This is a genomic window from Nonomuraea longispora (assembly GCF_004348345.1).
Lineage (GTDB): Bacteria > Actinomycetota > Actinomycetes > Streptosporangiales > Streptosporangiaceae > Nonomuraea > Nonomuraea longispora.
Genome location: NZ_SMJZ01000007.1, coordinates 1 through 87,857, shown reverse-complemented (window position 1 = coordinate 87,857; position 87,857 = coordinate 1). Strand labels below are relative to the sequence as shown.

Annotated in this window: 83 protein-coding genes and 1 pseudogene; 46 read left to right on the top strand and 38 right to left on the bottom strand. The window is 71.1% G+C overall.

All coding sequences use genetic code 11. The features are described from left to right. Positions 1 to 108: 108 nt before the first annotated feature. Complete coding sequence (locus E1267_RS45505) at positions 109 to 471, bottom strand: tyrosine-type recombinase/integrase (RefSeq protein ID WP_246063425.1); 363 nt, start codon at positions 469 to 471, stop codon at positions 109 to 111. Positions 472 to 1,065: 594 nt separating this feature from the next. After that, the gene (locus E1267_RS03805; protein ID WP_132329787.1) at positions 1,066 to 1,446 is read right to left on the bottom strand and encodes a hypothetical protein; all 381 of its coding nucleotides are present in this window, start codon (positions 1,444 to 1,446) and stop codon (positions 1,066 to 1,068) included. Between the two features lie 58 nt (positions 1,447 to 1,504). Between E1267_RS03805 and E1267_RS03800 the strand changes: the two genes are divergently transcribed. After that, complete coding sequence (locus E1267_RS03800; protein ID WP_165959441.1) at positions 1,505 to 2,254, top strand: hypothetical protein; 750 nt, start codon at positions 1,505 to 1,507, stop codon at positions 2,252 to 2,254. A 215-nt stretch (positions 2,255 to 2,469) separates the two neighbouring features. Here E1267_RS03800 and E1267_RS03795 read toward each other — a convergent pair whose 3' ends face one another. Continuing rightward, positions 2,470 to 2,670 (bottom strand): site-specific integrase, encoded by a 201-nt coding sequence (locus E1267_RS03795; protein ID WP_246063424.1) that lies wholly within the window; start codon positions 2,668 to 2,670, stop codon positions 2,470 to 2,472. Between the two features lie 167 nt (positions 2,671 to 2,837). Between E1267_RS03795 and E1267_RS03790 the strand changes: the two genes are divergently transcribed. Then, complete coding sequence (locus E1267_RS03790) at positions 2,838 to 3,350, top strand: response regulator (RefSeq protein WP_281283583.1); 513 nt, start codon at positions 2,838 to 2,840, stop codon at positions 3,348 to 3,350. A gap of 97 nt (positions 3,351 to 3,447) precedes the next feature. On the opposite strand, the gene E1267_RS03785 is transcribed toward E1267_RS03790, so the two are convergent. Then, on the bottom strand, positions 3,448 to 4,080 hold the full coding sequence (locus E1267_RS03785; protein WP_132329785.1) for a TetR/AcrR family transcriptional regulator: 633 nt from the start codon (positions 4,078 to 4,080) through the stop codon (positions 3,448 to 3,450). 58 nt (positions 4,081 to 4,138) lie between these two features. Next, on the bottom strand, positions 4,139 to 4,798 hold the full coding sequence (locus E1267_RS03780; protein WP_246063422.1) for a DUF998 domain-containing protein: 660 nt from the start codon (positions 4,796 to 4,798) through the stop codon (positions 4,139 to 4,141). Between the two features lie 102 nt (positions 4,799 to 4,900). Between E1267_RS03780 and E1267_RS03775 the strand changes: the two genes are divergently transcribed. After that, positions 4,901 to 5,350 (top strand): YdeI/OmpD-associated family protein, encoded by a 450-nt coding sequence (locus tag E1267_RS03775; protein WP_132329783.1) that lies wholly within the window; start codon positions 4,901 to 4,903, stop codon positions 5,348 to 5,350. Positions 5,351 to 5,480: 130 nt separating this feature from the next. On the opposite strand, the gene E1267_RS03770 is transcribed toward E1267_RS03775, so the two are convergent. Beyond that, positions 5,481 to 5,939 carry a GNAT family N-acetyltransferase gene (locus E1267_RS03770; protein WP_132329781.1) on the bottom strand — a complete coding sequence of 153 codons (459 nt, stop codon included), beginning with the start codon at positions 5,937 to 5,939 and terminating at the stop codon, positions 5,481 to 5,483. A gap of 78 nt (positions 5,940 to 6,017) precedes the next feature. Here E1267_RS03770 and E1267_RS47795 point away from each other — a divergent pair. From E1267_RS47795 to E1267_RS03755, 3 genes and pseudogenes are all read left to right on the top strand, one after another. Beyond that, positions 6,018 to 6,308: pseudogene (locus E1267_RS47795) on the top strand (hypothetical protein); the annotation flags it as partial. A 197-nt stretch (positions 6,309 to 6,505) separates the two neighbouring features. Beyond that, entirely contained in the window at positions 6,506 to 6,727 is a 222-nt protein-coding gene (locus tag E1267_RS46155; protein WP_181957739.1) for a hypothetical protein, read from the top strand. Continuing rightward, positions 6,724 to 7,137 carry a RidA family protein gene (locus E1267_RS03755; RefSeq protein WP_342774767.1) on the top strand — a complete coding sequence of 138 codons (414 nt, stop codon included), beginning with the start codon at positions 6,724 to 6,726 and terminating at the stop codon, positions 7,135 to 7,137. The genes E1267_RS46155 and E1267_RS03755 overlap by 4 nt, the downstream gene beginning before the upstream one ends. A gap of 286 nt (positions 7,138 to 7,423) precedes the next feature. Here E1267_RS03755 and E1267_RS03750 read toward each other — a convergent pair whose 3' ends face one another. Both E1267_RS03750 and E1267_RS03745 read right to left on the bottom strand, forming a co-directional pair. After that, entirely contained in the window at positions 7,424 to 8,818 is a 1,395-nt protein-coding gene (locus E1267_RS03750) for a cytochrome b (RefSeq protein ID WP_132329777.1), read from the bottom strand. 207 nt (positions 8,819 to 9,025) lie between these two features. Continuing rightward, positions 9,026 to 10,183: an acyltransferase family protein gene (locus E1267_RS03745; protein ID WP_132329775.1), complete on the bottom strand. Its 1,158-nt coding sequence runs from the start codon at positions 10,181 to 10,183 to the stop codon at positions 9,026 to 9,028. A gap of 187 nt (positions 10,184 to 10,370) precedes the next feature. Here E1267_RS03745 and E1267_RS03740 point away from each other — a divergent pair, with 187 nt between their 5' ends. Together E1267_RS03740 and E1267_RS03735 are read left to right on the top strand one after the other, a co-directional pair. Then, a complete protein-coding gene (locus E1267_RS03740; RefSeq protein ID WP_132329773.1) occupies positions 10,371 to 10,760 on the top strand; it encodes a GntR family transcriptional regulator in 390 nt (129 codons plus the stop codon). Continuing rightward, on the top strand, positions 10,757 to 11,875 hold the full coding sequence (locus E1267_RS03735) for a DUF1648 domain-containing protein (RefSeq protein ID WP_132329771.1): 1,119 nt from the start codon (positions 10,757 to 10,759) through the stop codon (positions 11,873 to 11,875). The genes E1267_RS03740 and E1267_RS03735 overlap by 4 nt, the downstream gene beginning before the upstream one ends. A gap of 85 nt (positions 11,876 to 11,960) precedes the next feature. Here the strand turns inward: E1267_RS03735 and E1267_RS03730 are convergent, their stop codons facing one another. Together E1267_RS03730 and E1267_RS03725 are read right to left on the bottom strand one after the other, a co-directional pair. Beyond that, a complete protein-coding gene (locus E1267_RS03730) occupies positions 11,961 to 13,250 on the bottom strand; it encodes an erythromycin esterase family protein (RefSeq protein ID WP_132329769.1) in 1,290 nt (429 codons plus the stop codon). A 263-nt stretch (positions 13,251 to 13,513) separates the two neighbouring features. Further along, positions 13,514 to 14,668 (bottom strand): hypothetical protein, encoded by a 1,155-nt coding sequence (locus tag E1267_RS03725; protein ID WP_132329767.1) that lies wholly within the window; start codon positions 14,666 to 14,668, stop codon positions 13,514 to 13,516. Positions 14,669 to 14,875: 207 nt separating this feature from the next. Here E1267_RS03725 and E1267_RS03720 point away from each other — a divergent pair, with 207 nt between their 5' ends. Next, positions 14,876 to 16,342: a flavin monoamine oxidase family protein gene (locus E1267_RS03720; RefSeq protein ID WP_132329765.1), complete on the top strand. Its 1,467-nt coding sequence runs from the start codon at positions 14,876 to 14,878 to the stop codon at positions 16,340 to 16,342. Positions 16,343 to 16,361: 19 nt separating this feature from the next. Here E1267_RS03720 and E1267_RS03715 read toward each other — a convergent pair whose 3' ends face one another. The 4 genes from E1267_RS03715 to E1267_RS03700 are packed head-to-tail and all read right to left on the bottom strand — an operon-like array spanning position 16,362 to position 21,782. Then, positions 16,362 to 16,604 carry a hypothetical protein gene (locus E1267_RS03715; protein WP_132329763.1) on the bottom strand — a complete coding sequence of 81 codons (243 nt, stop codon included), beginning with the start codon at positions 16,602 to 16,604 and terminating at the stop codon, positions 16,362 to 16,364. Positions 16,605 to 16,621: 17 nt separating this feature from the next. Beyond that, complete coding sequence (locus tag E1267_RS03710) at positions 16,622 to 18,877, bottom strand: hypothetical protein (RefSeq protein ID WP_246063417.1); 2,256 nt, start codon at positions 18,875 to 18,877, stop codon at positions 16,622 to 16,624. Beyond that, the gene (locus E1267_RS03705; RefSeq protein ID WP_132329761.1) at positions 18,874 to 20,478 is read right to left on the bottom strand and encodes a peroxidase family protein; all 1,605 of its coding nucleotides are present in this window, start codon (positions 20,476 to 20,478) and stop codon (positions 18,874 to 18,876) included. Before E1267_RS03705 ends, E1267_RS03710 begins: the two co-directional genes overlap by 4 nt. 2 nt (positions 20,479 to 20,480) lie before the next feature. Beyond that, the gene (locus E1267_RS03700) at positions 20,481 to 21,782 is read right to left on the bottom strand and encodes a cytochrome P450 (RefSeq protein ID WP_132329759.1); all 1,302 of its coding nucleotides are present in this window, start codon (positions 21,780 to 21,782) and stop codon (positions 20,481 to 20,483) included. A 205-nt stretch (positions 21,783 to 21,987) separates the two neighbouring features. On the opposite strand from E1267_RS03700, the gene E1267_RS03695 reads away from it, so the two are divergent. Then, positions 21,988 to 22,968 (top strand): acyl-CoA desaturase, encoded by a 981-nt coding sequence (locus E1267_RS03695; RefSeq protein ID WP_246063416.1) that lies wholly within the window; start codon positions 21,988 to 21,990, stop codon positions 22,966 to 22,968. 31 nt (positions 22,969 to 22,999) lie between these two features. Here the strand turns inward: E1267_RS03695 and purU are convergent, their stop codons facing one another. Together purU and E1267_RS03685 are read right to left on the bottom strand one after the other, a co-directional pair. Next, positions 23,000 to 23,881: a formyltetrahydrofolate deformylase gene (purU, locus tag E1267_RS03690; RefSeq protein WP_132329755.1), complete on the bottom strand. Its 882-nt coding sequence runs from the start codon at positions 23,879 to 23,881 to the stop codon at positions 23,000 to 23,002. Positions 23,882 to 23,939: 58 nt separating this feature from the next. Further along, positions 23,940 to 24,821 carry a methylenetetrahydrofolate reductase gene (locus tag E1267_RS03685; protein WP_220449326.1) on the bottom strand — a complete coding sequence of 294 codons (882 nt, stop codon included), beginning with the start codon at positions 24,819 to 24,821 and terminating at the stop codon, positions 23,940 to 23,942. 490 nt (positions 24,822 to 25,311) lie between these two features. Between E1267_RS03685 and E1267_RS03680 the strand changes: the two genes are divergently transcribed. From E1267_RS03680 to E1267_RS03655, 6 genes are all read left to right on the top strand, one after another. Continuing rightward, the gene (locus E1267_RS03680; protein ID WP_220449325.1) at positions 25,312 to 27,111 is read left to right on the top strand and encodes an ATP-binding protein; all 1,800 of its coding nucleotides are present in this window, start codon (positions 25,312 to 25,314) and stop codon (positions 27,109 to 27,111) included. Then, entirely contained in the window at positions 27,108 to 27,785 is a 678-nt protein-coding gene (locus E1267_RS03675) for a response regulator (RefSeq protein ID WP_132329753.1), read from the top strand. Before E1267_RS03680 ends, E1267_RS03675 begins: the two co-directional genes overlap by 4 nt. A gap of 275 nt (positions 27,786 to 28,060) precedes the next feature. After that, the gene (gene desA, locus E1267_RS03670; RefSeq protein ID WP_132329751.1) at positions 28,061 to 29,461 is read left to right on the top strand and encodes a syringate O-demethylase; all 1,401 of its coding nucleotides are present in this window, start codon (positions 28,061 to 28,063) and stop codon (positions 29,459 to 29,461) included. A gap of 95 nt (positions 29,462 to 29,556) precedes the next feature. Beyond that, positions 29,557 to 29,904, top strand: a complete 348-nt coding sequence (locus E1267_RS03665) for an extradiol ring-cleavage dioxygenase (RefSeq protein ID WP_132329749.1) — start codon at positions 29,557 to 29,559, stop codon at positions 29,902 to 29,904. A gap of 3 nt (positions 29,905 to 29,907) precedes the next feature. Beyond that, positions 29,908 to 30,750 (top strand): class III extradiol dioxygenase family protein, encoded by an 843-nt coding sequence (locus tag E1267_RS03660; RefSeq protein ID WP_132329747.1) that lies wholly within the window; start codon positions 29,908 to 29,910, stop codon positions 30,748 to 30,750. A gap of 125 nt (positions 30,751 to 30,875) precedes the next feature. Beyond that, on the top strand, positions 30,876 to 31,583 hold the full coding sequence (locus E1267_RS03655) for an alpha/beta fold hydrolase (protein WP_132329745.1): 708 nt from the start codon (positions 30,876 to 30,878) through the stop codon (positions 31,581 to 31,583). A gap of 11 nt (positions 31,584 to 31,594) precedes the next feature. Here E1267_RS03655 and E1267_RS03650 read toward each other — a convergent pair whose 3' ends face one another. Next, positions 31,595 to 32,368 carry an IclR family transcriptional regulator gene (locus E1267_RS03650; RefSeq protein WP_132329743.1) on the bottom strand — a complete coding sequence of 258 codons (774 nt, stop codon included), beginning with the start codon at positions 32,366 to 32,368 and terminating at the stop codon, positions 31,595 to 31,597. 148 nt (positions 32,369 to 32,516) lie between these two features. On the opposite strand from E1267_RS03650, the gene E1267_RS03645 reads away from it, so the two are divergent. From E1267_RS03645 to E1267_RS03635, 3 genes are read left to right on the top strand one after another with little or no spacing between them, the layout of a single operon-like run. Beyond that, positions 32,517 to 33,056: a UGSC family (seleno)protein gene (locus E1267_RS03645; RefSeq protein ID WP_132329741.1), complete on the top strand. Its 540-nt coding sequence runs from the start codon at positions 32,517 to 32,519 to the stop codon at positions 33,054 to 33,056. Positions 33,057 to 33,065: 9 nt separating this feature from the next. Continuing rightward, complete coding sequence (locus E1267_RS03640; RefSeq protein WP_132329739.1) at positions 33,066 to 34,175, top strand: hypothetical protein; 1,110 nt, start codon at positions 33,066 to 33,068, stop codon at positions 34,173 to 34,175. Continuing rightward, positions 34,168 to 34,422: a hypothetical protein gene (locus E1267_RS03635; RefSeq protein ID WP_220449324.1), complete on the top strand. Its 255-nt coding sequence runs from the start codon at positions 34,168 to 34,170 to the stop codon at positions 34,420 to 34,422. The genes E1267_RS03640 and E1267_RS03635 overlap by 8 nt, the downstream gene beginning before the upstream one ends. A gap of 38 nt (positions 34,423 to 34,460) precedes the next feature. Here the strand turns inward: E1267_RS03635 and E1267_RS03630 are convergent, their stop codons facing one another. Beyond that, positions 34,461 to 35,312 (bottom strand): DUF72 domain-containing protein, encoded by an 852-nt coding sequence (locus E1267_RS03630; RefSeq protein ID WP_132329737.1) that lies wholly within the window; start codon positions 35,310 to 35,312, stop codon positions 34,461 to 34,463. Positions 35,313 to 35,375: 63 nt separating this feature from the next. Here E1267_RS03630 and E1267_RS03625 point away from each other — a divergent pair, with 63 nt between their 5' ends. Next, entirely contained in the window at positions 35,376 to 36,551 is a 1,176-nt protein-coding gene (locus E1267_RS03625; protein ID WP_132329735.1) for an L-talarate/galactarate dehydratase, read from the top strand. Positions 36,552 to 36,561: 10 nt separating this feature from the next. Beyond that, a complete protein-coding gene (locus E1267_RS03620) occupies positions 36,562 to 37,278 on the top strand; it encodes a FadR/GntR family transcriptional regulator (RefSeq protein WP_132329733.1) in 717 nt (238 codons plus the stop codon). On the opposite strand, the gene E1267_RS03615 is transcribed toward E1267_RS03620, so the two are convergent. The 4 genes from E1267_RS03615 to E1267_RS03600 are packed head-to-tail and all read right to left on the bottom strand — an operon-like array spanning position 37,279 to position 41,726. Next, complete coding sequence (locus E1267_RS03615) at positions 37,279 to 38,583, bottom strand: enolase C-terminal domain-like protein (protein WP_246063414.1); 1,305 nt, start codon at positions 38,581 to 38,583, stop codon at positions 37,279 to 37,281. It lies immediately after the preceding gene. Further along, a complete protein-coding gene (locus tag E1267_RS03610) occupies positions 38,580 to 40,115 on the bottom strand; it encodes a tripartite tricarboxylate transporter permease (RefSeq protein ID WP_132329731.1) in 1,536 nt (511 codons plus the stop codon). The genes E1267_RS03615 and E1267_RS03610 overlap by 4 nt, the downstream gene beginning before the upstream one ends. A 9-nt stretch (positions 40,116 to 40,124) precedes the next feature. After that, on the bottom strand, positions 40,125 to 40,661 hold the full coding sequence (locus tag E1267_RS03605; protein ID WP_132329729.1) for a tripartite tricarboxylate transporter TctB family protein: 537 nt from the start codon (positions 40,659 to 40,661) through the stop codon (positions 40,125 to 40,127). Between the two features lie 57 nt (positions 40,662 to 40,718). Next, a complete protein-coding gene (locus E1267_RS03600) occupies positions 40,719 to 41,726 on the bottom strand; it encodes a Bug family tripartite tricarboxylate transporter substrate binding protein (RefSeq protein WP_132329727.1) in 1,008 nt (335 codons plus the stop codon). A gap of 180 nt (positions 41,727 to 41,906) precedes the next feature. On the opposite strand from E1267_RS03600, the gene E1267_RS03595 reads away from it, so the two are divergent. The 4 genes from E1267_RS03595 to E1267_RS03580 all read left to right on the top strand — a co-directional run bounded on the left by E1267_RS03595 (position 41,907) and on the right by E1267_RS03580 (position 46,107). Further along, complete coding sequence (locus E1267_RS03595; RefSeq protein ID WP_132329725.1) at positions 41,907 to 42,848, top strand: LysR family transcriptional regulator; 942 nt, start codon at positions 41,907 to 41,909, stop codon at positions 42,846 to 42,848. A gap of 123 nt (positions 42,849 to 42,971) precedes the next feature. Beyond that, on the top strand, positions 42,972 to 43,886 hold the full coding sequence (kdgD, locus tag E1267_RS03590) for a 5-dehydro-4-deoxyglucarate dehydratase (RefSeq protein WP_132329723.1): 915 nt from the start codon (positions 42,972 to 42,974) through the stop codon (positions 43,884 to 43,886). A gap of 14 nt (positions 43,887 to 43,900) precedes the next feature. After that, on the top strand, positions 43,901 to 45,235 hold the full coding sequence (locus E1267_RS03585) for an enolase C-terminal domain-like protein (protein ID WP_246063412.1): 1,335 nt from the start codon (positions 43,901 to 43,903) through the stop codon (positions 45,233 to 45,235). A 14-nt stretch (positions 45,236 to 45,249) separates the two neighbouring features. Further along, positions 45,250 to 46,107: an NAD(+)/NADH kinase gene (locus E1267_RS03580; RefSeq protein WP_132329721.1), complete on the top strand. Its 858-nt coding sequence runs from the start codon at positions 45,250 to 45,252 to the stop codon at positions 46,105 to 46,107. A 70-nt stretch (positions 46,108 to 46,177) separates the two neighbouring features. On the opposite strand, the gene E1267_RS03575 is transcribed toward E1267_RS03580, so the two are convergent. Then, positions 46,178 to 47,581 (bottom strand): YibE/F family protein, encoded by a 1,404-nt coding sequence (locus E1267_RS03575; protein ID WP_132329719.1) that lies wholly within the window; start codon positions 47,579 to 47,581, stop codon positions 46,178 to 46,180. Positions 47,582 to 47,668: 87 nt separating this feature from the next. On the opposite strand from E1267_RS03575, the gene E1267_RS03570 reads away from it, so the two are divergent. Together E1267_RS03570 and E1267_RS03565 are read left to right on the top strand one after the other, a co-directional pair. Continuing rightward, entirely contained in the window at positions 47,669 to 48,376 is a 708-nt protein-coding gene (locus E1267_RS03570) for a DUF72 domain-containing protein (protein WP_132329717.1), read from the top strand. Positions 48,377 to 48,447: 71 nt separating this feature from the next. Further along, entirely contained in the window at positions 48,448 to 49,344 is an 897-nt protein-coding gene (locus E1267_RS03565) for a magnesium transporter CorA family protein (protein ID WP_246063409.1), read from the top strand. On the opposite strand, the gene E1267_RS03560 is transcribed toward E1267_RS03565, so the two are convergent. From E1267_RS03560 to thrS, 4 genes are all read right to left on the bottom strand, one after another. Continuing rightward, positions 49,322 to 49,792 (bottom strand): DUF1850 domain-containing protein, encoded by a 471-nt coding sequence (locus E1267_RS03560; RefSeq protein WP_165959439.1) that lies wholly within the window; start codon positions 49,790 to 49,792, stop codon positions 49,322 to 49,324. The two genes, E1267_RS03565 and E1267_RS03560, sit on opposite strands and share 23 nt — an antisense overlap. Before the next feature lie 26 nt (positions 49,793 to 49,818). Beyond that, complete coding sequence (locus E1267_RS03555; RefSeq protein ID WP_132329712.1) at positions 49,819 to 50,766, bottom strand: TAXI family TRAP transporter solute-binding subunit; 948 nt, start codon at positions 50,764 to 50,766, stop codon at positions 49,819 to 49,821. Then, positions 50,763 to 52,883, bottom strand: coding sequence for a TRAP transporter permease (locus E1267_RS03550; RefSeq protein WP_220449323.1), 2,121 nt, complete (start codon positions 52,881 to 52,883; stop codon positions 50,763 to 50,765). Before E1267_RS03550 ends, E1267_RS03555 begins: the two co-directional genes overlap by 4 nt. An 88-nt stretch (positions 52,884 to 52,971) precedes the next feature. After that, entirely contained in the window at positions 52,972 to 54,207 is a 1,236-nt protein-coding gene (thrS, locus tag E1267_RS03545) for a threonine--tRNA ligase (protein WP_132329711.1), read from the bottom strand. A 136-nt stretch (positions 54,208 to 54,343) separates the two neighbouring features. Between thrS and E1267_RS03540 the strand changes: the two genes are divergently transcribed. Both E1267_RS03540 and E1267_RS03535 read left to right on the top strand, forming a co-directional pair. Beyond that, positions 54,344 to 55,333, top strand: a complete 990-nt coding sequence (locus tag E1267_RS03540) for a helix-turn-helix transcriptional regulator (protein ID WP_132329709.1) — start codon at positions 54,344 to 54,346, stop codon at positions 55,331 to 55,333. A 41-nt stretch (positions 55,334 to 55,374) separates the two neighbouring features. Next, positions 55,375 to 56,181, top strand: coding sequence for a class I SAM-dependent methyltransferase (locus E1267_RS03535; RefSeq protein ID WP_132329707.1), 807 nt, complete (start codon positions 55,375 to 55,377; stop codon positions 56,179 to 56,181). Between the two features lie 22 nt (positions 56,182 to 56,203). On the opposite strand, the gene E1267_RS03530 is transcribed toward E1267_RS03535, so the two are convergent. Further along, positions 56,204 to 56,665, bottom strand: a complete 462-nt coding sequence (locus E1267_RS03530; protein ID WP_132329705.1) for an ATP-binding protein — start codon at positions 56,663 to 56,665, stop codon at positions 56,204 to 56,206. A gap of 183 nt (positions 56,666 to 56,848) precedes the next feature. Here E1267_RS03530 and E1267_RS03525 point away from each other — a divergent pair, with 183 nt between their 5' ends. The 3 genes from E1267_RS03525 to E1267_RS03515 all read left to right on the top strand — a co-directional run bounded on the left by E1267_RS03525 (position 56,849) and on the right by E1267_RS03515 (position 58,904). After that, positions 56,849 to 57,316: an adenylyltransferase/cytidyltransferase family protein gene (locus tag E1267_RS03525; protein ID WP_132329703.1), complete on the top strand. Its 468-nt coding sequence runs from the start codon at positions 56,849 to 56,851 to the stop codon at positions 57,314 to 57,316. Between the two features lie 193 nt (positions 57,317 to 57,509). After that, positions 57,510 to 58,109 (top strand): hypothetical protein, encoded by a 600-nt coding sequence (locus E1267_RS03520; RefSeq protein ID WP_132329701.1) that lies wholly within the window; start codon positions 57,510 to 57,512, stop codon positions 58,107 to 58,109. A gap of 51 nt (positions 58,110 to 58,160) precedes the next feature. Beyond that, a complete protein-coding gene (locus tag E1267_RS03515; protein WP_132329699.1) occupies positions 58,161 to 58,904 on the top strand; it encodes a DUF427 domain-containing protein in 744 nt (247 codons plus the stop codon). A 53-nt stretch (positions 58,905 to 58,957) separates the two neighbouring features. Here E1267_RS03515 and E1267_RS03510 read toward each other — a convergent pair whose 3' ends face one another. The 5 genes from E1267_RS03510 to E1267_RS03490 all read right to left on the bottom strand — a co-directional run bounded on the left by E1267_RS03510 (position 58,958) and on the right by E1267_RS03490 (position 65,847). Continuing rightward, entirely contained in the window at positions 58,958 to 60,220 is a 1,263-nt protein-coding gene (locus tag E1267_RS03510) for a M20/M25/M40 family metallo-hydrolase (protein ID WP_132329697.1), read from the bottom strand. Next, on the bottom strand, positions 60,217 to 62,073 hold the full coding sequence (locus E1267_RS03505) for a dipeptidyl-peptidase 5 (RefSeq protein ID WP_132329695.1): 1,857 nt from the start codon (positions 62,071 to 62,073) through the stop codon (positions 60,217 to 60,219). The genes E1267_RS03510 and E1267_RS03505 overlap by 4 nt, the downstream gene beginning before the upstream one ends. A gap of 4 nt (positions 62,074 to 62,077) precedes the next feature. Continuing rightward, a complete protein-coding gene (locus E1267_RS03500) occupies positions 62,078 to 63,127 on the bottom strand; it encodes a C39 family peptidase (RefSeq protein ID WP_246063405.1) in 1,050 nt (349 codons plus the stop codon). A gap of 132 nt (positions 63,128 to 63,259) precedes the next feature. After that, positions 63,260 to 64,369 (bottom strand): DUF5925 domain-containing protein, encoded by a 1,110-nt coding sequence (locus E1267_RS03495; protein ID WP_132329693.1) that lies wholly within the window; start codon positions 64,367 to 64,369, stop codon positions 63,260 to 63,262. Between the two features lie 59 nt (positions 64,370 to 64,428). Then, entirely contained in the window at positions 64,429 to 65,847 is a 1,419-nt protein-coding gene (locus E1267_RS03490) for a serine/threonine-protein kinase (protein WP_132329691.1), read from the bottom strand. Between the two features lie 121 nt (positions 65,848 to 65,968). Between E1267_RS03490 and E1267_RS03485 the strand changes: the two genes are divergently transcribed. The 5 genes from E1267_RS03485 to scpA all read left to right on the top strand — a co-directional run bounded on the left by E1267_RS03485 (position 65,969) and on the right by scpA (position 74,794). Next, positions 65,969 to 67,834 carry a CASTOR/POLLUX-related putative ion channel gene (locus E1267_RS03485; protein ID WP_132329689.1) on the top strand — a complete coding sequence of 622 codons (1,866 nt, stop codon included), beginning with the start codon at positions 65,969 to 65,971 and terminating at the stop codon, positions 67,832 to 67,834. A gap of 31 nt (positions 67,835 to 67,865) precedes the next feature. Beyond that, the gene (gene mtnA / locus E1267_RS03480; protein ID WP_132329687.1) at positions 67,866 to 68,804 is read left to right on the top strand and encodes an S-methyl-5-thioribose-1-phosphate isomerase; all 939 of its coding nucleotides are present in this window, start codon (positions 67,866 to 67,868) and stop codon (positions 68,802 to 68,804) included. Between the two features lie 82 nt (positions 68,805 to 68,886). Continuing rightward, positions 68,887 to 70,716 (top strand): peptidoglycan-binding protein, encoded by a 1,830-nt coding sequence (locus E1267_RS46150; protein ID WP_246063402.1) that lies wholly within the window; start codon positions 68,887 to 68,889, stop codon positions 70,714 to 70,716. A gap of 185 nt (positions 70,717 to 70,901) precedes the next feature. Then, complete coding sequence (locus tag E1267_RS03465) at positions 70,902 to 72,650, top strand: methylmalonyl-CoA mutase family protein (RefSeq protein WP_132329685.1); 1,749 nt, start codon at positions 70,902 to 70,904, stop codon at positions 72,648 to 72,650. Continuing rightward, positions 72,647 to 74,794 (top strand): methylmalonyl-CoA mutase, encoded by a 2,148-nt coding sequence (scpA, locus tag E1267_RS03460; protein WP_132329683.1) that lies wholly within the window; start codon positions 72,647 to 72,649, stop codon positions 74,792 to 74,794. Before E1267_RS03465 ends, scpA begins: the two co-directional genes overlap by 4 nt. A gap of 84 nt (positions 74,795 to 74,878) precedes the next feature. Here the strand turns inward: scpA and E1267_RS03455 are convergent, their stop codons facing one another. Continuing rightward, on the bottom strand, positions 74,879 to 77,206 hold the full coding sequence (locus E1267_RS03455; protein WP_132329681.1) for a serine/threonine-protein kinase: 2,328 nt from the start codon (positions 77,204 to 77,206) through the stop codon (positions 74,879 to 74,881). 111 nt (positions 77,207 to 77,317) lie between these two features. Here E1267_RS03455 and meaB point away from each other — a divergent pair, with 111 nt between their 5' ends. From meaB to E1267_RS03440, 4 genes are all read left to right on the top strand, one after another. Continuing rightward, entirely contained in the window at positions 77,318 to 78,277 is a 960-nt protein-coding gene (gene meaB / locus E1267_RS03450; RefSeq protein WP_132329679.1) for a methylmalonyl Co-A mutase-associated GTPase MeaB, read from the top strand. After that, positions 78,274 to 78,438: a hypothetical protein gene (locus E1267_RS44040; RefSeq protein ID WP_165959437.1), complete on the top strand. Its 165-nt coding sequence runs from the start codon at positions 78,274 to 78,276 to the stop codon at positions 78,436 to 78,438. Before meaB ends, E1267_RS44040 begins: the two co-directional genes overlap by 4 nt. 183 nt (positions 78,439 to 78,621) lie before the next feature. Next, positions 78,622 to 78,951, top strand: coding sequence for a hypothetical protein (locus E1267_RS03445; protein ID WP_132329677.1), 330 nt, complete (start codon positions 78,622 to 78,624; stop codon positions 78,949 to 78,951). Positions 78,952 to 79,036: 85 nt separating this feature from the next. Continuing rightward, the gene (locus tag E1267_RS03440; protein ID WP_132329675.1) at positions 79,037 to 79,624 is read left to right on the top strand and encodes a hypothetical protein; all 588 of its coding nucleotides are present in this window, start codon (positions 79,037 to 79,039) and stop codon (positions 79,622 to 79,624) included. A 20-nt stretch (positions 79,625 to 79,644) separates the two neighbouring features. Here the strand turns inward: E1267_RS03440 and E1267_RS03435 are convergent, their stop codons facing one another. Continuing rightward, positions 79,645 to 80,085 (bottom strand): YbaB/EbfC family nucleoid-associated protein, encoded by a 441-nt coding sequence (locus tag E1267_RS03435; protein WP_165959436.1) that lies wholly within the window; start codon positions 80,083 to 80,085, stop codon positions 79,645 to 79,647. 113 nt (positions 80,086 to 80,198) lie between these two features. Here E1267_RS03435 and E1267_RS03430 point away from each other — a divergent pair, with 113 nt between their 5' ends. Both E1267_RS03430 and E1267_RS03425 read left to right on the top strand, forming a co-directional pair. Beyond that, entirely contained in the window at positions 80,199 to 80,819 is a 621-nt protein-coding gene (locus tag E1267_RS03430; RefSeq protein ID WP_132329671.1) for a TetR/AcrR family transcriptional regulator, read from the top strand. Then, positions 80,816 to 81,904 carry an acyltransferase family protein gene (locus E1267_RS03425; protein ID WP_246063400.1) on the top strand — a complete coding sequence of 363 codons (1,089 nt, stop codon included), beginning with the start codon at positions 80,816 to 80,818 and terminating at the stop codon, positions 81,902 to 81,904. The genes E1267_RS03430 and E1267_RS03425 overlap by 4 nt, the downstream gene beginning before the upstream one ends. Here E1267_RS03425 and E1267_RS03420 read toward each other — a convergent pair. The 3 genes from E1267_RS03420 to E1267_RS44035 are packed head-to-tail and all read right to left on the bottom strand — an operon-like array spanning position 81,888 to position 84,285. Next, entirely contained in the window at positions 81,888 to 82,283 is a 396-nt protein-coding gene (locus E1267_RS03420) for an acyl-CoA thioesterase (RefSeq protein WP_132329667.1), read from the bottom strand. The two genes, E1267_RS03425 and E1267_RS03420, sit on opposite strands and share 17 nt — an antisense overlap. Next, positions 82,280 to 84,061, bottom strand: a complete 1,782-nt coding sequence (locus E1267_RS03415) for an AMP-dependent synthetase/ligase (RefSeq protein WP_132329665.1) — start codon at positions 84,059 to 84,061, stop codon at positions 82,280 to 82,282. Before E1267_RS03415 ends, E1267_RS03420 begins: the two co-directional genes overlap by 4 nt. A gap of 50 nt (positions 84,062 to 84,111) precedes the next feature. After that, positions 84,112 to 84,285, bottom strand: a complete 174-nt coding sequence (locus E1267_RS44035; protein WP_161715026.1) for a hypothetical protein — start codon at positions 84,283 to 84,285, stop codon at positions 84,112 to 84,114. 25 nt (positions 84,286 to 84,310) lie between these two features. Between E1267_RS44035 and E1267_RS03410 the strand changes: the two genes are divergently transcribed. The 3 genes from E1267_RS03410 to E1267_RS03400 all read left to right on the top strand — a co-directional run bounded on the left by E1267_RS03410 (position 84,311) and on the right by E1267_RS03400 (position 87,741). After that, complete coding sequence (locus tag E1267_RS03410; protein ID WP_132329663.1) at positions 84,311 to 84,832, top strand: CGNR zinc finger domain-containing protein; 522 nt, start codon at positions 84,311 to 84,313, stop codon at positions 84,830 to 84,832. A gap of 241 nt (positions 84,833 to 85,073) precedes the next feature. Next, complete coding sequence (locus E1267_RS03405) at positions 85,074 to 86,723, top strand: ABC-F family ATP-binding cassette domain-containing protein (protein ID WP_132329661.1); 1,650 nt, start codon at positions 85,074 to 85,076, stop codon at positions 86,721 to 86,723. Positions 86,724 to 86,796: 73 nt separating this feature from the next. After that, positions 86,797 to 87,741: a hypothetical protein gene (locus tag E1267_RS03400; RefSeq protein ID WP_132329659.1), complete on the top strand. Its 945-nt coding sequence runs from the start codon at positions 86,797 to 86,799 to the stop codon at positions 87,739 to 87,741. The last annotated feature ends 116 nt before the right edge of the window (positions 87,742 to 87,857 follow it).

Genomic DNA, 87,857 nt, shown 5'->3' with positions numbered 1-87,857 from the left:
CTGGGGGTCAAGGGGTCGCAGGTTCAAATCCTGTCGTCCCGACCAGATTCTCGCTGGTCGAGCAGGGTGTCACTCAACAGGGTGGCACCCTTTCGCATTGGTGAGTGACTAACGGGCGAAGAGATCATCCATTGCCGCAGCTCCTTGCAGGAGTACGGGGCGGATCCGCTTGCGGTAGACGGTTTCGGTGACCGCCGTCCCGCTGTGGCCGACCAGGCGGGCGATGTCCTCCAGGGGGACGCCGGAGTCGGAGAGCAGCGAGACGAAGCTGTGCCGCATCTCTCGGGGCGTCCAGTAGTAGGCAGGCATCCCGGCATTCTTGACGATCTTCCGGAACGCGCGTCGGACGTTGTGGGCGTCGAGCGGTGTGCCGACGAGGGAAGCGAAGACGAGCCCGTGATCCTGCCACTTCTCGCCCGCCGCCTTCCTGTCGCTCCGCTGCTGCTCGCGGTGCGCCTTGAGCGCTTCCACGCAGCGCTTGGGCAGTGCCAGGGAACGCCTGAGCGCTTGGTCTTGGTATCGCCTCCCTCGCGTACCGAGCGCCACACGGCGATCCATGGCGGGATGTCCTTGTCCGGGTCGCCGACGAGATCGACCTCCTTCCAGGTGAGCGCCCGCAGCTCCTCCGTACGGGCACCGATCAGCAGCGAGAGGACGACGTAGGCGTACAGGCGCGTCCCCTCGGCCGCGTCGAGGAGCGCTGTCGCCTGGTCAAGGGTGAGGGACTTGGACGGACGGCCTTCCTTGCCCTCCGGGATCTCGCACAGACCCACGACGTTGCGCTTCACCTTGTCGCGGGCCTGGGCGAACTTCACCGCACGATTCAGGCACGAGTGGAGCAGCCGCACCGTGCGGGCGCTGAGCACCCTGGCCTTGCCAAGCCCAGCAGCCCGGCTCCTCCGCATCAAGCCCGGCCCTGATCGCAGGACAACACATGACCGAGGAACGACGACCGGCGGACGTACACGCGAAGCCGGGTTTGACGCTCCGTCCCCCGCCCGCTGCCGCTACGCGGTGAGTCGACGGCGTACGAGGTGGCAGGCAGGGGGCTGGGCCGCAACATGGTCATCGTGGCGGGAGGAGAGGCATGGCAGGCGGCATGCCTTCCTCTGCTCCAGGTTCGACCCGTCGGACGCAGGCCGGGCAGGCCCACGCGGCAGTGGGCAGGAAAGGCAGGCACCACCCCAGCGTCTGCAACGGGCGCACCGTCTCCCCGCACAGGCTCACCTTCTGGTTGGCCTGTACCGCATGCTGTACTGCTGCTTCTTGCTGACCGGACAGGCCGAGGCGGTAGCCGTCAGATCGCGTGATGGGTTGTACCTCGTCATCGTGGATCAGCAGGTCATCCCAGTGGATCGGCCAGCGCTTCACCCCTCCGGGCATCTCGTGCGCATCTCCGTCCAGCGCGAGCAAGGCCAGAGTGCCGTTACGCAGCACCGCTTTCACGGTCCCGTGGCGTCGGAGGAGGAAGGAAGCCCACGCTCGTGTTGATGTCGGGCTGTGCATGCTGAACGCCCAGGTTACGAACCAGAACTTGGCCGACCGATGTGGTGTGGACGTCAAGACGGTGGAACGCTGGCTGCAAGACGAAACGCGCGTTCCGCACATGCGACACCAATGGGCCGCCGCGGAGGCACTAGGAGTTGAGATCGCCGTGCTATGGCCAGAAGCAATCCGCAATACGGTGAAAACTGGGCCGGACAAGGAAGTCTTGACCGTTTATCCCTATCGCTCTGCATGTCCGAAATCGATCTGGCGCAATCTCATCAATTCGGCGCGCAACGAAATCGTATTCGCCGGTTACACGAACTACTTCCTGTGGCTGGAACACCCCAACCTCGCGAAGGTGCTCAAACGGAAGGCCCAGCAGGGCTGCAAGATCCGATTCCTCGTCGGCGATCCGGAGAGCGAGGTCACCCGGCGACGTGAGGAGGTGGAGAACGTTCCGCTGACCGTCTCCACACGCATCCGTATCACGTTGTCGGAGGCTGAGCAGCTACGAGACGTTCCCGGCGTCGAAGCCCGGTTCGGTGACGAGCACATCGCCATGAGCGTGTTCCGGTTCGACTCGGAAATGCTCGTCACGCCCCACTTGGCCAGGCTGGTCGGGCACGACTCGCCTATGCTGCACTTGCGGCGGTATCAGGATGACGGCCTGTTCGACCGGTTCGCCTACCATGCCTCTGAGCTGTGGAGCAACGGCCGAGACGTGTGGCAGCAGGCCCAGTCCACGGGCCAGATTCTGGGTGACTAACTGAGTGACAACCGGCCCGGACGACCATGGATCTGAGGGGATCGTACGGGACGGTAATAGCAGCTGGGGGCGGGTATCGATCGTGATCCCGCCCCCACCTGATGTGCCTGGGGGTCAAGGGGTCGCAGGTTCAAATCCTGTCGTCCCGACCAGATTCTCGCTGGTCGAGCAGGGTGTCACTCAACAGGGTGGCACCCTTTCGCATTGGTGAGTGACTAACGGGCGAAGAGATCATCCATTGCCGCAGCTCCTTGCAGGAGTACGGGGCGGATCCGCTTGCGGTAGACGGCTTCGGTGACCGCCGTCCCGCTGTGGCCGACCAGGCGGGCGATGTCCTCCAGGGGGACACCGGAGTCGGAGAGCAGCGAGACGAAGCTGTGCCGCATCTCTCGGGGCGTCCAGTAGTAGGCAGGCATCCCGGCGTCCTTGATGATCTTCTAGCATGCCCTGCGTACGTTGTGCGCGTCGAGGGGTGTGCCGACGAGGGATGCAAAGACCAGGTCATAGTCTTTCCACTCGTCGCCTGCCTTCTTCTCGGCCTTCCGCTGTCGCTGTTTGTGGGCCTTGAGCGCTTAAGCGCGACGTGCGAAGTTCGTTCCGCCTGGTCATCGACTCCCAGCCCGACATGCACGTTGTCGGAGAGGCCACGACCGGGCCGCCGGCCCTCCAGACCGTGCGTCACCCCATCCCCGACGTGGTTCTCATGGACATCCGGATGCCGGAACTGGACGGTCTCGAAGTCACTCGCCAGCTGATGGACGATCCGCGAACCTCTCACTGCAAGGTGATCGTGGTGACGACCTTCGACCTCGACGAGTACGTCTCCGCTGCCCTCGCGCTCCGGGTGTGCGGGTTCTTGCTGAAGCGGTCCGGGCCGGCACTGCTCACTGAGGCGGTCCGGGCAGCAGTCAACGGCGACATGCTCGCGAGTCCACAGATCACCGTTCGTGTGCTTCGACACGCGCACGGCACGCTCGGCCGGGATTCGGAAACGGGGGCACCGGGACTGAGCACCAGGGGGAAGGTCCGCAATCGGGTGGGGATCGCGGCGTGGGCCTGGGAGCACGGGATCGCGCAGCCGTCGGAGTACAACTGAGCAGGCACCTACACCAGCAAGCGCTCACTCTGGATTTCCGGGCCTTTTCGCAGTTTCGGTGGCGCGGGCCCGGGGTCTACTGTCCGTTGGTGCGAGACTACGATCTGCTGCGGGTCGCGGCGAGGAAGGCCTGCACTGCCGCGTCGGCGTGTGCTTCGAGCTCGGTTGTCGTGTAGGGCCGGTCCTCGCCCATGAACATGGCTTTGTTCAGGGGGATCCAGAGGAGCATGCCGACGAAGTGGTCGGCGGCGCGTTCTGGTTCCCGCGCATCCATCAGCCCTTGCTCCCCGAGTCGGGTGAAGCTGTCCGTGAGGCTCGCGAGCACGCGCTCGAAGCCCCGTTGGTACCAGGCGCGGCCCAGCTCGGGGAACTGACCGGCGCTGGCGATGATCAACCGGCGGAGTCGCAGGAGCTGGGGGTCCATGAGGGTGAGGAGAAGGCGGCGGGCCAGGGTCGTGAGGTCGCGCTCGACGTGGTCGGTACGGGACAGGGTCTCGGCAATCAGCTGCACCATGCCGTCGACCTGATCGGTGGTGCCGAGCACGATCTCGGTGAAGAGGGAACGCTTGTCAGCGAAGTGCTTGTAGACAGTCTGCTTGCCGACAGCGGCGCGGGCAGCGACCTCGTCCATACTGGCCCCCGCGTATCCTCTGTCGAGGAATATCTCGGTTGCCGCCCGCAGGATCGCGCGGTGCTTGTCAGCAGATTGAGTGCCCTCGCGAAGGTCCACATCCTCCTCCGATCGCCCGTCTTCACTTCTAACTATGCCGGTCGAGCGGGCTCACCGCCTACCGGACGAGACGAGCTGCCGACACGCCCACCCACAGCCAGGCGATGATGACTCCGACGAACATGGCGAGTGGTCCGCCGACGACGCCGGAGTTCGCGGCGGCGAAGCCGATCGCGAGCAGCACTCCGCTCGTGCGCCCGGCGATGGCCCAGCCGCGCCAGCTCATCCCGGAGAACCGGCTCGCCAGCACGAAGCACGCGGCGATGAGCGCGATGAACGCGATGCCGGCGCACGCGAGGTGGAGCATTCCCGTCACGCTGAACGCGGCCTCCGAGCCGGTGTCGGGAGGAAAACCGTTGCCGGGGTCGGCCGGCAGTAAGGCGGCGGCCACGAAGCCCACCCCCATGGCCGCGATGAGAATCGGCGCCCACTGTCCGCCGCGCCCCCCGCGCAGGACACGTCGCAGACCGATCGCACAGGCGAGCATCAGCAGCCCGGTGACGGCGAAGTTCGCGACCTGAATCCAGCCGCCTTCGCCGAGCGAGAGCTGGCTCACCGCGTGACGCAGCGGATCGAATCCCTCACGCAGCACCGCCTGGGCCAGTGCAACGATCGCGAAGAGTGGCCCCGCCACCGTTCCGGCGGAAAGGAACAGCCGGGTACTGCCGCTCGGGGTCTTGGGTTGCACGGCACTCGCTTGAGTCACCGGTCCGTTCATGGGTCTTTCCTTTCGGTAAAACTAGACGGTACAGTATTGAGGCGAAATGATCGTGTCAAGCACGCTGCTGTCGTCAGCGAACCGATCGAGAAGGAGATCACCATGCCAACGTTCCGCACCACTCTCTGGCCCGGCGGCGGCAACAACGTCGGCATCGTCGTGCCCGAGGAGGTCGTCCTCTCGTTTGAGCGAGGAAAGCGTGTGCCCGTGACCGTGACGATCGACGGCGGATACACCTACCGCAACACGATCAGCTCCATGGGCGGCCAGTACATGATCTCGTTCAACTCCGAGACCAGAGCGGCTACCGGGCGAGGTGCGGGCGACGAAGTCGAGGTGACCCTGGAACTCGACGACGCGCCGCGCACGGTCGAGGTTCCCGATGTGCTCGCGCACGTGTTGGCGACCGACACGGTAGCCGCCGAAGCGTGGCGGCGGCTTTCCTACAGCAAGCAGAAGGCGCACGCGCAGTCGATCGACGGTGCCAAGACCGAGGAGACCCGCGCCCGCCGACTCGACAAAGTACTCGCCGAACTCCGCGGCAAGAGCTGACCGACGTCAGCCCATGCACGCTGACCGAGACGGCGGTACGGGACAGTGTTCTCGTCGCGCGGGGCGTCCAGTAGTACGCGCGCATCCCGGCCCTGGTCGCGGTCGCAGGGGTTCCCAGCGGGATGCGGCTTCAGCGCGGGTGATAGTCGAGCGTTCCGAGGGGCCACTGCGTGGACAGCCAGGCTGTCACGGCTCCGTACAAGGGCACGTCCAGTTCGGCTCGGTCGGCCCGGACCCAGGAGGACACGTCGGCGTCGTGGTCGTCGCTGCGGGAGGGGTAGATGTAGACGCATCCGATCACCTCGCCGCTTGCCGGGTCCAGGACGGTGTAGGTGAACCCTCGGCGCTGAGCGAAGTCGTTCGCGTGGCGTCGCAGGTCGGCGAGGTTGGCCTCCAGGGTCATGCCGGCCACGGGAGGCCAGTTTCCGTCCGGGAAGCCCGGGGTCGCGCGGATGTGCGCGATGCTGCTGGTCCAGGCGGCGTGGTCGGCGGCGTTGTGCTGGGGTCCCAAGGGTTCCAGACGGAACTGTGGGTGGCTCAGGGTCAGGGGGACGACGAAGTCGTCCGGGACGAAGGCATGGTCGTTCATGTGGCGAGGCTATGAGGCTGCGCTCACCGGTCGCATCCGGATTATTGAGGGAAACGATGGCGCGACGCCGGCCCATCGGTGCAAGCCGGCATCCCGATTACCCGTGAGATCCCCGGGCGCGGGGACCGGGTCACCGGGCGGTCGGCGGGCCGGTGCCCTTCGGGGTGCCTTCTGTCTGGGCAGATACCGAGAGGACCGCGATGTCTACCGCTCGGAAGCGTTCACCCGTCCCGAGCAGAAGGGCACGCCCGGACCGTACACCTGGGAGTGGACCTGTTCGTCCCCGCGGGCGAACCTGTGTTCGCGCCGCTGGACGGTACCGTGCATGGTGTCGCGTACCGCCCCGACCCCTACGGCTACGGCGGTGTCGTGCTCCTCGAGCACGACACCGACGACGGCGAGCCGTTCTGGCTGTTGATCGGCCATCTCGGTCAAGAGATCGAGTCCAGCCTGACGCCGTGCGCGTGTGCGAACTACCCGACCCCTACCGTGGCCCCTCAAGGACAATACGGCGACGACGGCCCGCGCTACGCGACCGACGTCGGGGGCGCGGCTTGTTCCTCGGAGTGGATCTGGTCGAAGACCGGGCCACCAAGCGTCCTGCGGCTGAAGCGGCAGCGCGCGTCGTGGAGCTGGCCCGCGAGGATGGGGTGCTGCTGTCCCGGGACGGCCCTCACGACAACGTGTTGAAGATCAAACCGCCTTTGGTGCTCAACCGCGCGGAGGCCGAAACCGCCCTGGCGATCTTGGACCGAGCGCTCACGCGCACAAGCGGAGTCACCACATGAAAGGCCCGACAATGACGGCAGATCGAGTCGTTTTCACACCCATTCAGCCACCTGACGCCCCTCCTTCGCTCGGGGGATACGTCCAAGCGCTGACCGTGACCGGCGCCTCCCGGCTGGTTTTCGTCAGCGGACAGATTCCCGAGTCCCCCGACGGCCACGTACCTGATGACTTCGAGACGCAATGCCGGACCGTGTGGAACAACATCCTGGCGTGTCTGGCCGGCGCAGGTCTTGACGCATCCAGCCTGGTGAAGGTCACCACGTTTCTCTCGAAGCGCGAGTACGCCGACGCCAACTCGGCGATACGCCGCGAGATCCTCGGCGATCACCACCCGGCACTGACGGTGATCATCTCGGAAATCTTCGACGAGCGATGGCTGCTCGAGATCGAAGCCATCGCGGCCGGCTGATGGCGATCAAGCGGCTGGGCCGACGTCGGCGAAGTCGACCTCCTTCAGCAGGGGATCGAACGGGTCGGGCTGGCGGTGTAGGTCGTCGGTGGCGTAGGCACCGAAGCGGCCGATGTGGGCACGTAGGCAGGGCGAGATCTGGCCGAGCTGGTCGGCGGTGATTTGCCAGCCCTCGGCAGCGGGGATGCCGAGGTCGACTGTGGGGTTGCGCGTTCTTCCGCTTGCCCGTCGCCGCCTGGACGCGCCGCAGCACCGCCCGCATCACGGCGGTGTCGCCGCCCCCTGCCTATGCTGACCGGCTCAACTCCCGGTGACGGTCGCGCTCTTGCCGCGCCGGCGCCATCCGCTCGTGGAATCCGCCCTGCGCGGATCGGATGATGATGCCCGTCTCCAGGCCGTGCTCGGCCACGTCGCGGTCCGACTGCTGAAGCGCGAGGCAGATCCACCGGGTGACGGCGAAGGCGACGACGGGCCCGATGACCACGGCGTATCGGAAGAAGATCGTCACGGCGTTGAGAGTGAGCTGGAACTGGTGGGCGAGCTGATCGTTGGCCGCGGCTGCCCACAGCAGACCGTAGAACGTGATCCCGGCGGCGGCGATCGCCGTCTTCACGGGCGTGTCGCGCGACCGGTCGAGCAGGTTCCGCGCGGGTGTCTCACGGGCTGTGCGGCGTGCGCTCTCGGGCCGGCCCAGCGCGTCACGGCGGCCGCGTCGCACCAGGAGGAAGCGCTCGGCAAGCGGATACGTGGCCAGCGCGGTGAAGAAGACCCCGGGTACCACCACCGTGGGAACGAGCACCGCGAGACTGAGCGTGTACGCCCCGAGGGTGAGCTCCCACGCGGGCATGATCCGAAGGGCGCCGTCAAGGAACCCCATGTACCAGTCGGGCACCGAGCCCGCCGAGATCTGCGTCGGCTTGGCCGGACCGTACAGCCAGATCGGGGCGATCTGGAACCCGAACCCGAGGATGATCAGCATGCCGAACGTCGCGGCCGCCATCAGCGGGCGGGCGCTTCGCCGCGCCGGCAGCGAGGCGACGAACCGCGAGTGGCCGTGGCGCCGCACCAGCAGTTCACGGGCGATCAGCAGCACGGCCATGACGGCCGCGAGCAGCAGGTGCCCGACGTACATGACCGGGATGACCGTGTCGCCGGGGAAGCCCGAGCCGAACAGCAGCGACATCACCCACGTGCCCACCACCGGGATGGACTGCACGACCGACATGATCAGCCACAGGCTCCCACCCGACAGCATGTCGTCGGGCAGGGCGTTGCCGCTCTCGCCCGCGAACATGCCCAGCGCCAGCAGCGCCACCCAGATCAGCCACTGCTGGATACGCGGGCGGCGGAACGCGCCGGTGAGGAACATGCGCAGCAACTGCAACACGACGGCCGCCACGAAGACGAGCGCCGACCAGTGGTGCATCTGGCGGATGAGCAGCCCGCCGCGCACCTCCAGGCTCAGATGCATGGTCGAGTCGAACGCCCGGCTGACGAGGAGCCCGCGCAGCGGGCCGTAGGAACCGTCATAGGTCACCTGGGACATGCCGGGGTCGTAGAACAGCATCAGTATCGCTCCGGTCACCAGCAGAACGACGAACGACCACACGGCGATCTCCGCGAACATGAACGTCCAGTGGGAGAACTGGAACGAGCGGCGTACGGTCGGCAACGAACGCATCTTGAGCCCCCTGACCTTGTCTACACACAAGACGCGATCGGGCCGGCAGGTGTGACGTCGGCAAGGGCCCGGGTGACCGTGAGCTCCGTCACCGCGGAGGGCCAGAACAAGGGACACCGCCGGTCCAGCGCCGTTGCGGGCGGGTGACGCGGCGGGGTGAGGGGTGGGGCGATGGCCTGTCGCCGGCCGTCGCCCCTTCTTACGGGTCTACAGCACCTTCTTGGCGCCCGGCAGGGCGCGCACCACGTACGCGGTCGCCCAGCACAGTGCCAGTCCGATGGTGGAGAGCAGCGCGGCCTTGGCGATCGCGGGCGCTTCCACCCCGCTCAGGGCGTAGCCCAGGGCGACCAGGACGGGCGGGTGGATGACGTAGACGGTGAAGGCGTGCGCCGACAGGAACCTGCGCAGGCGTCCCTGGCGGCTGAGGCGCTGCCTGAACAGCATCACGAGGCCGAGAATGATGCCGACGGCGAGCACCGATTCGGACAGGGCCGTCAGCAGGGACGGCAGGGTTCCGTGGCCGAAGCTCACCTCTCTGTAGGAGCTCACGACCCAGACGAGTGTGACCGTGGCCAAAGCCGCGGCGGCGAAACCGGCCCGGCCGGCCGCCTTGGGCAGGCTCTGCAGCCAGCCGCGCCGGGCCGCGACCAGCCCGACGACGAACAGCGCCGCGTACTGCGGCAGGTAACCGGGCGAGGGCAGTCCCAGCACCGTGACGCCCATCGGCACGATGATGCGCCACAGGTACGTCACCAGAGACAGCCCGGCGACGAACCCGGCGATCGCGGCGACGCCGGGCGCCCGGCCGGTGGCCGGGGTGGTTTCAGGCGTGCGCCGGCCCTGGCCGGTCAGCAGCCGCCACAGGACGTAGAGCGCGCTGAACACGAGCAGCACCTCGACGAACCACATCGGGCCCGGTGTGTACGCCGACAGGTAGTACTTCCAGTAGGGCAGTTCGGCTCCCTGCCGGGCGGCGGCCTCGCTGGCGGTGGTGTACCTGCCCATGGTCACCAGGGGACGGATCAGCAGCAGCCACAGCAGCAGCGGCACGCCCAGGCGCAGCAGCCGCTCGCGCAGGAACTGCCCGGCCCCCTTGCGGTCGTAGGAGCGCGGCACGAACAGGCCGGAGATGAGGAAGAAGGCCCCCATGAAGAACGCCTGGTTGAACAGCAGCAGCAGGTCCAGCAGCGCTCGCGAGGAGTCGGCCCCCGGTTCCGTGTAGTACCAGTCCGGGATGTCGCTGTAGGCGATCACGGAATGATGGACCACCACGAGCGCCATCAACGCGGTGCGCAGGTTGTCGACATGAAGGAGCCGCGAAGCGGTGGCGGGCGGCGCTGCCTGCTGGTTGACGGGCTGGGTCATCGGTTCGCCGTCCCTTCGGGGGATGCGGCCCGAGCGGTGTGCACGGGCGGGCCGGCCTTCCTCGTGGATAATCCGGTCCACGAAGTGAAGGGGAGGGTCGGTGTTGTCCGGTGGTTCTCTGCTTGCCGCATGAGGTTCCCCCTGAAGCAATGTGTGTTACTTGTTGTATAGCAGATAGAGTTACGACGTGCAGCTGACCCTTGACCTTGACAGCGAGGTTCCGATCTACCAGCAGATCCGGGACCGGATCGTGGAGGGGATCGCCAGACAGCAGGCGCGCGAAGGCGATCCGCTGCCTTCCACGCGGCAACTGGCCGCCGATTTCGGCATCAACTTCCACACCGTGAACAAGGCCTACGACCTGCTGCGACAGCAGGGCATCATCCGGATCAACCGCAAAAGCGGCGCGGTCGTACGGCGTGACGCCACGACCGGACCGCCCGAGGCGGCCTTCATCGACGACTGGGAGGAACGCGTGCGCGTGCTGCTGGCGGAGGCTACCGTCCAGGGCATGGACCGGCAGGACGTGCTGCGCCGGTGTGAGGCGCTGCTGATGAATTTCGAGGAGCACACGTGATCGTGATCCTCTGCGCCGGCCTGATCGCCATCGCGCTGGCCACAGCCCTGGCGGTGGCATTTCCCGCGCTGGCCAGGCCCACCCTGGCGTTCGGAGTGCGCGTGAGCGAGGAACGGGTGGACGATCCGGCCGTCATCGCCGCGCGTCGCTCCTACGCACGCTCGACCGTGGCGGCGGGCGCGCTCGTCGCCGTGGTCACGGTCCCGGTGCTGCTGGTCACGCGGTCCGCCGACGCGATCGGCGTCACCACGTCGGTGCTGGCGGTCCTGGACGTGCTGCTGTTCCACCGCGCCCATCGCATGATCCGCACCGCCAAGCTCACCGGAGGGTGGGCCGCCGAGCGACGTCAGGGCGTCGCCGTGGACACCACCTTCCGTACCGACCCGGTTCGGGTGCCCTGGCCGTGGGCCCTTCCCGCCCTGGCCGTCGTCCTGCTCACCGTGGGCGTCGGCTGGGCGCGTTACGGCACACTGCCGGCCACGCTGCCACCGCTGCTAGGGTACGCCGCCGAACCCGCGCGGCGTGAGCCCACGACCGTGCTGAGCGCGTTCCTGCCGGTGATCTTCCAGCTCGCGCTCATCCTGATCGCCGTCGCCTTGGTCCTGGTCGTGCTGCGGGCCCGCCCCGAGCTGGACGCCGCCCGGCCGAGGGGATCGGCCCGCCGCTACCGCGTCTACCTGCGCGGCACGGCGGTGATGGTGCTCCTGACCGCGGCCTGCCTCGACCTGAGCCTGCTGTTGGCGGCCCTGCGCTTGTGGGAGATCGTCACCCCTTCGGCCCTCTGGCAGGTTATCGTCTACGCCCCGCTCTTCCTGCCGGTGGGAGGCTGGCTGGTGTGGGAGGTCAAGGTGGGCCAGGCCGGGCACCGGCTGCCCGCTCTGCCGGGGGAGGAGCAGGAGGACTCAGGGCTCGGGCAGCGCGACGACGATCAGTACTGGTATCTGGCCGGCTCGATCTACGTCAACCGCCGCGACCCCGCCCTGCTCGTTCACGACCGTCTCGTCTCCTGGTCATGGACCCTCAACCTGGGCCATCCCGTCGCGTGGATCCTGCTCGGTGCCCTCGCCGTCGGCCTGGTCGTCCTGCTGGTGCTGGTGCTGCCTGGCGCCGACTGATCCGTCCTGGGCGACGCCGCGGCGTGCGGGCGACGGTCCGCACGCCGCGGTCGTCCGTACGGTGTCCAGGACCTTCGTACGGTGTCTAGGCCGTGAAGGTGGCGGTGTCGTCGGTCGTCGCCGTAGGGGTGCACAGGACCGCGTCGAACGACCGGGCGACGGGTGTGTCCATGGTGGCGCTCTGCGATCGCATGCTCCGCAGCGACGTGACCGCCGGGTCCGCCGAGCGCAGGTCGGTCAAGGTGATGTCGGTGGCCAGTCCGGCGTCGGCGAGGGCCCTCTCCAAGCTGCCCGGAGGCGGGCTGTCGAGAGGGACGGACGCGACGGCGAACCCGACCGGTGAGTCCTCCGCGGGCCAGACCATGTCGGGCACCTCGCCGGCGGTGTGGGTCAAGCCCACGGCGCGGTAGTGCCCGCCGAGGCCGCGGGCGAGGTGATGGCCCATCGGCAGGGCGGTCGGATAGCCGTCATAGGTGACCAGGGTTTTCTGGATGTGGTTGTTGTGCGCGACCATGACGACGCGTGTGTCGGGGTCGAGGCGGTCGAGATGCCACTGCAGGCAGGTGGCCATGTAGTGGTCGCGGACCGAGGTGTCGTCGGGCAGGCCCGTTCCGGAGAACAGGGTGTTCATGGCGCGCAGCATGTAGTCGGTGTGGCAGGCCGCCTCCAGGTGGCGTCGCGCGACGTCGTAGCTGTGCTGGTCGCTGCGGGCCACGTACAGGGGTTCGAGCGCGCGCATCCGCAGCGACAACCGGGCCAGTCCGGCCGTCAGGGACTCCTGGCCGGCGGCGTCGAGGTCCGCCCAGCGCGGGGCGGACGCGGCGGCCGAAGCGCCGGTGATCGCGCCGGCCGTACGCAGGACGCCGGCCACCATGCCGGAGATCCCCTCGTCGACCACGCGCAGGTAGTCGGCCACCGGGTCGAGGTCGGGCCGCAGGGTCAGGGTGTTGGGCAGGTCGATCCCGACGATCTCGACAGGACGGGACCCGCCGCGGTTGTAGCGGCGCAGCCATCGCAGCAGTTCCCCGAACAGGTTGATCGTGTGCAGGCCGGCCACCCCGGACAGGTCGCCCTCGTCGCCTTCGCCGGCCAGCCAGGGATTGACGGCCGCGGCCTCACCCGCGCCCATCTCGACCGCCACGGTCGTGAAACCGCAGCGTTCGAGCAGGTAGCGGAGCAGTCGCGCGCGGGCGAGGGCGAACTCCCGTACGAAATGCGCGCCCTCGCCGATCGCCACGACGCGGGCGCCTTCCACGACGGCGCGCAGGGGGTCGAGATCGTCCAGGCGCGGCTCGTCGGGGTCGAGGGTGTTCAGGACGGACACGTGCTGGGCCAGCGGATGGGCCGGACGCCCGGTGGAGGAGTGGGAAGACATGGTGGTAGTGCTCGTTTCTCTGCCGACATGATCATGGCCAAGAGCGCGCGGCAACACGCCGGAACGCCGTCTCAGTCGTGTGCGTCCGGGTGCCGCTGTTCGCGGGCTCGGTCAGAGAAACAAGCTGCCTGTGGGCATGTCGCCGATCTTATCAAGGGGCGGAACGGTCCCCGTCCGCGCCCGAAACCGGGGTCGCCAAGGCGCCGCGTGCTGCTCCGGCCGTCCCTCGGGCTCGGCCGGAGCAGGTGAACGTCAGGGACCGATCAGCTGGTGACGGGGCGTTCGGTCTGGCGGCGGCCCATGAAGAAGTAGACGCCGCGGTCGGTCTGCAGGGCGGTGTGGAACTTCGCGGCCTTGGGCTTGGCCGACGAGTTGGCGGTGACGATCGTGATGACCAGGTGCTTGACGTACGCGCCGGTGTAGATCTTGCCGTACGAGTAGCTCCTGTGAGCGCTGCTCCTGCGCCAGGCCACGTTCTTGTCGGCGGTGTTCTTCAGCTGCTTCGCCGCGTTCTTGGTGTCGCCGCTGGAGGGGAACGCCAGGATGATCTGCACCGCCTTGAGGTTCCCGCCGTAGGCGGTGTAGGCGAGCTGGACGGCGTTCTCGCAGTTGTTGTCGGCCATCACGCCTTCGGCGTCCACCGGGTCGCACGAGTCGTACGTCCAGCCGCCGACCTTGCGGGCGGCGTACTTCTCGCCTTTGAGGGAGAAGTTCCAGTCGCCGAACTCCGAGTGTTCCAGCGGCTCGTCCGCACTGCCGCTGGGCGTGCTGGACGGCTCCGGGGAATCGCTCGGCGTCGCCGACGGTGGCGCGGACGGTGGCGCGGACGACGGCGGGGCCGAGGTGGGCGGCGCGGACGGTGACGTGGTCGGCTGGGCGATGAGGGTGGGCGCCGGGCCAGGGGCGCCCAAGAAGGCGTAGGCGCCGTACGCGCCGCCGCCGATGAGGAGCCCCGACAAGACGACGATCACGCTGATCAGCACGGCTTTGTTGTTCCGGTCGCCCGGCGGCGGGGAACCGTAGGACGGGGCTCCCATCTGGTTGCCGTAGCCGTACTGTCCCTGGTTCTGCCCGTACGGCGGCTGACCCTGTCCGTACGGACCCGCGCCCTGGTCGTAGCCCTGTCCGTAGGGGCCTGCCCCCTGGCCGTACGGCGGTTGACCTTGCCCGTACGGGCCTGCGCCCGGTCCGTACGGTGGCTGACCCTGTCCGTACGGGCTCGCGCCCTGGCCGTACGGCGGTTGACCTTGTCCGTAGGGGGCCGCGCCCTGGCCGTGCGGCGGCGGTCCCTGGGCGTGCGGGGGACCGTGACCGGGCGGTGGGGCGCTCTGACCGGGTGGCGGCCCGTACCCCTGCTGCCCCTGGTGCCCCCAGGACCCATGGGGATCGGGTTGCTGGGGATGCGAAGGGTGTGCCATCAATCCATTGTGGGGCACATCCAGCCTTGCATGCTGCAATCGCCCCATTTTGGTGTCAATGGTGGGGTCGAAGTCCTGATCCACCGTGCGACCCCCAGCCGGAGCCACTCCATGGAGCACTTCTCTGCGGGTAGCATGGCTTTGCGTGACCATGGATGTGCTTTGCGTGACCGTGAAGGAGAGTGGATCCTGAAAGAGACAGCGCCCATGCCGCCGGAGCCGCTCGCAGCGGGAGCGCCGCGGCCGAGCCACGACCTGAGGGTGCCGGCCGAGGTGGTGGCCACGGCCGAGCAGGGGCTCGCCGGCGGAGGCCGGCCCCGCAAGCGCGTGCTCGTCATCGGGGCCGGGATGGCCGGGCTGGTCGCCGCCTACGAGCTGATGCGCCAGGGGCACGAGCCCGTCGTCCTGGAGGCCCAGCAGCGGGTGGGCGGTCGCGTGCTCACCCTGCGCGGCTTCGCCCCGGGCCTGTACGCCGAGGCGGGCGCGATGCGGATCCCCCGCGTGCACGACCTCACGCTCGCCTACTGCGCGAAGTTCGGCCTGACCCTGCGCCCGTTCGTCATGGGCAACCCCCGAGCCCTCGCCTACCTCCAGGGGGTCAGGACCACGCTGGGGCAGCTCAACGCCGATCCCGGGCTGGTCGACTTCGACCTGGCAGAGCACGAACGCGGCCGCACCTACGAGGATCTGTGGCGCACCGCGACGCAGGAGATCCACGACCTGTACGCGCAGGAGGGCGAGGACGCGCTCGACCGCATCTGCGCCGAGTACGACCGCTACTCCATCCGCAGTTTCCTGCGCGAGCGCGGGTTCTCCGAGGGCGCCATCGAGCTCTACGGCGTGATGAGCTTCAGGGAGTCCAACCTCAACGCGGCGGTGATCGAGCAGTTCCGCGAGATCGTCGGGCGCGCGTTCGAGGACATGCAGGAGATCGAGGGCGGCGCCGACCTGCTGCCGGCCGCCTTCTACGCGGAGCTCAAGGGGCACATCAGGTTCGGCCACGAGGTCACCGCCATCGAGCAGGACGATCACGCGGTCACCCTGCACGTCAGGACGGGCGCGGGTCGCACGTCGCTCACCGGTGACCACGCCGTCTGCACGATCCCGTTCTCGGTGCTGCGCGACATCGAGACCAGGCCCGCCTTCTCCCGCCGCAAGCAGCGCGCCATCCGCGAGCTCAACTACAACGCCTCCACCAAGATCCTCTTCCAGGTGCGTCGGGCGTTCTGGGAGCAGACCGACGGCATCGTCGGCGGCACCACGGTGACCGACCTGCCGATCCGGCGCATCTGCTATCCCTCGCACCCGGCTCCCGGCGAGGAGCGCTCGGTCCTGCTGGCCAGCTACACCTGGGGCCAGGACGCGCTGCGGTGGGGCGCGATGCCGCCGCACAAGCGCATCGACCAGGCCGTGGAAGACGTCGCCAAGATCCATCCGGAGATCCACGACCACTTCGAGTTCGGGGTCACGCACGCCTGGTACAACGACCCGTACGCGGCAGGCGCCTTCGCCCTCTTCGAGCCGCACCAGCAGAGCAGCCTGCACGACGCGATCGTCGCGCCCGAAGGTCGCGTGCACTTCGCCGGCGAGCACTGCTCGTTGTGGCACGCGTGGATCGAAGGCGCCCTGGAGTCGGGCCTGAGCGCCGCCCGCGCCGTCCACGAGGCCGGCTGAGCGCGGGGCCGCCCATGGGTCAGTGGCGCGCCCGGTCGGCGTAGCGCCGTAGGCAGGTCGCCGCCGCGGTCAGGTCCGCGGCGGCGGTGGCGCAGGCCGCGAGGTGGGCGTCGACCGCCTCACGCAGCCACCGAGGCGCGAAGCCGTCGGCCTCCAGCCTCGCCCCGATCGTCCGCAGGCGTTCGGCGCAGTCGGTGAGCGCGCGGGCGTCGGACTGCAGGATCTGGGCGTGGGCGGCGATCGCCGTGGCATCGGCCGGCATGGCTCCTCCGTACGGGGTCAAGGGGCGGGCAGGGGTACGGCGGCGTACTGAAGCATCTGGCGCGTGCCCGCCGACAGGCACAGCAGCGGGCGGGCGCCGTGGAGGCCCAGCTCGCGAAGCCGGTGAGCCAGCGGGTGCGCCGACCCCGGCCCCACGGCCAGCCGCAGGCGGGGGAGGGGGTGCAGCCGGCCAGGCCCGCGGCTGCGTACGCAGGAACGCAGCGTCTCGCCCGCCGCCCCCGGCGCGTAGCCGACCAGGTCGAGGGCGGGCGCTGGCAGGCCGGGGCCGAGCCGGCCGTGCAGGGTGAGCAGCCGGTTGCCGGGAGCGCCGGCGGCGACGCGCACGCTCCCGGAAATGAGCCCGAACTCCAGCGGGGCCAGCCACGGCTCGCCGCCCCACAATCGCGCACCCACGGCGTGGACGGCGGCGGCGTCGACCACCGAGCCAGCCAGGAAGGAGCCGGAACACCGCCGGTCGGCCCTCCGCAGCAGGTCCGGGCCCAGGAGCGGGCCCAGGAGCGGGCCCAGAAGCGGGCGCGGGCGGGCTGACGGGGGACCCCACGGGTCCGGTACGGCGATCCCGACGTGCAGCTCGCGGTAGCCGCCCGCGCTGGTGTGCCGGTTCCAGGCGGTGTGCACGGTGACGAGCGCGCGGCCCGCGACCCCGGCGGCCGGGCCGAAACCGCTCCCGTGCAGCAGGCGGGCGGCCGCGGCGGCGTCCACGGCGAAGTACGACGTCAGAGCGCCGCCGTCCAGGCACCTGATCGGCAGCTCCACCGGCCCGGCGGGGCCGTCCACGGCGTGGGCCGGCACGGAGAGGAAGGGAAAGCCGTCGGGGCGGGGCGCGTGGTCGAACAGCCGGTACGCCTGCGAGCGCACCACCGGCCCCCGGTACGCCGCGAGCCTCGCCTCCATCTCGTCACGGGCCTCGGGCAGGTCGTCGGCGAGGTTGGCGAGGTAGCGCTCGATGCCGTGGCAGAGCGGGAACAGGTGCGTGGCGTCGGAGTAGTCCACCACGTACCAGCCGGGGTGGGGGTCGACGCAGGCTCCGGCGCCCTGCCCGTCGAGCGTGGGGACGATGTCGTGCTGGTTGGTGACGCTGGCCACCCAAGTGCGGGGGTCGGCGGGCCGTTTGAAGTCGACGGGCGCGCCGACGGCGACGGCGTGGGTGACGGTGTGGCGGGCGCAGAACTCGGCGTCCTGGGCCAGGTTCATGATGGCCGCGCCGCCCGCGCTGTGCCCGACGAGGGCCACCTCGGCGCCCGGCGGCAGGCCGTAGTCGCGGACGGCGGCGGCCAGCGCGCGGCTGTACGGGTTGCTGTCAAGCACGGTGCTGCTGAAGGCGCCGAGCAGGTCCTGTGGTGAGTCGTGGTCGGGCCGCCCGGCCCGCATGCCGGGCGCCTGGACGACGTGCCGCACGACCCCGTCGGGGCCTTCGACGCTCTGGACGAGCACCCGGCCCGTCGTGCCGATCAGGCTGATGTTGCGCAGGAAGCCGAGCAGGGACGCCTCGGAGCCGAGCCGGGCGCTCTCGGCCGCGGTCAGGTCGGTGCGCCGCGCCGCGCCCGCCCCCGTGTCGAGCGCGGCGACGGCCCGGTTGCTGATGCCGGTGATCGGGTCAGCGGTGGCGCGGCCCTCGCCGGTCGCGATCAGCCAGGCGGTGCGGTCGTTCAGCGGGTTCTCGTCGAGGAGCGCCCGCAACGCGAGGACCTCGCCGAGGATCGGGGCGATCAGGCTGAGCGCGCGTACCGCGCCACGGTCCTTGAACAGGGAGCGCAGCGCGCGTACGGACTCCAGATCGCGGTCGGCGGCGGCCGCCTCGACGAGCCGCGCGATGAGCGGGTCGCGGGCCAGCTCGGGATGGTCGGTGGCGACGGCGGCGATCCGCAGCCGCAAGGACGTGGCCAGCACCCGGACGGCCAGGCTCTCCTGACCGGCGAGAGAGCCCAGCCGCGCCGCCAGGGTGCCCAGCCGGCCACCGTCGGGCGCGAACCCGAGCCCTGCGCCGTCGGTGAGGGCGCGCAGCAGGGCGCGGTGAGCCGGCAGGGCGGCCGCGGGGGCGTGGGGCAGGGCCGTGAGCAGGGCGCCGTCGGTCAGGGCGGCCGTGGCGTGGACCCCGGCCTGCCTGATGGCGACGGCGATGCCGACGAGCTCGCGCGCCGCCTCCCGCAACGACGCCCCGGCGGCTCCCGTCCGCCCGCTCGGCGTTGCGGAAGCCCCGCCCGCCGGCTCGTCCGCCGTCCTGCCCGGCGGCCCGTCCTTGGCCACGCTCACCGGTCAGGCCGCCGGGTCATGCTGATGAAACGGGGGCGCGGGTCCTCGGGGATGTTGCGGTGCAGGACGTCGGACAACGTTCGCGTGGCCGCGATGATCCGCAGGCCCTCGGGGGAGAAGGTCGCGGCGTTGAACACCCTCGGCGCCAGCAGGGGGTTGGTCAGCGCCTGGGAGAACGCGTCGATCGCGATGATCTTTGTGAGCAGTGGCGGGAGGATGGCGTCGGGGGAGCCGGGCTCCTCGGCGAACAGGCCGACGTACAGGTCGAGGTCGTCGACACCGCGGTAGAGCTCGCGCAGCGCGCCGCTGACCCGCTCGTCACCTGAGACCTGCTCGAACCGGCGTACGCGGGGGAAGCGGCAGTGCCGCCGGTAGCTGTTGTACGGCGCCAGGCCGAGCGCCCGCGAGTCGGCGATGCTCGCCACGTCGACCTCCCTCAGGTGGGGATCGGTGTTGAACAGGCCGATGCGCCCGGCGCGCTGGCGGGAGGCGTCCTCGAAGAGACGGCCGAGCCCGGGCCCGGGAATCAGCGCGCCGCCGGCCAGGGTCTGCGCCATCGGCAGCTCGCGACCGCCCACCTCCAGCCGGGAGGGGATCAGGCTGTGCCAGCGGTAGACCAGGTTGAACTCCACCGACGCCCAGTTCTCGCGGTGCCAGGGCGCGCGGGCCAGCATCGCCGTCAGCCGTGGATCCAGCGTGAACCGGAAGTGGTAGGGGGTGATGTGGTTGATGTACTCCTCGACCACCAGCTTGATCAGCAGCACGATGAGGACGTTACGGGCCGTCTGGAACAGGCGCTCGTCGTCCCAGCGCGGATGGCGTACGGAGAGCAGCCGTGCCACCCTGTTGTGCTCGCGCAGGAACAACACCGTGAGCATGGTGAACCCGACCTGGATGTTGCCCCGGTCGCTCCCGGTCGCGAACAGGGTGTCACGCTGCGCGTCGGTGAGCTCGTCGAAGCGGATCACGCTCAGCGGGGCGAACTCCGGCTTGGTCTTGCCGTTCTCGCACAGGAAGGGAGGGAACTCCCCGCCGTTGATGGTCTGGCTCTTGAGCAGGCCCCCGTCGAACGTGCGCAGCGCCGCCGCGGCCGTCTCGTCCAGGCCGTAGAGCTGGTTCAGGTCGATGTGATGGTTGGAGGTGTTCTTGCGGGGATCACGCGGGACGTTGGTGTCGCCGCGCAGGAAACCGTCGGTGAACCACTGGGCGAAGTAGGCGAACAACACCGTGGAACGCGGGCAGGGGATCATGGTCTCGCCGCGGGCGAACAGGTCGGCGGCCCGCTCGGGGGACGGCCGGTTCGCCTCGGGCACGGGGAGCGGGGGCAGGTGCCTGCCGCTGTAGGTGCGGTCGGTCAGCGAGAGCCACGAGGTGTAGCCGGCCATCGTGCTGAGCGGCTCGGGCCGGGGCGGCATCTCGCGAATCGCGCTGTCGATCAGCGCCGCGTTGAGGCGCCGCCGCAGCGACGGCACGGACTGCACGGCGTCCCAGAACGGCCTGCCGCCGGTCAGCGCCAGGAACCTGAGCCGGTTGACGACCCCGTCGGTGGCGGCGCTGCGCGCCCTGCTCGTCGTCCTGCCCGTCGTTCTGCCCGTCGTCATCGTCACCCTTCCTGGCCCGCGGGGCCGAACGCGAGAACGTACCGGTCGGGGAAGATCCCGGCCGATCTGGTGAGGACGCCCTCCGGCGGCGGGACAGGGCGTACGCCGGGGCGCAGCAGCAGGCGGCGTACGACCTCGCAGACCACCACGGCCGCGAGGTGCACGCCCAGGCAGGAGTGGTGGCCGTGGCCGAAGAACAGCCGGTGGTGGCGCGGCCGGTCGATGCGGAATTCGCCGGGCTCGGGCACCACGTCCGCGTCGAACATGGCCGAGGCCGGCGCGGCGAGCACGAACGTGCCCGCGGGGATGAGCGTGCTGCGCGGGGTGCCGGCGGCCAGGACGTGGTCCCGCTCGCACATGCGGGGCAGCAGCTTGAAGAACGGGTTGAACCGCAGCGCCTCCCACACGTAGGGGTCGAAGCGGGCGGGGTCGTCGGCGGCCTCGACGGCCCGCGCCAGCACCTGCGGGCGCAGAAGCAACTGCTCGACCGCCTCGGCCATGGCTCCAGGCCCGCTCTCGACGAAGCCGAGCGGCAGGCCGGCCATGTTGACGACGATGCGCTCGTCGTCGAGGCCGAGCCCGGGAGGCAGGCTCGTGCGGGTGAGCCGGGTGAAGACGTCGTCGGGCAGGTCGTGCCCGGCCCGCAGCGCCGCCCGGAGCCCGGCGAGCCGGTCGCGCAGGTAGGCCGTCAGCTCCGCGCCCGCGCGCACCGACTCCTCCTGGATCGCGGGGTCGCCCGCGTAGTTGGCGAAGCCGTCGGTGACGATCGCACGCGTCCACCGCGACAGGGTGCCGGGACCGGGGCCGGGCAGGCCGAAGTAGTGCGCGCACACGCCGAGGGCGACGTGGCGGAACAGCGCGTGAACGGCTTCGATCCGGCCGTCCGGCAGCGCGGCGTCGAGGGCCTCGTCGGCCAGCCGCCCCGCGAGAGCGCGCACGCGCACGGCGTCGCCCGGGTCGAGCATGACCCGCATCAGGCCCTTCTCCCGCCAGTTCATCGGGGTGGCGTCCCTGCCCAGCATGTAGGGGCCGTTGAGGGCGGCGTCGAGGCGCGGCCCGAAGGCGCGTACGGAGAACACCGACTCGTGGGAGAGCACCTCGCTCACGTCGGCGAAGCGCGTCACGACCGTGAAGGCGGGCGTGACGAAGATCGGCCGCCGCTCGCGCAGCTCGGCGAACATGCTGCGCCACTCGGTGCGCATCCACTGCTGGACGAGCCCGAACGCCGCCATCGGATCGCGGGCCAGCGCCTCGTCGTATCTCTCCAGATGGCCGCTCGTCGTCGCCTGATCGGCAGCACCCATGCCGTTTGCCCACCTTCCGCTGAAGCCGGAACGAACAGAGATCATCACGTTGTGTAGCCACAATCTAGACAGGATGTGGCTGCTACCGTCCGGAGTGTTTTGACTCCACTTGGTGATGTGCTCGTCACTCCCAGGCCATAGCCGCAGGCCCGCGGCCCGGTCATCAATGGGGAGGCCTGTCGTCCTCACCGATCACGGAGGCACTGTGAACGCGTCACCCACCCCGCGGTCTGGCTCGGGCACGGCGGAGACGGTGACGCTCACCACCGGCCGCCGCGCGGCCTACCTGGTCGTCCTCGTGGTGATCCCCATCCTGCTCCTGCTCCTCGCCGTGCCCGCCGTGTGGGGATGGGGCATCGGCCCGCGCGACCTGGTCATCGCCGTCGTGATGTACCTCGTGAGCATCTTCGGCATCGCCATCGGCTACCACCGGCTGTTCACCCATCGCGCCTTCAGGTGCCGCAGGCCGCTGCGGATCGCGCTGATGCTGGCCGGCGGCATGGCGGTCGAGGGCCCCGTCTCCCTGTGGGCGGCCGAGCACCGGCGCCACCACAAGTACGCCGACCGCGAGGGCGACCCCCACTCCCCGTGGCGCCACGGCGACGACGGCTGGGCCCTGCTGCGCGGCATGGCGCACGCCCACGTGGGCTGGCTCTGCACCGCGCGCCTGCGCTCCAGCCGGCGCCACTGGGTGCCGGACCTGCTGGCCGATCCGGACGTTCGGCGCTTCGACGCCGCCTACCCGGCCGTCGTCGTTCTGTCGTTCGCGCTGCCCGCCGCGGCGGGCGGGTTGTGGTCCATGTCGTGGGAGGGCGCCTGGTCGGCGTTGTTCTGGGGCGGACTGGTCCGCTACGCCGTGGTCCACCACGTCACGTGGTCGGTCAACTCGATCGCGCACACGTTCGGCGAGCGGCCGTTCCTCACCAGGGACCGCTCGTCGAACGTGTGGTGGGTGGCGATGCTGACGCTGGGCGAGGGCTGGCACAACTGGCACCACGTCGAGCCGGCCTGCGCCCGGCACGGGGTGCTCAAGGGCCAGCTCGACCCGAGCGCGCGGCTGATCCGCTGGTTCGAGCGCGCCGGCTGGGCGTACGCCGTGCGCTGGCCCGACCCCGCCCGCCTGAACGCCCGCCTGAACGCCCGCCTGAACGCCCACCTGGACGCGCGCCGCGCCGACCCCCGCTGAGCAGCGGGAGACGCGAAGGCGCCGGCGCCGGTCAGTGCAGGACCACGGTCTTGTGGCCGTTGAGCGCCACCCGGTTCTCGGTGTGCCAGCGCACCGCCCTGGCCAGCGCCCGGCACTCCACCTCCCGCCCCAACGCGACGAACTCGCCGGCGCTGAGCGAGTGGTCCACGCGCGTGATCTGCTGGTCGATGATCGGCCCCTCGTCGAGGTCGGGCGTGACATAGTGCGCGGTGGCGCCGACGAGCTTGACGCCGCGCTCGTACGCCTGCTGGTAGGGACGCGCGCCCTTGAAGCTGGGCAACATCGAGTGGTGGATGTTGATGGCCCTGCCCTCAAGGTGCTTGCACAGCTCGGGGGAGAGGATCTGCATGTAGCGGGCCAGCACGACCAGGTCGACGCGTTCCTTCTGGACGAGCTCCAGCAGCCGGGCCTCGGCTTCCGGCTTGGTCGCGGGCGTGACCGGGAGGTGATGGAACGGCACGTTGTAGTTGTCGGCCAGCGGCGCGAGGTCGGGATGGTTGGAGACGACGGCGGCGACGTCCAGGTTGAGCTCTCCGACGGAGGTGCGGTAGAGCAGGTCGTTGAGGCAGTGCCCGAACCTGCTCACCATGATCAGCACCCGCTGCCTCTCGTCGGCGTCCTCCAGGCGCCAGGTCATCCCGAAGCGCGACGCGACGTGCGCGAAGTCGCGCCGCAGGCCGGGCACCGGCAGGGTGAGACCGTCGGTGTGGGCGAACTGCACGCGCATGAAGAAGGTGTGGCTGTCCGGATCGTGGAACTGCCGGCTCTGCACGATGGTGCACTGCCGGTCGAAGAGGAACCCGGCGACGGCGTACACGATGCCCGGCGTGTCCGGGCAGGACAACATGAGGACGCACTGCCCGGCGGAGCGGGCTGCGGCTGCGGCGGTCATGGTCGGGCTCGGCTCCTCACTGGTGGGTCGGTGTCGTCGGCGCGGTGCCAGCGGGTGGTCATGTGAGGTACCCGGCCCTGAGCAGCATGCCGCGCCGCCACGACTCGGTCTTCTCGAGCTCGTTGAACGTGAAGAGGTGGAAGCCCGCGAGGTTGCCCTCCGGGTCGCAGACGCGGGGGGCGAGCCGCTCGACCAGCCGGTCCGGGCTGTACCCGCCGGGCAGGAAGAAGCGCCACAACAGGCTCTGCTGCTTGTTCAGGAAACGGGCCGACTGCCCGAGCCCGAGGCCGGCGGAGATGCGGATGAGCTTCTGCCGGCTGACGGCCCCGGGCAGGCCGACGTGGATCGGCAGTCCGACGCCGCGTTCCTTGAGCCGCCGGGCCCAGGCGGAGATGGTCGCCGCGTCGAAGCACAGCTGGGTGATGACGTGGGTGGCGTACCTGGCCTTCAGCTCGATGGCGCGGTCGATGAGTTCCTGGCGGATGCTGCCGTGGCCCTCGGGGTAGCCGCCGATCCCGATCCGCCGGAAGTGATGGCCGTTCGCGTCGAGCGCCTCCAGGAGGGAGAGAGCGTCGGGGAAGCCGCCCGCGGGCCGGGCGACGTCACCCGCGATCACGAAGATGCCGTCGATCCCCGCCTCACGCAGCTCGGTGACGAGGTCGGTCAGCTGCCGCCCGTCCCTCACCTGGCGGGCGGCCAGGTGGGGGGCGACCGAGTAGCCGTGCCCGGCCAGCCGCCTGGCCAGGTCGACGGTGGCCGCCAGGCCCTTGGCCTCGGTCGTGGTGACGGTCACCGGGATGGTACGCGGCACGTACGCGAGCACCGCGTCCTCGGTGCCGCGGAACGGCATGACCTCGTAGCTGACGGTGTTCAGCGCCTGGGCGAGCGCCTGCCGGTGCGCGGGCGCCGGGCCGGGGCCGCCGACCCGCAGGCTGCTCATCGTGCCCGGCTCTTCTCACGCGCGGCCCGCGCCGTGGAGGAGCCGGCAGCGGGGGCCGGAGGTGCAGGAGGCATGGTGAGGGGACCTTTCGTCAGGGCAGGCCGGCCGAACGGGAAGCGCGATCGTGCGCGTGCCCGGCCGCCGTACGCGGACGCCGGGAGGGACACCGGACACCGGCATCCGCAACCGACAGTAGATTCCGGCGCGGCCCAGGGAATGACGCGGATGACGGCACTTGCGCCTGCGGTCGTCCTAGCCGGAACGCGACAAGTGACGTAGGGCGGATGACCGGCGGAAGGCGCGTGCGGCACGCGGCGTCCCCGGAGCGGGGCGAGGGTGCTTCGCGCTGTGTCGGCCGCTGTGTCGGCCGCTGTGTCGACTGCTGTGTCGACTGCTGTGTCTGACTGCGGTGCCGGCGTCTACGTCAAATGGTGTATCCCCGCAGGCCGTACCGGTGGAAATAGTGCCGTTGCCCTGGAACGGGGGCATCATGGGGATCGGTGACGTGGCGTACCAGGACCGGCCGGAGCCAGCGAGGAGGGCGCCCGCGATGGTGGACGACGTCAGGTCCGGGCGGCCCGCCGGGCCGGCGCCGCGCGGGCGCCGGCCGCTCTGCCCGGAGGCGCTGCTGGAACAGATGCCCGACGGTCTCGCGGTGATCGACGCGGACGGGCGGTTCGTGCAGGCCAACCCGGCGGCGCTGTCGCTCTGCGGGCTCGACGCGGCGGACGTCGCCGGCGCCGCGTCCCCGTTCCCGCCGCGGCACGCGGACGAGGACGGCGAGGACCCCGGGGCCGAGACGGTCACCGTGTGGGAGACGGAACCGGGGCCCCGCCGCGAGTTCGCGTACCGGATGAGCCGGCTGCCCGGCCGCGACGAGCGCATCGTCGCGTTCCGCGACGTGACGGAGAGCCGGCGGCACCAGCGCAGGCTCGCCGCGATCGCCAGCGCGGCCAGCCGGGTGGCCGCCAAACGCTCGCTCGGCAGCACGCTGGAGGCCCTGGCGAAGGAGGTGCTGGAGGCCGACGCCCTGGCAGGGGTGCAGATCCTGACGGTCAACGCCACCAGGGAACGTTTCCAGGTCATGGGCACCGCCGGGTTCAGCCAGGCGGACAACTTCTTCGACATGCTGCTCGAATGCCGGGAGTCCGGCGCGGACCTGCGCATGATCGACGCGTTCACCTCGCGGCAGCCGGTCGTCGTGCCCAACCGGTACGCCACGATCATGTCGGACCCCGCGTGGCGGGCGCTGAAGGACTACATGCGCTCGCCGGAGTGGGACTGGTTCGCCAGCGTGCCGCTTATGGTACGCGGCGAGCCCGTCGGCATCCTCAACGCTTTCTTCGCCCCTGACCAGGAGATCGGCAGGACCGCCCTCGACTTCCTGCTGGCCATGGCCGAGCAGGCGGCGCAGGCCGTCGACTACGCCGCCCTGCTGGAGCGCGAGCGGGAGGTCGCGCGGCGCGAGGAACGCCACCGCCTGGCCCGCGACCTGCACGACTCCGTGGTGCAGCAGGTCTTCTCGATGGGCATGCAGGCGGAGTCGCTCAGCATGCTCTCCGGGCGTGACACGGTCGTCGACTCGGCGTACGTGATGCGCGTGGCGGGGGAGCTCAGGCACGTCTCCAAGGCGGTGCTGAGCGATCTGCGGGCCATGGTGACCGACCTGCACCCCATGCCGCTCGCCGATCAGGGGCTGTCGGCGGCCCTCGACGCGCTCGCCGAGTCGACGATGGGCAGGACCGGCCTCGACGTGCGGGTCACCATCGCCGACCTGCAGCATGAGCTCGACGACCTGGAGGCCGAGCTCCGCGAGGACGTCTACCGCATGATCGCCGAGGCGCTGCACAACAGTGTCAAGCACGCGCAGGGCTCCCTCGTCACGATCAGCCTGGGGGTGACCGGGCGCCGCTCCCAGCGGTGGCTGAAGGGCGAGATCGCCGACGACGGGTGCGGTCTGCCGGCGCAGAACGCGGACCTGCCGGGGGAGGAGGGCGGCTTCGGCATGACGGCGATGAAGGAGCGCGCCGGCCGGTGGGCCGGGCACCTGTCCATCCTGTCCAGCCGGGACGAGGGGACCACTGTGCGCTTCGTGCTCCCGCTGCCGCCCTCGCTGCCGACGGGGCTGCACCGGGACGTGTTCGTCCCAGCCAAGGCCGCAGCCGAGAACGCAGCCGAGAACACAGCCGGGGACGTCTCCCAGGACGCCGCCGACGTGCCCGCCGACGACCCCGGGGTCGAGCTGCGCCCGTTCACGATGCCGCTCATGAGAACCGCTGAGGAGCCATGACATCCCCCTCGGAGAACAGCACCATCGGAGTCCTGGTGGTGGACGACCACGCCGTGGTCCGGCGCGGCGTCGTCGCCTATCTCGACGCTCTGGAGAACGTCGAGGTCGCCGGTGAGGCGGCCAACGGCCGCGAGGCGGTCGACCTGCTGGAGTCGCTCAAGGTGAGGCAGCAGCCGCTGCCCCGGGTGGCGCTGATGGACCTCATGATGCCGAAGATGGACGGCGTCGAGGCGACCGCCGAGATCGTCAAGCGGTTCCCCGCCGTCCGCGTGGTCATCCTGACCAGCTTCGGGGAGGTCGAGCGCATCCACGCCGCGCTGGCCAACGGCGCCGCCGGCTACCTGCTCAAGGACGCGGGTCCGTCCGAGGTCGCCGCCGCGATCCACGCCGCGGCCAACGGCGACGTCTATCTGGACGCCGCCGTGGCGCGGCGGCTGGCCCAGAAGATGCGCGCCCCGCACAGCGGCGTCGCGGGACTGACCAGCCGGGAGCGCGACGTGCTCGTCCTCATCGCGGAGGGCCGCTCCAACCGTGAGATCGCCGCCAAGCTGGTGATCAGCGAACGGACGGCGCGTACCCATGTGAGCAACCTGCTGGGCAAGCTGGGGCTGCACTCGCGGACGCAGGCGGTGCTCGTCGCCATGCGTGAAGGGCTGGTCGACCCCCCGCGCTGAGCGTCGTGTCCCTCCCGTCGGGGACGGGCGGGTCACGCCTGGCCGCGGACTACGTCACTTGTCGTAGGAGGCCTAGGACCGGCACCCCCTCAAGAGCCGTCAATTGCGCAATCCGTGCCCCGGCAGGCGCTGCGTAACATCCAGGTCAGGCCGCCATGACCAGGCCCCCAGCGAACGCCCACGTGCACGGAGCTCAGCGCACGCGCGTCGCCCCGCGCGCCTCTTCCCGGGCGCGGAGACGCCTCGCGAGCAGCCCCCAGTTAAGGAGACACCCCATGTCCGGCAAGAGCCTCCAAGACATCCTCAACGGCGTTTCGACCAACGTGGCGGATCATCTGCGCAACCTCCCGGCCGGGCCGAACGTCTATCCCGGGGTTCCGCCGGAGTACACGAACTGGCGTGACGAGCAACTGGCCTGGCAGCAGACGTGCGTGCTGTTCAACCAGTCGTTCCACATGGCCGAGCTGCTGGTCGAGGGGCCCGACGCGCTGAAGCTGCTGTCCTACCTGGGGGTCAACAGCTTCGCGAGGTTCCCCGTCGACACCGCCAAGCAGTTCGTGCCGTGCACCCCCGACGGCTACGTCATCGGCGACGGCATCCTCTTCCACCTGGCGGAGAACACCTTCAACCTGGTCGGACGCATCCCCGCACTCAACTGGGTGCGCTACCACGCCGAGACCGGCGGCCATGACGTCACGGTCACGCTCGACGAGCGCTCGGCGGCCCGCCCCGACCCGTTCAACCGCACCCACTACCGGTACCAGATCCAGGGGCCGAACGCGGTCAAGGTGATCGAGAAGGCGACCGGCGGGCCCGCGCCCGAGCTGAAGTTCTTCCACATGACGACGATGACCATCGCGGGCCGGCAGGTCCGCGCGCTGCGTCACGGCATGGCGGGGCAGCCCGGGTACGAACTGTTCGGGCCGTGGGCGGAGGGCGAGGAGGTGCACCAGGCGCTGGTCGAGGCCGGCGAGGAGTACGGCATGCGGCTGGTCGGCGGGCGCGCCTACTCCACCAACACGCTGGAGTCCGGCTGGATCCCGTCGCCCCTGCCGGCGATCTACACCGGTGAGGCGCTCAAGGCGTACCGCCAGTGGCTGCCGGGCACCTCCTACGAGGCCGCGGCCTCCATCGGCGGCAGCTTCGTCTCGGACGACATCGAGGACTACTACCTGACGCCGTGGGACCTCGGTTACGGCTCGTTCGTGAAGTACGACCACGACTTCGTCGGGCGTGGGGCGCTGGAGGCCAAGGCGGCCGGCCCGCACCGCAAGAAGGTCACCCTGGCGCTGGACAACGCCGACTTCCTCAAGGCCGTCAACACCCAGCTCGAACGCGGGCTGCCGGCGAAGTGGTTCGAGTTCCCCTCCGCGGTGTACTCGATGCACCCGTACGACCTGGTGAAGGCGCACGGCGAGCCGGGAGGGATCTCGACGTGGATCGGCTACAGCGCCAACGAGCGCAAGATGCTGACCCTGGCGATGCTCGACGAGGAGCACGCCGAGCCCGGCGCCCAGGTGTCGCTGGTGTGGGGCGAGCCCGACGGCGGCTCGAACAAGCTCACCGTCGAGGGTCACGGCCAGGTCGAGATCAGCGCCACCGTGAGCCCCGTCCCGTACGCGGAGGTCGCCCGGAAGATCTACGCGGACGGCGGCTGGCGGGCGGCCTCGGCCTGAGCCGTGCTGAGCCGACGTGCCGAGCCGGCACTGTCAAGTCGGCGCTGTGAAGACGGCGCTGTGAAGACGGCGCTGTCAAGACAAGGGAGAAGCCCATGGGCGGGGAACCGGACCGGATACCTGACACGCCCCTCCTCGACCGCGAACGGCAGCTTCGCGGTTACCGGATGAACAAGATGGCCATGGGACTGGGCGACCCGGCCAACCGCGCGGCGTTCAAGGCCGACGAGCCGGCCTACCTGGACCGGTTCGGCCTGAACGAGGAGGAGAAGGCCGCGGTCTTGTCGCGCGACTGGAAGGAGATGGTGCGCCTCGGCGGCAATCTGTTCTTCATCCTGAAGATCTCTGCGGTCGATCCCGTGCGGATCACCGAGATCGGCGCCCACCAGGCCGGCATGGACCACGAGTCGTTCCTGCGGGACAGGCTCGGGAAGAAGGTGTGAGTCGTGGCAAGAATCGTCGGGGGGCTGGGAACCTCGCACGTTCCCTCGATCGGGGCGGCGCTGGACAAGGGCCTGCGCGACACGCCCGAGTGGAAACCGTTCTTCGACGGTTACGTGCCCGCCCAGGAGTGGGTGCGCGAGCAGCGGCCGGACGTCGCGGTCGTCGTCTTCAACGACCACTTCAACGCCCTGTTCCTGGATCGGGTGCCCACGTTCGCGGTCGGCTGCGCCGCCGAGTACCACCCGGTGGACGAGGGTTGGGGGCCGCGGGCCATCCCTCCGTTCGAGGGGGCGGCCGACTTCGCCTGGCACCTGGTCGACACCCTGGTGGACAACCACTTCGACCCGGAGATCATTCAGGAGATCAAGGTCGACCACGGCCTGCAGGTGCCCATGGAGCTCTTCTGGGGGAGGCCGCCGGAGGCGTGGCCGGTGAAGGTCGTGCCGATCTTCGTCAACGTGCTGCAGTACCCGATCCCGCGGCCGGACCGCCTCTACGCGCTCGGCGAGGTGCTGGGCCGGGCGATCGCGGACTACGACAGCGACGAGAGATTCGTGGTGCTCGGCACCGGCGGCCTGTCCCACCAGCTGCAGGGCGCCCGTGCCGGGTTCGTCAACCCGGATGCCGACCGGCGTTTCCTCCAGGACATCGCCCACGACCCCGGCAAGCTCGCCGGCTGGAGCAGGGAGCAGTACGTCGAGACCTTCGGCGGGGAGGGGGCCGAGCTGATCATGTGGCTGGTCATGCGGGGCGCGCTCGACCCGGAGGTCGTCGTCAGGCACCGGCACTACTTCGTACCCGCCTCGATGACCGGAGCCGGGATGATCGTCTTGGAGAACGCATGACCAGGCCGGCCGCACAGTCGACACCCGCAGTCACACCGTTCGGCGCGCCCGCGGGCAGGCACGTGATGGGGGCATACTGCACAACAGCCTCCTCGCTGCTAGCCCGGTGAGAGGATGGTGCACCAGTGAGCACCTTCGTGCTGGTCCACGGGGCCTGGCACGGCGGCTGGGCGTGGCAGCGGGTGGCCCCGCTGCTGCGCGCCGCCGGCCACGACGTCCACACCCCCACCCTGACCGGCCTCAGCGACCGCGCGCACGTGCTGCACCCGCAGGTCGGGCTCGCCACCCACGTCCAGGACGTCGTGGCGCTCATCGAGGCGTACGACGCCCGCGACGTGGTGCTCGTCGGCCACAGCTACGCCGGGCAGGTCGTCTCGGGCGTGGCCGACCGCGTCGGTGAGCGCCTGGCCAGGCGCGTGCACCTCGACGCCTTCGTGGGCGAGGACGGCGAGGCAGCGATCGACCTGCTGCCCGCCACCGTTGCCGGGCACTACCGGGAGTCGGTGGCCGGGCCGGGGTTCGGCTGGCTGATCCCCGTGCGCTCGCTGAGCGTCCTGGGCGTCACCGAGCAGGCCGATCTCGACTGGCTCACCCCGCGGCTCACCCCGCACCCGTGGCTCACCTACACCGAGCCGCTGCGGTTGAGCGGCAAGGGGGAGCAGGTCCCGGCGGCGTTCGTCGAGTGCACCGACTGGATGCGGGTGTTCACGCCGCAGGCCGAGCGGGCCGCCGCCCGCGGCTGGCCGGTCCACGAGATCGCCACCGGCCACGAGGCGATGGTGACCGCGCCGGGTGAGCTGGCGGAGCTGCTGCTGCGGGTCGCCGCCGCGTGACGCGGGCGGGCCTATTTCCGCACGCCGGCGGAGGAACAGGAGCGGGCCTGCGGGGCGCCCAGTGCCCGCGAGACGCCCCTGGCCGTGCCCTGTAGGTGGGCGAGTCGCGGTCCGTACGACTCCGTCAGCGGGAGGATCAGCGACAACGCGGCCACCACCGTGCCGCCGGAGCCGTGGATGGGCGCGGCCACGGACCGGTGCTCCTGGCGGATCGGGGTGGTCGCGTAACCCGTACGGCGGATGCCGGCCAGGGTCCGGCGAAGCTCGTGCTCGGTGATCGGGGAGCTCCAGCCCGGCATCGTCAGCGGCCCGGTCACGATCTCCTCCTGCAACTCCCGCGGCGCGTGGGCGAGCAGGACCAGCCCGATCGCGGTGGAGTGCAGCTCGTAGCGCCCGCCCACCCAGGTGCGGTCGGTGGCCGTCTCGGAGCTCAGGAACCGCTCGACGAACACGACCTGGTCCTTCTCCCTGACCGCCAGGTGCACGCCGCGGTGGGTCGTCTCGAACAGGTCCAGCATGAACGGCAGGGCGACTCGCTGCAGCCCCACCGACCGGGGGGTGCCCGCCGCCACCTCCCACAGCCGCAGCCCGATCCGGTAGCCGCCGGCGTCGTCGCGTTCGAGCGCGCCCCACTCGTGCAGCTCGGCGACGATCCGGTGCGTGGTGGTGAGCGGCACGCCGGAACGGCGGCTGATGCCGGACAGGCTGAGACCGCCTCCCGCGTCCCTCACCGTCTCGAGGACGCGCAGCGCGCGCCGGAGGACCGAACGCCGCTCGTCCGCCATGTCGCCGCTCCTCCCGATCCGGGCTTCCGGTATGCGGAAAGGTAGCTGGCCTCCGGCGGCGGGTCGAGCGAGGTTTCATGCGACGGGAGTCGTGTTCACGGGGACACGGCGACGCGCACCGACCGTACGACCTGGAGGCGTCGGGGACATGACAGGACCGGAGAAGCTGCTCGACCCCACGGGCCTTGACGACAGGGCCGCCGACGACACGCTGGCGCCACGGCCGCCGGGCCTGCGCGGGCTGACCGTCGGCCTGCTGGACAACACCAAGCCGAACGCCGTGCCGCTGCTGCGGGAGATCCACGCCGAGCTGCGCGGCCGCGCGGGCGCGGGCACGTCCATCCTGTACACCAAGGACTACTTCGGCATGCCGGCCGCGGACGACCTGCTCAAGCGGATCGCCGGCGAATGCGACGTGGTGGTGACGGCCGTCGGTGACTGCGGATCGTGCAGCGCGGCGACCGTCGCGGACGGGATCCTGCTGGAACGGCTGGGGACGCCCGCCGTGAGCGTCGTCTCGGACTCGTTCCTGGTGTCCGGCGGCGCCATGGCCAAGGTCCAGGGCTTCCCCGGGTACGCGTTCGCCGCCGCCCGGCACCCCGTGGCCAGCCTTGACGAGAAGCAGATCCGTGAGCGCGCGCGGGCCGTGATGCCCGAGGTGCTGCGCATCCTCGGCGTGGACTCCTGAGAGGCGGCGATGAGCACACAGAGCACGACGGCCGGCGCTCCGCGGGCCGACGCCGCGGAGATCCGCTCGGCCATGGAGTACTACGCCCGGCAGGAGTGGACGGACGGCCTGCCGGTGGTCCCGGTGACCGAGTCCTACCTCGCCGAGTTCCTGGCGAGCACCGCCGCCGACCCCGACGAGGTGCTCCTCACCATGCCGCACCTGAACCGCCGGCTCACCGTCCGGCTCGCCGCCATCAACGCGGCCATGGCCGGCTGCCTGCCGGAATACTTCCCCGTGGTGCTGGCCGCGTGGGAGGCCGTCGCCAAGGAGCCGTACCCGAAGAGGGGGATCTGGCAGAGCACCACGGGCACAGCCCCCTTGCTGATCGTCAACGGGCCCGTGCGCGAGCGGATCGCTCTCAACAGCAGGGGCAACGTCTTCGGCTCGGGTTTCCGCGCCAACGCGACCATCGGCCGCGCCGTCCGGCTGACCGCCATCAACGCCTTCGGCCTGCGCCCGCACCAGCTCGACCAGGCCACGCAGGCCACACTCGGCAAGTACTCCGCCTGCATCGGGGAGAACGAGGAGGAGAGCCCGTGGGAGCCCCTGCACGCCGAGCACGGCTTCGACCCGTCCTCCAGTGCCGTGACCGCGATGGTCTTCAGGTCGTGCATGCACATCGAGGCCCGCCATACCGGCCGGCCCGAGCAGCTCGGCCTGGACCTGGCGAACTCGATCCGCAGGACCGGCTCCCTGATCCACGAGACCAGCAGCGCCCTCGTCGTTCTCGGCCCCGAGCACGCGGCCCTGTTCGGCGGGGCGGGCTGGAGCAAGGACGACGTGCGCCGGCACATCTTCGACAACGCCGTCAACTCCCGGGCCGAGCTCGCCGCGGTCGGCAAGGACGCGCTGTCGCGGCACACCCGCTGGAGGCTACCGGCCGGTCACCCGGACGCCGTTCCCGACCAGGCGAGCGCCTCGGACACCCCGGACAGGGTGCCCGCGCTGAAGACGCCGTCCTCGATCGTGGTGATGGTCGCCGGGGCCGGCAACGCGGGCGTCTCCACCGTCATCGAGACGTTCGGCATGCGCGGGGACACCCCGTCGATCGCCCAGGTCAAGGACCTCGATGTCTAGCCCGGCGGAGGAGGGCGCGGTCCTGGACCGCGCGTTCGAGAAGTTCCGCGAGCTGATGGCGTCCGACGGCTACGCGCTGAGCTGGACGCTGACCGGCGGGAACCGGGTGGTGGTCGAGATCGTGGCGGGCGCGGACGCCTGCGCCGACTGTCTCGTCCCGCTGCCGGTGATGGAGGCGATCATGTCCGACGCGCTGGAGCCGACGCCGTACACGCTGGACCGCGTCGTGCTGCCGGGCGGGACGTAGCGCGCCCGCGTCCGCCCGCGTCCATTCGGCCATCCGGGTCAGAAGAGGGTCAGCGGTTCGCTGGGCATCGGCTCGGGCAGGGGCTCCAGCTCGGGCACGCGGGCGCGTACGTCGTCATGAAAGCGGCGGGCGAGCACCGGCGCGTCCGCGTTGTCCGGCGTGTGGACGAACACGGTCGGCGAGCGGCCCTCGCGCAGCCAGTCCGCCACGGTGTCGGCCCACGGACGCCAGCCGCCGATCGTGCGCGCCTCGTCGTCCCTGCCGAGGTAGCGCACGATCGGGCGGTCGGTGAGGGCGTGCGTGCGGCGCGGCAGGCGCGGCTTCTTCGTCCACGCGTCCCGTTCGGCGTCACTTGTCGGCGGGCTCTCGAAGAGCACGGTGGTGTCGAAGGGCACCCACTCGGCGTCGAAGCCTGTGAGGAGCCGTTCGAGGACGCCTCGTGACCGCTCGTCCTCGAAGAACGCGCGGTGCCGCACCTCGACGGCGTACCTGTGCGAGCGGGGCAGCCGGTGCAGGAAGGCCGCGAGGGCGCCGAGGTCGGCAGGCGAGAACGAGCCGGGCAACTGCAGCCAGAGGGCGTGGATCCGCGACTCCAGCGGCTCCATCGCCTCCAGGAACGTGCGCAGGTCGTCGCCGGCGCCGGTGAGGCGGCGCTCGTGGGTGATCGTCTTGGGCAGCTTGACAACGAAGCGGAAGCCGGGGCCGGTCTGCCTGGCCCACGACTCGACGGTGCTCCTCGACGGCGTGGCGTAGAAGGTCGTGTTGCCCTCCACCGCCTCGCACCAGGTCGCGTACGCGCGCAGCCGCTCGCCGGGAGGGAGCCCGGCGGGCAGGAGGCGTCCCTGCCAGCGCGCGTGGGTCCACATCGCGCATCCCACATGAAGCCGCATGAACGCGACGCTACCGAAGACCGGCGGGAACCGGAGAAGTTGTCATACGACTTAAGTACTCATATGATGACGGCGACCTCCAGCACGCCGACCCTTGGGACCGCCATGGCCGCCGACCGCATCCGCCACGTCACGCTCTCCTCCGTCACGCTCCCGCTCGACGTGCCTGTCAGCGACGCCAAGGTCCTCACCGGCCGGCAGAAGCCGATGACCGAGATCGTGTTCCTGTTCGCCGAGATCACGACGGACGAGGGCCGCCACGGCACCGGTTTCAGCTACTCCAAGCGGGCGGGCGGCCCCGCGCAGTACGCCCACGCCAAGGAGGTCGCGCAGAACCTGCTCGGTCAGGATCCGTCCGACATCGGCAGGGTCTACGACATGTTGTTGTGGGCGGGGGCGTCGGTCGGGCGTTCCGGTGTGGCGACGCAGGCGCTTGCCGCGGTGGATGTCGCGCTGTGGGATCTGAAGGCGAGGCGGGCGGGGTTGCCGCTGGCGAAGTTGCTGGGTTCGTATCGTGACGCGGTGCGGACGTACAACACCTCCGGCGGTTTTCTGCACGCTCCGGTCGAGGAGGTGAAGGCGCGGGCTGCGGAGTCGCTCGCGAGCGGGATCGGGGGGATCAAGATCAAGGTGGGTCAGCCGGACATGAGGGAGGATCTGCGCAGGCTGGCGGCGGTGCGTGAGCATCTGGGGGAGGATGTGCCGCTCATGGTGGATGCCAATCAGCAGTGGGACCGGCATTCGGCGTTGAGGTTCGGGCGGGCGGTGGAGGAGGTGGGGTTGGTGTGGATCGAGGAGCCGCTCGACGCGTACGACGCCGAGGGCCACGCCCGTCTGGCCGACGCTCTGGACACCCCGATCGCCACCGGCGAGATGCTCTCCAGCGTTCGCGACCTGATACGCCTGATCGACCTGCGCGCCTGCGACGTCCTGCAGCCCGACGTGCCCCGAGCCGGCGGCATCACCCCCTACCTCAAGGTCGCCGCGCTGGCCGACCACGCCGGCCTCCAGGTCGCGCCGCACTTCGTGATGGAGATCCACGTGCACCTGGCCGCCGCGCACCCGCGCGAGTCCTGGGTCGAGCACATCGAGTGGCTGTCACCGCTGTTCGACGAGCGCCTCACGATCGAGGACGGCCGCATGCGGGTGCCCGAGCGGCCCGGCCTCGGGCTCAGCGTCGCGGACGAGGCCGCCGCCTGGTGCCTCGACGCCGTCGAGTTCCGCGCGCCGGGCGGGTAGATTGTCACCCGTGCCGCCGGACAGGAAACTCGATCGCGACACCGGGCGTGGCCTCGCCCACGAGCTGGTCGAGCGGCTCAAATCCCGCATCCTGGCCGGCGAGATCGCCCCCGGCCAGAAGCTGCCGACCGAGTCCTCGCTGGCCGAGGAGTTCGGCGTGAGCCGCACGGTGGTCCGCGAGGCCATCTCGCGGCTGCAGGCGGCGGGGCTCGTCGAGACCTTCCAGGGCCGTGGCTCGTTCGTGCTCGACGTGCCCGCTCCCGCGCCGTTCTCCGTGGAGGCCTCGCGGGTCCGCACGCACCGCGACGTCCTCGACATGATCGACTTCCGCATCGGGGTCGAGTCGGAGTCGGCGGGGCTGGCCGCGCAGCGCCGTACCGACCTGCAGCTCAAGGCCATCGAACGTGCCCTCGTCGACCTCGGGAGCTCCGCTGAGCATCCCGGCCACGCCGTCGAGGCCGACTTCCGCTTCCACCTCAAGGTCGCGCTGGCCTCCGGCAACCGCTTCTACTCCGACCTGCTCGCCTCGATCGGCCCCATGATGATCATGTTGCCGCGCACGCGGCTGGCGCACGGCTACACGGTCTCCGACGCCACCCACCTCACCCGGGTGACGCTCGAACACGAGAACGTCTACCGCGCCGTCGCCGACCAGGACGCGGCGGCGGCGCGGGCCGCGATGCGGCTGCACCTGTCCAACTCGCGCGCCCGGCTGCAGGCGCCCTGACTACCAGCGGGCCGTGTTGGGCGTGAAGCCCGGCACGACCGTGCGCATGTACGCGGTGTCCTCGCGACCGCGCTGCCCGCACGTGACGTACTGCTCGTGCAGGGCCGCGAGCGCGTCCTCGTCCAGCTCCACGCCGAGGCCGGGCCCGGCCGGCACGGCCACGCTCCCGTCGCGGAACTCCAGCACCCCCGGCCTGACGACGTCCTCCGACTTCCACGGATAGTGCGTGTCGCAGGCGTAGGTGAGGTTGGGGGTCGCCGCCGCCAGGTGCGTCATCGCCGCCAGGCTCACGCCGAGATGTGAGTTGGAGTGCATCGACAGCCCCATGCCGAACGTCTCGCAGATGCCGCCGAGCAGGGCCGAGCGCCGCAGGCCGCCCCACAGGTGGTGGTCCGACAACACGACCTGCACGGCGTCGGCGGCGACGGCGGGCTTGAGATGCTCGAAGGCGATGACGCACATGTTGGTCGCCAGTGGCAGGACGCTCCGCCCGGCGACGGCGGCCATGCCGTCGATGCCGGGTGTGGGGTCCTCAAGATATTCGAGCACGCCGGAGAGCCGGTCCGCAACCTCGACCGACGTCTCGACGGTCCAGGCGCCGTTGGGGTCGATGCGCAGCGCGTGCCCGGGAAAGGCCGCGGCCAGCGCCTCGACGGTCTCGACCTCGTGGCGGGGCTCGTACACGCCGCCCTTGAGCTTGATCGCGCCGAAGCCGTACTCGTCGACCATGCGCCGCGCCTGGGCGACCATCTGCTCGGGCGTGCGGCCCTCGCCCCACGTGTCGTCGTCCTGGCCCGGGCGAGCGGCCCACTTGTAGAACAGGTACGCCGAGTACGGCACACGCTCGCGTACGGCGCCGCCGAGCAGGTCGCTGACCGGCCGGCCGAGCGCCCTGCCCTGCAGGTCGAGCAGCGCCACCTCGAACGGCGCCGCCACGGTGTCGACCGCGCTCGACAGGTCGAGCATGCCGCCGAAGCTGGCTCCCGCGCCGCCGGTGGACGCGCCCAGCGCCGTCACGACCACGCGGCGCAGCCCGTTCAGGTCGAACGCGTCGAGGCCGGGCAGGGCGGCGGCGACGGCTTCGAGGCGCTGGAGGTGGGCCTGGTCGGCGTACGTCTCCCCGAGCCCGACCAGCCCGGCGTCCGTGTGCACCTGGACGATGGCGCGCAGCACGTACGGCTGGTGCACGCCGACGACGTTGAGCAGGGGCGGGTCGCGGAAGGCGACGGGGGTGACGGACACCCGGCTGACCCGGCCGCCCGCCTGCGATTCAGGCGTGGGCCGGTGTCCGGCGCGCATGGTCATGGCGTGTTCTCCTCGACGGGTTCGTCCGCGCGCCCGGCCGGTTCCTCGGCGGGCCTGCGGCGGCGCAGGGCCTTGCGGATGAGGGGCAGGACGGCGACCAGCAGGACCAGCGCGAGCACCGTGCCGGAGATCGGGCGGGTGAAGAAGCCGGTCGGGTCGCCGCCGAAGATGAGCAGCGACTGCCGCGAGGAGTTCTCGATCATCGAGCCGAGCACGAACGCCAGCACGAGCGGCCCCGGCTCGAAGCCGAGCTTCTTCATCAGGTAGCCGAGCAGGCCGAAGGCGATCACCAGGAAGATGTCGTAAACCTGGTTGTTCACCGTGTACGCGCCGAGCAGCGTGATGAGCACCGTGATCGGCGCCAGGATGGCCGGCCGCACGCGCAGGATCCGCACGAAGACGCCGACCATCGGGATGCTCATGATGAGCAGCAGGATATTGCCGATGTACATCGAGTTGATGACGCCCCAGAAGACGTCGGGGTGCTGGGCGACGAGCTGCGGGCCCGGCTGGATGCCCTGGATGAGCAGCGCGCCGAAGATGAGGGCCATCGTGGCGTTGGCCGGGATGCCGAGCGTCAGCAGCGGGATGAACGACGAGGTGGCGGCCGCGTTGTTGGCGGTCTCCGGCGCGGCCACGCCCTCGACGGCGCCCCGGCCGAACCGTTCCGGCTGCTTCGCGCGCCGCTTCTCGAACGCGTACGCGGCCAGGGAGGACAACGTGGCCCCGCCGCCCGGCAGCACGCCGAGGAAGAACCCGATGAGCGAGCCCCGCCCGATCGCGCCTTTCGACCGGCCGAGGTCCTTGCGGGACGGCCACACGTTGCCGACCTTGGCGGGGGAGTGGACCTGGTTGTGGCGTTCCTCGATGTTGTAGAGGATCTCGCTGAGCCCGAACAGGCCCATGGCGAGCGGCACGAAGTCGATGCCCTCGGCCAGGTTGAGGCTGTCGAAGGTGAAGCGCTCCGCGCCCGTGAAGGTGTCGCGGCCCACGGTCGCGAGCAGCAGGCCGACGCAGGCGGCGATGATGGCCTTGAGCTTGTGGCCGTTGCCCACCGACGAGATCAGCAGCACGCCGAGCACGCCCAGCGCCGCGTACTCGGGAGGCCCGAAGTCGAGCGCGAAGCCGGCGACGATCGGGGCCAGCAGCGTCAGGCCGAGGATCGAGACGGTGCCCCCGATGAAGGAGCCGATGGCCGCGATGCCGAGCGCGGTGCCCGCCCTGCCCTGCTTGGCCAGCGCGAAGCCGTCGAAGACGGTCACCACCGAGGACGCCTCGCCCGGCAGGCGCAGCAGCACGGAGGTGATGGTCCCGCCGTACTGGGCGCCGTAGAAGATCCCCGCCAGCATGATGATCGCCGGAACGGGCCCGACGCCGTACGTGAGGGGCAGCAGGATGGCGATCGTCGCGCCGGGGCCGAGCCCGGGGAGCACACCGATGAGCATGCCGATGATGACGCCGACGAGGCAGTAGAGCAGGTTGTCCGGCTCCAGGACGACGCCGAAGCCGTTGATGATCGGGGAGATGTCCATGTGACTTTCTCAGATGAGGCGCGGGAGCGGGACCTGCAGCAGCAGGACGAAGATCACGTAGAACGCGGCCACGGTGCAGACGCTGATCACGATGGACGATCGCCACGACTCCTTGCCCAGCCAGCGCAGCCAGACGAACACCAGCAGCAGCGACGGGATCTCGAAGCCGATCAGGGGGAGGAGCACGGCGAGCAGCACGAGCGTCACCAGCGCGACCAGGGTGAGCAGGCTGGCCTTGGAGAAACGTTCGGCGTCCTCCAGCAGGCGGCCCGTGACGACGAGCGCAGCCGACAGCGCGACGATGACGACGCTGATGGCGAACGGCCACAGGCCGGGGCCCGGCTGGGTGAGGCTGCCGAGTCCGAGCGCGTACGATCCGACCGCCCCGAAGATCCCGGCGGCGAGCCCGGCCAGGGCCGCCGCGACCTGCGAGAGGGGGCCCGCGTGCGGCGGCCGTGACTCGTCCAGCTCGGCCTGGAGCCGCTCGGCCTCGGCGGCGACGTCGTCGAGCGGTTCTGGCGACCTTGCGGGGTCGGACATGGACATGCTCACTCCTTGGTGGCGGGCGGACGAGCGGGAGGGGGTGGCCTGCCGGATCCTCGGTCAGCCGGCCAGGCTGATCCCGAACTCGTCGAGCTGCTTCTTGTAGGTGGCGGTGTCGCTCTGCAGGGAGCTGAGGACCTCGTCGGGCGTGACCTCCATCGGGGTGAGCGAGTTCTGCTCGTTGAACTTCTTGTACTCCGGCGTGGCGAACGTCTTCTTGGCCGCTTCCAGCAGCCTGGTCTTGACGTCCTGCGGCGTGCCCTTGGGCGCGGTGAGGAAGCGGTACTGCGTCACCTGCACGTCGAAGCCCTGCTCCGTGGCCGTCGGCACGTCCGGCAGGTAGGGGATGCGCTCCTTGGAGAAGACCGCGAGCGGCACGAGCCTGCCGGCCTTGACGTTCTCGATGGCCTCGCCGATCTGCATGGTGGAGACGTCGACCTGGTTACCGAGCAGCGCGGTCAGCGCGGGGGAGCCGCCGTCGAAGGGCACGGCCGTGGCCTCGATGCCGGCCGTCTTGAAGGTCAGCGCTGAGGCCAGCTGCGCGCCCGTGCCGACGCCGGTCGTGCCGTACCGGATCGGCTTGCCGGCCTCCTTCATGTCCTTGATCGACTTGTAGCCGGATTTGGGGTTGGTCGCCATGACGTAGTCGTCGCGCGAGACGCCGGTGATGACGTCGAAGGAGTCGATCTTCGTGGCCTCGGCGGGCGACACCGTGAGCGGCGTGATGGTGAACAGGGAGGCGTTCTGGACGGCGAGCTTGTAGCCGTCGGGGGCCGCCGACTGCAGCTCCTTGGCGTTGAGCGCGCCGTTGGCACCCGGTTTGTTGAGCACCGGCGCGGAGACGCCGAGCTCCTTGGCCATGCCCTGGGCCAGCGCCCGGGTGATGAGGTCGGTCGAGCCGCCGGGCGAGGCGCCGACGCTGAACTCGATGTTGCCCGACGGATATTCGCCGCCGTCGCCGCCGGTGGACGTCGTCTTGACCCCGCCGCATGCGGTCAGCGCGATGGCGGCGACGGTGCCGAGGACTCCCGCGAGAACGCGGCGGGGGGCTGTCCGGGATGCCGGCATGGACTTCTCCTTCGTGCGGGCGGTGCCCCTCGGTGGGGTGCGCGTGGTGTGCGTGCTGCGGAGTTTCGGACGGACGTCAAGGGCGGTTTTCATCCGTTTTCTGTAGTCTCCGGAGAGTAGGGACCTGCTGCGATGCCTGTCCAGGCTCATTTCGGTATCAAGTGATACTATTTCCGCATCATGCTAACACTTGATCAGATCCGGGCATTCGTCGCAGTTGCCGAGGAACTCCACTTCGGCCGGGCCGCTGATCGGCTGCGCATGACCCAGCCCCCGCTCAGCCGGCACATCCAGAAGCTGGAGCGGGTGGTCGGCGTGACCCTGCTGGAACGCGACAACCGGCGCGTGGTCCTCACCGACGCCGGCCGCGCCTTCCTGGACGACGCCCGGCGCATGCTCACGCTCGTCGACACCGCGGGCGACCGTGCGCGCAGGATCGCCAGCGGCGCCGCCGGGACCGTACGGCTCGGCTTCACGGCCGTCTCCGCCATCAGCATGCTGGGCGCGCTGCTGCGCAGGTTGTCGGAACAACTGCCGGAGATCGACGTCATCCTGCACGAACGGGTCACCGCCGGGCAGGTCGACGGCCTGCTCCGCGGCGAGCTCGACGTGGGGCTCGCGCGCCCGCCGTTCGACATCGCCACGCTCGACTCGCGGGTCGTCTTCCGCGAGCCGCTGTGCGCGGTCGTGCCCCTCGGGCATCCGCTCGCCGGTCTCGGCCGGCCGCTCGTGCCCGACGACTTCGACGGACTGCCGGTGATCAGCTACAACCCCGTGCAGTCGCGGTACTTCCACGAACTGACCGTGCACTTCCTCACCAACGCCCACCCCCGGATCGAGCAGCAGGTGCACCAGATCCTCACCGCGGTGCTGCTCGTGGCGGCCGGGCGGGGCGTCGCGCTGGCGCCCGCCAGCGCCCGCTCGCTCGGCATCGACGGCGTCACCTTCTGTGAGCTGGCCCGCGGCGGCGGCGATCCGCTGGAGAGCGAGGAGAACGCCACCGGAGAGCCGGTCGAGCTGCACGTGATCTGGGACCGCGGCTCCACCAACCCCGCGCTCCGGCGGGTGCTCGACCTGCTTCCCGACCTCGAGGCACCCCCGCCGTCGCTGATGATGCCCTGACAGCATCGCCGGATACGAAAATGCACTTGGACAGGAATCGCCCCAGCTCCCTAGCCTGGCGGCATCAGACCTGACCTGCGGCGCACGGGGGACCCCACTGCCGCATGTAAGCAAAGGACCGCCATGCCCAGCTTCTCCCCGCACGAGCTCGCGACCCAGCTCAAGAGCGGCCTGCTGTCCTTCCCCGTCACCCACTTCACCGAGGACCTCCGCTTCGACGAGGCGCGCTACCGCGAGCACCTCGCCTGGCTGAGCAGCTTTCCCGTGGCAGGCCTGTTCACCGCCGGGGGCACGGGCGAGGGCTTCTCACTGACCTCCGCCGAGATCGACCAGGTGGTCCGCGCGGCGGTCGACCAGGTCGGCGGCAGGCTGCCGGTCGTGGCGCCCGCCACCGGTGGCACCGCCAACGCCGTCGCGCAGGCCCAGGCCGCCGAGGCCGCGGGCGCCGACGGGCTGCTCCTCATGCCGCCCTACCTCACCGAGGCCGGTCAGGCGGGTCTGATCGAGCACGTCAGCGCGGTCTGCCGCGGCACGGGGCTCGGCGTGGTCGTCTACAGCCGCGCCAACGCCGTCCTCACCGACCGCTCCGTCGAGATCCTGGCCGACAGGAACGCGAACCTCGTCGGCTTCAAGGACGGCGTCGGCAACATCGAGAACCTCGCCCGCATCTACGCCGGCGTCGGCGACCGCCTGGCCTACATCGGCGGCCTCCCCACTGCGGAGACCTTCGCGCTGCCGCTGCTCCAGCTCGGCATGAGCACGTACTCGTCGGCCATCTTCAACTTCGTCCCGCAGTTCGCGCTCGACTTCTACGCCGACGTCCGCGCCCAGGACCGGGAGGCGGTCTACCGTCGCATCAGGGAGTTCGTGGTCCCCTACCTGGACATCCGCGACCGCGAGAAGGGGTACGCCGTGTCCGTCATCAAGGCCGGGCTGACCGCTGCCGGACGTCACGGCGGGCCCGTGCGCCCGCCGCTGCAGAATCTCACCGAGGACGAGCTCGCCGAGCTGACCGCCCTCGTCAACAAGATCAGCTGAGAGGGTCCCCGCCCGTGTCTCCCACCATCCAGCGCGTCGAGGTCGTCCCCGTGGCCGGGTACGACAGCATGCTGCTCAACCTCAGCGGCGCCCACGGGCCGTTCTTCACCCGCAACGTCGTCGTCACCACCGACTCCGACGGGCGTACGGGCCTCGGCGAGGTGCCGGGTGGCGAGGCGATCCGGCGTACCGTCGAGGAGGCCGCGACGCTGCTGACCGGCGAGCCCGTGGCACGCCACCGCAGCCTGCTGCGCTCGGTGGCGGCCCGGTTCGCCGACCGGGACGCCGCCGGGCGGGGCGCGCAGACCTTCGACCTGCGCACCACGGTGCACGCGGTCACCGGGCTGGAGTCCAGCCTGCTCGACCTGCACGGCCGGTACCTCGGCGTCCCAGTGGCGGAGCTGCTCGGCGACGGGCAGCAGCGCGACCGGGTGCCGATGCTGGGCTACCTGTTCTACATCGGCGACCCGGGCAAGACGGACCTGCCCTACCGGGTCGACGACGGCGGCGAGGAAGGCGGCGGCGACCGCTGGTCGCGGCTGCGCCGCCGCGAGGCCCTGACCCCGGACGCGGTGGTCGCGCTGGCCGAGGCCGCCCAGGAGCGGTACGGGTTCGCCGACTTCAAGCTCAAGGGCGGGGTGCTGCCCGGCGAGCAGGAGATCGAGACGGTCAGGGCGCTGGCCGGCAGGTTCCCCGGCGCGCGCATCACCGTCGACCCCAACGGCGGCTGGCTGCTGGCCGACGCCGTCCGGCTGTGCGCGGGGCTCGGCGACGTGCTCGCCTACGCCGAGGACCCGTGCGGGGCCGAGGGCCGCTTCTCCGGCCGGGAGACGATGGCGGAGTTCCGGCGCGCGACCGGCCTGCGCACCGCCACCAACATGATCGCTACCGACTGGCGGGAGATGGCGCACGCCGTACGCGCGAACGCCGTCGACATCCCGCTCGCCGACCCGCACTTCTGGACCATGTCCGGCTCCGTCAGGGTCGCCCAGCTCTGCCACGACTTCGGCCTGACCTGGGGTTCCCACTCCAACAACCACTTCGACATCTCGCTGGCGATGTTCACGCACGTCGGGGCCGCCGCCCCTGGTGAGATCACCGCCCTGGACACGCACTGGATCTGGCAGGACGGCCAGGCCCTCACCACCAGGCCGCCGCGGATCACGGACGGCGCCGTCGACGTGCCCACCGCACCCGGGCTCGGCGTCGAGCTCGACCGCGCGGCCCTGGACGAGGCCCACGAGCTCTACCTCCGCCAGGGGCTCGGCGCCCGCGACGACGCCGTGGCCATGCGCTATCTCGTGAAGGACTGGGTGTTCGACCCGAAACGCCCCTGCCTCGACCGCTGACCTAAGGTTGGCGCATGGGCATGGTCGGGACGGTCGGGCTGGTGCTGCACCCCCAGCGCGACTCCAGGAAGGCGATCGACACCATCCTGCGCTGGGCGGCCTGCAACGACGTCACCGTGCTCGGCCTGCCCGAGGAGGTGGGCCGCATCGACTGCAGCGCCGTGCCCGTAGACACCGACACGCTCGTCGAACGGTCCGACCTGCTGGTCGGGCTCGGCGGCGACGGGACGATGCTGCGCACGATGCGGCTGCTCGCCGGGCGGCGCACGCCCATCCTCGGCGTCAACCTGGGGCGGCTCGGGTTCCTCGCGGAGATCGACGTGGACGACCTGGCCGGCACGCTCTCCGCGATCGACGAGCACCGCTACACGATCGAGCCGCGGATGGCGATCCAGGCCGAGGTCCAGGGCGCGGACGTGACCGCGTTCAACGACATCGCCCTCGTACGGATCCCCGGAGAGGGGCTGGCGGGCGTCGCGGTGAGCGCGGCGGGCAGCGACTTCGTCCGCTTCGCCGCCGACGCCGTGATCGTGTCGACCTCCACCGGATCCACGGCCTACAGCTTCTCCGCCGGCGGGCCCATCGTGTCGCCCCGGGTCGAGGCCGTGCTGGTCGTGCCCGCCGCCGCCCACTCGGCCTTCAACCGGGCCCTGGTGCTGCCCGCCGACGAGGAGGTGACGCTCCAGGTGCTGCCCACCAGCGGGCGGCTCGCGGTCGAGGTCGACGGGGCCGTGCTCGGCCACCTGTGCCCCGGTGACAGCATCACGGTCACCGCCTGGCCGGGGGCGGCTCAGGTGGTGCGGCTCGGCACCACCTTCTACGACCGGGCCCGGCGCAAGCTGCGCGTGGACGGCAGCGCCGAGGCCTACTGACCGCCGCGCGGCCTGACGGCCGTCGTCGGCGAGAGACCGCATGCCCCCGCGTACCGGCCGGGGAGCGGCGTCAGGTGCTCGCGCGGCGGCGGTGGCGGGCCGGGCGATCAGGCGCCCGGCGGGGCCCCGGCTCCTCGCCGGGGGACACGTCGCGGTCCTGGGACGGGTGCGGGGCGAAGAAGTCCTCCCCCGCGCGGCTCACCCGACGACGTGAAGCGGGCGGCTCGGGCTCCGCGCGGTGCTCCTCGGAACCGGCACGCCGGCGCGCGGCGGCCCCGGCGTCCCCGCGGCGGCGCGATCCGGGCTCCCCGGCGGCCGGCCGGTGACGGGTGGCCGCCAGGGCGGCCAGGGCCGTGGTGATGGGTACGGCGGCGATGAGGCCGAGCGTGCCCGCCACGCTGCGCACGATCTCCTGGGCGATGACCGGCGTCGTCAGCACCTGCCCCAAGGGCTGCTCCCCGATGCTGAACAGCAGCAGCAGCGGCAGCGACGCCCCCGCGTACGCCAGGATGATCGTGTTGATCACCGAGGCGATGTGGGCCCGCCCGATGCGACCGGCCGCCTGGTAGAGGCGGGCGAAGCCGTACGACGGGTTGGCGTGGGCCAGCTCGGCCACCGTCACCGCCTGCGTGACGGTCACGTCGTCCAGCACTCCGAGCGCGCCGATGATGATCCCGGCCAGCAGCAGCCCCTGTGTGTCGATCGACAGGCTCATGCCCAGCGTCAGCGCGCTGTCGTCGGTGACCCCGTTGAGCCGGGCGAACCCGAGCGCCGCGTACGACAGCGCGCCCGTCAGCGCCAGGCTGGCCAGCGTGCCGAGCACCGCCATGGACGTCGGCAGGGAGAAGCCGTGCGTGAGGTAGAGCACCGTCAGCATGATCGCCGCCGCGCCGACGATCGCCACCAGCATCGGGGACCTGCCCTCCAGGATGCCGGGAATGACGAACGTCAGCAGCAGCACGAACGTCACCGCCAGGCCGATCAGCGCCGTCACCCCGCGCCAGCGGCCGAACGCGATCACCGCGGCGGCGAAGGCCAGGCCGAACAGCCACAGCGGCGTCGCCCGGTCATGGTCGGAGATCTGGTAGGCGCCGTCGGCGTCGCGCAGCAGGATCACGCCGTCGCCCGGGGCGAAGTGCTGCGCCCCCGGGCCTGCGGGCAGGCGGAGCGTGACGTCGCGGCCGGCGTCGCGCCCCTCACCGAGCTTGACCGTGGCCGTGCCGCACGTGGCGGGGTCGGGCCGGGGCGCGCCCTCTGGCGCGGCGGGGCAACGCTTGAGCGTGACGGCCGTGATCGTGCCCGTGAGCCGTTCGACGGCGGACGGCTGCGCGCCCGTCCCGGGCCGGCCGTCGGGCCAGAGCCACAGCAGGGCCCCCAGCGTGACGACGGCCACCGGCACCAGGACGGCCAGGCTCGCCATCATCGTGCGTCGCGAGCGTGGTGCGGACGCGCCGTGCGCGTGCCCGGCGCCCATCAGGTAACGCCCATCGGGTGAATGGTCCTCCTCGGCTGACGAACAAGGACAGTACTGCACACGACGGGCCGGGGTAGTTGCAACGGCATGACTTGCCTGGTGGGCACCTCGGGGTGGCAGTACAAGGACTGGCGGGGCGTGCTGTACCCGCCGGGTGTGCCGCAGCGGCTCTGGCTGGAGACGTACGCGGCGGAGTTCCCCACGGTCGAGAGCAACAACGCCTTCTACCGGCTGCCGAGCCCCGAGTTGTTCGCCGCCTGGCGCGACAGGACGCCCCCGTACTTCGTGATGGCCGTCAAGGCCAGCAGGTTCCTGACCCACATCAGGCGGCTGGCCGAGCCGGAGGAGCCGGTGCGGCGGCTGATGGGCGCCGTGTCGGAGCTGAAGGACAAGCTGGGGCCGATCCTGCTGCAGCTCCCGCCCACCCTCCAGGCCGATCCCGGCCGCCTCGACCGGTGCCTGGCATGCTTCCCCGCGCACGTCAGGGTGGCCGTGGAACCGCGTCACGACTCGTGGTGGACCGGCGAGGTGCGCGACATCCTGCGCGCGAGGGGCGCCGCGCTGTGCTGGTCGGACCGCCGCGGCCGGCCACAGGGCCCGTTCTGGCGTACCGCGGGGTGGGGGTACGTGCGCCTGCACCAGGGACGGGCCGGAATCGCCTACGGCGACGCCGCGCTGCGGACGTGGGCCCGGCGGGTGCGTGAGGCGGGCTGGCGGGACGCCTACGTCTACTTCAACAACGACCCGGGCGGAGCCGCGGTGCGCAACGCGAGACGGTTCGCCGGATTCCGCTAGTGCGTACGCGTCTCTACCGGAACGGCGTCCTCGAGAGGCAGGATTTCCCTCTTGAGGAGCTGCCCGGGCACGTGTCGGATCGGGGCAACGTCGTCTGGCTCGACCTGTGCGGCCCTTCGGCCGCCGAGCTCACCGCGGTCGGTTCCGAGCTGGGGCTGCACGAGCTGGCGATGGAGGACGCCCTCTCCGACCGGCAGCGGCCGAAGGTCGACGTCTACGACAACCACCTGTTCATCACGGTCTACGGGGTGCACATGGAGGAGGGGCGGCTGCGTCCCGTCGAGGTCAACGTCTTCGTCACCGCCAACGCCCTGGTCACCGTGCGCGACAGCGACGCCTTCGACATGGAGGAGGTCGTCAGACGCTGGGACACCCTGTCGCGTCTGGCCGGGCACGGGGTGACGTTCCTGCTGCACGGCCTGCTCGACTACGTGGTGGACGGCCAGCTCGATCTGGTGGAAGAGCTCGACGCGAGGGCGGAGACCCTGGAGGAGTCCCTGTACGACGGCGATCCGGGCGACGGCAGGCGGCTGCAGCGCACGATGTTCGAGCTGCGCCAGGACACCACCAGGGTACGCAAGATCACGATGCCGATGCGGGAGGTGATCGGCACCCTGCTCCATCGTGACCAGGACATCGTGGCCGATCCCGTGATGGCCCCCTACTACGCGGACGTCTATGACCACGTGCTGCGGGCGACGGAGTGGGTCGAGGGCATCCGCGAGATGCTGGCGAACGTCCGCGAGACCCGCCTCGCGCAGCAGGGATTCAGGCTGGACGAGATCATGAAACGGATCACCAGCTGGGCCGCCATCATCGCGGTGCCCACCCTGATAACCGGCTTCTACGGGCAGAACGTGCCCGTTCCCGGCACCGGGCAGAGCTGGGGGTTGTGGGCGTCCACGATCCTCGTCGCGCTCACCTCGGTGGCGTTGTACTCGGTGTTCAAGAAGAACGACTGGTTGTGAGCGCCGCCCCGGCCGCGGCCAGCCTGTCGTACGGCGCCGGGCAGGACCGCCCGCGCACGCCCGGCGTGAGCCGCACCGCGACCCGCGCCTCGGCGGCGCCGGAGGCCGGATAGAGCGGCAGGCAGCGGCCGCCCGCGATCAGGGTCCTGCGGCCGATCGAGGTGGTGAGCAGCGACAGCCCGTCGTACGTCGCGGGCGCCGCCAGGCGCAGCACCCACAGACCGCCGGAGGCGCGGGACCGTGTGCCGTCGAGGGCGTAGTAGTCGAGCACGCTGTCGCTCGACGAGACGACCGCCCGCATGGTGAACCGCCGCCCCTCGACGGTGAACATCTCCGCGGCGGGCGCCTGGTAGACCGAGTGCACGTAGGCGATCGCGAAGCCGCCGGGGACGGGCAGGCCGTTCACGGTGAGGCGCTCGGCGCCGCCGCCGCAGCCGAGGGCCGCCACCAGGGCGAGCGCCAGGAGCAGCCGGGTCAGGCCTGTTCCTGGTAGTAGCGGGCGGCGCCCGGGTGCAGCTCGACCGGCGCCACCTGCCGGCCCAGCGTGACGTCGAGCTTGTCCGCCTCGGGGTGCACGGCCGTCAGCTCGGCCTTCTTGGCGAACAGGGTCTTGGTGATGTCGTACGCGAGCTGCTCGTCCATCGAGTCGGGCACCAGCAGCAGGTTGGCGATGCCGACGGTCTTGATGGCGCCGGACAGCTTGTAGACGGACAGGTCCACGTCGAGCGGGACGTACTGCTCGCCGTAGGTGGCGCGCATCTTCTCCAGGACGTCGCCGGTGTCGAGCAGCTTCATGTCGGGCTTGCTCGTCGCCAGGTCGGTGATGCCGGCCGTGGGCAGGCCGCCGACCCAGAAGAAGGCGTCGATGGTGCCGTCCTTGGCGGCCTGCACCGACTCGTTGATGGACAGCTGCTGCTTGGTGATGTCGGAGTCGGGGTCGATGCCGGCCGCCTCCAGGATGCGCCTGGCCACGACCTGGGTGCCGGAGTTGGCGGGCCCGAGCGAGACGCGCTTGCCCTTCAGGTCGGCGACCTTGTCAGCCTCGGTGCCGGGGGCCGTCACGACGTGGGCGTAGTTGTCGTAGATGCGGGCGATCGCCTTGATGGGCTGCTTCGCGGTGAAGGCGTCCTTGGCGTTGACCGCGTCGGCCGCGGTGTCGGCCTGGGAGAAGCCGATGTCGGCCTTGCCGCCGGCGAGGAGCTTGATGTTCTCGACCGACGCCGAGGTGACGGACGCGGTGGCTTGGGTGTTGGCGATGTTGGACGACAACTGCTTGGCCAGGCCGCCGCCGTAGACGTAGTAGACGCCCGTCGTGCCGCCTGTGGCGATCGACAGCCGGTTGCCCGAGCCGCCGCCCGCGCCCCCGCCGCAGCCCGCCACGGTCAGGACGGTCGCTGCGACTATCGCAAGAATCCGCTTCACGCTGGGTCCCTTCTCCTTCTTCTGACCAGATGCACGGCGGCGGCCACGGCCAGCACGGCCAGACCGGCGACGATGGGGGCGGGCTCGAGGAACAGCAGCAGCACCGCGGCCACGCACGCCAGCACCCGCTCGAACCAGCCGGCCGGGCCGCCGGTCGCCATGGCCAGGGCGGCCACGGCGACGGCCGAGACGGCGGCCATCAGCAGCACGGTGCCGAACGGCCCCTGCCCGAGCAGCGCCTGCCCGTTGGGCGTCAGCACGAAGGCGAACGGCACCAGGAAGGCCGGCAGCGTGTAGCGCCAGGCCATCATCATCGTGCGGTACGTGTTGCCGCCGGTGATCGCCGCCGCCGCGACCGCCGACAGCGCGGTGGGCGGGCTCACCTCCGACAACACCGCGTAGTAGAAGACGAACATGTACGCCTCGGCCTGCGTCACCCCGAGCGCGGTGAGCGCCGGGCCGATGATGACCGCCGCGATGATGAAGCTCGCGGTCACCGGCACGGCCAGGCCCAGCAGCATGACCGCGACGGCGGACATGAGCGTGGTCAGGATCAGGTTGCCCGCCGCGAAGTCGACGATGATCGCGCTGAGGTTGAGGCCGAGGCCGGTCTGGGTGATGACGCCGACGATGATGCCCGCCGCCGCGCACACGGCGGTCACGGGCAGCACCCCCAGCGCGCCGTTGGCCAGCGCCTGACCGAGGCGCTTCGGGCCCATCCGGTGCCGGGGGTCGAGGAACGACAGCCCGAACGCGACCGCCGTGGCGATCACCACCGCCTGGTACGCCGACCGGTCGAGCGCCATCAGCACGACGATGAGGATCAGCGAGCTGAAGTGGTAGCCGAAACGCAGCAGCAGCCGTCCCGCCCGGGGCGCGTCGATCTGCACGGCGTGGGTGCCGAAGCGGCGCGAGTCGATCTCGATGGCCAGGAAGATGCCCAGGTAGTAGAGCAGGGTCGGGATCGTCGCGTACAGCAGCACCTCGAGGTAGCTGACCCGGAGGTATTCGGCGATGATGAACGCCGCCGCGCCGAGCGTGGGCGGCGACAGAATGGCGCCGATGCCGCTGGCGGCCAGGATGCCGCCGGCCGGCTCCTGCGGGTAGCCGGCCCGCCTGAGCACCGGCCAGGCGACGCTGCCGAGGCTGACAGTGGTGGCCACGCCCGAGCCGGACACGGTGCCGAGCAGGAAGCCCGCGGTGGCGACGGTGCGGCCGGGGGCGGAGCGTGACCTGCGGAAGGCGGCGAAGCTCAGGTCGATGAAGAACCGGCTCGCGCCCGAATAGTCCAGCACCGCGCCGTAGATGGTGAACAGGATGATGTAACTCGCGGCCACCTGCATCGGGACGCCGAAGAAACCTTCCGTGCCGGTGTAGAGCTGCGAGACGATCTGGCCGAGATCGAAGCCCCGGTGACCGATGGTCCAGTCGATCGGCAGCCATGACCCGTAATAGGCGTAGAACAGGAAGATGACGCAGATGACGCTCAACGTCATGCCGACGGTCCGGCGTACCGCCTCCAGCAGCAGCACCGTCAGCGCCAGCCCGGCCGTGATGTCGAGCTCGGTCAGCGCCGCGCCCGAGCCCCGGTCGCGGAAGTCGTCGATGGCGGCCAGCGGATAGACCAGCACGGCGAGCGAGGCCGCGGCCAGCAGCCAGTCCATGATGCTCGGCCGCTCCGTCCGCAGCGCGCCCGCCTTGGCCTCGGACGGCGGCACTTCGGCGGCTTCGGGCGGGTGCGCGCCGGTGCCAGGCTCGCGCGGCGTGTCGCCGGCGGGCGCCTCTTCGGTGGAGGTGCCGCCGACCGCGGCCGGGCGGTCGTCGGCCCGGCGGCGGCGCGTCCGCCACTCCAGCCGCGGCAGCCACATCTTCCGCCGCAGGAACTCCGTCCAGCCCGAGCGGTAGCAGACGAACACCAACGGCAGCGCCACGGCCAGGAACGTCATCCGGTGCTGCAGCGCCTCGACCGGCCGGAACACCACCATCAGCGCATAGGCCGACAACAGCCCGCCGAGGATCCACACGCCGAGCCGCAGGACGCCGCCGAGCTGACGCGCCGGGCGTTCCTGTTCGTGCGCGGAGACCAGGTCGGCCTCGCGATCGCTCAGCTCGGTCAAGTCGTCCTCCCGACACGGCGCGTTGCAGGGACTTTACGAGCCCCTTAGTTGATCTGGGAAGAGGCCGTTACCTATTTGGTTTCCGTTATCAGTACAAGGGGCGCGAACCTGCCGCGAGCTGCTCGACGGGCACGTCACCGGCCTGGCTGCCGTCCCGCCGCCGCACCGCGACCCCGCCGCCGGCCGCCTCCCGCGGCCCCACGACGAGCTGGTACGGCACCAGCCGGTGCGCCCGGATCCGCGCCCCGAGACTGCCCCGGCCGGCCGGCGCCAGCTCCGCCCGCAGCCCGGCGGCCAGGCAGCGCCGCAGCACCGACTCGGCGGCGGGCAGCTCGGTGTCGGACAGCGGCAGCACCACCGCCTGCACGGGCGCCAGCCAGGCGGGGAACGCGCCGCCGTGCGCCTCGATGAGGTGCGCGACCAGGCGCTCGATGCCGCCCACGACGCTGCGGTGCACCATGACGGGCCGCTCGCCGCCGGCGTAGCTCAGGTCGAAGCGCCCGGGTTGGAAGTAGTCGACCTGGACGGTGGACAGGGTGGACTCGCGGCCCGCCGGGTCGGTGATCTGTATGTCGATCTTCGGCCCGTAGAAGGCGCCCTCGCCCCGCTCCTCGTCGTAGTCGCGCCCGCGCTCCTTCAGCACCTCGCGCAGCACCGCCTCCGACCGGGCCCACATGGCGGGGTCGTCCACGAACTTGCCGCCGTCGCCGCGCAGCGACAGCCGGTAGCGGGCGGCCCGGATGCCGAGCTGCGCGTGCGCGGCCTCGATCAGGTCGAGCGAGGCCGACACCTCGGCGGCAGCCTGCTCGGGAGCGCAGAAGATGTGGCCGTCATTGAGCTGGATGGCGCGCACCCTGGTCAGCCCGCCGAGCACGCCGGACAACTCCGAGCGGTACATCCCGCCCAGCTCCGCCAGGCGCAGCGGCAGCTCCCGGCGGCTGCGCCCGCGCGAACGGTAGATGAGCGCGTGATGCGGGCACAGGCTGGGCCGCAGCACGAACTCCTCGCCGCCGACGTTCATGGGCGGGAACATGTCGTCGGCGTAGTGGGCCCAGTGCCCTGATCGTTCGTACAGCTCCCGCTTGCCGAGCACGGGGGAGTTGACGTGCTGGTAGCCGTTGCGGCGTTCGAGCTCGTACACGTAGTCCTCGATGGCCTTGCGCACGGCCGCGCCCGCCGGCAGCCAGCAGGGCAGGCCGGAGCCGATCAGCGGGTCGGTGTCGAAGATGCCCAGCTCGCGGCCGAGCCTGCGGTGGTCGTTCATGATCGTCCTTTGCGTGGAAAGGGCGAACGACCGTGTTCCCGGGCGTTCGCCCGGGAGCATGGAATCAGCGCGCCTGGACGAGGTCCGGCGTCGTCGTGACGAGTGCGCGCTGCATGCGATCACCGTAACATCCGGGGGCGGCGCGAAGAAATCCTTCAAGCCGACCTCAAGGAATGGCAAATGATATAAAGAGCCGGTGGCCGAGATCACCCTGGACGTCCGCCAGCTGCAGTCGTTCGCGGAGGTCGGCTACCAGGTCGCCGGAGGTGGCGGCGCGTACGCCGCGATGGCGGCGCTGCGCCGCGTGGTCCCGCTCGACGCCTACGAGTTCGTCGCCTACGACCCCGCCACCGGGCGGCACCGGAGCGTCGTGTCCGACGGGCACGCGCGCATCGACCGCGACGCGGCGGAGGAGTACGCCGGGCTGGAGGCCTACCGCAGGGCGCTGGCCACCAGAGCGCCGGTCGGCATGCCGGAGCCGGGCACCGAGCGCTATTTCCGGCGCCATCTGGCCCCCTACGGATGGCGGGCCGGGCTGACCACGCCGCTGTTCCTCGGCGGTGGCCGCTACACCGGGCTGCTGCACCTGGTCTCCCGCGGCGACTTCCCGCGCCGTGCGAAGGCGCTCGTCGCCGCCGCGAGCCCCATGCTGGCCCACGTCACCGACCTGACCCGCTGCGTCATCGACCCGGTGGGACTGCCTTCCGGCTTCCGCGCGGTCGCCTTCGACCGGCTCGGCACCCGCCGCGAGGTGCCGGGGCGCGAGACCTCGCCCGCGCTGTGGGGCGACCCGGCGATGGCCGCATTCGCCCGCGCGTTCATCGACTCGCGCGAGCTGAGCCGGCACGGGCTCTGGCTCGACGGCGCCGGTGGGTGGCACGAGCTGCGCCTGCTCAGGGCGGGCGTCGGGTTCCAGGGAGCGCTCCAGGGCGCCGTCGCCGCCGAGCGCCCGTGCCCGCTGCCCTACGACCTCACGGGCCGGGAGGTGGACGTGCTCACCAGGGTGGCCGCGGGCGACTCCAATCCGCAGATCGCCGCCGCGCTCGTGCTCAGCGTCCGCACGGTCACCACCCACCTGGAGCACATCTTCGCCAAGCTGGGTTGTGACAGCCGCACCCGGCTCACCACCAAGGCACTCGCCGAGGGGTTGTGCCGCCTCGACGTGCGGGGCGCGGACGGGCGGTGAAAACGTGGCGATCGCCGAGGCGCCGTGGAAGAGTGATCGCCATGCAGGACGACGTCCACCGCTACAACCGGGAACGCTGGGAAGCCCTGGTGGAGGCGGATGCCTTGTTCACCCGGCCCATGCTCGGCCTGGACGCGGAGAAGGCCCGCGCCTATCTGGGCCTGGAGCGGCTGGGCCTTCCCGGCGACCTCGCGGGCAGGAAGGTGCTCTGCCTGGCGGGGGGAGGCGGGCAGCAGTCCGCGGCCTTCGCCCTGCTCGGAGCCGACGTGACGGTGCTCGACATCTCCTCGGGGCAACTGGCGCGTGATCGCTCGGCCGCCGAGCACCACGGCGTCGACATCAGCACCGTCCAGGGGGACATGCGGGACCTGTCGGTCCTCGGTGACGCGTCGTTCGACCTGGTCTGGCACCCGTACTCGCTGACGTTCGTCCCCGACTCCCGGATCGTCTTCCGCGAGGTCGCGCGCGTCGTCGCCGCGGGCGGCCACTACTACCTGATGTGCGCCAACCCGTTCTTCGCCGGGCTCACCCACGAGTCGTGGAACGGCGAGGGCTACACGCTGAGGCAGCCCTACGCCGACGAGGTCATGACCAGCTATCCCGACCAGGAGTGGGTCTACGACCGCACACCGCCGGGCCGTGCCGTCCCCGCGCCGAGGGAGTACACACAGACGTTGGGCCGGATCGTCGGCGGCCTGACCGGGGAGGGCTTCGTGCTGAGGCTCCTCTCCGAGGTCCGCGGTGACGACCGCGACGCGGAACCGGGGAGCTGGCAGCACTTCATGACGGTGGCGCCGCCCTGGCTCGAATTCGTCTGGCAGCTCCACCCCGGCCTCCCCGGAGACTGAGGGGATCGTTCCAAAAGCGGGCCTAGACGGCGAGCCCCGCGGCCACGCGGCCCTGGAGCAGCTCGAACCAGACGGTCGTCGATCCGTCCTCGCGGGTGAAGCCCCAGCGGTGGCTGAGCGCCTCGATCAGCGGCAGCCCCCGGCCGCTGGTCGCCTGCGCACTCGTACGGCACACGCACGGAGGCCCCTCCGACCCCGCGTCCGCCACGAACACCCGCACCAGCGTGTCCGAGCGCGTCACGGTCACCGTGAACGACCCTCCGGCGCCGGACCGGCTGTGCAGCACCGCGTTCGTGGCCAGTTCGCTGGTGAGCAGCACGACGTCGTCGTGGAGCGGGTGGTCGCGGCCGAGCGCGTCCGTCACGAGGCTTCTGGCCCTGGACACCTGGGAGGGGCTTCCCGGCAGCCTGGCCACGAGATCGTGCCCGGCGGGCGGATCGCGATCCTCGGTCCCATCGACGCGGTGCAAGTCCGGCGGTGCCACGGCGACCTCCCCCAAAATCCGGTGACCTTATGAGACGCGCCAGAGGGGTGCTGGAGATTATCGCGAAAAGGTAGGAATGGGCTTTCCCAAGGTCGCCTGCGCTGTGTCCCGCGGCGACCGAGTACGCTGCGATCGACGAGTCGTCCAGACCCCGGGGGGAGCGGGAGCGTGCGAGGAGGTGGCGTGAGCAGCCTGGAGGCCGTCTGGGTGCGGCCGTTCGACCGGCCGGGCGCGGCGGTCGTGACCGGCGTCTTCGACATCCTGCACGTGGGTCATGTGCGCTATCTGGGGGCGGTGGCCGAACGCGGCCTGCCGCTGGTCGTCGGCGTCGAGGACGATCCGCGGGTGCGGGCGTGGAAAGGCCCGAGCCGTCCGCTCAACCCGGCGGCCGAACGCGCCGAGGTGCTGGCGGCGCTGCGCTTCGTGACCGGGGTGTTCATCGTGACGGGGCCGCCCGAGGCCCACGGTCCTGAGGACTACATCGACCTGCTCGCCCCGATGCGGCCGGGCGCGCTGGCGCACACGAAGGGCGACCCGCACGCGGGCGCGCGGGCGGCCGCGGCGGCGATCCTGGGGACGGAGTGCTGGGAGATGGACGCCGTCCCCGGCCGCTCGACCACCCGCATCGTCAACGCGGCGGGCAAGGGCTGACCACCGGTCGCGGGGCCGCCGGACCCTGCCGTGCACGCCGTACGAGGCGGTGCCGGACAGGTTTGGGGGCGGCGCCAGGGGCCGGACACCGCCCGGCCGGACACCCGTTGGGGTCCGGCGGGGCGCTCGGGCCGGGCGCTGGTCCAGGCATGTCGCGGGGGCCGTGGGCCATGATCGCGTAACCTTGGCTGTCATGACGGGTGACCTCGTGGCGAGACAGGTGACCAACCTGCTGGCACCGCAGGTGCTGGTCATCGTCATGCCGCCGGTCGTGGGCCTGCTCGCGCAGGGTTGGAGCGGCGCGGCGTGGGGCCTGGTCGCCTCGGCGTTCTGCGGTGGCGTGCCGGCGGCGGTGATCGCGATCGGCGTGCGCTCGGGGCGGCTCGACTCGCACCACATCGTCGACCGCGCCCGCCGTACCCGCCCGTTGCTGGCCGCGGTGGCGGCGGTGCTGGTGGCACTGGCGCTGCTGGTCGTCGTGGGCGCGCCGAGGCTGCTCGTCGCCACCGTGACCGCGATGCTGGCCGCGCTGGCGGTGACCGTGCCGATCACGCTGCGCTGGAAGATCTCCTTCCACGCCGCCGTCTGCGCGGGCACGGTGGTGGTGGTCGCGCACGTGCTGCCCTTTTGGCCGGCCGCCGTCGCCGGGGCCGCCGTCGTGGCGCTGGTGTGCTGGGCCAGGGTGCGCCTGACGCACCACACCTGGGCGCAGGTGGTGGCGGGCACGGCGGTGGGGGTGCTGGTGACGTGGGCCACGCTGGCCGCGTTCGGGCTGGGATTCCCACTGGGGTGACCAACGGCATGAGCACGGAATAGGGGCGTGCGCGCGGCGGTTGCCGCCAGCATGGATGCCACGAAACGCGGCCGGGTACGCGTCGAGCGCACGGCCAAACGGGTGCGGACCTACCTCGGAGGCCGGGCGGTGGCCGACACCACCTCCGCCCTGCTGGTGTGGGAGGTCCCCTACTATCCGGCCTACTACTTCCCGCTGGCGGACGTCGACGAGTCGGCACTCAAGCCGGCCGGCACGGTCGGGCACTCGCCGAGCAGGGGCGACGGCCTTGTGCACACGGTCACCGCGGGCGCCAAGGAGGCTCCCGGCGCGGCGCTGGTCTACCGCGACTCTCCGCTGGAGGAGATCCGCGGCCACGTGCGCTTCGAGTGGGACGCCATGGACGCCTGGTTCGAGGAGGACGAGGAGGTCTTCTTCCACCCGCGCGACCCGTACACGCGGGTGGACATCCTGCCGAGCTCGCGGCACGTGCGCGTCGAGGTCGACGGGGTGACCGTGGCCGACTCCCGCAGCCCGCACATCCTCTTCGAGACGGGGCTGCCGGCCCGTTACTACCTGCCGAAGCCGGACGTGCGGCTCGACCTGCTGGAGCCCACCGGCACGGTCACGCACTGCCCGTACAAGGGGTCGGCCGAATACTGGTCGGTCAACGGCAAGGAGGACCTCGCCTGGTCCTACCGGACACCGCTGCCCGAGAGCGAGCGGATCGCCGGGCTGGTCGCCTTCTACGACGAGAAGCTCGACATCTACCTCGACGGTGAACTGCAGGAGCGTCCCAAGACCAAGTTCGCCTGAGCCGGCGGCTCCGTCACGCCGCCTGGGCTCAGGGGAGGGGCGCGCCGGGCGGCTCAGGCGATCAGGCGGGCGAGCACCCGGGTGCCGAACTCCAGCCCCTCCACCGGCACCCGCTCGTCCTTGCCGTGGAACATCCCGAAGTAGTCGAGGTCCGGCCGGAGCATGAGCGGTGCGAAGCCGTACCCCTTGATGCCGATCCGCGCGAACGACTTCGCGTCCGTGCCCCCCGCCATCACGTACGGCACCGGCCGTGCGAGCGGGTCCTCGGCCATGAGCGAGCCCGCCAGCTCGTCGAAGAACACCGACGGGTACGGCGCGGCGGGCGCGTCCTCCAGGTTGACGAACTCGCGGGTGATCTTGGGCCCGAGCAGCGCGTCGATGGTCTCCAGGAACTCCTCGCGCAGCCCCGGAAGGTACCGCCCGTCCACGTGCGCCCCGGCGGTCGAGGGCACCACGTTGACCTTGTAGCCGGCGTCCAGCATCGTCGGGTTCGCGGAGTTGCGGATCTGGCCCTTGAACAGGCTGCCGAGCGGTCCCAGGCGGGCGGCCTCCTCGTCCAGGCGGTCGAGGTCGATACGCTGCCCGGTGATCTCCGACAGGTGCTCGATGAGCGCCGCGACCGGCGGCGTCAGGCGCACCGGCCACTGGTGCGAGGCCACCCGCGACAGGGCGTGCGCGAGCGTCGCGACGGGGTTGTCCACGGCGGGGCGGGAGCCGTGGCCGGCCACGCCGTGCGCGGTCAGCGTCATCCAGGCGGTGCCGCGCTCGCCCACCGCGATCGGGTAGACGCGGTGCTCGCCGGAGGCCACGCTGAAGCCGCCCGACTCGCTGATCGCCTCCGTGACGCCGTCGAACAGCTCACGGTGCTCGGTCACGGCGTGCCGCGAGCCGAAGTCGCCCGTGGCCTCCTCGTCCGCGAGGAACGCCAGCACGAGGTCCCGCTTCGGACGCACCCCCCGGGCCGCCAGGTCGAGCACGGTCGCGAGGGTCATCGCGCACGAGCCCTTCATGTCGACCGCGCCCCGTCCGTACACGCATCCGTCCACGATCTCCCCGGAGAACGGATGCATCCGCCACTCGGCCGGGTCGGCGGGCACGACGTCGAGGTGGCCGTGGATGAGCAGCGCGTCGGGGGAGTCGCCGGCGATCCTGGCGACGACGGTGGTCCGCTTCGGCGCCGACTCGAACACCACGGGCTCCAGCCCGGCGTCGGCCAGCAGGGTGGCGACGTACTCGGCGGCTGGCCGCTCACCCGAGCCCGGGTTGGTGGTGTCGAACCTGATCAGATCCGAGCAGATCTCGGCAACGCTCTTCATGCTCTCCCCTTAAGCGTCAACGGCGGCACCTCGGGCGTCTCCATGTCGAAGATCAGCCCGTAGAAGGCCAGCTCGGCCTCCAGCACCGCGACGATGGTCTCTTCCCTGCGCCAGCCGTGCTGCTCGCCAGGGAACGTCAGCAGGGCCCACGGTCTGCCGTGCCGGTCCAGCTCGGCGGTGAACCGCTCGGCCTGCCCGACGTCCACGATCGCGTCCTCCAGGCCGTGCAGCATCAGGCACGGGCCCGACGCGCGGGCGGCGTTCAGCAGCGGCGAACGCTCGGTGTAGCGCTGCCGCGTCTCGGGCAGCGGCCCCACCAGGCCGTCGAGGTAGCGGGACTCGAAGTCGTGCGTCTCCGCGGCCCAGCTCTCCGGATCGGTGATCGCGTAGTGCGCGACCCCGCCCGCGAACACGTCGCTGTGGACGAGCGCCGCCACCGTCGTCCAGCCCCCGGCGCTGCCGCCGCGCACGGCGATCCTCGACGCGTCGGCCCGGCCCAGCTCCACCAGGCCGCGGGCGACCTTTGCGCAGTCCTGCACGTCGACCACGCCCCACTGGTGGCGCAGCCGTTCCCGGTAGGCCCGGCCGTAGCCGGTCGAGCCGCCGTAGTTCACCACGGCCACGCCGATGCCCCTGCTGGTGAAGTAGGCGATCTCCAGGTCGAGCACGATCGGCATGTGCCCGGTCGGCCCGCCGTGCACGAAGATCACGTATGGGCTCGGGCCGGTGGCCCCCGACGGCGGGTAGAGGTGCGCGTGCACGTCCTCGATGGTCATCGCCTCCGGCGTGGGCAGCAGGGCCCGGTCCGGCAGCGGCTTGGGCGCCGACACGATCTCGTATGCGCCGTCGAGCCCCACCAGCGCGACCTCCAGCGGTGTGTACGGCGTCGCGCGCACCGCCGCCACCCGGCCGTCCGCCACCGACACGGTCGAGGACCAGTGGGTGGCCGTGCCGCCGATCTCGCGCAGGTCGCCGGTCTCGGGGTCCAGCACGCCGAGGCGGCGGCGGTCGGCGGTGCCGTACACGACGACCAGGTCATCGTCGTCCGCGAGCGCCATGTACGTCATGCCGGGTTTCCACGCCGCGCTGCCGAACTCCAGCTCCATCGGGGTGAGGTTGCGGCCCGGCCCGCCGCCGGCGGGCACGAGGTGCACGTTCCACCAGCCGGTGGGGTCGGTGACCGCGTACAGCGCGGTGTCGTCGCGCCACTCGGCCTGGGCGACCGACTCGCGCGGGCCGCCCGCCACCACCCGGTGGGGGCCGGCCGTGCCGTCCGGCCGCAGCTCGGCCACGCACAGCTCGGTGCCGTCCCAGGGCATGTTGGGGTGGTCCCAGCCGATCCACGCGACGGAGCGGCCGTCGGGTGAGATCCGCGGGTTCATCAGGAAATGGTGCGCCTTGACGATGACCCTGACCCGGCCGCCGTCCAGGGGCACCGCCACCAGGTCCCGCACGTCGTCCGTCTCCCTGACCGCCCACACCTCCTCACGTCCCGGGGGCAGGTACAGGTCCGCGTATCGGTACGTACCCACAGGAGTGATCGCCACCGGGTCACCTCCCGCGTCGAGGCGGTAGAGGCGCTGGTCGGCCCAGTTGGTGAAGACGAGACCGCCGCCGGGCAGGGGGCGCCAGGAGCGGCCGCCGTACTCGACCACCCGGTTGCGCGCGTTCCAGCCGGGCGGCAGGACGTCCACGCGGGAGCCGCCGGGCAGGCGGCGCACCACGCAGCGCCGGCCGCCCTCGTGCGGGCGCGGCTCGTCCCACCAGACCTCGGTGCCTGAGGGCGTTGCCACTGCCTCCACCCACTGAGGGCCGCCGTCGGTACGGGCTACGTCGATCGGTCGAATACTCATCAATTCACCAATTGCCATTCGTACAGGGAGGAAGGGGATGTTCGGGTGGGTGAAGGATGTACACGATCCCGCCGCTGCTCCCGAGCCACACGCGCTCGAACGCCGCCCGCGGATAGACCCGGCGGACCTCCGCCCCGACCGGCGCGGCCGGATCGTTCACGACGACGTCGCCCCCGGCGGTGAAACCCGTCACGACCAGGATGTGCCCGTTCGTCGAGTAGCCGGCGCCGGCCAGCTCGCCCGCCTTGAACGACTGCGACGTGATCACGGGGATGCCGGCCCGTACGAACCGCTCCAACTCCGCCGCCGACCGCAGCCGCGTGACGAAGCCGGCCAGGCCGTACCGGCCCGCGTAGGCGACGTTGAACGGCCAGTTGCCGGTGCCCTGGTAGCTCTCGTCGTACACGCCCATGGCCGCGTGATCCACCATCGGAGCGGGATCGTCCGCCCCGACCCAGGCCAGCTCGTCCGGGCCAGGGCCGCGGCCCCAGAAGCCGAGCACCATGGCCACCGAAGCGGGGCCGCACCAGTTCGCCCCGCCACCGTCCCAGCGGGGGTGATGGCCGGTGTGCGCGTACTGCGAGTACCGGGGCACCGCCAGCTCGGCGGCAACCACGTGCGCGGTGGCACGCGCGGCGCTCGGCGCGGCCGGGTGACGGGGGAGGGCCGAGGCCATCACGCCCAGGCCGGTGACGCGGGCGCCCTCGCCGTGGCGGGTGATCCGGAGCTGGCAGGTCACGACGGGACACCGGGCGACGAACGTGTCCACCGCCACGTCGCCGTCCCCGTCGCCCTGGCCGGGGACGGATGTTCGCGGATCGCCGTGCTCGGACCAACGGCCCATGACGTACCACTTGGTGCGGGTGCCGGACGCCGTCCTGGCGCGCAGCGCGATCTCGATCCAGGCGCCGGGCGGGGTGCGGGCCGTCCACGAGGGGACGAGTTGCGTGGCGGCGAAGCCGATCGGGTGCTCCTCGCCGGTCCAGGTGCCCGGGCCGTCGCCGGGCACCGCGAAGCGGGCGAAGGCCACGGGGGACAGGTCGACGGTGAGCACCACCCATATTGTGCTTTCGCACCCCGTGTCGCACATCGGATGGTTTACGTACCTGCCCGGGTCGTCACGACGGGCGGCGTCCGCGCCGGGGACGCCCGCCGCCCGCCCGTGCCGAGCGCGCGTCCCCGGTGGTCAGAGATACAGGCCGGTCGAGTCGTTGCCGAAGGAGTGGGGGATCTCGCGGCCCGAGCGGAGCGCGTACAGCTCCGCGAGCGTCGCGCCCGACGGGCCAACGCCCCGCGAGGTGCCGAGCCACGCGATCGCCTCGTCCCTGCTCAGCGGCCCCACCTCGAGCTGCGCCAGACAGCGGCCCGGGCGCACGACGGCGGGGTGGAGGCGGGCGAGGTCCTCGTTCGTGGTGATCGCCACGAGCACGTCGCGGCCCTGGCCGAGCAGGCCGTCCGTCAGGTTGAGCAGGCGCGACAGCCCCTGGCCCGCCTGGGCCTTGGCTCCGGCGCTGATCAGCTCGTCGCAGTCCTCCAGGACGAGCAGCCGCCAGCGCTGGGCGTCCTCGTCGGTGTCGTAGCCCACCGCCACCTCCATGAGATAGCCGGGCTCGTTGAACAGCCGCTCGGGGTCGAGCACGCAGTCGACCTGGCACCAGTCGCGCCACTGCTTGGCCAGGGTGCGCAGCAGCGTGGTCTTGCCGGTGCCCGGCCGGCCGTGCAGGAGGATGAGCCGGCCGTTCACGTCGGAGGGCGTGACGGACATCAGCTTGCCGAGGGACGCGCGCACCTGGCCGGAGTAGTTGCCACTGATCTCGTCCCACGACTGGGCCGTGATCGGCCGCTCCGAACGGGTGCCGCCGTGCGTGCCGCGCCACCAGAAGCCCATCTCGACGTGGTCGACGTCCGGCACGGCCTCTTCCGCGCCCTCGATGGCCTCGTGGAGCACCGACTTGGCCAGTTCCTCGCTCACCGCCGTCACGCTGACCGTGGCCGTGCGGTCGCGGTGGCGCACGACGCGCAGGGTCCAGCCGTCACCGCTGATGAGCCGCGACTCCGGGCCGTCCTCGACCCGCGCCGTGCGCACCACCCGGCCTTCGGCGGGGCTGAGCGTGGCCTCGGGGCGTACGCGCTCCAGGTTGGCCAGCCGGGACCAGGGCTGCGCGCCGGTCGCGAACGGCGACAGCGCCAGGGCGTCGATGAGGTCGATGGCGGAGTCGGCGTCGTCGATGCAGATGTTCATCGGCAGCGCCGAGGCGTCCGGGCTGGGGAACGGCACCTCCCTGATCACAGACATATCGGTAATGATCTCCGCGGGGTCGTCGGATGTCGAAGGGTTTCCTGGAGGTACAGTGCTCATTCCTTGTCGAGGGTACCCGTCTGCGTCATGAGACCGAGGCCGGGCACGTCGCGCCAGGTATAGGTGAGCGAGTCGCCCTGCAGCTCCAGCACGATGGTGCCGGGGACGCAACCGCCCTCGTGCTGGCCGAGGGCGAACGTCAGCCGGGTCTGCGCCACCTCGGTCAGCGTGATGGTGCCCCTGCAGTCGTCGTCGCCGTCGCGTTCCGACCACTTGGCGGTGGACTCGCCCTCCTTCAGCTCCACCCTGTTCTCGTTGTCGTCGGGGTCCATCGGGCTGGTGCTGGTGGTACGGCCCCTCCAGTCACCCTCGAAGCGGGCCGGGATCCGCATTTCCCGGGCGGACGGCTCGGACCCGGTGGGGGAGGCGTCGGCGGACGCGGTGCCGGAAACGGACGGCGACGCCGAGTCCGGCTGCCCGGTCGGCGACGGTGTGCCGGCGGCCTGCGACCGCGTGGGAGGGACGGCCGTGGCCGAGCGGTCACCCGTCACGAAGGGGGCGCCGTCGATGAACAGGGCCGTCGCCGCGCCCGCGGCCAGGGCGACCACGACCGCCGTCGCGCCGATCAGCCACCCGCGTTTACGGGTGCCTCGCGTCTCGCGGGTTGCGGCCCCGGCGGGCGGCTGGGCGGGGTTGACGAGGGACACCATGAGCTGCTGCGCCGAGGGCCGGCGCGCGGGGTCCTTCGACAGGCAGGACGCGATCGGCTCGCGCAGGCGCGGCGGCAGCGGCGACAGGTCCGGCTCCGCGTACAGCACCCGGTGCAGCACGGCGGGGACGGTGTCGGCCCCGAACGGGGTCGTGCCCGTGGCGGCGAACACCATGGAGGCGGCCCACGCGAAGACGTCGGAGGCCGGAGCCGCGGGCGAGCCGTTGATCTGTTCGGGCGCCAGGTAGGCGGGCGTGCCGATCAGGCCGGAGGTCATGGTCGCCGCCCCCTCCGCCCTGGCGATGCCGAAGTCGACCACCCGGGGCCCGTCGGGGCCGAGCAGCACGTTGGACGGCTTGAAGTCGCGGTGCACGATCCCGGCGGCGTGGATGGCCGCCAGCGCCGTGGCCGTGCCCACCGCCAGGCGTTCCAGGTCGCCGCCGCGCAGCGGGCCGCGCTCGCGTAGCCGTTCGGAGAGCGAGGGGCCGTCGACGTACTCGCTGACCACGTAGGGCCGCGGGCCGCTGGTGGAGACGTCGAGCACCCGCGCCGTGCAGAAGGAGGCGATGCCCGCGAGGGCATCGAGTTCCCGCGCGAGCCTGGCCCTGGTCTCGGCGTCGCCGGTGCCGAGCAGCTTGACGGCGACCTGCTCCCCGGAGGGGGAGTGGGCGAGGTAGACCACGCCCTGGCCGCCCTCGCCGAGCCGGCCGGCCAGGGCGTAGCCGCCCAGCGACGCCGGGTCGTCTGGTGTCAGGGGGGTCACCATGGGCGATACGTTACCGTCGTCCCGCACGCGGCAAAGATCCCTTCGCCATGCGGAAGCCGCGATCCACCGGTACCTTAGACCGCTGGGTTAAATCACTCCTTAGGCGGAGGTATGAGGGGAAGTGTCGAAGATCACGTTCCGCGAGCGGGCGCGGTACTGGTTCGACAACACCATGTCCAGGGGGACGGCTTCACTGATCGGCTGGCTGGCCATGGTGTCGCTCGCCCTCATCGTCGTGGTCACGGTGCTGACGCTCTGGTTCGCGCCCAACGAGCCGGAGGGCGTGACCGGTCCTGGACACGTGCTCTGGCTCGCGCTCATGCACGCGCTCAGCCCGGGCAAGATCTCCAGCGACGAAGGCTCGACGGCGTACATGTCGGTGATGTTCGCCGGCTCCCTCGGCGGCATCTTCATCGTCAGCATGCTCGTCGGTCTGCTCTCCAACGGGCTCAAGCAGAAGGTCGACCGCCTGCGCAGGGGCCGCTCGCGGATCGTCGAGTCCGGCCACACGGTGGTGCTCGGCTGGTCCGACCAGATCTTCACGATCGTGGCCGAGCTGGCCAAGGCGCAGGCGAGCCAGCGCAGCTCGGTGATCGCCATCCTGGCGGAACGTGACAAACTGGAAATGGAAGAGCAGGTTCGCGAGCAGGCGGGCGACCTGGGCAAGACGCGCATCGTCTGCCGCACCGGGCGCCCCACCGAGCCGCACGACCTCGACCTGATGAACCTGGCGGCGGCCCGCTCCGTCGTCGTGCTCTCACCCGAGCGGGAGGACCCCGACGCCCACGTCATCAAGATCCTGCTCGCGCTGGCCAAGCGCGAGGGCGTGCACCCGCCGGCCGTCGCGGCGCTGACCTCCAGCCGCAACATGGCCGCCGCCCGCCTGGCCGGCGGGGACGAGGTGCACCTGGTCGACTCCGACGACACCGCCTCCCGGCTCATCGTGCAGTCCTCGCGCCAGTCCGGCATGTCCGTGGTGTGCATGGACCTGCTCAACTTCGACGGCGGCGAGATCTACCTGCGCACCCCGAAGAAGCTCGTCGGCGTCACGTACGGCGAGGCGCTGCACGCGTACCAGACCGCCTCCCTGATCGGGCTGCGCCGGCCGTCCGGCGTCGTGCTGAACCCGCAGGACGACACCGTCATCAACGCCGACGACCAGGTCATCGTCATCGCGCACGACGACTCCCACGTACGGCTCGCCGCCGGCATGCCGTACATCGAGGACGGCGCCATCGTCGAGGCCGGGCGCCCGCGCACCGAGCCGGAGCGCACGCTGCTGCTCAACTGGAACGGCAGGGCCGAGCAGATCGTCCGCTACCTCGACGGGTACGTCGCCCCCGGCGCCGTCCTGGAGATCGCCGCGGACCACCCCAAGGCCGGCACCGGCCTGGCCGGCCTGCGCAACCTCACCGTCAACGTCAAGGACTGCGACACCACGGACCGATTCGCGTTGGAGTCGCTCGGTGTCGGCCTCTTCCAGCACGTCATCGTGCTCAGCGACGACCGTTTCGACCCGCGCCACTCCGACACGCGCACGCTCATGACGCTGCTGCAGCTCCGCGACATGCAGAAGGCGCTCGGCGAGCACTACTCGATCGTCAGCGAGATGCACGACGAGAACAACCGCTCGCTGGCCGAGGTCACCCAGGCCGACGACATCGTCATCAGCGACACCGTCATCGGCCTGCTCCTCGCCCAGCTCGCCGAGAACCGTCACCTGGCGGACGTTTTCGGCTACCTGTTCGACTCGCGGGGATCGGAGATCTACCCGCGCCCCGCCGCCTCGTACGTCAAGACGGGGGCGAAGGTCTCCTTCTCCACGGTCGTGGAGTCCGCCAGGCGCAGGGGCGAGACGGCCATCGGCTACCGCAAGAACACGGCGAGGAACAACCCCCCGCACTACGGGATCGTCCTCAACCCGGACAAGACGGAGCCCATCGTCCTGGAGGAGGCGGACTCGGTGATCGTGCTCGCCGAACGGTGAACCCACGCCGCCGTGGGTTACCGTGTGCCCCGTGAGGACCATTGACTGGGTTGACGGCGCGGTCGAGCTGGTGGACCAGACCCTCCTGCCCGACAAGTGCGTGATGCTGCGCATCCACACCGTTGACCAGCTCGTCGACGCCATCAGGCGGCTGGCCGTGCGCGGCGCCCCCGCGCTCGGCGTGGCCGGCGCGCTGGGCGTGGTGCTGGCGGGCGGCGACCCCGAACTGATCGCCCGGCTCCGCGCCGCCAGGCCCACCGCCGTCAACCTCGCGTGGGGCGTGGACCAGGTCGCCGAGCACCTGCCCGAGGGCCCCGGCGCGGTGCTCGCCGCCGCGCTGCGCGTCCGCGACGCCGACATCGCCGCCTGCAGGGCCATGGGAGAGCGCGGCGCCGACCTCCTCGCCGGTGACCGGCTGCGGATCATGACCGTGTGCAACACCGGCGGGCTCGCCGCCGTCGAACGCGGCACCGCGCTGGGCGTCGTCCAGACGCTGCACGAACGCGGGCGGCTGGCCGAGGTGCTGGCGCTGGAGACCCGCCCCCTCCTGCAGGGCGCCCGGCTCACCACGTGGGAGCTGGCCAGGATGGGAGCGCCGCACCGGCTCATCGCCGACTCCGCGGGCCCCTACCTGCTGGCCAAGGGCGAGGTTGACGCCGTGCTCGTCGGGGCCGACCGCATCGCCGCCAACGGCGACACCGCCAACAAGATCGGCTCGTACGCGCTCGCGCTCGGCGCCGAACGCGCCGGGGTGCCGTTCGTGGTGGTCGCGCCCGAGTCCACGATCGACCAGAACACCCCGTCGGGCGAGCACATCGCGATCGAGGACCGCGACGAGGACGAGATCGTGGCCTTCAGAGGGGTGCGCGTGGCCCCGGAGGGCACGCGCGCGGCGAACCCGGCGTTCGACGTGACGCCGCACGACCTCATCACCGCGATCGTGACGGACCAGCGGATCATCCGCCCCTGACCAAATCCCCCATCTCCAGGACCTGCCCGCGCCGCCCGCGTTACGCTCGGTCGTCACCGACAGCGACCCCCGGAGCTCACCTGTGGCCATCGACCTGGTATCAAGGCGCGACTGGAACGCTCGCACCCCACGCGGCGACTACACGCAGCTCGACTCCGCCAAAGGCGTGAAGGTCCACTACACCGGTGGCAGGGTCGATCCCGGCATCGTCTCCGACCACGAGGCCTGCACGGCCTTGGTACGTTCCATCCAGAGCCACCACATGGACGGCAACGGCTGGATCGACATCGGCTACTGCGTGGACGAGGAGACCGAGATCCTCACCCGGCAGGGCTGGAGGTCCTGGTGCGAGCTGCGTCCCGGCGACCTCGTTCTCACCCTCGACCACGGCACGGGCATGTCGGTGTGGCAGCCCGTGCTGGAGGTGTGCGTGTTCCCCCCGCGCGAGCGGGAGATGATCCGCATGCGCGGCGCCGGTCACTCCTCCTTGACGACGCCCCATCACCGCTGGCCGGTGGAGCGCCGCCGCCGCGTCCCCGGCTCCCTGCGGTGGAGGGGGCCGGGCGCGACGTGGCTGCCCGCTGCGAGGGCGGGCCGTACGGTCACCGTGCGTGAGCGCCGGTGGGTCACCACCGAGACCATCGCCGGCGACGACCGCATCACGATCGCCGCTCCCTGCGCCGACCTGCCGGCCGAGCCGAAGTGGTCGGACGCCTTCGTCGAGCTGCTCGCGTGGTTCTGCACGGCCGGGGCCGTCGACCGCGCCGGGGGCGGCGTCGCGATCCACCGGCCGCCGGACGACGAGGCGCACCTCATGCGCATCCGTGCAGCGCTCCACGCGGTCCTCGGCCCTCCCGCCGACCGGCTCCACCGGGGTGGGGCATGGCGGGAGACGCTCTCGGACGATCGCGCCGCGTTCCGCCTCCCGGCCCGGGCGGGCCGGGAGCTGCTGGAGGCGGCGCCCGGCGGGGTGCCCGCACTCGGCTTCCTCCTCTGCCTGACCAGGTCCCAGCTCGACCTGTACGTGGCGACCTGCCTGGCGGGCGGGGACGGGCCGGACGGGTTCGCGCGCGAGGACCGTACGGCGGCGGAGGCGTTCATGTTGGCCGTGCTGCTGTCGGGGTCGGAGGCGTCGCTGCACCGTGTGCCGCCTGCGGACGGCAACGGACCTGGCGGGTGGAAGGTCTCCGTCGGCAGGCGGCGGCACGTCGTGCCGCGACCGGCCGCGCGGCGCGGCGCGGCGGGCATGACGATCCGGAAGGAGACCTACGACGGCCGGATCTGGTGCCCGAGGATCGAGAACCAGAGCTGGCTGGCGCGCAGGGACGGGACCGTCTACTTCACCGGCAACACCATGATCGCCTGCCCGCACCGGAAGGTGTTCCAGGGGCGCGGGCCGCACCATCTGCCCGCCGCCAACGGCCCGGGGCTCAACTCCGGCCACTACGCCGTGCTGGGGCTGGTGGGCAGCACCGGGCTCGTCCAGCCGCCCGACGGCGTCCTGCACGCCGTCCTCGACGCGATCGAGCACCTGCGCGCCAGTGGCCGCGCCGGCAAGGAGATCAAGGGGCACCGCGACGGCTACGCCACCGCCTGCCCCGGCGACCCTCTCTACGCCTGGGTCAGGCGTGGCGCCCCGCGCCCCGGCGGCACCGCCGAGCCACCGCCGCCGCCCTCGGCGCCGCCGTTCCCCGGGCGGCTGCTGAGGTATCCGCCGGTGACACGCGGCGAGGACGTACGCACGTGGCAGGCGCAGATGAGGAAACGCGGCTGGGACATCGACGTGGACGGCGCGTACGGTCCCGAGTCGCGCGACGTGTGCCGCAGTTTCCAGCGCGTGCAGGGGATCGACGACGACGGGATCGTGGGCCCGATCACGTGGCGGCTGGCGTGGGAGGCCCCGACCAGCTGATCTCGTGTAGGGGTGGACCCTGGGTTACTCGGTTCGCGGCCTTCCGCCGCGTGCAGGGGATCGACGACGACGGGATCGTGGGCCCGATCACGTGGCGGCTGGCGTGGGAGGCCCCGACCAGCTGATCTCGTGTAGGGGTGGACCCTGGGTTACTCGGTTCGCGGCCTTCCGCCTACTATCCGAACATGGAACTGGCAGCGGGGTTCGCGCCTGTGTCGCGCGACGACTGGCGGGCGCTGGCGGTGGCGGTCCTGCGTAGATCCGGGATCGAGGCGGACTCTCCCGAGGAGGCGCTGTCCACCCCGACCTACGACGGGGTGGCGGTCGCCCCGCTCTACGACGCCGGCGACCTTCCTGGAGATCCGGGCCTGCCAGGGGCGGCCCCTTACGTGCGCGGGGCCAGGGCCGTGCCCGGATGGGACGTGCGGCAACGGCACACCGTGGCCGACCCCGAGGCCGTGCTGGCCGACCTGGAGAACGGCGGTACCTCGCTGTGGCTGGTCGTCGGGCCGGACGCCATCCCGGTGGGCGAGCTGGGCACGGTGCTGAAGGACGTCTATCTCGACCTGGCGCCCGTCGTGCTGGAGGCCGGCGGGCGGGCGGAGGAGGCCGCGCAGGCGCTGTTCGGGCTCGCCGCCGCCCGCGGCACCCCGCTGAGCGGCAATCTGGGAGCCTCCGGCGAGCTCGGGGCCCGGCTGGCGCGGCGCTGCGTCGCCGACTTCCCCGGGCTGCGGGCCGTCGTCGCCGACGCGACGCCCTACCATGACGCCGGCGGGAGCGACGCCGAGGAGCTGGGCTGCTCGATGGCACAGGGCGTCGCCGAGTTGCGGGCGCTCACCGGAGGCGGGCTCTCCGTCGAGCAGGCGCTGGGGCAGATCGAGTTCCGGTACGCCGCCACCGCCGACCAGTTCGCCACCATCGCCAAGCTGCGCGCGGCACGCCGGCTCTGGGCCAGGGTCGCCGAGGTCTGCGGCGCGGCCGAGCACGGAGGTCAGGCGCAGCACGCCGTGACGAGCGCGGCCATGATGACGGCCCGCGACCCGTGGGTCAACATGCTGCGCACCACGCTCGCCTGCTTCGCCGCCGGCGTGGGCGGAGCCGAGGCGGTCACCGTCCGGCCGTTCGACGCCCGCCTGCGGTCACCGGACGCCTTCTCCCGCCGCATCGCCCGCAACACGCAGGCGCTGCTGATCGAGGAGGCGGGTGCGGGGCGGGTGATCGACCCCGCGGGCGGCTCCTGGTACGTCGAACGCCGCACCGCCGACCTGGCCGAGCGGGCGTGGGACTGGTTCCAGGAGATCGAGGCGGCCGGAGGGCTCACGGCGGCGGCCGGGTCGGTGTCCGAGCGGATCGCCGCCACCCGTGACCGCCGCGCCGACGACATCGCCCACCGGCGCCTGCCCATCACGGGCGTGAGCGAATACCCCGACCTCCACGAGAAACCCCTGCGCCCCGCGTCGGCCTCCGGCACAACCGCACCGGACGACGGCGGGAGCGTGGGGCTGCCCCGGGTGCGCTACGCCGAGCCCTTCGAGGAACTGCGCGATCTGGCCGACGCACAGGCCGAGCGTCCCAAGGTGTTCCTCGCCACGATCGGCCCTGTGGCCGTCCACACCGCCAGGGCGGCGTTCGCGGCGAACCTGTTCCAGGCGGGCGGCCTGCAGACCGAGACCGCGGGCCCGGGCGCCGACCCCGAGCAGATCGCCACCGCCTTCGCCGTCAGCGGCACGACGGTCGCCTGCCTGTGCTCGAGCGACAAGCTGTACGACCAGCACGCCGCGGCCGTCGCCGCCGCCCTGCGCAAGGCCGGGGCGAAGAAGGTGTGGCTGGCGGGGAAGGGAGACTACGAGGGCGTGGACGCCACCCTGCACGCGGGCTGTGACGCGCTGGCCGTGCTCCGCACGACCTTCGACGACCTGGAGGTGACCCGATGATCCCGGACTTCTCCGGCATCCCCCTCAACGGCGGGCCCAAGCCGGGGACGGACGCCCCCGAGCCGGCGGGCGAGGTGTGGGAGACGCCCGAGGGCATCGAGGTCAAGCCGCTCTACACCGCCGGCGACCTCGACGGTCTCGACTTCCTGGGCACCTATCCCGGCGCGGCCCCCTACCTGCGCGGCCCGTACCCCACGATGTACGTCAACCAGCCGTGGACGATCCGCCAGTACGCGGGCTTCTCCACGGCCGAGGACTCCAACGCCTTCTACCGCCGCAACCTCGCCGCGGGGCAGAAGGGCCTGTCGGTGGCGTTCGACCTGGCCACGCACCGAGGCTACGACTCCGACCATCCCCGTGTCGCCGGCGACGTGGGCATGGCGGGGGTGGCGATCGACTCCGTCTACGACATGAGGCAGTTGTTCGACGGGATCCCGCTCGACCGCATGTCCGTGTCGATGACCATGAACGGCGCCGTGCTGCCCGTTCTCGCGCTGTACATCGTGGCGGCCGAGGAGCAGGGTGTCGCGCCGGAACAACTCGCGGGGACGATCCAGAACGACATCCTCAAAGAGTTCATGGTACGCAACACCTATATTTATCCACCGGCACCGTCGATGCGGATTATTTCGGATATTTTCGCGTATACGAGCGAGAAGATGCCGAAATTCAACTCGATCAGCATTTCCGGGTACCACATCCAGGAGGCCGGCGCCACATGCGACCTGGAGCTGGCCTACACGCTGGCCGACGGCGTCGAATATCTGCGGGCCGGGGTCGACGCGGGCATGGACATCGACCGGTTCGCGCCGCGGTTGTCGTTCTTCTGGTGCATCGGCATGAACTTCTTCATGGAGGTCGCCAAACTGCGCGCCGCCCGGTTGTTGTGGGCGAAGCTCGTTTCCGGATTCAACGCCAAAAACCCGAAATCCCTGAGCCTCCGTACGCACAGCCAGACCTCCGGCTGGTCCCTGACCGCGCAGGACGTCTTCAACAACGTCGCCCGCACCTGCGTCGAGGCCATGGCCGCCACCCAGGGCCACACCCAGTCGCTGCACACCAACGCCCTGGACGAGGCCCTCGCCCTGCCCACCGACTTCTCCGCCCGAATCGCCCGCAACACCCAGCTCCTCCTCCAGCAGGAGTCGGGAACCACGCAGGTGATCGACCCGTGGGGCGGCTCCTACTACGTCGAACGTCTCACCCACGACCTCGCCGCACGCGCCTGGGAGCACATCCAGGAGGTCGAGTCCGCCGGCGGCATGGCCAGGGCCATCGAGGCGGGCCTGCCCAAACTGCGCATCGAGGAGGCGGCCGCCCGCACCCAGGCCCGCATCGACTCGGGCCGCCAGCCCGTCATCGGCGTGAACAAGTACCGCGCCACCGGTGACGACGACATCGAGGTGCTCAAGGTCGACAACAGCTCCGTACGCGCCCAGCAACTCGACAAGCTCGCCAGGCTCCGTGCCGAACGCCACGAGCCCGACGTCCAGCACGCGCTCGCCGCGCTCACCAAGGCCGCCGACAACCCAGCGCCCGGTTTGGAGCACAACCTGCTCAAGCTGGCCGTCGACGCCGCCCGCGCCAAGGCCACCGTGGGCGAGATCTCCGACGCGCTGGAGCGGGTCTTCGGCAGGCACGCCGAGCAGGTCCGTACCATCTCAGGGGTGTACCGCGACGAGTCAGGCCCCTCCGCCGCCATCGAACGCGCCCGCCAGGCCTGCGCCGATTTCGAGCGAGCGGAAGGACGACGCCCGCGCATCCTGGTCGCCAAGATGGGCCAGGACGGTCACGACCGCGGCCAGAAGGTGATCGCCACCGCCTTCGCCGACCTGGGCTTCGACGTCGACGTCGGCCCGCTGTTCCAGACGCCGGAAGAGGTCGCCAGGCAGGCGGTCGAGGCCGACGTGCACATCGTGGGCGTGTCGTCGCTGGCGGCCGGCCACCTCACGCTGGTGCCCGCGCTGCGCGAGGCCCTCGCCGCTCACGACGCCGGCGAGACCATGATCGTGGTCGGCGGCGTCATCCCGCCGGACGACCACGACGCTCTGCGGGCCGCCGGCGCCGCCGCGATCTTCCCGCCGGGCACCGTGATCGCCGACGCCGCCCTCGACCTCATCGACCAGCTGAGGAAGCGTCCCTAGGGCTGCCGGGTCGTGGCCGGCCGGTTCGGGAGACTCCCGGCGCATCCGCCGGGAGGGGGCGCCCTTCAGAGGCCGGGGAGCGCTTCAACGCGGGCACATGGTGACGGAGACGGTCCGCTGGGTGGTGAGGGGAGAGGTGATCCGCAACGTGACCTTGTGGACGCCGCCCGAGCTCGTGAGGGTGTGCGGCGCGGCCAGATAGCGCCGGCCGTTGCGCGAGATGCCCGCCGTCGCGCGGCCCACGGCGGAGCCGTCGACATACCAGGTGTAGGCGAAGTTCACCGCGCCCCCGGTCCGCTCGACCAGCGCCTGGAGCGTCGCCTCGCCGCCGGCCCAGCAGTCGCCGTTCCTCGTACCCCCGGCCCGCACGTAGACCAGCCTCAGCCGGCCCTTCGTGGCGCGGCCGGTGCCCGTCGACTCGTCGGGCTGGGGGTCGGCCGTACGGCTGCGCCGCTGCCGCTCGGTCGTGGTGGCGGACGGAGAGGCCGTCGGCGCCTCGCTGACGACGGCGAGTCTCGTGGTCTTCTGGGTGGGCGTGGTGGGGGTGAGCCAGACGATGGCGCCGCCGAGAGCGAGCACGCACAGGCCGGAGACGGAGGCGATGAGCACCTTCTTCGCCCTGCGCCGTTTGCGCGGCGGCGGCGCGGCCGCGGATGTTCCCCCGCCGGCGACCAGGGCGTCGACGAGCGCCGAGGAGTGCGCGGTCGGCACCGAGTGCGTGGACTCGGGCGCGTGAGGAGGCGCGGTGGCATGAGGCTGGGACTCGAACGGCGCCGAGTCGAGGCCCTGCTTGGCGGCGAACGGAGCGGGCGGCTCCGACCAGGCCGGCACCTCGGGCGCCTGCCCGCCGTGCCCCTGCCCGCCGTGCCCCTCGTCCTGCGTCCCGAGCGGCGCCCCGTACCCGACCGGCGCCTCGGACGGGCTGTCCTGCCCGTACGCCGGCGGCGTACCGTACGCGGACGGGGACTCGACCGGCTGCGACAGATCGAACAACGCCTGAAGCGGCGAGCCGTCCTCCTCGTGGCCCGCCTGCCCGTGACCCGCTTCGCCGGGGCCGCTCCGCGCGTCGCCCGGCTGGGCTTCGTGCGGCGGGTACGCGGCCTGCCCGGGTCCGTAACCGGAGTCCCCGGACGCCGCACCCTGCTGTGGCGCCCTGGTCCTGCGCCTGGGCAGGGGCTCACCGACCACCCTGCCGAGGGGCGGGGGATCGCCGACGTCCTTGCCGAGGGGCGCGGACGCGTCCTGGTCGAGGGTCTGGTCGGCGGTCTGCTGCCAGGCCGCGGAATCGTCGGTTCGCTGCCTTGCCGGGGAGCCGGCCGCCTCGGGCCGCGCCTGCCCGGGCGGCTCGCCCCAGGCCTGGCCGTGCGACTCGGACCGGGCGGCCTCCCCCGGCGTGTCGAACGCGGCCGCCTGGCCGGGGCCCTGCCGCGCGGCCGTGGACTGTTCGGCGCCGGTGCCCGGTGCGGGTTCGGCGGAGGCCGGCTCAGGTGTCTGCTCCCAGAGCCAGTCCGGGGTGTCGTTCGTGGCCGGCCGGCTCGCGGGCTGAGGCGCCGGCGTCTGGTACGGCGTGTCGTACGCCGGAGCCTGCCGCCCGCCCTCCGCGATGCTCTGGGTGGAGGGCCTGCCCTTGCGCTGGGGCGCGGTCAGGTGGAGCAGGACGTCGCGGATCGGGGGGCGGGCCGACGGGTCCTTGGCCAGGCAGGCCGGTACGACCTCCCGCAGCGGCCGTGGCAGCTCGCCGATCTCCGGCTCCTCGTTCACGATGCGGTTGATCACCACGGGCAGCGAGTCGTCCCCGAACGGCGGCATCCCCGTGGCCGCGAACACGATCACCGACGCCCACGCGAACACGTCCGAGGGAGTGCCCACCGGCTTGCCCGCGAGTTGCTCGGGAGCCATGTACGCAGGCGTCCCGACAATGGTGCTGGTCGCCTTCATGCCCGACCCGAGCGCCGCCGCGATGCCGAAGTCCACCACCTTCGGGCCCTCGGGCCCGAGCAGCACGTTCGCCGGTTTGAAGTCCCCGTGGAGCAGGCCCGCCTGGTGGATCGCGTCCAGCGCGGTCGCGGTCGCCACGGCGAGGCGCTGCAGGTCCACGCCGGTGTGCCGGCCTACCTGCTCGAGCGAGGGCCCGTCCACGTACTCCGACACGATGTACGCCCTGCCGCTGGTCGACGCGTCGAGCACACGCGCGATGCAGAAGGGCTCGACCGTGCGCGCGGTGGCGACGTCCTTGACCAGCCGGCCGCCCATGACGATGCCCTCGCGCAGCGCCTTGACGGCGACGGGGGTTCCGTTGCGTGCCTGGCCGAGGTAGACGACGCCGTGCCCGCCCGCGCCGAGCCGCCCGACCAGCCGGTACGGCCCCACCGCTGCCGGGTCGCCCTCGTGAAGGGGTTCGACGTTGGGCATGAGGGGAGTGACTCCTGTGACGGCTGAGATCAGAACTCCAGCACCCTACTGGCAAATGTCAAGCCTTGTAAGACATTAAGCTGATCAACTGGGAAGAAAGGGGTAAGTCGGGTGCATTCGCTGGAGGACTACGCCCGCGGCGTACGCGCCGGCTCGCGTACGTGGATCGGCCGGGCGATCACGCTCGTCGAGTCGACAAGAGCCGACCACATGGCCCTGTCCCAGCAACTGCTCGTCGAGCTGACCCCACATTCCGGGCACGCGCGCCGGGTGGGCGTCTCCGGCGTGCCGGGGGTGGGCAAGTCGACCTTCATCGATGCCTTCGGCACCATGCTCACCGGCGAGGGCCACAAGGTGGCGGTGCTGGCGGTGGACCCCTCCTCCACGAGGACGGGCGGCAGCATTCTCGGCGACAAGACCCGCATGGCCAGGCTTTCGGCCGACCCCTCGGCGTTCATCCGCCCCTCGCCCACGTCCGGCACCCTCGGCGGCGTCGCCAAGGCGACCAGGGAGGCCATGGTGGTCGTGGAGGCGGCGGGGTTCGACGTCGTCCTGGTCGAGACGGTCGGGGTAGGCCAGTCGGAGACCGCCGTCGCCGACATGGTCGACACGTTCCTGCTGCTCACGCTGGCGCGGACCGGCGACCAGCTCCAGGGCATCAAGAAGGGTGTGCTGGAGCTGGCCGACGTGATCGCGGTCAACAAGGCCGACGGGGAACACGAGCTCCCCGCCAGGAAGGCCGCGCGCGAGCTGGCGGGAGCGCTGCGCATGCTCCGCTCCGACACGACGCCGCCGCCCGTGCTCACCTGCAGCGCCCTCACCGGTGACGGGCTGGACAAGCTGTGGCACCAGATCCTGGCCCACGAGCAGGCGATCGACCTGCCCGCCAAGCGCCGCCGGCAACTGGTGCGGTGGACCTGGACCCTGGTGCAGGACCGGCTGCTGGCGGAGCTGCGCCACGATCCCGGAGTCGCGGCGATCACCGAGGAGGTGGAGCGCGACGTCCTCGCGGGCGACCTCACGCCCGCGCTCGCGGCCGACCGCCTGCTGTCGGTGTTCAAGGGTCAGTGATCTCCGGCGGTATTAGCCCGGCCAGGCTGTACAGGTTCGACAACGCCGAGACGGTGCCGTTCGTCTTCGGCGCGGACTCCGTGGACCCGGCCCGGCTGCCGCGCCGCACACACCCGGAGAGGGCCGTAGCCGACCACCTCGCCTCCGGCGGCACCTGGTAGGGCCGCATCGGCTGGCCGCGTTTCTGACCCCCGGCCCGACGGCGCGAACGGCGTCGTGGAAGCCGCCGGCTTGCGACCCCGTCGAGCAGCCACGAGCATGCCACCACTACCCCGTGCGCTTCTCGCACCAGATCGTTACTATTGCCACCCAAGCAGTCATCTTACGTGTACGAGGAGTAAGTGTTGGCGGGCGACGAAGTGCCACGTATACATCACTCGACGTCGATCAGAGGGCTGGGCGACGCTCTCACCGACGAGCGCGACGGCACCTCTCCGGTGTCACACCTGGACGCGGCAGGTCGCCTGCCCGAGGGCATGCGCATAGGCATGTTCGCCATGGGCGTGCTCGGCGCCCCCTTCGCGTTCCAGCACGACAACATCGTCGGCTACGCCGAGCAAATGGTCCGCAGCACCGTCAGCGGCCTGTACGAGCACCGGGAAGGGCTGCACCTGGTCACCCGTAACAACGAGATCGCGGAAGCGGGGAACGAAGAGCATGTCCAACGGATTTGAGCTCCCCACCCCTGGTGGTCCAAGCACGTGGACGCCCATCGACGGGGGCGTCGACCTGAGAGATCTGCAGTACCTCACCCTCGGCATGCTGGCGTTCAGCGCGGCCGTCTTCCCTGGTCTGCGACACACGGTGCTCTCATACGGGCTGACGCTGCCGACCGATCCGCAGAGGGTGCACAAGGCAGCGGACGGCTGGAGTGCCCTCGGCGAGGGCGTCTACACCGCGGGCCGGACGGCGCAGCAGCAGCACGACACCGTTCCTCAGGACAACTGGCAGGCGCCGGAGCGCGATCTCTACGGGGAGCATATCGGGGCCTACGCTGTGGCGTCCGACACCGCGGCCGACTCCGCGCGAGACCTTTCGACCATCTTGAGGTGGGTCGCCAACATTCAGACGGTAGGTCAGTACCTTCACTTCGCGCAGGCGGCGATATTGTCCGCGATCACGATGAGGTCCCTGCTCATGGGGCCGGGAGGGCACATGTACGGTCAGCTCCAAGCGTATTCGGCGGGGAGGTCCATCGAGCACGGGACCCAACGGCTGAAGGATCTTCTCGTCACGGCCGGAGCAGGGCTCGGCCTGGCGACCGCCGGCGCCATCGCGGCGGAGATCACCCTCACCGACGGACTCAAACCGTCCGACGGGACGGCAAGGCACGCTGCGGCCACCTGACCGCCCCACGGTGACGCCCCTCAGTGACCGAGTTTCTTCCGCAGGCGATCGAGCTCTCCCATGGCGTCCCTCATCATCCCGTCGAACGCCTGTTGCGCCTCGGCGACCTTCGCCGCCGCCGTGTCCGGGTCGGCCATGGCAGGATCCATGCCGCCGAACGAGTCGCCCATGATCGCGGACACCTGACGCTGAAGGTCGGCGTCGGCGTCACGGAGAGCGGCGAGAATCGCTGCCGACATCTCTTTGACGCTCATCCGCTTCGCTCGCGGATCGATCTCGAGCCGGGTCACGCCGCCCTGCGCGGTGCATTCGACCACGATGTGGCCGTTGGCCGCCGTGGCCCGGCCGACCGCCGCCGCGACCTCTTTCTGGGCAGCCTCGAAGCCGGCCACGCGTTTGCGGGAGTCTCGTAGGAACGCCTCGACATCGATGTGCGCGAAGTTGCCGAGCGGGCTCTCCATCGGAGTCCTTCCGTTCTGTATGAGCTGCAATCCGACGGTAATAGCACATGCCACACTGCCGCGCGACTTGACCGGACGGCACATGGCCAGGCCGATGCGCTATAATTTTGGCCATGCGGTCAGAAAATGAGTCGGATGGCCAGAAACGTCGCTCCTTCATCGAGGAGGCCAGGCGTGCCCAGATCGTCGCCTCCGCCGTGGAAGTGATCGCCGAGATCGGGTTCGCCCAGGCCTCACTGGCGCGCATCGCCCAGCACGCGGGCATCAGCAAGGGCGTCATCTCCTACCATTTCGCCGGCAAGGACGAGCTGATGGTGGAGGTGGTCGAGCGGACCTACGGCCTCATCGCCGAGACCGTAGGGGCCAGGATGCAGGGTCTGAGCTCGGCCACGGAACTGCTCAGGGCGTACCTTCTGGGTGTCGCCGAGCACATGCGCGGCCACCGCACCCAGCTGGCCGCTCTGGGTGAGATCTTCATCCACCTCAGGGGCGCCGACGGGCGCCCGCGCTACGGGATCAAGGCCAACGAGGAGATCTACCGGGCGCTGGAGGGAATCTACGCGCTCGGCCAGGAGAGCGGAGAGTTCTGGCACTTCGACCGCCGGGTCATGGCCGTCACCCAGGCCTCCGCCGTCGACAACATGTTCGCCTACTGGGTCGCCTATCCCGAGCACGATCTCGACGCACACGCCAGAGAACTGGCCGACATCTTCGAAAGGGCATGCAGATCATGAAGACCGAGCTCAGGCCGGCGACCCGCCTTCACGCGGTCGACAACCTGAGGATCGTGCTGACCGGGCTGGTCGTCGCCCACCACGTGGCGGTCACCTACGGAAACATCCCCCTCTGGTTCTACACCGAGCCCGCCAAGGACGCCTCAGGCGGTCTGCTCGACCTCCTGGTCTCCTTCAACCAGGCCTTCTTCATGGGGTTCTTCTTCCTCATCTCCGGCTTCTTCACCCCCCGTTCCTACGATCGCAAGGGCGGGCGCGCCTTCATGCGCGACCGGCTCATCCGGCTCGGCATCCCGCTGCTCGTCTTCCTCTTCCTGCTGCGGCCGCTGGTCAACTTCCCCGGGTACGCCGAGTGGGCCGCGCCCGCGGGCATGCCCTACTGGCACTACTACATCGGCTCCTGGGACCCGGGGCCCATGTGGTTCGCCGAGGTGCTGATCGTCTTCGCGCTGGTCCACCTGCTCTGGCGGAGCCGGCGCAGGCCGCTCGACCAGCGTTCCGTCCCCCTCAGGTTCAGCTGGATCGCGCTGTTCGTCCTGGGGCTGGCCGTCGCGACGTTCCTGTGGCGCATCCCGGTGCCGACCGGCAGCTACGTGCCGGTGCTGGGGCTCCCTTCGCCGCAGTGCCTGCCGCAGTACGCCGCCATGTTCACGCTCGGGTGCGTCGCCTTCAGGCGCGGCTGGTTCGAGACGCTGCCGGCCAAGGCGGGACCGCTCGGGCTCGTCACGGCGGGCGTGTCGAGCGCGGTGCTGGTGCCGGCGCAGTACATGACGACCGGCGTGCTGGCGTCGGCGCTGACGGCCCTGTGGGAGTCGTCGTTCGCGGTCGCCATGATCATCGGACTGACCGTGGTCTTCAGGGAGCGCTTCGGCGACCAGGGGCCGCGCGGCAGATTCCTGTCCGACCACGCCTTCACCGTCTACATCGTCCACCCGCTCGTGCTGGTCGCCCTCGGCTACGCGCTGCGGCCCATCGAGGCGATCGCCATCGTCAAGTTCGCCATCATGCTCGTCATCGCGCTGCCCGCGTGCTGGGCCCTGGCCTACGCCGTGCGGTCGCTGCCCGGGGCTAAGCGGGTGTTGTGAGCATCTCCGGCAGTGGGGCGGCCCGGCCGCCCGCCACGCACACGTACGTGACCGTGCCGACGGCCACCAGGTCACCCGCGCGGCCGCTTACTGGGCCGCCCTCCCGCCGCATCGTGAACGTCATCGTGAGCGACGTGGTGCCGACTTGCGCCGGAGCGCTCTCCACGGCCAGCACGTCGCCCAGTCGGGCGGGGGAGTGGTGCTCGCAGCCGCTCGCCTTGACCACCAGGTCGGCCCCGCCCTCCCGGAGCCGCCCGTAGCCGCCCCTGGCGCCCAGCCAGTCGAGGAACGCGTCCTCGAAGAACTCGTAGTAGCGGGTCGCGTGCATCATGGCCTGGGCGTCGCAGTGTCGCGGGCGCACCGGGAGATGGGAGATCATGCCGGCGAGTCGTAGAAGGAGTCGAGGACGTCGCCGTGGCGTTCCTCCACCACCTTGCGCTTGATCTTGAGGCTGGGGGTCAGCTCGCCCGTCTCCACGGAGAAGTCCTCCGCCAGGATCGCGAACTTCTTGACCGTCGTGTAGCTCGCCTCGCCGGCGTTGACCTGCTCGATCGCCTTCTCGACCTCCGCGCGCATGCGGGGGTGCTCGCGCAGCTCGCGCGGGTCCGCCGGCAGCGACTCGGCCTCCGCCCACGGCCTGACGACGTCCATGTCGAGGGTGACCAGCGCCGTCACGTAGTTGCGCCGGTCGCCGTGCACGAACACGTGCGACGCGTACGGGCAGGCCGCCTTGATCCGGCCCTCCAGGTAGGTCGGCGCGACATATTTCCCGCCCGACGTCTTGATCAGCTCCTTCTTGCGGTCGGTGATGGACAGCCGCCCGGCCTCGTCGAGCTCGCCGATGTCGCCGGTGTGCAGCCAGCCGTCCTTCAGCGCCGCCTCAGTCTCCTCCGGCAGGCCGTGGTAGCCGCGCATGATGCCGCGCCCGCCGATCAGGATCTCGCCGTCGTCGGCGATCCGTACCCGGGTGCCGGGGAACGGCTGCCCGACCGTCCCGAACCGCACCGAGCCCGGACGGTTGAGGAAGCTGCCCGCCGACGACTCCGTCAGGCCGTACCCCTCAAGGATCGTCAGCCCGGCCGCGTCGAAGAACTCGGCGATGTCCTGCGACAGCGGGGCGGCGCCCGAGATGAAGAAGCGGATCCGCCCGCCGAACCGGTCGCGGAGCTTGGCGAAGACCAGGCGGTCGGCGAGCGCGTACTCGATCCTTGTGGTGAACGGGACGGAGACCCCGCGCTGGCGGGCCCGTACGACCCTGATGCCCGTCCGCTTGGCCCAGGCGAAGATGAGGGCCTTCGCGCCGCCCTCGCGCCGTACGTTGGCCGCCACCGTGTTGTGGATCTTCTCGAAGATGCGCGGCGCGGCCGCCATGACCGTCGGCCGCAGCTCCCCCAGGTTGTCGGCGATCCTGTCGAGGCGGCCGTCGATCGCCGTGGGCACGCCGGCGTCGATCATCACCACCTCCAGCAGCTTGCCGAACGAGTGCGACAGCGGCAGCCACAGGAAGTGCAGGTCGGCCCCGGAGATCAGATCGATCTCGCGTACCGCGCCGGCCGCGTAGAGCCAGTTGTCGTGCGTCAGCTCCACGCCCTTGGGCCGGCCGGTGGTGCCGGAGGTGTAGATGAGCGTGGCCAGGTCGTCCTGGGCGATGGCGTCGACCATTTCGTCGTAGCCGGCCTGGGGGTCGCCCTCGGAGACGGCCTCCGTCAGCGAGTCGAACGTGATCACCCAGCCGTCGTCGGCCGGCGAGCCGTCGATCACCACGACGTGGGTGACGCCGGGCAGTTCCTTCCGCACGGACCTGATCTTGGAGACCTGGTCGTCGTTCTCGGCGATGACGATCGTGCTGCCCGAGTCGGCGATGACGAACGCGGACTCCTCGGCCGTGTTGGACGGGTAGATCGTCGTCGTGGCCGCCCCGGTGGACAACACCGCCAGGTCGGCCAGGATCCATTCGAGCCGGGTGGAGCAGAGGATCGACACGCGGGTGCCGGGCCCGGCGCCGAGCCGGGCGAGCCCCAGAGTCAGGCCGCGGACCCGCTCGCCCACCTCCCGCCATGACAGTGAGCTCCAGCCCTCATCGGAGGGCACCCGGTACGCCTCGGCGTCGGGGGTAGCCGTGATCCTGTCGCGCAGCAAGGACGGAATGCTGGACATGCCTGACCTCCTGGAGGGTGTGTGGCCGACTCTAGGACCACGGCGGCGTCTCAGTCGATGGTCTTGATCGACCGTCCTCCGGGAGCGGAGGTCGCGACCATGCGCGAGGTCCGCACCTCCCAGACGCCGCAGGCGCACCTCAGATAGGAGACCAGGCCCTCGGACGTGCGATGAGAGGAGACGAGGGTCAGGGCGAGAGGGTCGTGCAGATCTGCTGAGTGCATGATTCCAACCTGATGTAATGGCCTTATGCATTTCAACGCTTACGGCGGCAACGGAGCGGCCCTCGCGGCGGCGCTGGTCAACGCGACCGACTTCAGTCCGGCGGCGGTCGAGGCGATGCTCGGCGAGCACCGCCTGCTGCGCACCGCCGTCACCGCCGGCGAGGCCGAGGAGCTGCGGGCGTGGGCCCGCCGGCTCGACCCGGTGTTCGGCGAGTTCGACCAGGACACCCAGATCCGGCTGGTCAACGAGCTGCTCGACGTGACCGCGTCCAAGCCGTACGTGAGCGCCCACGACGGCCGCGAGCCCCACCTGCACTTCTTCGCGGTGGACGCCGACATCGTGGCCAGGGCGAAGGACACCACGGCCGGCGGGCTGGCCATGGCCATGTCGTTCGCCGGCGGCCGGCGGCTGGGGCGGTGCGGCAGGGACGGCTGCGGTGTCGTCTACGTCGACACCTCGCGCAACGGGCGCCGCCGGTTCTGCACGCCGGCCTGCGCCAACAGGGTGAACGTCGCGGCGCACCGGGCGCGCAGCCTTGCCAGGTGATCTGCACGTCGCATACACTTTCGTCGTTCTGTCGCCGATCCGTGAGGGCAGCCGACGTGAGGATCTGAGGTCGCGGGCACCGCGCCGTTCCGCCCTGTCCTGGGCCTGCGCGCACACCTGACCTCAGGCGACATCCTCGCCTCGATCGCGGACTCCGTACGAGTTCCCCTGGGTTGCGCGTCTATGCGGTGATTTCCCGCCACGTCACGACATTTCAACGTTTGTGATGGGGAGCCGCCTTATGTCTTTCTCGCTTGTCATCGATCATGTCTCCTTCGCCTGGCCCGACGGCAGCAAGGTGCTCGACCGGCTCGACGCCGCGTTCCCGGCGGGGCGTACGGGGCTCATCGGGCTCAACGGATCGGGCAAGTCCACCCTGATCAAGATCATCGCCGGTGAGCTGGCCCCGCAGTCCGGGTCCGTCTCCGTCGCGGGCGAGGTGGGATACCTGCCGCAGAACGTGCCGCTCGCGGCCGGCCGTACCGTGTCGGACCTGCTGGAGATCAGCGCGACCCGGACGGCGCTGCACGCCATCGAGGGCGGCGACGTGGCCGAGGAGCACTTCGCCGCGGTCGGCGACGACTGGGACGTGGAGGAACGCGCGCGGGCTGAGCTTGACCGGCTCGGCCTCGGCCACATCGGCCTGGACCGCACCGTCGGCACGCTGTCCGGCGGCGAGACCGTCATGGTCGCGCTCGCCGCCCAGCTGCTGAAGCGGCCCGACGTGCTGCTGCTCGACGAGCCCACCAACAACCTCGACCTCGAGGCCAGGCGGCGGCTCTACGCCGCCGTGTCCGCCTGGCAGGGCGTGCTGCTGCTCGTCAGCCACGATCGGGCGCTGCTGGAGCTCGTCGACCAGGTCGCCGAGCTGCGCGACGGCGCCGTACGCATGTACGGCGGCAACCTGAGCGCCTACGAGGAGCAGGTCGACGCCGAACAGGAGGCGGCCGAACGTACGGTGCGCACCGCGGAAGGCGAGGTGAGACGGCAGCAGCGCGAGCTCGTCGAGGCCCGCACCAGGATCGACAGGGGCCTGCGCGCGGGCAGGAAGGCGTTCGAGAACAAGAAGGTGCCGAAGATCGTCGCGAACGGGCTCAAGCGCAAGGCCCAGGTGAGCGCGGGCAAGCAGCGCACCCTGCACCTGGAGAAGCTGGAGGAGGCCCGCGAGCGGCTGACCGAGGCCGAGCAGTCGGTGCGCGACGACGCGGAGATCCGCATCGAGCTGCCCGGCACCGAGGTGCCGGCCGGACGTACGGTCCTGACCCTGCCGCTCGACCCACCTCCCGGAGCCGCGCGCCCCGCACAGGAGGACGCACAGGAGGACGCACAGGAGGACGCGGAGGAGGGCGCGGAGGAGATCCGCAGGGCCGTGCTGGAGACCCTGGTCGTGCGCGGACCGGAGCGCATCGCGCTGCTCGGGCGCAACGGCTCGGGCAAGACCACGCTGCTCAGGCGCATCCTGGAGCACGGCGCCCACGTGCCCGTCCACTACCTGCCGCAGCGGCTCGACCTGCTCGACGACGCGCTGAGCGTGGTGGACAACGTGCGCGCCGCCGCCCCCTCCGCCTCGGTGAACGAGGTACGCGCCCGCCTTGCGCGCTTCCTGTTCAGGGGAGAGCGGGCCAACCAGGCGGCGGGCACGCTCTCGGGCGGCGAACGGTTCCGCGCGACGCTGGCCGCGCTGCTGTCGGCCGAGCCGCCGCCGCAGCTGCTCCTGCTCGACGAGCCGACCAACAACCTCGACATGGCCAGTGCCGCCCAGCTCGCGCAGGCGCTGTCGGCCTACCGAGGGGCGCTCATCGTGGCCAGTCATGACGTGCCGTTCCTGGAGACGCTCGGGATCACCCGCTGGCTGCACCAGGACAGGGAGGCCGGACTGGCCGAATCGTGATTGACGTTCGGGGATCAACCGGGCGATAGTGTGGCAGGTGGCAGCACCGCGGTTGATCCCCTGCGTTCTCGCCTTGACAACGCTCACGCTCGGCGCGTGCTCGGCCGGCTCGCCCTCGCCCACCGGGGGCGAGAGCAAGGTCACCGGCGTGGCCGGCGGCCAGGACAGCGCCCCTTCGGTCAGCGGCGGCACACCCGCCGCTCCCAGCGCGACCGCGCTGACGCCCGAGGCCTACAAGGACGAGCTCGGCGGCGAGCGCAAGCCGATGCGCGCCGCGCTCGACGCCCTGGCGGGCGCGCGCGGGCTCAAGTCGCTCGACCAGAAGCTCGGCCGCGCCCGGTCGGCCCTGAGCGACGGCGCCGACCAGCTGGCCGGCCTCACCCCGCCCGATTCCGTACGCGCCCAGCACGACGCGTACGTCGCCGGCCTGCGCGCCGCCGCCGCCGCGCTGGTCGCCACCGGCGACAAGGTCGGCGGCCGGGACCTGTGCACCTCCTCGGCCGTGCTCACCGACCTGGACGACACGCTGGACCGGCTCGACGAGGCCGGAGAGGCCCTGGAGAGCGCCGGGGACTACAGGGCCGACGTCGTCGGCGTGACGGCCGGGAAGAAGCAGACCAGAAGGTTGCGCAACGGCTCGTACGTGCGCAGGAGCACGCTGAGCGGCCGCAGCTCGCTGGAGATCGACAACGGCGGCGACCGCGACGCGGTGGTCACCGCCGTGCGCGGCGGCAGCAAGGCGTTCAGCGTCTACGTGCGCAAGAACGCGCGGTTCAAGGTGCGGGGCGTGCGCGACGGCACGTACCGGATCTACTTCACGCACGGCGTGGACTGGGACGGCAAGCGCAAGGCGTTCACCCGCGAGTGCAGCTTCGAGAGGTTCCAGAAGTCGGTGAAGTTCAGGACGTCCTACACCGCCACGCAGGTTCGCTGGCACGACTGGCGGGTCACCCTGCACGCCATCTCCGGAGGCAACGCCCGCACCTCCCCGGTGGACCCGGACGACTTCCCCGGCTGAACCCGCGGCCCCCCGGGGAGCCGACCCAAGAGACGCCGCGAGGGCCGCGCACCCCGCCGGTGCGCGGCCCTCGACCTGCCTGGGCGAGCGTCAGCTGGAGAAGAGCATGCCCACCC

Excerpts from the sequence above, each read along its gene's own strand:
- E1267_RS03520 (WP_132329701.1), top strand. The coding sequence starts at position 57,510 with ATGACGGGTGACCTCGTGGCGAGACAGGTGACCAACCTGCTGGCACCG.
- E1267_RS03635 (WP_220449324.1), top strand. The coding sequence starts at position 34,168 with ATGTCTAGCCCGGCGGAGGAGGGCGCGGTCCTGGACCGCGCGTTCGAG.
- E1267_RS03615 (WP_246063414.1), bottom strand. The coding sequence starts at position 38,583 with ATGACCATGCGCGCCGGACACCGGCCCACGCCTGAATCGCAGGCGGGC.
- E1267_RS03510 (WP_132329697.1), bottom strand. The coding sequence starts at position 60,220 with ATGAAGAGCGTTGCCGAGATCTGCTCGGATCTGATCAGGTTCGACACC.
- E1267_RS03465 (WP_132329685.1), top strand. The coding sequence starts at position 70,902 with ATGGAACTGGCAGCGGGGTTCGCGCCTGTGTCGCGCGACGACTGGCGG.
- E1267_RS03440 (WP_132329675.1), top strand. The coding sequence starts at position 79,037 with ATGCTGGCGTTCAGCGCGGCCGTCTTCCCTGGTCTGCGACACACGGTG.
- E1267_RS03630 (WP_132329737.1), bottom strand. The coding sequence starts at position 35,312 with ATGCGGCTTCATGTGGGATGCGCGATGTGGACCCACGCGCGCTGGCAG.
- E1267_RS03780 (WP_246063422.1), bottom strand. The coding sequence starts at position 4,798 with ATGAACGGACCGGTGACTCAAGCGAGTGCCGTGCAACCCAAGACCCCG.
- E1267_RS03645 (WP_132329741.1), top strand. The coding sequence starts at position 32,517 with ATGACAGGACCGGAGAAGCTGCTCGACCCCACGGGCCTTGACGACAGG.
- desA (WP_132329751.1), top strand. The coding sequence starts at position 28,061 with ATGTCCGGCAAGAGCCTCCAAGACATCCTCAACGGCGTTTCGACCAAC.
- E1267_RS03775 (WP_132329783.1), top strand. The coding sequence starts at position 4,901 with ATGCCAACGTTCCGCACCACTCTCTGGCCCGGCGGCGGCAACAACGTC.
- E1267_RS03515 (WP_132329699.1), top strand. The coding sequence starts at position 58,161 with ATGGATGCCACGAAACGCGGCCGGGTACGCGTCGAGCGCACGGCCAAA.
- E1267_RS03725 (WP_132329767.1), bottom strand. The coding sequence starts at position 14,668 with ATGGCACACCCTTCGCATCCCCAGCAACCCGATCCCCATGGGTCCTGG.
- E1267_RS03705 (WP_132329761.1), bottom strand. The coding sequence starts at position 20,478 with ATGACGACGGGCAGAACGACGGGCAGGACGACGAGCAGGGCGCGCAGC.
- E1267_RS03455 (WP_132329681.1), bottom strand. The coding sequence starts at position 77,206 with ATGCCCAACGTCGAACCCCTTCACGAGGGCGACCCGGCAGCGGTGGGG.
- E1267_RS03570 (WP_132329717.1), top strand. The coding sequence starts at position 47,669 with ATGACTTGCCTGGTGGGCACCTCGGGGTGGCAGTACAAGGACTGGCGG.
- E1267_RS03685 (WP_220449326.1), bottom strand. The coding sequence starts at position 24,821 with ATGAGCAGCCTGCGGGTCGGCGGCCCCGGCCCGGCGCCCGCGCACCGG.
- E1267_RS03795 (WP_246063424.1), bottom strand. The coding sequence starts at position 2,670 with ATGCCTGCCTACTACTGGACGCCCCGAGAGATGCGGCACAGCTTCGTC.
- E1267_RS03640 (WP_132329739.1), top strand. The coding sequence starts at position 33,066 with ATGAGCACACAGAGCACGACGGCCGGCGCTCCGCGGGCCGACGCCGCG.
- E1267_RS03800 (WP_165959441.1), top strand. The coding sequence starts at position 1,505 with ATGCTGAACGCCCAGGTTACGAACCAGAACTTGGCCGACCGATGTGGT.
- E1267_RS03575 (WP_132329719.1), bottom strand. The coding sequence starts at position 47,581 with ATGGGCGCCGGGCACGCGCACGGCGCGTCCGCACCACGCTCGCGACGC.
- thrS (WP_132329711.1), bottom strand. The coding sequence starts at position 54,207 with ATGCTCCCGGGCGAACGCCCGGGAACACGGTCGTTCGCCCTTTCCACG.
- E1267_RS03715 (WP_132329763.1), bottom strand. The coding sequence starts at position 16,604 with ATGCCGGCCGATGCCACGGCGATCGCCGCCCACGCCCAGATCCTGCAG.
- E1267_RS03665 (WP_132329749.1), top strand. The coding sequence starts at position 29,557 with ATGGGCGGGGAACCGGACCGGATACCTGACACGCCCCTCCTCGACCGC.
- E1267_RS03495 (WP_132329693.1), bottom strand. The coding sequence starts at position 64,369 with ATGTCTGTGATCAGGGAGGTGCCGTTCCCCAGCCCGGACGCCTCGGCG.
- scpA (WP_132329683.1), top strand. The coding sequence starts at position 72,647 with ATGATCCCGGACTTCTCCGGCATCCCCCTCAACGGCGGGCCCAAGCCG.
- E1267_RS03410 (WP_132329663.1), top strand. The coding sequence starts at position 84,311 with ATGCATTTCAACGCTTACGGCGGCAACGGAGCGGCCCTCGCGGCGGCG.
- E1267_RS03730 (WP_132329769.1), bottom strand. The coding sequence starts at position 13,250 with ATGTCTTCCCACTCCTCCACCGGGCGTCCGGCCCATCCGCTGGCCCAG.
- E1267_RS44035 (WP_161715026.1), bottom strand. The coding sequence starts at position 84,285 with ATGCACTCAGCAGATCTGCACGACCCTCTCGCCCTGACCCTCGTCTCC.
- E1267_RS03535 (WP_132329707.1), top strand. The coding sequence starts at position 55,375 with ATGCAGGACGACGTCCACCGCTACAACCGGGAACGCTGGGAAGCCCTG.
- E1267_RS03745 (WP_132329775.1), bottom strand. The coding sequence starts at position 10,183 with ATGACCCAGCCCGTCAACCAGCAGGCAGCGCCGCCCGCCACCGCTTCG.
- E1267_RS03420 (WP_132329667.1), bottom strand. The coding sequence starts at position 82,283 with ATGATCTCCCATCTCCCGGTGCGCCCGCGACACTGCGACGCCCAGGCC.
- E1267_RS03605 (WP_132329729.1), bottom strand. The coding sequence starts at position 40,661 with ATGTCCATGTCCGACCCCGCAAGGTCGCCAGAACCGCTCGACGACGTC.
- E1267_RS03580 (WP_132329721.1), top strand. The coding sequence starts at position 45,250 with ATGGGCATGGTCGGGACGGTCGGGCTGGTGCTGCACCCCCAGCGCGAC.
- E1267_RS03595 (WP_132329725.1), top strand. The coding sequence starts at position 41,907 with ATGCTAACACTTGATCAGATCCGGGCATTCGTCGCAGTTGCCGAGGAA.
- E1267_RS03415 (WP_132329665.1), bottom strand. The coding sequence starts at position 84,061 with ATGTCCAGCATTCCGTCCTTGCTGCGCGACAGGATCACGGCTACCCCC.
- E1267_RS03490 (WP_132329691.1), bottom strand. The coding sequence starts at position 65,847 with ATGGTGACCCCCCTGACACCAGACGACCCGGCGTCGCTGGGCGGCTAC.
- E1267_RS03435 (WP_165959436.1), bottom strand. The coding sequence starts at position 80,085 with ATGGAGAGCCCGCTCGGCAACTTCGCGCACATCGATGTCGAGGCGTTC.
- E1267_RS03610 (WP_132329731.1), bottom strand. The coding sequence starts at position 40,115 with ATGGACATCTCCCCGATCATCAACGGCTTCGGCGTCGTCCTGGAGCCG.
- E1267_RS03505 (WP_132329695.1), bottom strand. The coding sequence starts at position 62,073 with ATGAGTATTCGACCGATCGACGTAGCCCGTACCGACGGCGGCCCTCAG.
- purU (WP_132329755.1), bottom strand. The coding sequence starts at position 23,881 with ATGACCGCCGCAGCCGCAGCCCGCTCCGCCGGGCAGTGCGTCCTCATG.
- kdgD (WP_132329723.1), top strand. The coding sequence starts at position 42,972 with ATGCCCAGCTTCTCCCCGCACGAGCTCGCGACCCAGCTCAAGAGCGGC.
- E1267_RS03425 (WP_246063400.1), top strand. The coding sequence starts at position 80,816 with ATGAAGACCGAGCTCAGGCCGGCGACCCGCCTTCACGCGGTCGACAAC.
- E1267_RS03700 (WP_132329759.1), bottom strand. The coding sequence starts at position 21,782 with ATGGGTGCTGCCGATCAGGCGACGACGAGCGGCCATCTGGAGAGATAC.
- E1267_RS03405 (WP_132329661.1), top strand. The coding sequence starts at position 85,074 with ATGTCTTTCTCGCTTGTCATCGATCATGTCTCCTTCGCCTGGCCCGAC.
- E1267_RS03430 (WP_132329671.1), top strand. The coding sequence starts at position 80,199 with ATGCGGTCAGAAAATGAGTCGGATGGCCAGAAACGTCGCTCCTTCATC.
- E1267_RS03625 (WP_132329735.1), top strand. The coding sequence starts at position 35,376 with ATGATGACGGCGACCTCCAGCACGCCGACCCTTGGGACCGCCATGGCC.
- E1267_RS03750 (WP_132329777.1), bottom strand. The coding sequence starts at position 8,818 with ATGCGTTCGTTGCCGACCGTACGCCGCTCGTTCCAGTTCTCCCACTGG.
- E1267_RS03650 (WP_132329743.1), bottom strand. The coding sequence starts at position 32,368 with ATGGCGGACGAGCGGCGTTCGGTCCTCCGGCGCGCGCTGCGCGTCCTC.
- E1267_RS03600 (WP_132329727.1), bottom strand. The coding sequence starts at position 41,726 with ATGCCGGCATCCCGGACAGCCCCCCGCCGCGTTCTCGCGGGAGTCCTC.
- E1267_RS03680 (WP_220449325.1), top strand. The coding sequence starts at position 25,312 with ATGGGGATCGGTGACGTGGCGTACCAGGACCGGCCGGAGCCAGCGAGG.
- E1267_RS03755 (WP_342774767.1), top strand. The coding sequence starts at position 6,724 with ATGAAAGGCCCGACAATGACGGCAGATCGAGTCGTTTTCACACCCATT.
- E1267_RS03675 (WP_132329753.1), top strand. The coding sequence starts at position 27,108 with ATGACATCCCCCTCGGAGAACAGCACCATCGGAGTCCTGGTGGTGGAC.
- E1267_RS03770 (WP_132329781.1), bottom strand. The coding sequence starts at position 5,939 with ATGAACGACCATGCCTTCGTCCCGGACGACTTCGTCGTCCCCCTGACC.
- E1267_RS03720 (WP_132329765.1), top strand. The coding sequence starts at position 14,876 with ATGCCGCCGGAGCCGCTCGCAGCGGGAGCGCCGCGGCCGAGCCACGAC.